Consider the following 94,688-nt stretch of genomic DNA (forward strand, 5'->3'; position numbering starts at 1 on the left):
CCGCCGAGGCGCCGGGGCCCGAGCCGTTGGTCGTCATCCTGCAGGAAGCCGGTCACGGCGCGATCCTCGCGGCGGCGCGGCTGCGGTAACGCAGGAGCGCGCGTTGCGCCGTTACTCCGGGCGCGGATCGACCCGTTTCCAGCGCCGGTGAACCCAGAACCACTGATCCGGGAACCGGTCCACCATCCGCGCAAGGCTGTCGTTCATCGCCTGCGTCATCTCGATGGGATCGCCGTGCGGGATGGGCGGTTCGACATACAGGTCAAAGTCCAGCCCGTTCTCCTGACGCACCCCGTAGATCGGGATCGCGAGCGCGTCGTATTTCAACGCCAGTTCCGCCGCCGACAGGGCCGTCTTCGCAGGCTGGCCCATGAAGTCCAGCGGTTCGCCGTGCTTCATGTACTGGTCGACCACGATGCCCACCATGCCACCGCCGCGCAGAAAGCGGATCATCTCGGACATGCCGCGCCGCGACCGTTCGAAGACCGGCGAGGCGATGCTGCCAAGCGCGGTGACGTAATGGGTGTTGAACAGCGGGTTGGCCATCGGGTTGTACAGCCCGCCGACCGGGAAGCCGTTCATCGACAGCGCGGCGCGGGGCGCGTCGTAATTGCCGAAATGGCCCGTGATCAGCAGCACCGGGCGCATTGCATCGCGCGCCGCGTACAGAGCCTCGACCCCGTCGCCCTGAAACTTGAAGTGCCGGGCGCGTTCGCGGAACTCGTCCGCCGAGTACATCTCGATCAGGTCGCGCCCGAAATTGTCCGGCACCGCGCGTTCCATGTGGCGGACCTGTGCCTTGGGCATGTCGGGGCGCACGTGGGCAAGGTTGTCGCGCACCCGGCGGTTCCAGCCCGCCAGCGGCGCGGCGATCCGCGACACGACCCAGCCCATCGCCGGCACCCGCCAGCGGTAGGGCAGCAGTTTCGCCGCGCCGATGAAGCCGCGGGCGGCGATGTCGATCAAGCGGTCGGAAAAGGTCGGTTCGGTTCGGCTCATGTGCTCTTCGCGGCGCGGGTCTCGCGGTGCCAGACATAGAGACCGGCCCCCACGATCACAAGCGCACCGAGCAGCGTCCAGCCGTCCGGGATCTCTCCGAAGAAGAGCAGCCCCCAAAGCGTCGCGAACAGAAGCTGCGCATAGGCGAAGGGCGCGACGGTCGAGGCTTCGGCAGCCATGTAGGCGCGGATCAGGCACAGGTGGCCTGCCGATCCCACCAGTCCGATCACCGCCATCAGCGCCAGCATCGTGGCGTCCGGCGTCACCCAGAAGAAGGGCACCGCGCAGCTAAGCGCGATGGCGCCGAACATTGCCGTGTACAAAAGCGAGGTCCACGCATCCTCGTCCCGGCCGACGAAGCGTGTCGCGACCGAGTAGCCCGCGACGAACACCGCCGCGGCCAGCGGCAGCAAGGCATAGGGCGAGAACACGTCGGTGCCGGGCCGGATCACGATCAGAGCGCCGACCAGCGCCGCGACCACCGCGAAGGCGCGGCGGGGGCCGAAGCTTTCGCCCAACACCAGCGCCGCGCCAAGGGTGATCAGAACCGGGTTCAGGTTCAGCACCGCCGTCGCGTTCGCAAGGCCGATGGGGACGATCGAGAAGTAGAAGCAGGTCGTCGCGATCAGCAGGAACACCGACCGCAGGATCTGCAGCTTCGGATAGCGGGTCTTCAGCACGCGCGGCATCTTGGGGATCACGACGATGGCCACCGCGATCGTCTGCCCCAGGTACCGCGCCCATGTCGCCATGATCGGGTTCGACCGCTCGGCGATGGCCTTTGCCATCGAATCCATCAACGGCAGGCAGGCCATGGCCGCGATCACGAAGAGAATGCCCTGGGCGTTGGGGCCAAGGCGGCTGAAACGGCTCATGCGCGGATCACTCGGGGCTCACTCGGGGGAACGCGGCAGGCCGGTGCCGATCATGCTGTCGCGGGTCACAAGGGCCGCCAGCGCGGCCTCGTCCAGCGCGTCGGTGCCGCCCGGACGGGCCGGCAGCACGATATAGCGCATGTCCGCGGTGCTGTCGTGAACACGGACGGTGACGTCGTCCGGCAGGTCCAGCCCGAACTCGGCCAGCACGGCGCGCGGGGTCTTCACCACGCGCGAGCGATAGGCGCGCGACTTGTACCAGTCGGGCGGCAGGCCCAGCAGATTGCGCGGATAGCAGGAACACAGGGTACAGACGATGACGTTGTGGGTGTCGGCGGTGTTTTCGACCGCGACCAGATGCAACGGGCCGATGTCGTAGCCCATCTCGCGCGCGGCATCCGAGGCGTTCTCCATCAGCCGCGCCTTGAACGCCGGATCGGTCCAGGCCCGCGCTACAAGCGCGGCGCCGTTCGCGGGGCTGCGGGCGTCCATGGTGTCGATCTGCGCCTGTATCTCGGCGGGCGTGGTCACGCCTTTCTCGACCAGAAGCTCGCGCATCGCGATCTCCATCACCTGCCAGTATGTCAGCGGCGTGTCGTTGTCGGCGCGGTAGGGGTGGCCCGAGGGGCTGAGCCCGGTGTGGCTGTGGGACGGGTGGTCGTGGGGCACGTCAGAGCCTTTCCAGCCAGTGATCGTATAGTTCGGCGTCCAGCGTATCGTCGGGCCGCTCGGCGTCGTCGCCCCAGACCTCGGCCATGGTAAAGCGCACGCGGTACAGCTGCCGTTGTTCCGCCGGCAGGCCATAGGCCAGCTTTTCGGGGTTGGCGAAGGGGCCCAGCGGGCGCTCGATCTCGCCCTGCTTTCCGCGCAGATACCACGGTGCGCGGACGTGGCCCGGCGGGGTCATCTGGCGGACGCGCACGCGGTCAGCCATCGGACGCCTCGCCGTAGGTGGCGCCGCGGCGGGCGACCTCTTCCATTTTGCGGCCCAGTTCCTCGATGGAATAGACGCCGCCGCCCACCAGGTTGCGGTTCACGGCGGCGACCCAGCGTTCGTAGTAGGTCATCGTCTCGAACGAGGCGGGGCCCATCTCTTCCAGTGCGCGGCGCAGGCCGTCGACGGTGAAATGGCCCTTGGTCGAGCAGATCACCATAAGGGCATCGACGCGCTTCTCCCAAAGGGCGAAGTCGTGTTGGGACATGTCGACGGGGCCGGCGGGTCCGCCGCCCATGTCGTGCCAGCTGTGGGCGGGGTGGTCGGTCATGCGGGCGACGTTACGCCCCGGTTCCGGCGCTGTCCATACGGCGGCGACAGGGCCTAGCCGAAAGCCGGATCATAGCGCAGTTCGCCCGACGGCGTGACCTCTCGCAACGCCAGCCATTGCACGTATTTCACCGGAACATCGCCATAGGACACGGCGCCGTCGCTGCGAAAGCCGAAGCGGCTGTAATAGGCGGGATCGCCCACCAGAACGCAGCCCTTCGCGTCGCGCCCGCGCAAGAGCGCCAGCCCTTCCTCGATCATCGCGCCGCCAATGCCCTGACCCTGCCGGTCGGGGTGGACCGAAACGGGGCCGAGGCCATACCAGCCTTCGGCATCGGTTCCGGCGGTGACCGGCGAAAACGCGATGTGGCCGACGATCTCGGGCCCGTCGACGGCGACAAGCGAGATCGTCAGCGCGCCGCTTTCGCGCAGGGCGGCGACGATCGGCGCTTCAGCGCCGTCGCTTTGGGGCACCGGGGTGAAGGCGACGACGGTCAGATCATGGATGGCCTGTTCGTCGCCCGCGGACTCGTGACGGATAGACAGTGACATCTGCGGTCTCCTCCCAAGATGCGGTAGGGCAAGAATGGCACCGCAGGGGGGCGTGCCGCAATCTCGGGCGGGTTTATTCGTCCTCGGCCACCAGCATGATCTCTCCGTTCGCTTCCATCTCGCGGATGGCGGTGACCACCGCGCTCATCGCTTCCTCGCCCTCTTTCGGCTTGATGGTTCCCAGCGCCTCCATCTCGTCCCGCATCTGCTGGGCAAGGCGCTGTGACATGCTGCCAAGGATGAATTCCGCCGCTTTCTTTTCCTTTTCGGACTGAAGCGCTGCGGCCAGCGCCTTGATCAGCATGGCGCCATCCACTTCGCGCGTGACCTTCGGCACGTCGCGCGGGTCGATCCGCTGGGGGATGTTGATGAAGGTGAAGATGGCCTTCCGCACCTCGTTGGCGAAGTCCTGATCCTCCTGATCCAGCCCTTCCAGCACGTCGTCGCGGGTGGCGGCGGGCGAAAAGTTCAGGATCGCGCCGACGCGTTCCACCGGCCCGCCTTCAAACGCCTTGGGGGCCTCGGCGTCCAGTTGACCGACCAGGGCCTGACCGATCCGGTCGACCGTCTGCGGGCTGACCGAGCCGGTCTGCCCCATGGAATAGGCAAGGCGGCGGGCCTTTTCGCCCGGCATCAGGCCCAGCACCTCTGCCGCCTTCGACACCTTCAGCTTGGACAGGATGACCGCGCCGATTTCGACGCTTTCCCCTTCGATCAGGGGCAGCAGGCGCGCGCCGTCAAGCTGGCTAAGACGTTCCCACGCATCGGTCACCGCGCCGATCCCGGCCTGCACCCGCAGCCGTTCGGCCGCCGCCGCGCTGATCGTGCCGTCCATCAGCGCCAGCGCGCCGGACAGCCCACCGGGGAAGGACAGGCCGATACCGTCGAGTTCGGCGACGAATTCCTCGACCACCGCTTTCAGCGTGGCGCGGTCGACCAGTTTCAGGCCGCCCATCTCACGCGTGAGGTCGACTTGCAGCGTTTCCGGCATGTCGGCCAGCGACAGTTCTATCCCCTCGCTGCGCAGAAGGCGCACGATGATCGCCGCTTTCTGGCGGCGCGTCAGCCGGCTTGCCGCAACCGGGCCGGCGCCCGGAAGGGTCATTTCCATGGGCATCGCACACTCCGTCCCCGAATATGTGCGAAACTGGCAGAGAATGGTTAACGATCGGTTTTAAAGCGTTGGCGCGGCGAGGTTTCCCTGCCGCGCCGCCGTCGGATCACCCGATCAATAGGACGTATCGTGCCCGGTCAGGATCGTGCGCATCAGCGCCTTCTCCGGCCAGCCGCCCGAACCGCCGCGGGCGCGGATCTCGACCAGTTGGGCATAGGCTTCGTCCACGCGGCCCTGAATCACCAGACCCTGACCCATGTAGGACCGCGCCAGCAGGTTGTCGGGGTTCGCGTCGATGGCCTGCCGGTAGTAGCTATCGCCAAGCTCGAAATCCCCGGCGGCGCGGTGGATATAGCCGTAGTAGGTCAGCACCCGGTCGTCCTGCTGGTCGCTCATCGCCGCCAGCACCCGCAGCGCGTCGTCCAGCCGACCGGCGTAGGCCAGCTCGCGCACCGCGTCATACCGCTGGTCGTCGTTCAGCGACTCCACCTCGGGGGCGACGCATTTGCCCGCCTCCGCGTCGTAGACCATCCCGTCGGTGCAGGTCGTCGTGGTCTCGGTGGTGGTGGGCGGGCTGTCGCTTCCGCTGCCAGCGGCGAAGGCGGCGGCGGGCAGCGTTGCAAGGGCCGCGATCATCAGGCTACGCATTGGGATACCTCCCTTAAGGAACAATAACTTGCAGCGCGATCCTCAGGCAATCGCGCCGCATCTTACTAGGACTTGATGCAGGCGAGGTAGCGTTCGCTCCAGACCGAACCGGACGGGCAGTTGCCGCCGTATTTCTTGTCCCACATCTTCGGGCAGATGTATCCGGCCGAGGCGACGCTCGGCGCCAGCAGGGCACTGGCGAGCAGCAGCGTGGCGAATGTCTTCATTGCAAATGACTCCTGTTACCTTGCGTCAGGCTGACGCAGGCCGGGGCAGGCGTCAACCTGCGTCGTGGGGTCGTGCCGGCGCTAGCTGGTGATCTCGACGCAGGCCTTGGTTTCGTCGTCGTAGGTCATGCCTTCGGCGCAGGTCTGCGTGGTTTCCGTGTGGCAGTCCTGCGCGATGAGGGCGGCGGGGGTCAGGGCTAGGATGCCTGCGACAAGCAGTTGTTTCATGGCTGTGACTCCGTTGGGCCACCCAACGATAGCACGGCCCGCGCATCCGTGAAGTTCCCATGGGTCACTTTTACGCGCGCCGGAACGAAAACAGGCGGCGCGAGAGGTCCCGGCCGCCTGTCGTGACTGATTTTCGGGCAGGCTCAGGCCTCGCCGAACACCCGCTTGAAGATCGTGTCGACGTTCTTGGTGTGGTAGCCCATGTCGAACTTCTCGTTGATCGCGTCGACGCCGAGGGCGGCCACGACCTCTTCGTCGGCCAGCAGCAATTCGCGGAAGTCGAGCCGTTCCTCCCACACCTTCAGCGCGTTGCGCTGCACCATGGAATAGGCGGCCTCGCGGCTGACACCGGCCTGCGTCAAGGCAAGCAGCACCCGCTGCGACATCACGAGGCCGGGGAACTTGTTCATGTTCTCCAGCATGTTCTCGGGATAGATCAGCATCTTGTCCACCACGCCCGCCAGCCGGTTCAGCGCGAAATCCAGCGTAACGGTCGCGTCGGGGCCGATGCCGCGCTCGACCGAGGAATGCGAGATGTCGCGCTCGTGCCACAGGGCCACGTTCTCCATCGCGGGGATCACCGACATCCGGACAAGCCGGGCAAGGCCGGTCAGGTTCTCGGTCAGAACCGGGTTCTTCTTGTGCGGCATCGCCGACGAGCCCTTCTGGCCCATCGAGAAGAACTCGGCGCCTTCCAGCACCTCGGTGCGCTGCATGTGCCGGATCTCGATCGCGACGTTCTCGATCGACGAGGCGATGACGCCCAGCACCGCGAAGAACATCGCGTGGCGGTCGCGCGGGATCACCTGGGTGCTGATCGGCTCGGGCTGAAGGCCCATCTGGGCGCAAACGTGCTCCTCAACCGCCGGGTCGATGTTGGCGAAGGTGCCGACAGCGCCAGAAATCGCGCCGGTGGCGATCTCGTCACGGGCGGCCTGCAGGCGGGCCTTGTTGCGGTCCATCTCGGCGTAGAAGCGGGCGAAGGTCAGGCCCATCGTCGTCGGTTCGGCGTGGATGCCGTGGCTGCGGCCGACGCGCACCGTCATCTTGTGCTCGAACGCGCGTTTCTTCAGTGCCGCCAATAGCTTGTCCATGTCGGCCAGCAGGATGTCGGCGGCGCGGGTCAGCTGCACGTTCAGGCAGGTGTCCAGCACGTCGGACGAGGTCATGCCCTGATGGACGAACCGCGCCTCTTCGGCGCCAACCAGTTCCGACAGGTGCGTCAGGAAGGCGATGACGTCGTGCTTTGTGATCGCCTCGATCTCGTCGATGCGCTCGACGTCGAAGTCCATGTCCTTGGCCTTCCACACCGCCTCGGCGTTCTCTTTCGGGATGACCCCCAAATTCGCCATGGCATCGCAGGCATGGGCTTCTATCTCGTACCAGATGCGGAATTTGGTCTCGGGCGACCAGATGGAAACCATTTCGGGGCGGGAGTAACGGGGGATCATGGCAGACCTGTATCTGGAGCGGACATTCGGGGCGGGGTTTAGACCCACTGGAACGCGGCGGCAAGCGGGGTGCGCGGGATGATCGCATCGCTGTCGACCGTCTGGCTGTTCGGCCTGTTCGCCATCGCCGGGCTGGTGATCCTTGTCATCGGCACCCGGATCACCGATCTGGCCGACCGCATCGCCGACCGAAGCGGGCTGGGCGAGGCGGTGATCGGGGGCATCGTGCTGGGCGCGGCGACCTCACTGTCGGGCGTTGTGGTGTCGATCACCTCGGCGCTGAACGGCGCGCCGCAACTGGCCTTCGCCAACGGCGTCGGCGGCATCGCGGCACAGACGGCGTTCCTTGCGCTGGCCGACGTGATCCACAAGCGTGCGAACCTCGAACATTCGGCGGCCGAGGCCACCAACCTGTTTCAGGGCGCGCTGCTGCTGTCGCTGCTGTGCCTGCCGCTGGTCGCCTTCACGACGCCAGAGTTCACCGTCTGGGCCGTCCACCCGGTGTCGGTCGTGCTGATCGCGGTCTACTGCGTCGGCGCGGTGACCACGAGCCGGGTGCGCGAACAGCCGATGTGGCGCCCCGTGAAAACGCCGGAGACGGTCGAGGACGAACCGGACGAGCCGCCAAGCCGGGCCGGGGCGGTGGCGCTGTTCGGCTCGTTCGCCATGCTGGTCGCCGTACTGGGCGCGGCAGGCTGGGTGATCGCGCAGACGGGTTCGGCCCTGTCGGAACGGCTGGGCATGTCGCAGACGGTGGTGGGCGCGCTGATGACGGCGGTGGTGACCTCGCTGCCGGAACTGGTGACCACCATCGCGGCGGTACGGCGGGGCGCGATGCAACTGGCGATGGGTGGCATCATCGGCGGCAACACCTTCGACACGCTGTTCCTGTCGCTAAGCGACATGGCCTATCGCGACGGCTCGCTGTATCACGCGGTCGGACCGGGCGAATATTTCTGGCTGGTGGTGGGGCTGCTGATGACGGCGGTGCTGCTGATCGGCCTGATCCTGAGGGAACGCGAGGGGCCGTTGAAGATCGGGACGGAAAGCGTGGTGATGCTGGCGATTTACGCCGGCGCGGTGGGGCTGCAGGTGGTGGCGGGATGACCCTTGGCCCCCGGCTGGAGGAATTCCGCGGCGTCTGGCGGCTTGAGCGCGAAATCGGTGACCGCTATGGCGGGCGGGCGCTGCGGTTCGAGGGGACGGCGACCTTCGCCGGCGACGCGGACCGGCTGAGCCTTGTGGAGCAGGGACGCATGCTGGTGCCGGGCCAGCCGCCGATGGCCGCCGAGCGCACCTATCTCTGGCAAGCGGATGGCGAGGGGATCGCGGTCTTCTTCGAAGACGGCAGGCCTTTTCACTGGATCGAGCCCGGCCTGCGGCCCGAGGCGCAGCACGACTGCCCGCCCGACCTGTACCTTGTGCGCTATGATTTCCGGCACTGGCCGCACTGGAGCGCCGAGTGGAAAGTGAACGGGCCGCGCAAGGACTACACCATGACAAGCTGGTACCGCCCCGAAGGCTGACGCGCTGTGCGCCAATGGAGAGGCTGCTGTGCCTTGCTGCGGGTGCGAACGCCGTTAGACAATACCCATCTGACGGTCAGGCGACGCCACTGGTGCGCGCCGTCGCAACGAATATCTCCTCCTCTGTCCGCGCAGGCACCGGCCCGCCGCGGATGCGCAAATCTCGAAAGGCAGCCTTCATGTCGCTGAAACTGAAAGTCATCACCGGCTCTACCCGCCCGGGCCGCGTCGGCCCGACCATCGCCAAATGGGTCGCCGAAGCCGCAACGGCGCATGGCGGATTCGAGGTCGAGGCCATCGACATCGCCGACATGCAGCTTCCGTTTCTCGACGAGCCGAACCATCCGGCGATGCAGGACTACCAGCACGACCACACCAAGGCGTGGAGCGCCAAGGTGGCCGATGCGGATGCGTTCCTGTTCCTGACCCCGGAATACGACAGCTATCCCTCGGCGGTTCTGGTCAACGCGGTGCAGGTCCTTCTGAACGAGTGGAAATACAAGCCCGCCGCCGTGGTCAGCTATGGCGGTGTGTCGGGCGGTCTGCGCGCCGCGCAGGAGCTGCGCCAGCTGCTGTCCAACGTCAGCATGGTCGCGATCCCGCAGGGCGTGCCGGTGCCGTTCTTCCCGCAGTTCATCGACGAGAACGCGGTGTTCAAGCCGAACGACCCGATGACGGACGGCCTGACGCTGGTTCTGGACGAGCTGGCAAAATGGGCGGAGCCGCTGAAGGCGCTGCACGCGGCCTGAGGTCAGTCCGCGCCACCGTCGCGGTCGCGGTAGTGGCGCAGGACGAACAGGCGGATGGCCGAGGCGAGACCCGTCTCGACCCCGCGGCCCTCGTCGATTTCGGCGGCCAGCGCGTTCAGCGGCTGGCCCCGTTCGGCGGCGATCTCACGGAACGCCACCCAGAATTCCGGCTCCAGCGAGACGCTGGTGCGATGGCCCCGCAGGGTCAGCGAGTGCTTTGCGGGGCGGCCGGTCATTCCTGCTCGAACTGGTGATCGTCGAGCTTCTTCTTCGCCATCGCGTTCTGCGTGGCCTCGAAGATGCGCTGCGCCTTGGTGCGCCCGTGAAGCGCCGCGTTCTCGTCCGCGGCCGCGCGTTTCTCGGTTCTGGCGCGATCCTTCCGCACCTGCCGAAGATTGGTGACGTTGCTCATGTGAGTCCTCTGCTCTTGGAAGCGCAGAGAACACCAACGCGCGCGCCTTGCCAATGGATGAGCGGCGGTGACGTAGCACCCGAAGGGCTGGTGGGGGCGGGGGCTCTGCCCCCGTCGCACCGGAGGTGCGCATAGAAAGGTGCTGAAAGGGGGCTCTGCCCCCGTCGCACCAAAGGTGCGCATCAAGTGGTGCTGCAAGGGGGCTCTGCCCCCGCCGCGCTATGCGCGGCCCCCCGAGGTATTTGGAAAGAGAAGAAGGGGCGGAGTGGTGCGGAACGAAAAAGGCGCCGCCTTGGGGGCGACGCCTTTGGCCGGGTTGCCGGGCCCATGTCAGTCCTTGGCCAGTCCTTGGCCAGTCCTTCGTCAGTCTTTCGGGCCGATCATCTGCTCGGGGCGGACGACCTTGTCGAAGGTTTCCTCGTCCACGAAGCCAAGCGCGATGGCCTCTTCGCGCAGGGTGGTGCCGTTCTTGTGCGCGGTCTTGGCGACCTTGGTGGCGTTGTCGTAGCCGATGGTCGGGGCCAGCGCCGTGACCAGCATCAGCGATTCCTTCATCAGCTTCTCGATCCGCGCCTCGTTGGCCTGGATGCCGACGACCATGTTGTCGGTGAAGGCAGAGGCGCTGTCGCCCAGAAGCTGCATGGATTGCAGCACGTTGTAGGACATCATCGGGTTGTAGACGTTCAGCTCGAAGTGGCCCTGGCTGCCGGCCATGCCGACGGCGGCGTCGTTGCCCATCACGTGCGCGCAGACCATCGTCAGCGCTTCGGCCTGCGTCGGGTTCACCTTGCCGGGCATGATCGACGAGCCGGGCTCGTTCTCCGGCAGGATCAATTCGCCCAGACCCGAACGCGGGCCCGAGCCCAGCAGGCGGATATCGTTGGCGATCTTGAACAGCGAGGCGGCGACGGTCTTCAGCGCGCCCGAGAACATGACCATCGCATCATGGGCGGCCAGCGCCTCGAACTTGTTGGGGGCGGTGACGAAGGGCAGGCCGGTGATCTCGGCCATGTTGGCGGCCACGGCTTCGCCCCAGCCTTTCTTCGTGTTCAGCCCGGTGCCGACGGCGGTGCCGCCCTGCGCCAGTTCGTAGATATCGGGCAGGCAGGCCTTCACCCGCTCGATCCCCTTGCGGACCTGGTGCGCATAGCCGCCAAATTCCTGGCCCAGCGTCAGGGGCGTGGCGTCCTGCGTGTGGGTGCGCCCGATCTTGATGATGTCCTTGAATTCCTCGGACTTCGCCTCTAGCGCGGCCAGAAGCTTTTCCAGCCCCGGCAGCAGCACGTCGCGCGCCTGCATGGCGATGCCGACATGCATCGCGGTCGGGAAGGTGTCGTTCGAGGACTGGCCCATGTTGCAGTGGTCGTTCGGGTGAACGGGCTTTTTCGACCCCATCTCGCCGCCCAGCATCTCGATCGCGCGGTTCGAGATCACCTCGTTCGCGTTCATGTTGGACTGGGTGCCCGACCCGGTCTGCCAGACCACCAGCGGGAAGTTGTCGTCGAATTTGCCGTCGATCACCTCGGTCGCGGCGGCGATGATCGCGTCGGCCAGTTCGGCCTCCATCGCGCCGTTGGCCTTGTTGGCCATGGCGCAGGCCTTCTTGACCACGCCGAGCGCGCGGATGATCGGGACCGGCTGTTTCTCCCAGCCGATCGGGAAGTTCATGATCGAGCGCTGTGTCTGCGCCCCCCAGTACTTGTCCGCGGGTACTTCCAGCGGGCCGAAGCTGTCGGTCTCGGTGCGGGTGGCGGTCATCAGGCTCTACTCCTCGCGGTATCCCATCGTCGACCGTTCCTCTAGCGGGGCAGAGGAACGGGATCAATGTGCCATCGCCGCGCAAAGGCGGTGTGAACGCTATCAGGAAGGCAGAAAGGCGGCTTGTCGCGGTCGAGACGCCCGTCAGGGCCGCGGTCGGGGCCTATTTCCGGAAGCTGTCGAGGCTTACGATGTCGGCCTCGCGCGGGGCCTCGTCCTCGTCTTCGACTTCTTCCAGTTCGATCTCGTCCTCGTCGTCCTCATCATCGTCGTCCTGCGTCTTGAACGTCAGGCCGAACTCGACCGAGGGGTCGACGAAGGTGCGGATCGCGTCGAAGGGGATGTACAGCGGCTCGGGGTTGTCGCCGAAGTTCAGCGTCACCGCGAACCCGTCCTCGCCCACGTCGAGATTGTCGTACCAGTGCTGCATCACGATGGTCATCTCGTCCGGGTAGCGGTCGGACAGCCAGTCGGCGATCTCGACGTCCGGATGCATCGTGTCGAAGGTGATGAAGAAGTGGTGCTGCCCGGGCAGACCGTTGTCCTGAACGTCCAGCAGGACGTCGCGGATCAGCCCGCGCATGGCGCGGTGCATGAGGTTGCCGTAGTCGATGGTGCGCGGCATGCCGGGGGTCCTTCGTCAGCGCTTGGTCACAACATACGGGATTCGGGCGGGAAGAAAAGGGCACCAGTATGGCGCTGCGGTCAGACGGCCCAGCTTAGTGCCGCGCCTGCAAATGCCATGAGCTGCAGCACCAGCGGAAGCGGCCATTTCAGGCCCCAGAGCAATCCTGCGGCGATCAGGGCCAAGAGCGCGGCGGCAAGGTTCAGCGACGCGGGGTCGGGCACCGGCAGGCTGGCGGGGCCAAGCTGACTTTGCGTCACTTCGTCGAAGAAAACATGGGTCGCGAACCAGATCGACAGGTTCAGGATCACCCCGACGACGGCCGCCGTGATGGCGGTCAGCGCCGCCGACAGGCGGGGGCGTCCGGCGATGCGCTCGATATAGGGGGCGCCTGCGAAGATCCACAGGAAGCAGGGCACGAACGTCACCCACAGGGTCATCGCCGCAGCCGCGAGACCAAGCGCCATCCCCCCGGCACTGGCGCCGGCAAGGTAGCCCACGAACTCGGTCACCAGAATCAGCGGCCCCGGCGTCGTCTCGGCCAGTCCCAGACCGTCCATCATCTGGTCCATGCCCAGCCATCCCTGTTGCTGCACGACCTCTTGCGACATGTAGGCCAGCACGGCGTAGGCGCCGCCGAAGGTGACGACCGCGAGCTTCGAGAAGAACAGCCCGATTTCGGCCAGCAGCGTCTGACCTGCGACCAGCGCAAGCCCGACCGGCGCCCACCAAAGCGCGGCCCAGGTCAGCACGGTCGGCAGCGTCCGGGCGGGCCGCGCGGGCGGCGCGGCGGCGGCCTCGCCCGTGGCGGTGAGCGCGCCGTACAGGCCGGCGGCGGCGATGATCAGCGGGAAGGGGACCGAGAAGGCGAAGATGGCGAGGAAGGACAGCCCCGCGATCAGCCAGCGGTCCAGCCCGTGCAGGGCCTTCTTCGAGACCTTCAAAAGCGCCTCGAGCACGATCACCACGACGGTCGCCTTGATCCCGAGGAACAGCGCCTGCGCCAGCGGGACCGCGCCCCATTCCGCGTAAAGCGCCGCCAGCAGCGCCACTACCAATGCGCCCGGCAGTACGAACAGTCCGCCCGCGATCAGCCCGCCAGACGTGCCGCGCATCCGCCAGCCGCAGTATGTGGCAAGCTGCATTGCCTCGGGCCCCGGCAGCAACATGCAGAAGCTGAGCGCGTCGAGGAATTGCCTTTCGGAGAGCCACGGACGTTCGTCGACAAGTTCGCGGTGCATCAGCGCGATCTGCGCCGCCGGGCCGCCGAAGCTGAGAATGCCGATACGGCCGAAGACGCGGACAAGCTCGCGCGTCGGGGGCGGGTCAGTGGTCATGCGTGGCGCGGCTGTCCTCGGGGGCTTCGGTCCGGTCGTGCATTCCATAGTCGCGTAACACATGTGCGACACGCAGGCGGTAGTCCTGAAACAGCCTGCCACGCCCGGCGGCCTGCGCCTTGCGGTGCTGTGTCAACTGCCGCCATTCGTTAAGCGCCGCCTCGTCGCGGAAGATCGAGACCGACAGCAGCTTGTTCGGCGTTGTCAGGCTTTGGAACCGCTCGACCGAGATGAACCCGTCGATCTGTTCGACCAGCGGCCGCATCTCGGCAGCGATGTCGAGATAAGCGTCCGTGCAGCCCTCTTTCGGGGTGACTGCGAAGATGACGGCGATCATTGGCGGCTCCTCCCTGCGCTGGCATATGGCTGGCCCAGGGGCGGGCGGTTGGCAAGCGGCAAGAGGGATGGACCAGCGTCGGGTCGCAGTCCGTGGGCGCCAACGGTCGGGTGGTTCAAGCGGTCCAACGCAAGCGCGCCTGCTGACCGGCTTCGATGAAAAGGGGGAGGTAAGTGCAGGCTTCTGTTGCCAGGTGCCTGCGAACCCCGCCTTACGCTGCTAGGCGCAAGGGCTTAATTTTCGGTCTTGTTACTGCTTAAGCAGCAACGGCGACCGGAGCACGATTGTCGTTGGCAATTATGCATTGTGAACCGATAACGGTGGTATCTCACCGGGACAAAGCTAACCTCTTTAGACGTTCGTCGATCCTATTTCGGCCCCACAGTCCCCCCAACGACGGGAAATTTGGTGGAGCCGCCGGGTACCGCCCCCGGGTCCGAGCCGCTTATTACAAGCGCGTTTATGTCCATAGTCGGCGAACCGACAGAGCATATGTAGCGATGGCAGGGGCGTCCGACAAGGGGCTGCGTGCGGGCAGGGTTACGCGGGCGTTGACAGGCGCGGGCCGCGCTGCCCAAGGTGGCCGGGTGCCGGTCCGGCCCGCCAGCTACGGAGAAACAGCCTATGATTTCCGCCGAGTACTGCCGGACCATGGCCCGTTACAACCGCTGGCAGAACGGCAATCTCGTGGGCGAGGCGGATGCGCTGGGCGCCTCGGCACGCCGGGCGGAGCGGGGGGCGTTCTTCGGGTCGATCGAGAAGACGCTGAACCACCTCTTGTGGGCCGACACGATGTGGATGTCGCGGATCGACGGCTGGGACAAGCCGCGCGGCGGCGTCACGGAAAGCCTGCAGTTCACCGAAAGCTGGGAGGCCTACAAGACCGCGCGCACCATCGCGGACCAGGGCATCCGCGACTGGGCGTGGCGGGTCGAGGATCAGGACCTGCTGGGCGACCTGACGTGGTACTCGGGCATCCTCAAGACAAACGTGGCCAAGCCGTTCTGGCTGTGCGTCACGCATTTCTTCAACCACCAGACGCATCACCGGGGAAAGGTTCACGCGATGCTCACGGCGGCGCAGGGGCGGCCGGGCGATACCGACCTTTTCATCATGCCCGAAACCGCCTAGCCCTTTGGGTGGGATAGGACAGGAGGACAAGACATGGGCTTCAGGGCGCTTGTTGTGGAGAAGGATGCCGAGGGGGCGACTTCGGCATCGGTGAAGGAACTGACCGAGGCGGACCTGCCCGGCGGTGACGTCACGGTGGCGGTCGAATACTCGACGGTGAATTACAAGGACGGGCTGTGCATCGGTCCGGGTGGCGGGCTGGTGCGCAACTATCCGCATGTGCCGGGCATCGATTTCGCCGGAACGGTCGAGGCCAGCGACGACAGCCGCTTCGATGTCGGTGACCGCGTGGTGCTGACCGGCTGGCGCGTGGGCGAGGCGCATTGGGGCGGCTATTCGCAGAAGGCTCGGGTCAAGGCCGACTGGCTGGTGCCGCTTCCCGAGGGGCTGTCGACGCAAGACGCCATGGCGGTGGGGACCGCCGGGTTTACCGCGATGCTGGCGATCATGGCGCTGGAACGCCACGGGCTGCGCCCCGGCAAGGGCGAGGTGCTGGTCACCGGCGCCGCGGGCGGCGTCGGCTCGGTCGCGACCGCGATCCTGAACGATCTGGGTTACGAGGTGGCCGCGGTCACCGGGCGGCCCGAGACCGAAGGCTATCTGCGCGATCTCGGCGCCAGCCGCATCGTCCCGCGCGAGGAACTGGCCGAGACCGTCAAGCGTCCGCTGGAAGCCGAGACATGGGCCGGCTGCGTCGACGCGGTGGGTGGCGCGATGCTGGCGCGGGTGCTGGGGCAGATGAAGTACGGCTGCTCGGTCGCGGCGGTGGGCCTTGCCGGCGGCGCGTCGCTTCCCGCCTCGGTGGTGCCGTTTCTTCTGCGCGGGGTGAACCTGCTGGGCATCGACAGCGTCATGCAACCCTATGACAACCGGGTCGCCGCGTGGAAACGCGTCGCGTCCGACCTGCCGATGGACAAGCTGTCGGCGATGATCCAGCCGGCGACGCTGGCGGATCTGCCGCGTCTGGGCGACGAGATCCTGAAGGGACAGGTGCGCGGCCGGGTGGTTGTGGACGTGAACGCCTAAGCGCGCGTGCAACCCTTGCGCGCGGTCATTGCCCGTCTTGAACAAATGCCCGGAAACGACACCTATGCCGTTTCCGGGCCTTTAACCTTCGTTTAACGCCATTTTCTGGCCTTCCCCTGCGTTAGCCTTCTAGTTGGCCGAAACGTGCCGATCGGGTAAGATGCCTGTGAAGCACACCTTAACAAGATCCCCTCGATGCGGTTGCACCCCGTGCGGCTGTCTGGGAAGGGGGCGCCGGCTGAAAAAATAGGCAAGGAGGGAAAATGTTTCAGAAAATCATGGCGCCGGTCGACCTGGCCCATGTCGCAAAGCTGACCAAGGCGCTGCAGGTCGCGGCCGATATGGCCAAACATTTCGGCGCCGAGCTTTGCTATGTGGGGGTGACCGGCGAGCAGCCGAGTGCGCTTGGGCATACACCCAAGGAATACGGCGAGAAGCTGAAGGCTTTCGCCGAGGAACAGTCCGCCGCGAATGGCATCCCGACCAGTTCTCATCCGATGATCAGCTTCGATCCGACCACCGAACTCGACGATGCGCTGATGAAGGCCGTCACCGAGACCGGGGCGGATCTTGTGGTGATGGGAACGCACAAGCCGGGACTGACGGACTACATCTGGCCGTCGAACGGATCGAAGATCGCCGCGCACTCAGCGGCCTCGGTCTTCCTGGTGCGCGACTGACGCCTGCGGGCCGTCCGTCGTCACGTTCGACGTCCTGACAAACAGAACAAAGGAGATCGCCTGCTTATGGCTGACGAAGACATTCAGGGCATTCCGGAACCGGAAGGTGCCTCTGACATCATCGAGACCGATTACGAGATCGGTCAGGACAATGTGGAAGGCAGCGTGGGGCCTTTCGGATTCGACATCCACAACCCCGTATTCCTGATCTCGGGCCTCGCCATCGTGGCCTTCGTTTTCTACACGCTGGCGCTGCCGGAACAGGCGGGCTCGGTGTTCTCGTGGCTGTTCTCGGCGGTCACAAAGGGCTTTGACTGGTTCTTCCTCGGCGCGGCGAACATCTTCGTCATCTTCTGCCTGATCCTGATCGTGACCCCCGCGGGCTCGGTCCGGCTGGGCGGCACCGACGCGACGCCGGATTACACCTATCTTGGCTGGTTCGCGATGCTGTTCGCGGCGGGCATGGGCATTGGCCTGATGTTCTATGGCGTGTCCGAACCGATGAGCCACTTCTCGTCGTCGCTGGGCGGCACCGCGGTCGAGAACGGCGTGCGCACCGACTGGGCGCCGCTGGGCGCGGCCGAGGGCAACGAGGAAGCGGCGATCCGGCTGGGCATGGCCGCGACGATCTTCCACTGGGGTCTGCACCCCTGGGCGATCTACGCGGTGGTGGCTTTGGCGCTGGCGCTGTTCTCGTACAACAAGGGCCTGCCGCTGACGATCCGCTCGGCCTTCTACCCGATCCTCGGCGACCGGGTCTGGGGCTGGTGGGGCCACATCATCGACACGCTGGCGGTGTTCGCGACGCTGTTCGGTCTTGCGACCTCGCTGGGTTTCGGCGCGACACAGGCGAACGCGGGTCTGAACGAGTTGTTCGGCATCCCGATCAACAACACCGTCGAGGTTCTGCTGATCTCCGGCATCACCGCGGTCGCGCTGATCTCGGTGCTGCGCGGTCTGGACGGCGGCGTGAAGGTGCTGTCCGAGATCAACATGGGCCTTGCGCTGTTGCTTCTTCTGTTCGTGCTGTTCGCCGGCCCGACGCTGGCGATCCTGACGGGCTTTGTCGACTACCTTGGCGCGTATCTGGTGAACCTGCCGGCGCTGTCGAACCCGGTCGGCCGTGAGGACGTGAACTTCATGCAGGGCTGGACCTCGTTCTACTGGGCATGGTGGATCAGCTGGTCGCCGTTCGTCGGCATGTTCATCGCCCGCGTCTCGCGGGGCCGCACCGTGCGCGAGTTCGTCATCTGCGTTCTGCTGATCCCGTCGATGGTCTGCGTGCTGTGGATGTCGGTGTTCGGCGGCGTGGCTATCCAGCAGGTCGTGCTGGACGGCTACACCGCGGCGCAGGAAGCCGATCTGCCGCTGCAGCTGTTCAAGATGCTGGACCAGTTGCCGCTGACGCAGATCACCTCGCTGATCGGGATCGTGCTGGTGATCGTGTTTTTCGTGACCTCGTCGGACTCGGGTTCGCTGGTGATCGACACGATCACGGCGGGCGGCAAGGTCGACGCGCCGGTGCCGCAGCGCGTGTTCTGGTGCGTGTTCGAGGGCGCGGTGGCCATCGTGCTGCTGCTGTCGGCGGGCGGCCTTCAGTCGCTGCAGTCGATGGTGATCTCGACCGGCCTGCCGTTCACGGTGGTTCTGCTGTTGATGTGCTGGGCGATCTGGCGCGGCCTGATGGCCGAGCGCCGCGAGACCTGATCCGGTCCGGAAAGAACAAGGGAAAGGCGGCCTGCGGGCCGCCTTTTTCGTTCCGGGCGCTCAGCGCAGATGGTCAGCGGAAGCGGTCAGCTTCGGCGGGCAGGGGCGTCCGTCACACCGCCGTCGCGCGCGGCGCGGAAGTCGGGGCGCGGAATGCCCGCATCGGCCAGTTCGGCGTCTGTGGCCAGTTGGTGCGCGGGCCCGGCCGGGCCGCGCCGCAGCGGCAAGGCGATCACGTTGCGGCCCACCGGCGGCCTTCGGTCCAGCCGGGCGGCAAGCTCGGGCTTCAGCCCGTCGCCGTAGCGCTGCGCGATCCGGTGCAGGGTACCGAGGCCGGTCAGGTCGTCATCCATTCGTCTCTCCGGTCGTGGGAAATCTCGTGCTCCGCCGGCCCGGGCCTTTGCCGCACCTTGTAGCATTGGCCGCCAGGCCGGCGGAGCCGCCCTTTCAGGCGCGCGCCGCCGTTTGGCCCCGCCCCGTGTCGGGGTCCTGTCCGGGGCGATCGGCGGTCGGCGCGGGGCGAAGCAGGGCGGCGGCGTGTTCGCGGGGGAAGCACTGGGCCGTCACCGTCTCCAAAGCGCGCAGGAAGTGGTCGGCGTCGTTGCCCTCGCACAGCAGCGCGGCATGGGCCCGGGCGGCCTCGGGGCGGCCCTGGATGGTCGAGCGCAGCGCCGCCATGAAGGACCGCTCGTGGCCCGTCACGAACCGGGCGCAGTTGCCGCAGTCGGCGTTGTTGTAGCTGAAGGTCGACCGGCGGGCAGAGCGCATCGCCTGCACCGCACAGAGGATCGACACCGCGTTGTTCGGGCCTTCGCCGTGGCCGAAGCTTGCAAGCGCGGACGAGAAGGCGGCGATCCAACCCTGCCGCTCGGGCGCGGCGAAGCTGGAAAAGAAGTGCCGCGCGACCGTCAGAACCGCCATTTCCCGACCGGTAAAGCCGATCCGGTCCACGGGTTCGCCCCGCCAGGACCGGCTGTCGCGGCACATCCGTTGGCTGGCGTCGCCCCACGAAGCGCCCGAGGCGCCCGAGCCGGTGCCCGAAGCTGCGCCCGAGCCTGTGCCCGGGGCGGCGCCCGAGCCGGCGCCCGAGCCGGTGCCCGGAGTTGCGCCCTGGGCCGTGCCCTGTGACGGTCGTTTCCGGTCATTCCGGTCGTTGCGGGGCTGGGTCATCGCTGGCTCCGTTTCCGCCCGTCAGGGCGCTGCTCGTTTTCGAAGTGGCGGCGTGCCTGCCGGGGGGCGATCCGCTTTGGGTTCGCGGGCCACTTCGAAACCTGTTGTTCGGGGATGCCTGGCGCAGACCGTCACGCGGTTTGGCTGGGGTTTTGCCCGTTAGTCGACTAAAACAGTCGGAATTGCAAGCGCGATTTGTTTGCCGGTCTGACGATCCGCTGAAAGCCCCGTGAGAATCCGCTGAAAGCTACGTGAGAGACAGTGCAACAGGTCATCGCAACACGCGTGATAACGCGCTGAACACAGCGTAACAGGTCAGATCGAGATGTTTTATTTTCTCACAGAAATCAGTTCGCTTCAGCGCGAACTTGAGGCGACGGGAATGTGCTCCGTGCCACTTGCGGCCGCTCGATCAATCAACCGGATGTCAATCAAAACGGCCTGACGGCTGGCAAACCGGTCAGGCGGCTGTAGGTGCGTGTTGGTTGACCTTTGCCAGACATGTCACAGAGGAGCGTGATGCGGTTGTCGTGTCGCCCCGCGCTTGCATCGGCTGGCCATGCAGAGGATACCGGGCGCGGATACGCAAGGGGCGGTTGCCAGGGGCAGGACGTGGGGCGGTTCGGAGGGCGGCATTTGCCGGTCCGAACCGGCCGACACAGGGTCTTGGCGGTGGCCGCTTCAAGACCAGCCTCGCAAGCGGAGACACCTTCATGGCCCCCACACTCGACCTCGATTTCGTACGCGCTCAGTTTCCCGCTTTCTCGGTGGAAGGGCTGGGGCGGCAGGGCTTTTTCGACAATGCGGGCGGGTCCTATATGTGCGCGCCGGTGATGGAGCGGCTCGACCGCTTTTTCCGCGAGCGCAAGGTCCAGCCCTACGGCCCCTACGAGGCCAGCCGGCTGGGCGGCGAAGAGATGGACGAGGCCCGGCACCGGCTGGCGGCGATGATGGGTGTGGACACCGACGAGGTGTCCTTCGGTCCGTCGACGACCCAGAACACTTATGTTCTGGCGCAGGCCTTTCGCCAGTCGATGAAGCCGGGCGATGCGATCATCGTCACCAACCAGGACCATGAAGCGAACAGCGGCCCGTGGCGGCGGCTGGCGGATGCAGGTTTCGAGGTGCGCGAATGGCAGATCGACCCGGAGACCGGCCATCTCGACCCGGCAAAGCTGGACGCGCTGCTGGATGACAAGGTGCGGCTGGTATGTTTCCCGCACTGTTCCAACGTGGTGGGCGAGGTCAACGACGTGGCCGCGATCGTCGCGAAGGTCCACGATGCCGGTGCGGTGGCCTGCGTCGACGGGGTCAGCTATGCCCCGCACGGCCTGCCGGACGTGGACCGGCTGGGCGCGGACATCTACCTGTTCTCGGCCTACAAGACCTATGGCCCGCATCAGGGCGTCATGGTGATCCGCCGTGCGCTGGCCGAGCGGCTGCCGAACCAGGCGCATTTCTTCAACGGCGACGTTCTGTACAAGAAATTCACGCCCGCCGGTCCCGATCACGCGCAGGTCGCCGCCTGCGCCGGGATGGCCGATTACATCGACCTTCTGCACGCCCGCCACTTCGGGACCGAGACCGACCCACGCATCCGCGCCACCCGCGTCCACGACCTGATGCGCGCGCAGGAAATCAGCCTGCTGCAGCCGCTGCTCGACTATCTCAAGTCGAAGAACAGCGTCCGCCTGATCGGTCCGTCCAAGGCCGAGGGCCGGGCGCCGACCGTCGCCATCACCGCCGACCGCCCCGGCGCGGATCTTGCCGAGGCGCTGGCCCCGCACGAGATCAATGCGGGGGGTGGCGACTTTTACGCGGTGCGGCCGCTGAAGGCGCTGGGCGTCGGCGACGAGGGCGTGCTGCGGCTGAGCTTCGTGCACTACACCTCGAAAGGCGACATCGACCGGCTGATCCGCGCGCTCGACCACGTGCTGTAACGGGGCTCGCCGGGCGTTGACCCCCGGGCGCTGGCGCTAGATCAGGCTCAGACACGGCCCCGGGAGGATCACTTGAGCGACACGTCACCCGTCATTGTCTGGATCCGGCGCGACCTGCGCCTGTCCGACCACGCCGCCTTGACTGCCGCCGCCGACAGCGGGCGGCCCGTCATCCCGGTGTTCCTGCTGGACGAGGTGGCCGAGGCGCTGGGCGCCGCGCCGAAGTTCCGCTTCGGGCTTGGGGTCGAGACGTTCGCGGACGCGTTGAAGGGCATCGGTTCGCGTCTGATCCTGCGGCGGGGCAAGGCGCTGGACTGCCTGCTGGCTCTGGTGAAAGAGACCGGGGCAGGGGCGGTTTACTGGCAACGCGCCTATGACCCCGACAGCAAGGATCGCGACACCAAGGTGAAGGCGGCGTTGAAGGACGACGGCGTCGACGCGCAAAGCTTCACCGGCCACCTGCTGTTCGAGCCTTGGACGGTCGAAACCAAGACCGGCGGTTTCTACAAGGTCTACACCCCGTTCTGGAATGCGGTGAAGGGCACCGATGTCGACGCGCCGCTGACGGCCGTGTCGACGCTCAAGACGCCGTCCAGGTGGCCCGACAGCGACAGCCTTGAAGACTGGGCGCTGGACGCGGCGATGCGTCGTGGCGCAAGGATCGTCGCGAAATATGCCTCGGTCGGCGAAGAGGCCGCGCGGGGGCGGCTGGGCGCATTCATCGCGAACGGCATCGCCGGGTACAGCGACGGCCGCAACATGGTGGCCGAAGAGGGCTGTTCGCGCATGTCCGAACCGCTGACATATGGCGAGATCAGTCCGCGCATCTGCTGGCACGCCGGGATGCGGGCGCGCGAGGAAGGCAAGGCTGGCGCCGAGACGTGGCTGAAGGAGCTGGTCTGGCGCGAGTTCGCCTATCACCTGCTGCACCACACGCCGCACATCGTGACGGACAACTGGCGCGAGGAATGGCGGTCGTTCCCGTGGAACGAGGACGAGCGCAGGTCCGAGGTGATCGCGTGGAAACGCGGCCGCACCGGTGTCGCTTTCGTGGATGCCGCGATGCGCGAGATGTACGTGACCGGCACCATGCACAACCGCGCCCGGATGATCGTGGCCAGCTACCTGACCAAGCACCTGATGTGCCACTGGCGGATCGGTCAGAAGTGGTTCGAGGACTGCCTGATCGACTGGGACCCGGCCTCGAACGCGCTGGGCTGGCAGTGGACGGCGGGGTCGGGGCCGGACGCCTCGCCCTATTTCCGGGTGTTCAACCCCGACACGCAGGCCGAGAAGTTTGACCCGAAGGGCGAATACCGCCGCCGCTGGATCGCCGAGGGGCAGGAGAACCCGCCCGAGACCGCCACCGATTATTTCAAGGCGGTGCCGGAAAGCTGGTCGCTTGAGGCCGCGCGAGACTATCCCGATCCGGTGGTTGAGCTGGACGAAGGCCGCAAGCGGGCGCTGGATGCCTACGAGAACCGGGATTTCTAGAAGGTCGGCGCAGATCAATTTCCCCTCAATGGGTGGATTGTTCCCGACTTGACAACAATCGAATCCCTTCAGGGTCAGTTGGGATGGCCCCACATCGGCCCGGTAACCCCCCGTTTCGGCTGTCGGATGTGTCCGCTCTGGAACAGCCGGGGCCGAAAATCGCGGGTGCTGCTTGCCGGAACGCGGCGCGCGGCGGAGACTGCGCAGCGAACGACCGCTGTGAAGGCCCCCCATGCCCACCGCCACGAAACTCGTCTCTGCCATCCTGTTCGCCGCGCTCGCGTGGTGGATCGGGCATATGATCATTCCCTACTTCCCCGAGGAACAGCGCATCGGCCGCTTCCGCGAGATCCTCGCGGCGGTCGGATTCCTGACCGGCTGGCGTTTTCTGGGACGGCACGCGGGGGCAGGGTGGAACAGCGCCATTGCCTTCGGGCTGGGCGCGTCGGGCATCCTCGTGTTCTGGGGCCTGCTGATCTTTTCGGGCTACGAGATGATCCGGCGGTCGATGCGCCTGTCCTACGGCGGCCCGACCGAGGCGCTGAAGGATCAGGTGCAGATCGCCATAGATTATTTCGTCTATCTCCAGCCGCCCGAAATCTGGGGCTCGCTGATCGTGGGCGGGCTCGCCCTTGGCCTGATCGCCGAGATGGTGAAGCGGCGCTGGCCCTGACCCGATGACGGTATTCATCTACGGACCGCTGCGGTTCCCGCCGCTTATGGCCTGCATTCTCGGGCTCGAGGACGCGGGCGGTGCGCAACCCGCGCGCGCGCCAGGCTGGCGCGGCGCACCTTGCAGCGGTGGCGTGTTCCCGGTGGTTGCGCCGGTGCAGGACGCGGGCCCCGGTGACGGGTTGCACGGCGTGGCCTTCGACACTTTGCCGGGCACCGCGCTGGCGCGACTGGCCTATTGCGCCGAGGTTTTCGGTCTGCGCTGGCACGAGTTGCAGATTGAACGCGCGGACGGCGCACGGCCCGCCCGGATGCTGGTGCCGGACGACGCCACACCGGCTGCGGGCGAGTGGTCGCTTGACGACTGGGTCGCGGCGACGGGCGATGCGGCGCTGCGGCTGGCGGGCGATGTGATGGAGCGGTTCGGCCGCGCCAACCCGGCCTCGGTCCGCGCGATGCTGGGGATGGCGATGTCGCGTGCCGACAGCCACGCCCGCGCGCGCCGCGACAGCGCCGTGCCGGTCCTGCGCACCGGTGGCAGCGACACGGACGTAGAGGTCATAGAGCGGCGGCGGCCCTACACTCATTTCTTTCAGGTCGAGGAAACCGATCTTCAGTTCCGCCGCTTCGACGGCTCGATGAGCGAGACCGTCACCCGCGCCGCCTTCGTGATGAGCGACGCGGTGACCGTCTTGCCCTACGATCCGGTGCGCGACCGCGTGTTGCTGGTCGAGCAGTTCCGCTTCGGCCCGATGTCGCGCGGGGACCGCTATCCATGGAGCCTTGAGCCCGTGGCGGGCCGGATCGACGCGGGCGGCGACCCGGAAGAGACCGCGCGCCGCGAGGCTCGCGAAGAGGCGGGGCTGACCGTCGGCGCGCTGGAACTGGTGGCGCGCTACTACCCGTCGCCGGGGGCGGTGACCGAGTATCTTTGGTCCTACGTCGGCATCGCCGACCTTCCCGATAGCGCAGCCGTGATCGGCGGGCTGGACGAAGAGGCCGAGGATATCCGTGGCATCATCCTGAGCTTCGACGCGCTCATGGCGCTGGTATCGGGCGGCGAGGCCGAGAACGGGCCGCTTATCCTGACCGCCCACTGGCTTGCCGCGAACCGCGACCGCCTGCGCCGCGACGCTTGAGTTCCGGGGCCGCGCAAACTACAGGATCAGTTCTGATGAAAGACTGACCGAGGGAGGCGCGCGATGCGGATTTGCAAGGACTTGCCGGAGGCTGTGGGCAACACCCCGTTGATCCGGCTGAATGCGATCTCGGACGCGACGGGCTGCGACATCTACGGCAAGGCCGAGTTCATGAACCCGGGCCAGTCCGTGAAGGACCGCGCCGCGCTGTTCATCATCAAGGACGCGATCGAGAAGGGCAAGCTGGCCCCCGGCGGAACCATCGTCGAAGGCACCGCAGGCAACACCGGCATCGGGCTTGCCGTGGTCGGCGCCGCGATGGGCTTCAAGACCGTCATCGTTATCCCCGAGACCCAAAGCCAGGAAAAGAAGGACATGATCCGGCTGGCCGGCGCCGAACTGGTGCAGGTCCCGGCGGTTCCTTACAAGAACCCGAACAACTACGTGAAATACTCGGGCCGTCTGGCCGAGAAGCTGGCGCAGACGGAGCCCGGCGGCGCCATCTGGGCGCAGCAGTTCGACAACACCGCCAACCGCCGCGCCCACGTTGAAACCACCGGCCCAGAGATCTGGGAACAGACCGGCGGCAAGATCGACGGCTTCGTCGCCGCCGTGGGCTCGGGCGGGACGCTGGCGGGGGTGGCCGAGGTGCTGCAGCCCAAGGGCGTAAAGGTGGCGCTGGCCGACCCGATGGGCGCCGCGCTGCACAGCTTCTACACCACCGGCGAGTTCAAGTCCGAGGGCAGCTCGATCACAGAGGGCATCGGACAGGGCCGGATCACCGCCAACCTCGAAGGCTTCACGCCGGATTTCTCGTACCAGATCAGCGACGACGAGGCGCTTCCCTACGTCTTTGACCTGCTGCGCAACGAGGGGCTGGTGATGGGTGGCTCGACCGCGATCAACATGGCGGGCGCGGTGCGTCTGGCCCGTGAACTGGGGCCGGGGCACACCATCGTCACCGTGCTGTGCGACTATGGCTCGCGCTATCAGTCGAAACTGTTCAACCCGGCATTCCTGAAGGAAAAGAACCTTCCCGTGCCGGAATGGCTAGATGCCGAGGCGCGCGACCTGCCGGAAGTCTACGAGGACGCATGACCCGCCCGGTGCGCCTGCTGCTGATCCTGGTGCTGGCGCTGGGGGCGCTGGCACCGGTCGCATGGGCCCCCGGAACGTCACCGGCCGCGGCGCAGCAGGCGCTTGACTACGACACATGGCACGACGTCGCGCTGCGGGCCGAGGCGGCGCTGGATGCCGGCGCGGCCTCGACCGACGCGCTCGAAGACCTGCGGGCCGAAGTCGTCGAATGGCGGCAGCAATTCCTCGAGGCTCAGGACACCAACGCCGCCGCCATCCAGTCGCTGCGCGACCAACTCGATGCGCTAGGCCCGGCGCCGGAAGAGGGCGCGACCGAGGCCGACGAAATCGCCGCGCGGCGGGTCGAACTGACCGAGGCGCTGGCCAACGCCGAGGTGCCCGGCCGCACCGCCGAGGCCGCCTTCCGCCGGGCCGAGGCGATCGTGCGCCAGATCGACACCCTTGTCCGGGCCCGGCAGGCGGGCGAGTTGATGCAGATCGGCCCGTCCCCGGCGATCCCGGCGCTGTGGCCCGTGGCGGCCGAGGACTTCCTTGAAAGCGTGAAGGCGGTCGCGGCCGAGACGGAAACACAGTGGTCGTCGGACACCACCCGCGAACTCTTCCGCACCCAGCTTCCGTTCACGCTGATCTACATCGCCATCGCGGCGGTACTGTTGCTGCGGGGCCGCCGCGCGATGGTGTGGCTGACGCAGACCGTCCTGAACCGCTCGCGCGGGCGCGCACGCTGGCTGGCGGGCTTCATCACCTCGCTGTTTCAGGTGGTGGTGCCGGTGCTGGGCATCCTGCTGCTGTCGGCGGCACTGATCTCGACCGGGTTGTTCGGTCTGCGCGGGCAGACCTTCGTGGCGGCGCTGTCCGGCCTCGGCATGACCACCTTCTTCGCGTGGTGGATCGCGCTTCGCCTGTATCCGCTGCACGAGGACGCGCCGCGCCCGCTGGCGGCGACCTTCGACTACGCCGGCGAGATGCGCTTTGACGTCACCATGCTGGGGGTGCTGGTCGGCATCCACTACATGCTGTCGTCGCTCATCGACTACGAGAGCTATGGCGACGGCACCAGGGCGGTTTTGTATTTCCCGTTGCTGGTCGCCTTCGGGTTCCTGTTCTTCCGGATCGGCCGCATCCTGATGCGCAGCGTCACGCTGTCCGCCGAGAACGCCGCGCTGGACGTCACCTTCGCCCAGCGGGGGCAGCGGCTTGTGGGGCAGGTGCTGGTGGTACTGGCCGTCGCGGGCCCGGCACTGGCGCTGGTGGGCTACCTGAACGCGGCGATCTTCATCATGGTGCCCACGGTGTCGTCGCTGGCGATGCTGGCGCTGCTGCGGATCCTGCACGACATCGTCGTCGAGCTTTACGCCCTGATCACCCGCAAGACCGCGGAAGAGGCGGGGCAGGCGCTGACGCCCAGCCTTCTGAGCTTCGTGCTGGTCTTCGCCTCGCTGCCGATCTTCGCGCTGATCTGGGGCGCGCGGCCGTCGGACCTGCTGGAAGTCTGGAGCCAGTTCAACGCGGGCTTCTCGATCGGCGACGCGCGGATCTCTCCGGCGGTGTTCCTGACCTTCATCGTGATCTTCGCGGTGCTCTTTGCCGCCACCCGGCTGTTCCAGGCCGCGCTGCGGTCCACCATCCTGCCGAAAACGAAGATCGACCCGGGCGGCCAGAACGCCATCGTCGCAGGTATAGGCTATCTGGGCATCGGTCTTGGAGCGGTGATCGCCGTGACCACCGCCGGCATCGACCTGTCCGCGCTGGCCTTCGTCGCGGGCGCGTTGTCGGTGGGCATCGGCTTTGGCCTGCAGAACATCGTGTCGAACTTCATCTCGGGCCTGATCCTGCTGGTCGAGCGTCCGGTGGCCGAAGGCGACTGGATCGAGGTCGGCGGTCACATGGGGATCGTCAAGGACATCTCGGTCCGCTCTACCCGGATCGAGACCTTCGACAAGAACGACGTGATCGTGCCCAACGCCGATTTCATCTCGGGCGCGGTGAAGAACTGGACCCGCGGCAGCAGCATGGGCCGGATCATCGTGACGGTCGGCGTGGCCTATGGCACCGACACCCGCAAGGTCGAGAAGATCCTGCTGGAGATCGCGATGAACCACCCGCTGGTCGCGCTCGATCCGGAACCCGCCGTGGACTTCCTCGAATTCGGCGCGTCGAGCCTCGATTTTCAGATGCGCATGGTGCTGCGCGACATCGCCCACGGTCTTGCCGTCCGCACCGAGATCCGCCACCAGATCGCCGAACGGTTCGCCGCCGAGAACATCGAGATCCCCTTCGCACAACAGGACATCTGGATCCGCAACCCCGAGACGTTGCGGCTGGGCAAGGCGCAGGTCGCGGCGGATGAGGCGGGGCCGGGCGACACCTCGGACGACGCCGCCACCGTTTCTGGCTCGACCTCGGACGAGGTGCGCGGCGAGGACACGGTGGATGACGCCGGCACGGATGGAGAACAGACCTGAATGACCGCCACGGATTTCCTGATTGAACCCTACCGGCAAGACGCGCCCGCCGACGTGCAGGCGGTGACCGGGGACGGGGGCATCGTGCTGGACGGCACGATCTTCTACGCCCGCGGCGGCGGCCAGCCCGGCGACAGCGGCTGGCTGTCGTGGGGCGACACCGAGATCGCCATCATCGACACGGTGAAGGGGGAAGACGGCGATATCGTCCTGATCCCCGAGCCCGACGCGCCGCTGCCGGTCCACGGGCAGGCGGTTGGCCAGCGGCTCGACTGGGACCGCCGCTATGCCCACATGCGCTGCCACACGGCGCTGCACCTTTTGTCGGTGGTGATCCCATTGCCGGTTACCGGCGGCTCGGTCGCGGCGGGGAAGGGGCGGCTTGACTTCGACATGCCCGAGGCGCCCGAGGACAAGGAAGCGCTGCAAGCGGCCCTGAACGAGCTGATCGGCCGCGACCTGCCCGTCACGCAGGACTGGATCAGCGACACGGACCTCGACGCCAACCCGGGACTGGTCAAGACCATGTCCGTCCAGCCGCCGCGCGGCGCGGGCCGCGTCCGGCTGATCCGGATCGGCGAGGGCGACACTCAAGTCGACCTGCAGCCCTGCGGCGGCACCCACGTCGCCCGCACCGGCGAGATCGGCACGGTACGGCTGGGCAAGATCGAGAAGAAGGGCAAACAGAACCGCCGCGTCACGATCCTGCTGGATTGAGAGGCGGCCAATCCCGGCGGAATTGCCTGTCTTTTCAGGTGCGCCGCGCCGCCTGGTGATGCGATCACCGGGCGCAGTCAGCCTGTGTGTCTGCGTGTCCCTAACGCGCCCGGAACGGACTGGCCCAGGGGATTGCCACCTGGCCGCGGACCCGAGAGCGTCCAGCCACGCCGACCGCGCGCCCGTCCCCTTGCCGAGCGTCCGATCTTTCTTGCCCGATAAGCCCCAAACCCACCGTTTTCACCCTTGCAACTGGCCCACCGCCCCGGATACATAGCGCCGCACGGAGAGGTGGCCGAGTGGTCGAAGGCGCACGCCTGGAACGCGTGTAGGCGGGAAACCGTCTCCAGGGTTCGAATCCCTGTCTCTCCGCCACCGACAATCCTCTCATTCCCGGACATCGGAAACGCGGCGAATTCGTCCGCAGTTCCCGACGTTTGCGCGCGGCTGCTTCTAGCTGAGACGCGCCCGTCAGGCGCTGTGGTGGCACTTTCCGGCGTCCGTCTCAGTCGGCCCAGAGACGGGGTCCGGTTTCTGGCGTTTTTCCCTGTTCCGTGTCGATTAACAGCGTATGTGGCGCAATCACGGGGAATCCGCTGCAAGGCGGGCCAAGTTTCTTCGCGTTTTCAGTGTTATGCGCGATCAATTCCCTGCGAAGGCGAACAGGGAATTAAATCGACGGAACAGGGAGCGATTGGAAGCTGTTCAGGGAAGGCTTTTCGACGAGCAGGGAAGGGCTGTCAGCGCCCGAGGCCGAGCATCCGCTCTTGCGCGTCCCAGGGTAGGGGAAGCGGCGCACGCAGCAGTTTCTTTAGGGTCAGGGGAACCGGCTGGGTTCCCTCCACGATGGCCCGCTTCAGACGCGGCGACAGTCCGTCCAGATGGATGATGCGACCCATGTAGCGCTCGGAGATGCCTTCCGACTTCGCCAGCGCTTGAAGTGGTGTTCCCGAACGGAGGCGCGCGGCCCAGTCGGTTGCATTGCGGAGCGCACGCAGCAGCGCGGGATCCGGTTGCGGAGCGACTTCGCCCTCCACGATCTTCAGTTCGACACCACGCCTACGACAGTCAAAGACGTGCTCGATCCGCAGTAGCAAGGGCGCGAGCTCGTCGGTGACGCCGGCGGCAGCGCGCAGGGCATTCGCATCCAGGTCGATGTGCAGATATCCGAACTAAAGACGCCCCTCGCGTATGAGCGGGGACGCCGCCGCAATCCCTTGGCGCCTGATCTGGTCCGCCAGTCTGAGGAGTGCCTCGGAGGCGTCCGCCGATTGCAGCGCATCAATCGACGCGGTCGCGGTATGCCCGCGCGCATGATTGGAGAGGTGGCCGGCAATTGCGTCCGCAACGGCGGCCTCGAAGTCCTTCGCGGGCAGCCGCCAGCCGGATCGGTCCGGTCCGCCGGAGATCAGCCGGTTCGAGACGTAATATCGAAGCCGCTTGCCGGTGCGTGAAGTGTGGGTGGGGGTCAGGCCATCTCCGGTGTCATCGCGGAACTTGCCCTTGAGGGGCGCAACCTCTTCGACAGGCGCGCCGGGCGCCGCGCCCCGACGGCGGGCGCTTGCGGCCTTCAAGCGATCCTGAACCTCGGTCCAGACTGTTTCCTCGATGATCGCCGGGTGTGTCCCCGGATAGCTCTTTTCCTTGTGTCGGATCCGTCCGAGGTAAACTGGGTTCGTGAGGATCCGGTGGACTTGGCCCTGGCTCATGCGGTTGCCGCCCTGTTCGCGCCCGGTCGAGAACCGGGCGCGCTTCGACCTCAGTCCCAGCCGGTCCGCCGCGCGGGTGACGGCATTGAGGCAGCCATGCTGGCGGTAGAGGTCGAACAGCTGTCGGACCACGGTGGCCTCGGCCTCGTTGACCACGAGCTCACGCCGGATCGGATCCGGATGCGGATCGTAGCCGAGGGGACAGACGCCGCCCATCCATAGCCCCTTCTTCTTCGAGGCAGCAATCTTGTCGCGGATCCGTTCGGCGGTGACTTCGCGTTCGAACTGGGCGAAGGACAGAAGCACGTTTAGGGTCAGCCTTCCCATCGACGAGGAGGTGTTGAACGCCTGCGTCACGGAGACAAAGGAACAGCCCGACGCCTCCAGTCGCTCCACCAGCTTCGCGAAGTCTGCCAGCGACCGGGTCAGCCGGTCGATCTTGTAGACCACGACCATGTCGACCCGACCGGCATCAATCTCGTCCAGCAATCTCTGCAGGGCGGGGCGCTCCAAGGTGCCGCCGGATACGCCGCCATCGTCGTAGCGTGCCGGGAGTAGCTTCCAGCCTTCATGCTTCTGGCTGGCAATATAGGCGGCACAGGCTTCGTGCTGGGCGTCAAGCGAGTTGAAGTCCTGTCCCAGCCCCTCGTCGGATGACTTGCGGGTATAGATTGCGCAGCGGATCATGGGCCTGGTCATGACGCAGCCTTTCCGGTCAGGCCGAAGAACCGGGGGCCGGACCAATGCGCGCCGGTGATCTCGCGGGCGATGGCCGAAAGCGAGCGCCAGGATTCGCCCTTCCAGAGAAAGCCCCCGTCGGTGACCTCGACCACGTGGGTCACTCCGTTCCATTCCCGCAGCAACCGGCCACCCGGCTTCAGACCGGGGGCAGGCGTCGTCCTGGCGGATGCCTTGTCCGCCGGCTGCTTCAGGGCCTTCTCGACCTGGCGTGACAGACCGCCCGACTGCCGCGTCTGGATCTTCGTGGCGAGAAAGCGGCGCAGGAACACCATGCTCAGGCCCTTCGGGACCGCGGTTCCGAACCGGTCGGTCCAGGCCGCGACAAGCGCGGCCCGGTCCATGGTCTCGAGATCCGCAACCCGGATCATTCGGCCGCCTCGGGATCGGCGTTGATCCGGAAGGTGGTCGGATCGCCCATCTCGGCACCGCGCGTGCGGGTGATCGTGAAGCCGGCGCGGCGCAATCCGCTAAGGGCGGCTCGTATCGTGTGCGGCTGCCAGCCGGTGGCCTCGCATAGTGCCATGACGTTCGTGCCGCCGGGCTGGCGCAGCATCGCTTCCACGGTGCCGATCTTGGTCTGTCTGGGTTTGGACATCTGGTGTCTCCTCGATCCATGGGGCGGCGGGATGCCGGCCCCGGTACCGAGGAGCGCCCGGGAGCGTTCCGGGCGTGGGACCACTGATGCTCGGTTCTGCGCGGTAGTCCAGTCACATCCGCAGCATTGCGGCCCCAACTCTACATGTTCGTCAGAGAATTAATCTTGGTTTCTGCGGCATCGCATTTTCTTTGTAAACAATGGCTTAAGGTATTTTCTTCTTGCGCGGCCGGAAGGCCTGCGCTAGGGAGAACTTGCTCCACAGTGTGGGGCGTTGTCCTTTTGGCAGCACTCTGAGCCGGAACTCTCTGGCGTATATTGGGAGCATAACCAGAGGCAATTACACCGGATCATTTTGGTCCGGGGGGTTGCTCTATGTGCTCTCTCCGTCACCCAAAGCGATCCTTCTGATACCTGGCGCATCGCGTCGAGCAGTTAGGAGGCTATCATGCCTGCAAAGACGAAACCGTCGGATCAAGGCGATCCGACCTCTGTCATCTGGATGGCGCGCGAGATTGCGCACCAGCCGATCGACAAGCTGAACCCCTATGGCAACAACCCGCGAAACCACACCGACAGGAACGTCGGCCGCATCGCCGGATCGATCGAGACATTCGGGTTCGTGCTACCGATCCTCGTCGAGAGCGACGGCACCATCATTGCCGGTCACGGACGCTACGCGGCGGCCAAGCGCCTGCGCTTGTCTGCGGTGCCGACGATCTGCGTCGATCACCTGACCAAGGCGCAGGTGCGGGGGCTGCGGATCGCCGACAACCGGCTGGCCGAACTGTCCGACTGGAACCGGGACGCGCTGAAGATCGAGTTCGCCGACCTGGTCGATCTCGATCTTTCCGACGACCTGGACTTTGACCTGGAACTTACTGGCTTCGACCTGCCTGAGATCGACCTCATTATCGAAGGGGCAGGGGACGGCGATGCCGCGCCGCCCGAGACGGTGGAGGAACCGGACCGGACACGGCCCGCCGTCACCCGCGCCGGTGATCTCTGGCTTCTCGGGCGGCACCGGCTTGTCTGTGGAAACGCCTTGGAGGCAGGCAGCTACGACGCCGTCCTTGACGGAGAGACGGCGCGCATGGTGTTCACAGATCCGCCGTTCAACGTACGGGTAAATGGCCACGTGCGCAGTGGACAATCAGGCGAGCACCGAGAGTTCGCGATGGCGTCGGGTGAGATGACAGATGCCGAGTTCCGCTCGTTCCTCGCGGAGTTTATCTCCCGGGCCATGGACCAGCTGTCCGACGGTGGCATCGCCATGATCTGCATGGACTGGCGACACGTCGCGGACTTGATCACGGCCGGCACGGGCTGTTGCCTCGAACTTATCAACCTTTGCGTCTGGAACAAGACCAATGGCGGCATGGGCAGCCTCTATCGTTCGAAGCATGAACTGGTCTGCGTCTTCAGGAAGCCGGGTGCGCACCATATCAACAACGTCGAACTTGGCAAGCATGGGCGGAATCGGACCAATGTCTGGGACTATGCCGGGGTAAACACATTCGGGAAGAGTCGCGAGGCAGATCTTGCGGATCACCCGACCGTCAAGCCGACGGCGCTGGTCGCGGACGCAATACTCGACGTCACGCACCGTGGCGATGTCGTCCTTGACTGCTTTGGAGGGTCCGGGGCGACGTTGCTGGCCGCAGAGAAGACCGGACGTACGGCCCGGCTGATCGAACTCGAGCCAATCTACGTCGATGTCGCGGTCCGCCGTTGGCAGGAACTGACGGGTCTGGAGGCCGTTCACGCAATCACCGGGGAAACCTGGGACGCACGTGCCACTGTGGCGACTGCGACGAGCGAGAAGGAGACGGCCGATGTCGACGGATGACGAAGACGGCGACGAGCGTGACTACGAGGTCGGCTACGGCAAGCCGCCAAAGCACAGCCGATTCAAGAAAGGCCAATCCGGCAATCCGAGGGGCCGACCGAAAGGGGCGAAGGGCTTCAAGGCCAGTCTCAAGCGCGAACTGGCCACAAAGGTCACCGTTCGTGACGGCAACAGGGAGATGAAGATCTCCAAGGCGGAGGCAGCCGCGAAACGGCTGATGGCCAATGCTCTGAAGGGCAATATGAGAGCACTGGGCATGCTGGCGAGCTTTGACGATGAATTCTCGGACGAAGTTGCCGCTGCCGGTGTTGGCGATGATGGCACACTTTCGCCTGAAGCCGTCGACTTCGAGATCCTCCGCGAGTTTCTGAACCGACCATCCGAGCCGGACGCGGATGACGACCCTTCAGGAGACACCGATGACTGACCTCGACCCCCGCATAATCCGGCAAGCCTTGCTCGACGTCTATCGGACGGACTTCTTCTCGTTCGTGTGGAAGGTCTTCGACACGCTGCATCCGGATCCGAACGAGCAATTCGTACCGGCCTGGCATGTGAAGGCGATGTGCCATGAACTCGACAATGTGCGCACCGGTGAGAACAAGCGCCTGGTGATCAATATTCCGCCGCGGTGCCTCAAGTCGGTGACCGTGTCGGTGGCCTATGTCGCCTTCATCCTGGGGCACTCACCCTCGTCGAAAATTATCGTCGCCAGCTACAGCCTCGATCTTGCGCGCAAGCACTCGGAGGACTGCCGCCGCGTGCTGATGTCGCGGTGGTACCAGGATGCGTTTCCGGACACGCGTTTGGCTAGGACAGGAAACACTCTTGACGAGTTCAAGACCACCAGAGGGGGCGGCCGAAAGGCCGTCTCCACCGGCAGTTCGGTGACAGGCCATGGGGCCGACTACATCATCATTGATGACCTCCTCAACGCGGCCGATGCCGATTCCGATGTCGAGCGGAACAAGGCCGAGGCCTTCATCGACAGCTCATTGATGTCGCGCTTCAACAATCCGTCGGAGGCGCGTGTGGTCATGATCGCCCAGCGACTGCACGAACTGGATCCCCCAGGCTACCTGCTGTCGAAAGGGACATATCGGCATCTGAACCTCAGGGCCATTGCCGAGGAGGAAGAGCGGATCGCAATCGGGCAGGGGCGTTTCCATTGCCGCACAAATGGCGAGGCCCTGTTTCCGGAGCGACTGGGCCTGGATATTTTGGCGCAGAAACGCCGGGAATCCGGGCCTGCGGTCTTCAACTGCCAGTACCAGCAGAATCCGATCGCCCCGGATGGATCGCCGCTGCGCTGGGAATGGTTCAAGACCTATGACGAGGTCATGCATAGGAACTGGTATCAGCTCGTGGTTCAGAGTTGGGATACGGCCGAATCCGCCGACCCGAAATCCGACTTCTCCGTCTGCACTACTTGGGGGTTCCGGGAGCGGGCCTGGTACCTGCTCGATGTCTGGCGCGGGCAGCTTGATTTCCCGGATCTGAAACTCCGTGTGCAGAAGCTGGCCGATCAGTGGAACGCCGATAAGGTCCTGATCGAAGACGCCTCTTCCGGGCGGCCCCTGTTCCAGGAACTTTTCCCGGAGAACCGGCGTACATACAAAAAGATCAGGCCCGAGAAAGACAAGGAGATCCGCTTCAGCGCGGCCTGCGTCCCGGTACGCGAAGGGCTCGTTCACCTGCCCCGCGAGGCACCCTGGCTGCCGGCATTCAAGCGCGAGCTTCAGAGTTTTCCGCGGGGGACAAAGAAGGATCAGGCCGACAGTTTCAGTCAGTTCCTGATCTGGTCACGAGGCACGGGGTTCTGGCGTTCATTGCCGCCAGACGATTCGCTTCGGGAAGAACGACGCGAGCGACACAGAAACCGCCCGAGCCGGCGGAGTTGGCGGGACGACGGCTGATCTGTTCCGAGCCACCGACCCAGTCGAGAAGGAGGTATTGCCCCGCGACGCCGCCTGGCTGCCGGAATTCAAACGCGAACTTCAGGGCTTTCACCGCGGCCGATACGATGACCAGGTCGACAGTTTCAGCCAGTTTCTCAACTGGTCGACCGGTACCGGCTTCCGGCGGGGGCATTGTCAGAGGAACTTTGTTTGATAGACTGTCGTCGGCCGGATTCCTTTTCGCTGCGGCATTCTGAAAGGCGTTTTTCCTTACAGAACAGGTTTTTGCGCCCTCTTGTCGGAAGAGGCGAAGCAGAAGGGTAGTCGGATGCGATTCCTCTGACAATGCCCTTCCGACGCATGCGAAGTTTGCAGAAGTTCGCTTCCGTCCACGCCTCTGTCAGCAACCATTTCAATTCGGAGCGCAGCCTCTCCTCCAGAGCCCATTTCAAGAAGAACCGCGCCGCCGCACTGGCCGAGTGGCGCGATCTCTGCGCAGCATAAGGGACAGCCATCCTGTCCTTGCATAGATGGGGCAATCGGGTTGCGAGTCGCCCAACTGATGACCGTTGGGGCAAAGTCCTTCAGGCTATGCCGGATCAATTGGTCCGTCCGTTCGGAACCGGAAGGAGGAATGGCAATGCAGTATTATGCCGGTCTGGATGTCTCGCTGAAGGAGACGTCGATTTGTGTGGTGGATGGGACCCATCGCGTTGTGAAGGAGGGCAGGGTTGTCTCGGAACCCGAGACGATTGGCGCCTGGTTGCAGAGTCTGGGATTGCCCTTTGAACGTGTCGGCCTTGAGGCAGGGTCGCTGGCGCCTGCCCTCTACGACGGTCTGCGCAAAAGGGCTTGCCGGTTGTCTGCCTGGATGCGCGCCATCTGAAGAATGCCACGACGGCGATGCCGGTGAAGACGGACCGGATCGATGCCCGGAATATTGCCTGGGCCCTGCAGGCTGGTTGGTACCGGACCGTTCACGTGAAGAGCCAGGAAACCCACAAGCTTCGAGCATTGCTGCGCAGCCGCGCCATGCTGGTGAAGACGCGCACGACGCTGGACAATCACCTTCGCGGAATTCTGAAGGCCTTCGGGCTGAAGGTCGGGCGCGTTGCGGTCGGTCGGTTCGAAGACCGGGTGCGCGAGCTGATCTCTGACATCGCGGTTCTCGAAGAGACTGCGGAGGCGGTTCTGCGGGTGCGGTCTGAAGTTGCTGCGCGGTTGGCGGACCTGCATCGGCAGGTGCTGGCCGTGGCGAAGTCGGATCCGGTCTGCCGCCGTCTGATGAGCGTGCCGGGGGTGGGGCCGGTCACGGCACTGGCATACCGGACTGCCGTCGAAGACCCGAGCCGGTTCAGAAAACCGCCTGAAGGACTTCACAGATGCAACCCGATTAGCGAAGACGAGTTCGAATTCGTCTGACAGCACCGACATCCGGCTTGTTCGTGCGGGTACGACCTTGAAAGAAGGGTGCCTCTGCCGGCAGCGGAGCCGAGACATTCACACCGCCATGCTTGAGGGCAGTCGGTTTGAGGGTATGGGTCGTTAAGGCGGGCTCTAGTGCCAACCGGCGAGACGCTTGCGGCAAAGCTCCAGCATTTGATCGGCTTTGGTGGTTAAGGTCTCATCCAGATTGGGGGCGCCGGGCAGAACCGCCTGATCGAGCCCGACTGCTAGAGCCGCTGTCAATTCTTCCATCGCGGCATTGGCATTACGCGCGGCGAGCCCGGCGGTCGCTGCCATACGCAGAAAGTCAGCGCGGCGGAGCTTATCGTCCTTGCCATCCAGTTTCAGGGCCATGCGATCATGTTCGAGGCCGGGAAAGACACGTGTAGTCACAGCATCATAGAGCGGCGCCACCCGAACGCTCGGGAAGGTGATATCGCCGGGATGCGCGATCTTCAGTAGGGCAAGGTTCTTCAAGTGCATATCGCCATCGGCGATGAGCCAGGCGAACAATGCCCGCTTGAGAATGATCAGCAAATCATCCTCCGGCGCTGTTGAAAGGGGACGGACGGCGCGCGCAATGCGCTCGATCGTGCCGTCATATTTCGCTTCGGGCGAGAGATCGATAACGGAGCACATGTCTTCCAGGGCGATCAGACGGTCATCATCGGGAGCACTGCGAATGTCGAAGCGTTCGACAATGAGTGCGGGCGGCATCCCGTCCGGCATACCGGCCAGGGCGACAGCCGGTGTGTCGAGCCCGGCGCTCCGTCCGAGAGACATGGATAGATACTCAATGACAGGGAGTGCCTGAAACCCGCTAGTGCCTGCGGGTTTCAGAATGTGCGTGAAGGGCTCTGTCGTACTGGGAATGAGGTGTCCCCGCGGATCAAGATACATCGGCGCCTTGATCTGCACTCCAGATAGACGGGGCGTTTGCGCACTTGCGAACAGACGCGCGAGATTATCTTCGAAGCTTTGCTCGATATCGCCACGGCCCGGCCCTTCATACTGACCTGTGAAGACACCATCAGAACAAAAGTCGTCCAGCCGGGCGGACAGGACATCCGCCGGCAGAGCTTCAATTTCAGAAGGATCGGAGCTGATGGTGATGTTCGACATGTAGCGCTTGCCGGAGCGTAGCAGCGCGCGCTCATCACTTTTCTTGAGAACGCGCTCCAGCCACCCTTCCGGCAACAAGGAGAGAATGAAGGGCGGCAGTTTGCCGGGGGTACGTTGCTGGACAAGCGGCAGATCAAAGCCCTTTTGGGCCTGCCAGCGCCACTCGAACCCGTCATGACGCAAGGCGCCAATAGGCTTGCCGTGCCAGGCAACCGTAAAGCTCAGCGCGGCTTCGTTGCGCACCTCAATAAGTGAGGGCGACTTGATGAGATAACGCTCAGCGTGTTCGCCCTCGCGATACCATTCGTTTTCACGGGCGAGCGCCCATAGCGCATCGGCGGCAGCCTTCGGATCGCCGTACTCTTCGATAAGCCGTGCAGCGAGTGAGGCGCGCATGTCGTCATCGATCGAGGCCGCGTGTTCGCTGCGCAGCCGAAAGGCTTCCAGAAAGCGATGCCGCAAGGACGAGACATCGATCCGAAACTCGCCGAGTCCGTCCGCAATCAGCGCCGGTGACGTGGACGGATGCGCGGGCGCGGCATTCTGGATAATTTCAAGGCTCCTGATGCGGGTACGCTGGGAGCGCGGCCCGCTGATGTACAGCCGTCCGTCACGTGTGGGCGCAAGCAGCACGGCGCTGGCACTGGACAGATAAGCGCGCGGGTAGAGATAATGGGCAATGCGCACGGCATGGCGCAGCACTGTTCCGTCGATGTCATCATCGGCATCAACATATATGCCGCGCATCAGCTGTACGATCCGGCCTGTTTCAGCCTGATAGTGCGCCCGCGCCTTATCCAGATTCTCGCCTACGAGATACAGCATCTCTTCAACCGTCGCGTATTTCACCTACGGAAAAGTTACATGAACTGCACCAAGAAGTCAAGATTTTATAACTTTTACGTATTTCAAATGCGCGTAAGTTAGAATCTATGGCGTAGAGGGACGCTACAGCTGTTCCTCGCCCCATGCCCTATGTCTCAGGCCTTGAGGATCAAGACCCCGTACTCCCGCGCCCGATCTGCGGAGCCCATGAGCCCGCGCGCGTCGCGGGGATTGCCGCCCGTCCTGAACCCACGACCAGAGAAAGCTACCGCCTTGAATTGATTGCCACTCAGGGTGGCGGAGCTCTAGGGTGAGGCCACGAGCAGAAATTATGGCATTGTCAGGGGAACTTTGTTTGATAGACTGTCGTCGGCTCGTTTCTTGGTCGCGGCGGCATTCTGAAAGGCGTTTTCCCTTACAGAACAGTTTTTTGCGTCCTCTTTTCGGAAGAGGCGAAGCAGAAGGGTAGTCGGATGTGATTCCTCTGACAATTCCCCCGGAACGATTCCTACAACAATATCCTTGCATGCATTCTGCAGGAACGGCGAAGTTTAATCGTTAGGACGTTGACGGCTGGTGACCGACGCCTTGTCATATGCGTAGGGTCGTTTCCGGATCGAACAGGCTGATTGCCTTGGGGCGAATCTTCAGGGACAGAGTGGACTGTACCAGGGGGCGGTCCCTTGCACCCAGCCTTACCGTTACCGGCGTTTCTCCGACGTTCATGACCACCATCGTATCGGGCCCGGTCGGTTCCACCACATCCACGATCCCGGACAGGGTCGAGCCGTTTCCATCCATGGAAACGGCTTCGGGCCGGATGCCCGCGACAATCTTTTGTCCGGTCATGCCCGACAGCAGCGAGCGGTGGTCGGGCGAGGGCTTCAGGGTCTGGCCGTCGGACAGTTCCAGCACCGGGCCTTCGTCGCCACCCACAACCGTCGCATCAAGGAAATTCATTGACGGCGAGCCGATGAAGCCGGCAACAAACATGTTTGCCGGCTCGTCGTAGATGGTCTGAGGATCTGCCAGTTGTTGCAGATAGCCGTCCTTCATGACGGCCACCTTGGTGCCCAACGTCATCGCTTCGACCTGGTCGTGAGTCACGTAAACGATGGTCGTCTTCAGCCGTTCGTGCAGGCGTTTTATTTCGGTGCGCATCTCGACGCGCAGCTTGGCGTCGAGGTTCGACAATGGTTCGTCGAACAGGAACAGTTCCGGGTCGCGGACGATCGCGCGTCCCATCGCGACGCGCTGGCGCTGGCCGCCGGACAGTTGGCCCGGCTTGCGGTCCAGCAGGTGCGATACCTGCAGCAGGTCGGCCGCGCGCTGCACGGCCGCGTTGCGCTCTTTCTCGGGCATACCGCGCATTTCGAGCCCGAACCCGATATTTCGGCGCACCGACATGGTCGGGTACAGTGCGTAGGACTGGAACACCATCGCGATGTTTCGGTCCTTGGGGAACACGTCGTTCACGCGCTTTTCGCCAATGACCACGTCGCCGCCGGATGCCGGTTCAAGCCCCGCGATGATGTTCAGCAGGGTGGATTTGCCGCAGCCCGAGGGGCCGAGAAGGACAAGGAACCCGCCATCGTCCAGGTCGACGTCGATGGAGTGCAGGACATCGAGGGCTCCGAAGCTTTTGCGGACGCCGCGAAGGGAAAGTTGCGACATGGGCTTATCCTTTGACTGCGCCGGCGGTGATCCCGGCGACCATTGCGCGCTGTACGATGGCGAACAGGACGATGACGGGGACAATGGAGATCATGCCCCCCGCGGCCAGCATGCCCCAAGGCAATTGGAACTCGCCCACCATGAGTTGAAGCCCGACCGGCCACGTGCGTGCGCCCTGGCTTGTGGTGAGCATGAGGGCGAAGAGGAATTCGTTCCACGCCGCGATGGCGACGAAGACGGCGGTGGCGACCAGCCCATTGCGGGCGATCGGGATTACGATGCGCCACATCGCTTCCAGCCGGGTACAGCCGTCGATGCGGGCGGCGCTTTCCAGCTCTTTCGGAGCCGCATCGAAAAAGCCTTTCATCATCCAGACGAAAAGCGGCAGCAGGAAGCTGGTGTAAGCCAGCGCAAGGCCCGCCTTGCTGTCCAGCAAGCCGATGTTCCGCATCACGATGAACAGCGGGATGATCATCAGCACCGCGGGGAACATGCGGATCACCAGATATCCCAGCATTAGCTGGGTGCGGCCCCGGAAGTGGAAGCGGGAGAAGCTGTAAGAGGCGACGGTGCCCGCAATCAGACAGATCGCCACCGTCGTCGCGGTGACGACAAGGCTGTTCCAGACCAGCGTGGGATAGTCGGACTGGGTCCAGATCTTCACGTAGTGGTCGAAGGTGAACCGCGTTGGAAAGTAGACGATACGGTCCGTGACGATGTCTTCCGACAGCTTGATCGAGGTCAGGAACGTCCAGATGATCGGTGCGACGCAGAAAAAGGCCAGCAGGATGAGGACGACGTAAGTCAGAATATCCTGCCGTCGGGTGGAACGGGAAATCGTGCGTGCCATGCTCAGTCCTCGTGTGCCCGTGTAATGCGGATGTACGCCCAGGCGAACAGCATCAGCAGGGCGAACATGACGACCGAAAGCGCTGCGGCGTATCCGAAATTGAAGTCGCGATAGGCGGTCTGGAAGGCGTAAAGCGACAGCACCTGCGTCGACCGTCCCGGACCGCCGTTGGTCAGGATCAGCAGCAGGTCGGGAGAGTTTACCAGCCCGATGACACGCAGGATGACCGCCGCGGCAATGACGGTGCGCAGCATCGGAAGCGTGATCAGCCGCAATTGCGCCAACGGACCGGCACCGTCGATGTCGGCGGCCTTGTAAAGGTCCGAGGGGATGCCCTTCAGCCCGGCAAGGATAAGCAGCGCGAAGAAGGGAAACCCGTGCCAGGCTTCCACGAGGATTGCCGCGGCCATTGCCGTCGTCGGGTCGGCGAACCACGCCTTGTAGCTGTCGAGCAGCCCGACCCGGACCAGCAGGTCATTGATGACCCCCAGTCTGGGGTCGAGCAGAAGCGACCACATATGCCCCGCGACGACGTTCGGCAGGAAGAAAGGCAGAAGGATGAGAACCCCCAGAACCTTCGTTCCCGGCAATTCGCGGTTCAAAGCCAGGGCCGCGACGAGGCCCAGCAGGAATTCCAAAACAAGCGCCGAGGTGGCCCAGATCGCGGTGTTCCAAAGCGCAAGCCAGAAGACCGGGTCACCCCAAAGGCGGACATAGTGCTTGAAGCCAACGAAGCCGGTGCCCAGGGCAGGCCGGTTCAGTCGCATTTCGCGCACCGACAGCCCCATGCCGTAGATGGTCGGGTACAGCACGATGGCCAGGATCAGAAGCAGGCTTGGCAAGAGCAGAAGGTACATCCAGTACCGCGTCTCGGACAGCTCTCCGAGGATCGCCAGCGGGTTAATCGACCGCTTGCGCCTGTCCATTCCAGTCATCGTCGTCGCCATGCATTTCTCCTTGGAGCCTGAGGGTCTGTCAGGCAGGCCGGTCAGCCGGGGCGGCACGCCGCCCCGGCCGGCCTTGCGTCGGACCTAGACGTCGTCGAGGCCGCGGATCATTTCGTCGACAGCCTGTTCCGCCGTAGCGGTGCCGATCAGCACCTGCTGGAAGGCGGGCAGGGCGACGCTTTCCGACCAGCCGGCAAGGCCGGGGAAACTGGGCGGCATCTGTCCGAACCCAAGCGTTTCGCCCGCGGGCGCGTAGATCGGGTTGCCGGTGATCGCGTCGTTTTTCGTCAGCGCAAGCGAGGCGGGGAAGTAGCCGGTCACCTCCAGGAAGGCGAGCGCCGCTTCGGGCTGGGCCCAGAACTTGATCCACTCCCACGATGCGTCGGCATTCCGTTCGTTCAACATGCCGTTGTAGGCATAGGCAAGGCGGGCGATGCGCGCCGAGGGGCCTGCGGGCATGAGAGCGGTGCCGAACTGTTCGCCGGGCGTCAGCATGGCGCTGATATCGTTGATCGATCCGGTGTGGTGCCACAGCATCCCGGTCTGCCCGGTCGAGAAGCCCTCGATGATCTGGCGGAAGCCATCGTTCGGCGCCGAGGGGGGCACGACTCCCTCCTTGAACAGCCCGGCGTACCACTCGAGCGCCTCGACCGCGGGCGCCTTGTCCAGCCCGATCTCGCTGTCCTTCACCAGCGGCGCGCCGAAAGCTTCCATCACGTCGATGATGTACTTCTGGCCGCCCGGGCCGCCGCGCAGGCCGAACCCGTACCGGTTCTGCGACGGGTCGGTGATCTTCTTCGCCGCTTCAAGCATTTCGACATACGTGCTGGGCGGCGCGATGCCGGCCTCGTCGAACCAGTCCTTGCGGTAGTACATCCAGTCCACGAACGCGAAGGACGGCACGCCGTAGACCTTGCCGTCGTGCGTGATGCCGGTCCAGCGATCCTCGGGATAGTCAGCTTTGCCTTCCCAGCCGTCGATGCGGTCGGTCAGGTCCACAAGCGCACCCATCGCGGTCAGGTCCGCAACGCGTTCCGCGGTGACCTGGCTGGTGTCGGGCTTGCTGTCCGCCACGACGGCGGCGGTGACCTTGGTCATGAACTCGGGGTTCGGGATGTTCTCCTGCGTCACCTCGATGTCGGGATGCGCTTCGGCGAAGGCAGTCAGAACCGCCTCCAGGCCTGCGAATTCTACCTGGCTGGTAAAGTGGTGCCAGTAGTTGATCCCCGCCTGCTGCGCGAACGCCATCCGGGGCATCGCAGAGGCGGCAAAGGCGGCGCCGGTTCCCTTCAGAAGCGCGCGTCTGTCTAACTTGATCGTCATGTCTTCCATCCTCCCTGATAGTTTAGTTGAAGTGCCGTTCATCCACGTGGGTCTTGGCCACTGCGGTCCGGTCCAACGCGTCCCAATCGTAGTCGTAGCCGACGCCCGGCGTGTCGCTGACGGTCAGCACGCCGTCCTTGATGGCCAGCGGACCAAGCCCGGACAGACCGTCGATCTGCTCGGTGCTCATCACGAGTTGCTCGTAATAGTCGTTGTTGCGGATCGCGGCGCAAAGCTGTGCGTTTTCAAGGCTCATGCCATGAACCTGCGCCCGCATTCCGAAGCTGTCGGACATCTGCGCGATCTTCATGGCGCCGGTGAAGCCGCCCTTGTAGAAAGCGCTGATCCGCGTCATGTCCAGCGCCCGCGCCTCGATCCAGCTTGCCATGTTCCAATGGCAGCCGTCCGAGGTTTCCGCGGCCAGAACCGGAATGGACAGCTTCTCGCACAGCTTGGAATAGGCGCCGAGGTGGAACTCGCGCATCGGTTCCTCATACCACAGGAATCCTTCGTCCTGCAGCGCCTGGCCGACCTTCAGGGCATCGACATAGTCCCAGCCAGCCGAGCCGTCGAACATCAGGTCAGCGTCCGGACCGGTCCACTTCCGCAACGCGCGGGACAGTCCGATATCGGCCTTCACGTCGCCCCAAGCGTGCAGCTTGAAAGCGGTGAAACCGATGTCCATGCAATGCTTTATGTGCCGTTCGTAGTCTTCCAGCGTGTCCCAGGTGACGGTCGAGGCATAGGCGGGCACCTTTGGATCGTAGCCGCCCAGAAGCTGGTACACGGGCAGACCCGCAAGCTTCGACTTCACGTCCCACGCCAGCACGTCGAGGATACCCAGTTCGCGCATGTGGATTTCTTCGACCCGGTCGATTTCCCAGATCAGGTGCCACAGGCATTCCGTCAGAAGCGGGTTCTCTCCGATCAAGGTATGGTAGCGGCGCTGGATCAGGTCGAGGACCGAGGCGCCGCGCGACACTTCCATCGCGCCGTAGACCCCCGCATCGGTGTCCATGCGGACCACGGCCTTCACCGGACGGTTCCCGTCGGCGAGATCGCCGCGAGAGCCGGACAGACCTTTCCGCCACATGAAAGGCGGCCAAGGGTCCGTCTCGATCAGCCAACATGTGAAACCTGTAATCTGCACGCATTCCTCCCTGCGAATTGATTAATCAGATGTCTACCCTTGGTCTTCCAGTTGCCGCGAGGGGTCCTCCGTGTGGGCACCCGGTCTGCCGGTTGCTGTCCACTCCCTCGGGGTACAGTCGCTCTTGTTGCGATTTGCCGCCGTCAGGCCGTGGCAAGCGCCTTTGCCGTGTTGTTTGCTAGCAGGTTGCAGGGGGGCGCCTTCGGCGTGTCCTCGGCCGTCAGGGGATCGGGCTGCGACCACGTCGTCCGCGCGGCATCAGACAGCGTCAGGCCAAGGCCGGGCCGGTCCGGGACATGGATGAAGCCGTCTTCGATATGGAACGGGGTCTCGACCAGCATGTCGTAGTTCTGAAACGAGTATTCCATCCACGGTACCTCGGGCAGGGCGCAGGCGGCATGAACGCCGATCTCCAGCGTCGTGTTGCCAAGCGCAACCGGAATGCCGAGTTCTGCCGCAAGCCAGCCCGTGTGCATCACCTCGGTCACCCGTCCGTGCACGTTGATGATGTCGGTCGAGCGCGTCATGAGAAGGCGGGCGCGGTTCGATACGTCGAGGTATTCGCCCGAGTTGATCTGGGTCCATGGGCAGGCGGCGGACAGTGCGCGCAGCCCTTCGAAATCGTTGCGCAGGATCGGGTCCTCGACCCATATGAAGTCGTGCCCCGCCTTGTGGAACATGGACAATCGCGCCGCAGCTTCCTTTGCCGACCAGCCCTCGTTGGCGTCGATCATGACGCCGGCCTCGGGGCCCACGACATCGCGCAGAAGTTCGATACGGTGAAGGTCCCAAGCCGGGTCCGGGTTGCCGACCTTGATCTTGAAGGCCCGGAACCCAAGCTCGGCGGCGCGGGCAAAGAAGCTGCTGAACTCGGCGTCGCTGAGGTGATAGTCCAGTCCGCTGGCGTAGACCGGCGCGCGGCGGCGGGTGCCGCCCATGAAATCCGCCATCGGCAGCCCGGCCTGCTTCGCCGCAAGATCCCAGAGCGCGATCTGCAATGCCTCTCCGAAGCCGACCGTCGCGTCGCGCTGATTTCCGCCGCGCGGACGCTCGATGCGATGGATCAGGGCGCCAGGCGTCCGGCCATCAAGGTCGGGCCAGACCGCGCGGGCGAAGCGCGCTTCGAGTTCAGCCTGCGGCGCGACGGCTTCCCACATGGAGTGGCCGAAGCCAAGGCCGGTGCGGCCCTCTGCATCCGTCAGTTCCAGAGCGAAGCCATGAAAGGTGTCGAACCGGACCTGGCAGTCCCCGATGACACGGTCCCGTCCGAACTGGAAGCGGGTGAGTCGGAAGTGCTTAAGGGCTGTATTCACTGACTGATCTCTTAAAAAGTGGTGACTGATTTATCAGATGTAGTCTCATGTCTATTGTTGAATTTCAAGATCGGAGTTAATTTCGCTTTCATGAAGACCCGAGATCCACGCCCGCTGCTGTCCGAAGTTGCCTATGAGCGCATCCTTCAGGCGCTGTTCGACGCCCGTCTTCAGATGGGTGCCCAGATCAACCAGGGGGCCCTTGTCGAGATGACGGGCATACCCGTCGGCCCGGTGCGCGACGCCCTGAAGCTGCTCGAGACGGACGGCATCGTCAAAGTCCATCCCCGTTCGGGGATCGAGGTGATCAGCCCGTCGATGGACCTGATGCGTGCGACCTTCCAGTTCCGCTCGATCATCGAACGACCGGCGGCCCGTGCCTTCGCAAGGGTCGCCCCAGAGGAAGATCTGCTTGAGCTTCAGGCCCGCCACAAGGACGTGATCGCCCAGCTGACGGGGCAGGAGCCCTCGGCCAACGTTGGCGATATCCTTGATGGCGTCGAGGTCGACTTTCATCCCCGCATCGTGGCGTCGCTCAACAACGAGCTTGTGGACGCGAGCTATCGGCGGCTTAGCCTCATGGCGCGTATTCTGAAGGTAAAGGCGATGATCTATCCCTCGGCCGCGCTTGTGTCCGTGGGCGAGCATCTCGCTGTCATCGAGGCGTGCCTGCGCCGGGATCCGGATGCGGCTGAGAATGCGATGTCGCAGCATCTGACCAATGCGTTGAACCGGAACCTCGGGCTGACCTGAGCCGGGCCCGCGTCACGACGCGGGCATGTTCTCCCGGAAGATCGCCTGAAGCCGCGGGGGGTATTCCGGTTCCATCTCGCCCCGGATCGCGGCGACAAGGTTGCGGATCACTTCGCGCGCCTCGACGCGGGGGTTCTGGTCAATGATCGCGTCAATGGTGCGGTCTAGAAGCAGGGTCCGCGTCGCCTCGGTGAAGTCGTGCGCGATGAACACCAGATCCTTGGCGCGGCCCATTTCCTTCACCGCCTGCGCGATGCCCTGATTGCCAGAGCCGATGTTGTAGATGCCTACAAGATCGTCCTGCGCCAGAAGCCGCCGCGCTTCGCGGTAGGCGTTGTCGCGGTCGTCCTCGATCACCGCGAAGTCCACGACGAGAAGCTCGGGGAAGTCGCCCGACAGGATGGACCGGAACCCCATCTCTCGTTCCTCGTGGCCGCGGTACGACGGCGAGCCGATAAACAACCCGATCCGGCCAGGCTGACCGGCGGGCAGGAACCGCCCCATAAGCAGGCCCGCAAGACGCCCGGCGGCGCGGTTGTCCACGCCGACGTAGCCGATCTTCGACACGGCGGGGATGTCCGACACCAGCGTGGAAACCTTGATGCCGGCGCACGCCAGCTGGTTGATCTCTTCGCGGATCTCTGGGTGGTCCGGTGCGATGATGCCCACGCCCTCGCAGGTGCCGGACGCGTTGCGCAGCGCCTCGACATAGCCTGCCGGCTCTTTCGCGGGCACGTTGCGGATCTGGATGCTGACGTCCTCGGTCTCTTGCGCCTGCAAAAGTAGATGACGGCGCAGCGACTGCATGAAGCTGTTCTCGCCCTCCGGCAGGATCAGCAGAAGCCGCAGGGATTTCTGCGGCGTGACCTCGACCTCGCCAAAATAGCCAAGCCGTTCCGCCACGCCCAGCACCGCGTCGCGGGTCCGCTGCCGGACACCGGGGCGGTCGTTCAGCACCCTGTCCACGGTGGCGGGCGACACCCCCGCGCGGTCGGCGATTTCCTTGATCGTCGTTTTCATGCCGTCACCGGTAACCTCTTTATGATGTGGCAGATGACATCATTGAGGGCGCCTTTTCAAAGAGAACTTCACTTGAGCCGCCTAAATCGCCTCTGTGATCCATTTTGATGGGAAATGATGGTTTTTGATGATTGGGTCGCCTTTCGCGGCATGGCACCAAACATCAGCGAGCACGCAAGCCGCATCCGGGATCGGATGCCGGAGGAGGCGCGGCGGTCGCTGTGGGAGGAAAGATGGTTCAGCTATATGGCAAGCACCTCAGCCGGGGTGAGTTCGAAGCGTTGAGCGGCGCCAGCGGGCACGCGGCGGGGGTTCGCCTTGTCGAACTGGTCGAGGGTGTCGAGCGCGGCATGCGGATGCTGGAGTTTCGCAGCGGCACCGGCCTGCGGTTCACCGTCCTTGTCGACCGCGCGATGGACATCGCCGAATGCGACTATCGTGGACAGGGCATCGGCTGGCACAGCCCTGCCGGGTTCCGCGCGCCGACCCTGCATGACTATGAAGGCGAAGGCGGCCTTGGCTGGATGCGCAGCTTTTCCGGGCTGATGGTCACCTGCGGGTTGGACCACATCCTGTTCATGAACGAGACGGACACGGCGTCGTACCACTACGGTCCCCGCCAGACCGCCAGCCATTCGCTGCACGGACGGGTCGGCACGATCCCCGCGCGGCTGACCGGCTACGGCGAGCGGTGGGAGGGCGACGAGCTGATCCTGTGGGCCGAGGGCGTTGTTACGCAGGGTGCGGTCTTTGCCGAGCATCTTGAACTGCACCGCCGGATCGAGATCACCGCCGGCACCAACGACATCCGGCTGAGCGATCGCGTGGTCAGCCGCGGCTTCTACCGGACGCCGCACATGCTTTGCTATCACATCAACGTCGGCCACCCGCTGCTGGACGAGGGCGCGCGCTATGTGGCCCCGATCCATGACGTTGTGTGGGCCGCGCATGCCGACAGCTACGACGCGCAGGGCGTCGGCTATCGCGACATGCCCGCGCCGCAGATGAATTTCCACGAACAGGTCTGGCAGCACGACATGGCCGCCGACGCCGAGGGCCGTGTGCCGGTCGCGCTGGTCAACGACCGGCTGGGGCTGGGCTTCATGGTGACCACGCGCAAGGACCAGTTTCCTTGTCAGTACGAATGGCAGAACCTGCAGGCGGGCCAGTACGCGGTCGGCATCGAGCCGTCCTCGCACCACGTTCTTGGCAATCAGGCGGCGCGGGACCGGGGCGAGATGATCTGGCTGGAGCACGGCGACGCGCGGTCCTACGACACCGTGTTCTCGATCCTGCCGGACGCCGATGCGGTGGCCGATGCCGAGGCGCGCATCCGCGCGATCAGCGACCAGCCGGACGCGGCCTATCCGGCCACCAGCGGACATTTTCGGGCACTTGAGGGACGCGAATGACGGGCACGATGGAAGGGCGGCGCGTGGTCTATACCGGCGGCGCCGGGGGACTTGGAACGGGCACCACGCTGGCCATGCTGGCGGAAGGCGCCGAAGTTCACGTGCTGGACCGCGATGCCGCGAAAGGCGCGGCTCTGCTGGCCGAGGTGTCGCAGGACGCGCAGGACCGGGTGTTCGTGCACGACGTCGACCTGCTGGACCGCGCCGCTTTGATGGCGTGCCTTGACGGCCTGGTGGCCGAGAAGGCGATCGACGTGGTGATCAACAACGCCGCGTTGTACCCGTCGAAGCCGTTCGAGGATTTCACTGACGCGGAACTGGACGCCGTTCATCGCGTCAACGTCGAGGCGGCGGCGACCTGCACCCGTGCGGCCCTTCCGGGGATGCGGGCGCAGGGCTGGGGCAGGGTGCTGAACGTCACCTCGATCACGCTGTCGGGGCAGTGGGAAAACCTAGTGCCCTACGTGCAGTCGAAGGGTGCGCTGCTGGGTCTGACACGGGCCTGGGCGCGCGAATTCGGCAAGTGGGGCGTGACCGTCAACGCCATCGCGCCGGGTGCGTTTCCGACCGACGCCGAGAAAATTCATCCCGACCCCGAGGGCTATAACGCGATGGTTCTGGACCGGCAGGCCGTCAAGCGTCGTGGCACGCCGCAGGACATCGCCGCCACGGTCATGTTCCTTGCCTCGGACGCGGCGGGATTCATCACGGGACAATCGCTGGCCGTCAACGGCGGCTGGGTCATGGAGTGACATAATGGGAATTCTGTCTGGATACACGGTGCTGGACTGTTCCATCGCGATGGCCGGGCCCTTCGCGGCGCAGCGGCTGGGCGACCTTGGCGCCGACGTCATCAAGATCGAGCCGGTGTCGGGCGAATGGCAACGCCATGCCCCGGCAGGCGGTATCACGGGAAACGAGATCAACGTCAGTTTCCTGTCCCTGAACCGCAACAAGCGGTCGCTTGCGGTCGACCTTAAATCGGAAGAGGGCCGCGCCGTGGTGCTGCGGCTGGTCGAGAAGGCCGATGTGTTCATCCAGAACTACCGCGCGGGAGTGGCGTCGCGGCTAGGCGTCGACTACGACACCCTGTCCGCGATCAATCCCAAGCTGGTCTATGTGTCGATGTCTGGCTTCGGCGAGGATGGGCCCTACGCAAAACGCCCGGGTCAGGACCTGCTGTTGCAGGCGATGTCGGGCGCGATGATGTCGACCGGCCGTGCCGGAGAGCCGCCGCAGGCTGCCGGGCAGTACCTTGTCGACGCGATCACCGCCTATAATGCGTTCGAAGGGGCGCTGGCCGCGCTGCTGCACCGCGAGCGCACGGGCGAGGGCCAGAAGGTCGAGGTGAACATGCTCGACTCGATCGCCACCATCCAGATGCAGGAGCTGTCGGTCTTCACCGTTGGCGGCAAGCCGCAGCAACGCAGCGCTGAGCCGCACGCGCATGTCTACATCCGCTCGCCCTATGGCACCTTCGCGACGCAGGACGGCTACATCGCGCTGGCGATGCCCAACTTCAAGGGCATGGCGCTGGCGCTGGACGAGCCTCGGTTCGAAGGGCTGGACGAGGAAACCGTCGGATGGGAGGACCGCGACGCGGTCTTCGCGCTGACGCGTGAAGCGGTCGGCAAGTTCACGACCGAAGACGCCCTGAGCCGGCTGGAAGCGCAAGGCATCTGGGTGTCGCCGGTCTATGGATATGCCGACCTCGTGGCGGACCCGCAGGTCGCGCACAACGGCACCTTCATCGAATACGACCACCCGACCGAGGGGCACGTGAAGACGCCTGGTTTCCCGATCCGGTTCTCGCGCACGCCGTCCGAGCTAAAGCGCGGCGCGCCGCGCGTGGGCGAGCATTCGACCGAAGTGCTGGAAGCCGCCGGCTTCAGTCCCGACGACATCGCGGCGATGGTCGCGGGCGGGGCTGTCAGGGTGATGGGTTCATGACCTTTCGCGGTCTGACATGGGATCACCCGCGCGGACGGCTGGCGCTGGAACGCGCCGGTGGGCCGGTGACATGGAACGTGCAGTCGCTGGAAGGCTTTGAAAGCGCGCCGATCCGTGAGACCTGCGCCAACTACGATCTCGTGGTGCTGGACCACCCGCATTTGGGCGAGGCGCTGAACGCGGGCTGCCTGCGGCCCCTGGACGAGCTTTTCACAAGCGCTGATCTGGACGCCATCGGGGCGCGCACCATCGGGCCCTGCCTTGAAAGCTACGAGATGGCGGGCCGGCTGTGGGCGCTGCCGCTGGATGCCGCGACGCAGGTGATGGCTGTGCGCGGGGACATGGTGCAGGACGTGCCCCGGACGTGGGACGCGGTGCTGGACATGGCGCGCGCGGGCGGCAAGGTTGGCCTGTCGCTGGCCGGTCCGCACGCGTTCCTCAGCTTCCTGTCGGTGGCACAGGCGCTGAATCCCGGCATGGATCTGCGCAACGGCGACGTCTGGGTCCCGACCGAGACGGCCACGCGGGCCTTGGCGATCCTTGGCGAACTGGCCCGGCTGACGCCGGAACAGGTCTGGCCGCTGAACCCCATCGGCATTCTCGACCTGATGAGCAATAGCGAAGCGCTAGCGTTGTGTCCGCTGGTCTACGGCTACGTGAACTATGCCGATCAAGCTCTTGATAGGACGATTTATTTTTGCGATGCGCCCAGCATCGGAGATGGCGCGCCCGGCTCGATCCTAGGCGGCACCGGCATCGCCGTCTCGACCCGCTGCGAGGTGACCGAAGACCTGCGCGCGCATCTGCTGTGGCTGATGCGCGAGGACACGCAGACCGGGTTCATCCCGCAGAACGCGGGCCAGCCCTCGGCGCGGGCCGCATGGCGGGATGCCGACGTCAACGCACCGGTGGGCGGGTTCTACGCGCAGACGACGCGGACGCTGGAGACCGCGTCGATCCGGCCCCGGCACGAGGGCTTCATCGCCTTCCAGTCGGACGCCTCGGCCCTTCTGCGCGAAGGGTTCCAGAGCAACTGCCCGGACGGCAGGCTTGCGTCGGACCTGGCGGAATTGTTCTCGCGTTCGCAGAAGACGGTAGGGAGGAAAGCAGGATGAGCCAGCCGCTTACGCTGGACGTGAAAGGCCATGTGGCCACGATTACCTACAACAGGCCCGAAAAGCTGAACGCGATGACGCCTGAAATGGCGGATCTGCTGAAGGCTGCGGTCGCCCGGTGCAACGCCGACGACGCGGTGCGGGTGGTGATCCTGACGGGCACCGGCAAAGCGTTTTGCGCCGGTTCCGACATCGCCCTGCTCGAAACTTACGCAACCCCGTGGGAGTTCCGCAACCGGACCGAGTACTGCGACATCCTGCGGGCTTTGCTCAAGCCGTCGATCGCGGCAATCAACGGGTATGCGTTCGGCGGCGGCCTGGAGATGGCGATGTCCTGCGATATCCGGATCGCGGCCGAGACGGCGAAGCTCGGCGCGCCTGAAATCAAACTGGGCTGGATCGGCGGGGGCGGCATGACCGTGCACCTTGCGCAGTCCATCGGGCCCTCGAACGCGGCGCTTATGGTGATGACCGGCGAGCCGGTGACGGCGGCGCAGGCACAGGCTTGGGGGCTGGTCAGCGACCTGACCGCGCCCGATGCGCTGATGGCGCGCGCCAACGAGATCGCGGGCCAAATCGCCGCCCGCGCCCCGATCGCCGCCGAGACGGCCAAGGCCAACCTCAAGGCCGCCTACAACATGCCGCTGGAACAGGCCGTCGCCTACGAGCGCGACCTGCAGACCATCTGCTTTGCGACCAGCGACGCGGACGAGGGCCGAGCGGCCTTCGCCGAGAAGCGTAGCCCGAATTTCGAGAAACGGCGACGATGATGATGACAACGTTGAAGGCACTGACCAGAAGCCGGGAGTTTTCGGTCTTCGCGATGCTGGTGCTGGTGGCGCTGTACCTCAGTTTCGCCAACGAATACTTCCTGTCGCAGCGCAACCTGATGAACGTGGGGCGGCAGGGCGCCGTCGTCGCCATCGTGGCGCTGGGGCAGGCGCTTGTGATCATCGCGCGGGGCATCGACCTGTCGGTCGGCTCTGTCATCGGGCTGTCTGCGGTCTGTTCCGCGATCACGCTGGACGTCACTGGCTCGAACGCGCTGGCGCTGGCGGCCGGGCTGGGGGCGGGCCTGTTCGCCGGGGCGCTGAACGGGCTGATGGTAACGCAGTTCCGCATCAACCCCTTCATCGCGACGCTGGGCATGCTGTCTATCGCGCGCGGCGTGGCGCTGTTGATGACCGGAGGTATCCCGGTGACCTACATGGGCTGGGCCGAGGTGCTGGGCGCGGGCCGGATCTGGGACATCCCCGTCTCGGTGATCCTGATGATCGTTCTGGCGCTGATCGTGCACCTGATCGCCACACGCACGGTGACGGGGCGCGAGATCTACGCGGTGGGCGACAACCCCAAGGCCGCGCGTCTGGCCGGGATCGACACTAGCCGTATCCGGATGATCGTATTCGCCTTCTGCGGACTGCTGTCCGGCCTTGGCGGCATCATCCTTGCGGGCAACCTTGCCAGTGCCGACCCGAACCTCGGGATGGGCTACGAGCTTGACGTCATCGCCGCCGTGATCCTTGGCGGCACCGCCCTGAGCGGCGGGCGCGGGTCGATCATCGGCGTCTTCATCGGCGCCATGCTGATGGCGCTTCTGAACAACGCCTTCGTGCTGCTGGGCATCTCGGCCTACTGGCAGGTCGTGACCAAGGGACTGATCATCATCCTTGCGGTGGGGATCGACGGTCTGCGGCGCGGCAACGAGGCTGACGACTGACAGACAACCATTTCAAAAGGGAGGAATGACCATGAAGACCACCTATCTTGCCACGATGCTGACCGCCGCAAGCCTGTGGGCCGGCGCAGGCATCGCACAGGACCTGCCCGAGGGCGGCACCGTCGCCGCCGAACAGGCCGCCGAAGAGGAAGTGCGCATCGCCTTCCTGTCGTTCCAGAATAACCCGTTCTGGATCCCGGTGACCGAAGGCGCGATGGCGGCCAAGGATTACCTGGCAGAGTTCAACGGCACCGTGGATTACGTCGATCTGGGCGACGAGCTGTCCGCCGAGGCGGTCGTGTCCGGCATCGAGGCGGCGCTTGCGCAGCAGTATGACGGCATCGTCGTGGTTCCGATCTTCGACGGCACCGCTCGGATCATCAACGAAGCCACCGCCGAAGGCGTGCCGGTATTCTCGATCATCGCCGAGGGCGCCGTGCCGTCGGACCGCCTGTCCTTCATGGGGCAGGATGCCATCGCGGCGGGCGAGCAGATCGGTGAGTTCATCGCCGAGCAGATGGACGGCGCGGGCAAGCTGGGCGTCATCACCGGCTATTTCGGTGCGACGCAGCACCAGATGCGGATGGACGGCGCGCTTGATTACCTTGAAGCGAACGCGCCCGACATCGAGGTGCTGGGTCCGTTCGAGAACCGCGACAAGGCCGAAAGCGCCTATTCGCTAGTGCAGGACATGTACACCGCCAACCCGGATCTGGAGATGGTCTACGTCACCGCAGGCGGCCCCTTCGGCGCGGCGAAAGCGGTGCAGGATCTTGGTCTGACCGGGCAGGTCGGCGTCATCGGCTTCGACCATACGCCGGACAACATGGCGTACCTCGAAACCGGCGAGATGGTCGGTCTGCTTGACCAGGCGCCGTTCCAGCAGGCGTTCGACAGCTCGGTGATGCTGTTCAACCACCTTGTCACCGGTGCCGAGGTTCCCGAACTGATCAAGGCCGACGGCAACCTGATCACCCCGGCAGACGTCGCGAAATGAACCGCGACGACGGACACCACGACACCGCGGGCGGCAGCACTGCCGCCCCGGTTCTTCGGCTGGACGAAGTCGGCAAAAGCTTTGGCCCCGTCAAGGTGCTGGAGAACGTCTCGCTGACCGTCGGCGCGGGCGAGGTCATCGGCCTGCTGGGCGAGAACGGCGCAGGCAAGTCGACGATGATGAATATCGTCTCGGGCGGGCTGCAACCCAATGCCGGTGAAATCACCTATGACGGTGCGCCCGTGCGGTTCGGCTCGATCGCCGAGGGCATCGAGGCGGGCATTGCCTTCGTGCACCAAGAATTGTCGGTCGTCGGCGCGCTGAGCGTGGCCGAGAACCTGTTTCTGGGCCGGATGCCGCGCACCTCGACCGGGCTGATCGACCGCCGTGCGATGCGGGACGGCGCACGCGGCATGCTGGACGCCGTCGGCGCCCGCGGCATCGACCCTGACGCCCTTGCCGGATCGCTACGGGCCGGCGAACAGCAACTTGTCGAGATCGCCCGCGCCGCCGCGCGCAAGCCCAAGCTGCTTATCCTTGACGAACCCACATCGTCGCTGACGCCCTACGAGGTCGAGGGCTTCCTTGATTTCGTCCGTCGCGCGCGGGACGAGGGGACGGCGATCATCTTCATTACGCACCGGCTGGAAGAAGCAATTTCCCTGTGCGACCGGCTTTTGGTGCTGCGCAACGGCGCGGTCGTTTCGGACACGCTTTCGGACAGCGCGACGAAGGACCAGATCATCGCCGATATGACCGGCAAGGCGGGACTTTTCGCCCATGCCGATCGCACGTTGACCTCGACCGAGACTGCGCTGGAATTGAAGGGCGTCACTGTTCCGGGCCTGCTGGACGACGTGTCCCTGTCGGTCCGCAAGGGCGAGATCTTCGGCCTGTTCGGACTTGTTGGCGCGGGCCGTAGCGAGCTTTTGGAAACGATCTGCGGCGCACGCGCGGCGGCGTCGGGCGAGATGCGTCTGCTGGGCGAGCCGCTGAATGTGTCGTCGCCCGCCGAGGCACTGGCGAAGGGCATCGCGTTGGTGCCCGAAGGCCGCAAGACGGCCGGCATCTTCCCGCAGCACTCGGTGCGCCGCAACGCCTCTATTTCGTGGCTGCGCAAGGTTGCGCGGGGCGGGGTCGTCTCGGCCCGCCGCGAGGCAAGCGAAGTTGGCCGCGAACTGGACGCCCTGAGTGTGCGGATGGAGCATGACGAACGGCTGATCACCACTCTGTCGGGGGGCAATCAGCAGAAGGTGGTTTTCGCCCGCACGCTGCTGTCCGACCCGCGTCTGCTGTTGCTGGACGAACCAACGCACGGCGTGGACGTCGGCGCGAAGGCAGAACTGTACGACATCGTTCGCACCGCCGCTGACGAGGGGCTGACGGTCATCGTCGTGTCGTCGGAATTGCCTGAAATCACGGCCCTGTGCGACCGCGTCGGCGTGCTGTCCAAGGGGCGGCTGGCCGGCGTTCTGGACCGGGCCGAGATGGACGAGGCTCGTATGCTGAAACTTGCCTTCAGCGCGTATGAAACTGCGGCCTGAACTTTGGCCAATAGCGGGTCGCACAGCGCTGTCAGGTCCTGTCAAAGGAACTCGGCTTGAGGCGGGGCAGGGGTGCCGCTAGCGTCCGCCTTATGACCTGGCCTTGTCCATTCAAGTATTTCAAGACGTAGCGCGAGATCATCCGTCTCGCGGTGATGATGTACGTGTGGTTCCCGCTTTCCCTGCGGAATGTCGAAGACCTGCTGCACGAACCTGGGATCGATGTCAGCCACGAGGCGGTCCGGTTCTGGTGGCACCGGTTCGGGCCGATGTTTGCCGCCGAGAACCGGAAACGCCGGATCGAGGGGGGCGGTCGAGCCACTGGCGCTGGCATCTCGACGAGATGTTCGTGAAGATCAATGGGGAGCGGTCACTACCTTTGGCGGGCCGTCGATCACGAGGGCGAAGTCTTGGAGAGCTTTGTCACCAGGACACACGATAAGAAGGCGGCCTTGAAATTTCTAATGAAATCATTGAAGCGCTATGGTCGGCCAGACACCCTTGTGACCGATCGGCTCAGGTCCTATGGCGCGGCGCTGAAGGAAATCGGTGCCGTCGATCGCCAGGAGACTGGTCGTTGGCTGAACAATCGCGCTGAGAACTCTCATCTCCCATTCCGACGACGGGAACGGGCCATGCTGCGCTTCCGGCGGATGCGAAGTCTGCAGAAATTCGCTTCCGTCCACGCCTCTGTCAGCAACCATTTCAATTGGGAGCGAACCCTCTCCTCCAGAGCCAATTTCAAGAAGAACCGCGCCGCCGCACTGGCCGAGTGGCGCGATCTCTGCGCAGCATAAGGGACAGCCATCCTGTCCTTGCATGGACGAGTTCGAATTCGTCTGACACCACCATCCTAATACCTGGCTTGACCTTAAATCCATTGAGTGGAATAAATAGGGCTTGCCTTACGCTGCGCAGTGCCAGATTGCAGTCACACAGGACAATGAATGGTTTCGGATGACGGAAGAAACGGCAGTCATCGCAATTGATGTGGGTGGCACCAAGATCCTTGCGGGTTTGGTGGGACGAGACGGGAAAATCCACAGTGTAAGCCGTAGGCCGACCGTCGGGCAGTCGTTGCTCGATGACATCTGCGAACTGTCAAACGACGTCTTCGAACGCGCCCGACCACTGGGACTGCGGGTCGAGGGGATCGGAGTCGCGACGAAAGGCTTTGTCGACCCGGACAGGCGCATGCTGGTGCGGTCGATGTCGATGGGCGTCGAAGGGCTGCGGATCGGTGACGAGGTCGAGGCCCGGACTGGTTTGCCAGTCTTCGTGAACAACGACGTTCATGCGTGCACCAAGGGTGAGATGCTGTTCGGCGTCGGGCGCCGTCACCGCAATTTCCTCGTGTATAATGCCGGGACCGGGGTATCCTCCGGGATCGTCTCGGATGGCCGGCTGCATGTCGGCGCGGGCGGCGTGGCCGGCGAGGTGGGGCATATGGCGATTGCCGCCGGCAACGGAGGTAAGTGCAAGTGCGGACGAAACGGCTGCCTTGAGGATCTTGTGATCCGTGCACGGGACGGCGAGGCAATCGCTCTCGCCGACGACTCGCGGCTTGATCCGCTGCCACTTCCGTACAAGCTGCTGGCGATCGGATTGGCGAACCTCGTCAACGTGTTCAACCCTTCGGCGGTCGCGCTGGTGGGTGGAATGTTCCTAAACAATCTCGAGGTGGCCGAGCGGTTCGGGCCGGTGGTACGCCGCCTTTGCCTGGTTTCGGCGGCGGATTCGCTGGCCGAGATCGGAGTGACTGCGAACGGATACGAGGCCGGGCTGATCGGGGCGGGGACGCTCCCGTTCCTCGCCGGTGCTGGTCGGGATACGGTTCCCGGCTGACAGGGTTTCCTTTTTGGTCACCCGGCCCGAAACTGTGGCCGCGCAATGGACTGAGAGGCGAGGAGGGCCGGAGTGCCGAGACGGAAGCAGTCAGGCGAAGAAATCGCCCATTACAACCAGTTCGTGGTGCTTGAAATCATCCGCAAAATGGCACCACTGTCGCGGGCAGATATCGTGCGCGAGACAGGGCTGGCAGTTCAGACGGTGTCGAACATCGCCGACGCGCTGATACGATCGGATCTGCTCCTTGAGGAACGGCGCAAGGTCAACGGGCGCGGACAGCCTCCGATAGATCTGCGGCTGAACCCGGGCGGGCGCTATGCCGTCGGCGTGGCGCTGGACGGACGCAAGCTGATCGCGGTGCTTTGTGACTTCATCGGCGACGAAGTTGCATGCATCGAGCGCGATGTGGGTTCGATGAATCCCGACGAGGTCCTGCCCGCGATCGCTCGCGCCACCGAGACCCTGATCCGGGACTCTGGCGTCTCGAGGGATCTGCTGCTCGGGCTTGGCCTTGTGATGCCGGGCCTGTCGTCGCACGGCAAGTTCAGCCGTCTCGTGCGGGGCCACCCGTGGCGCGACATGTGGCTGCACCGTGCTTTCGTGGAAGAACTTTCCGAGATGGTCGGGATGCCGGTTCTGACCGACAACGACCGCACGGCTGCGGCACTTAGCGAGCGGCTTAGTGGTCGCGGACAAGAAGCCGAGAACTTCCTGTACGTGTATTTCGGCTCGGGGATTGGCGGCGGGCTGGTGTTCGGGGGCATCCCGTATCGCGGACGAGACGGGCGCGCGGGCGAGATCGGCCACATGGTTGTTGATCCTGGCGGGCGCGAGTGCTCGTGCGGCAACAAGGGCTGTCTGGAGCGTTACGCATCGCTGCAGTCTCTGCAATGCCTCCTGAGCGGGCGGCGGTTCGACGCGGAACCCACCGACACCGTGCGGCTGGCCCGCGCGGTGGCCGAGGCGCACCCGACAGCGCTTGAATGGCTGGACGAGGCGGCAGAGCACTTGAAGACCGCCATCGTAACGCTTGAAAACATTCTGAACTTCGACACCGTGTTCCTTGGCGGGGTGATCCCGGATGCGGTGCTCGAGGCGCTGATGGAGCGGCTGGAGCCGCTGCCACCCAGCATGTCCTCGGGGCGCGAGGATGCGCTTCCACGCCTGTGTCGGGCCGGCATCGGGCGCAACGCCGCCGCGCGAGGTGCGGCGGCGCTGGTTGTGCTGGACTCGACCGTTCCCGACTTCTCGCGCTTTCAGGGCGGGCTGCTGCCGGCCCGCGGGCGCTCGCGCGGTCAGAAGGCGGTGAAGGCGGCCGAATAGGTCGCTGACGCGCCAGGTGACAGCCAGCTGGTGGACGGGCGGTCTCCGAACTGGCCGTCATAGCCCGTCGGGTCGCCGTGACCCGTCCAACCCTCTATCGCGACGAACGGTGCGCCCGAGGGCGCCCACAGCACGATATGCGGGAAGCCGTCGAAGTCGACGGTCAGGCCGTGGCCATCGGCGCCCGTCATGGAGAGCGACCGGCTGGCCGCGTTCAGCAGGCACAGCGATGCGACCCGTTCGAACAGGGCCGGGGACAGCGAAAGCCGTGTGCCCTCGATCTGCGAAGGTTGGCGCATCTCGCTGAACAGGCGCTCGACGACCACCGGGACATCGGCGGATTCGGGATGCTCGAAAGAGATCTCTCCCGTGCCGTCCGCCAGCGTGAAGCCGGGATGGACGCCAAGCGAATAGGGCATCCGTTCGCTGCCGGTGTTGGTGACTGTTAGCGTCTGGGTCAGTGTCGTTTCCGTCAGCGTGTAGCGGATCGTCAATCGGAACGGGTAGGGAAACACCGCTCGGGTGTCTTCGTCATCCGCGAGCGACAGCGTCACGGCGTCGTCCGAGCGGTCTTCGACCGTGAACTCCGCCGCCTTGGCGAACCCGTGAAGCGGCATTTCGATTTCGGCATCGGCGTATCGCACAAGCCCGTTTCGGGGTGCGCCGCAGACCGGGAACAGCACCGGGGCCGAGCCTTGCCACCAGCGGTCATCGCCCGGCCAGAGAATCGCGCGGTCATCGATCGTCCAGCCCACCGTCTCGGCGCCGGTCGTGGTGATGCTTGCGGTGGCAGAGCCCGCACGAAGACCCAAACTCGTCATCTCACGAGAACCTCACAACCTTCGGATCTCACATCATTTTCATAGTACATTCATACACCCCTTGACAGATACTGAACGGCATGTGCTTTAATACATCCAGTAATTGGACTTAATCAGCCGACGCCGCAAGGCCTGCCTTTCCGCCATGGCGGAAAACGCCGGGACACCCAGCTCTGAAGGCGTGCCCGGATGGCTGCTGACGTCCGTGACGACAGAGCCGCATCGCAAGCAGGCGCGGCAAGAGCAACAGGTAGGACAGTAAGTCATGGCATGGCGTATCGGGGTCGATTCAGGGGGCACGTTCACGGATGTGTGCCTGTTTGACGACGTAAGCGGAAGGATGGAGATCTGGAAGGTCCCGTCGACTCCGCACGACCCCTCGGAAGCAATCTCGGCAGGCGTCGAGCAGGGGCTCGAGAACAACGAGATTTCGGTGGGCGATGTCGCCTATTTCGGTCACGGAACGACCGTCGGCACCAACGCGCTGATCCAGCACAAGGGCGCCAAGACCGGTCTGATCACGACCGAGGGTTTCCGCGATCTTCTTGAGATCGGCCGCCAGAAACGTCCGAGCCTCTACGACATCCGCGTCGACAAGCCGGACCTGCTGGTTCAGCGCAGCCTGCGCAAGGACGTGCCCGAGCGCATGCGCCATGACGGCACCGTCGAACATGCGCTGGATGCCGACACCCTGCGCCAGGTGATCCGCGAGATGCGCGAGGCGGGCGTCCAGTCGATCGCCGTGTGCTTCCTGTATGGGTTCATGCACACCGACCACGAGAAGCTGGCGCTTGAAGTGCTGGCCGAGGAATTTCCCGACGGCTTCTATTCCGCCAGCCACAACGTCGCGCCGGAGTTCCGCGAATTCGAGCGGATGACCACCTGCGTCGTGAACGCCTATCTCGGGCCGATCATGCGCACCTACATCAACCGGCTGGCGCAGCGCCTGACCGACCTTGGCGTCGCGGTGCCCGCGCACCTGACCCAGTCGAACGGCGGCGTCATCAGTCTGGAGCAGGCGGCCGAGCTTCCTGTCCGAACGATCCTGTCGGGGCCCGCCACGGGCGTGGTCGCCGCGCAGCAGATCGGTGCGGTGACGGGCATGAACGACCTGATCACCTTCGACATGGGCGGCACGTCTTCGGACGTGGCACTGCTGGAGGGCGGCGTTTGCCGCCTGTCGGGCGAGGCCGAGGTCGAGGGCTATCCGATCAAGGCGCCGATGCTGGACATTCACACGGTTGGTGCCGGTGGCGGCTCCATCGCGTTCATCGACAGCGGCGGCCACCTGAAGGTCGGCCCGCGATCTGCCGGTGCCGATCCCGGGCCGGTCTGCTACAACCGTGGCAACGACGAGCCCACCGTCACGGACGCGAACATCGTCCTGCAGACGCTGAACCCGGAATACCTGCTGTCGGGCCGTCTCAAGGTGCACCAGGAGCTGTCCAAGCAGGCCATCGGCCGGCTGGCCGACCGTCTGGGCCTGGGTGTGACCGAGACCGCCGAGGGCATCCTGTCGGTGGTCGCTGCCAACATGGCGCGCGCGATCCGTGTGATCTCGGTCCAGCGTGGGTACGATCCGCGCGACTATGCGCTGATCGCCTTTGGCGGAGCCGGTCCGCTGCACGCCACCCGGCTTGCGAAAGAGCTGGAAATGCAGCGCGTCATCATCCCGCGCCACCCCGGCATCCTGTGCGCGATGGGCCTGCTGCTGACCGACCTGAAGACCAACTTCTCGGTCACCGCGCTCAGCCCGCTGGACAAGGCCGCCGCGCAGACCATGAAGGACGCCTTCGCCGCGCTCGACGCGCAATGCGGAGACTGGTTCGCCGCCGAGCATGTCGCGCCCGAGGCGCAGGGCATCGCCCGGTCCGTGGACCTTCGCTATGTCGGCCAGAACTACGAGCTAAACATCCCGCTGCCCGCCGGTCCGGTTGGCCCGGACACGGTCGATGCGCTGTACGCGGCCTTCAACGCCGAGCACCAGCGGAACTATGGCTTCGTTTCGGAAGGCGAACCGATCCAGATCGTCACCCTGCGAGTCGAGGCGACCGGCGGCGTGAAGAAGGCCGAGTTCCCGGCGTTCCCGGATGCGGGCCATGACGCTTCCGGCGCAGTGGTCGGCAAGCGGGACGTGTGGATGAGCGAAGTGCAAAGCTTCGTCTCTTGCCCGATCTACGACCGCGCCAAGCTGCAGTCCGGCAACCGCGTCGCGGGACCGGCAATCATCGAACAGTTCGACGCCACCACCGTCGTGCCGCCCGGCATGACCGCCCGTGTCGAGCCTCATCTCAACCTCATCATCGAGGTCCTTCAGTGAGTACCGCAACCGCAACTTCCGCAACCACGGCTGCGCCGATCAACACGATCACCGTCGAAGTGATCGGCAGCGCCCTGTCCTCGATCGTCGAGGAAATGGGCGAGGCGCTGGTGCGCGCGTCCTATTCGACCAACATCAAAGAACGCCGGGACTCGTCGACCGCGCTGTTCGACATGGACGGCACCACGCTGTGCCAGGCCGAACACATCCCGATGCACCTTGGCTCGTTCATCGAGATGATCCCCTGCATCATGCAGCGTTATCCCGCGGACACCCTGTCGCCGGGCGACGTGTTCATCGGCAACGACGCCTATGTCGGCGGCGGCACCCACCTGCCGGACATCGTTCTGGCCGAGCCGATCTTCGTCGACGGCAAGCCCGCGATGTGGGCGGTGAACACCGCGCACCATTCGGATTTCCTTGACCGGGGCCACGACCACATCTTCCAGGAAGGCATCCGGATCCCGCCCATCCGTCTCTACAAGGCGGGCGAGCTGGTGCAGGACGTCGAGGACCTGATCCTGCTGAACTGCCAACTGCCGCACGAACGGCTGCCCGACTTCCGCGCGCAGCTTGCTGCGAACCGGATGGGTGTCCAGCGGGTGCAGACCCTGTGCGCGAAGTACGGGCTGGAAACCGTGCTGCATGCCGGCAAGGCGCTGCAGGACTATGCCGACCGCAAGATGCGGGCCGGGATCGAGCTGATCCCGGACGGCACCTATACCTTCGCGGACACCTTCGACAGCCCCGGCTCTCGCGGCGAAAGCCTGCCGTTCTCGACCGAGATCACGGTCAAGGCCGACGAGATGCATCTGCATTTCGAAAGCCCCGCGCAGCTGCGCGCCGCGATGAACATGAACTACACCTCGTTGCTGGCGACCGTGTACTACGCCGTGAAATCGGTGATCGACCCGACGATCCTGCCCAACGCGGGCCTGTCGCGGGCGCTGACCGTGACCGCGCCGAAGGGCACTATCCTGCACTGCGTCGCGCCCGCCGCCGTCGATGGCCGCATCGGCCCGGCGCAGCGTGTGGTCGACCTGATCCACGGCGCTCTGATCCAGGCGGTGCCCGAGCGAGTGACCGCGGCCGGCAACGGCGGCGTGCCCGCAGTCCAGTTCCTCGGGCAGGGCGTAGACGGCCGGATGTGGGGTTACAACGAGACGATCGGCGGCGGGTCCGGCGCGCGGTACGACAAGGATGGACTGGACGGCGTGCACGTCCACATGACCAACACGTCGAACCTGCCCGTCGAGGCGCTTGAGATCGAGTATCCCATCACGCTTCTGAAGTACGAGCTTGTGCAGGACTCGGGCGGCACCGGTGAATTCCGGGGCGGGATGAGCATCCGCCGCGTCTATCGCGTCGAAGAGGACTGCCACGGCCGCATGGACATCACCCGCGTGCTGTCGCGCCCCTTTGGCGTATCCGGCGGCGGCGAAGGCACATCGGCCTCGATCGACGCCACCGGCGTAGAGTTTGACGGCGAGTACGGCTTCTTCAAGGCGGGCACCATCATCGAGGTCCGCACGGCGGGCGCGGGGGGCTACGGCGATCCGTCGAAGCGTCCGCCCGAACAGGTCGCCCGCGACGTCGAGGACGGCCGCATTTCCCTGGGTATCGCGAGGTCGGTCTACGGTTGGGCCGGCTGAAACTCCCCTACTGGCCGGGATCGCGCCTCAGAACGCGGCCCGGCTGGCTTTTTTGAACGAAAAGAACGACCAACAGGAGAACTGAAATGAACATTACCCGCCGTTCGCTGCTGATGGGTGCAGCCACCGTGCCGTTCCTGAACCTCCGCGCCGCGCTGGCACAGGAACAGGACCGCAAGATCATCTTCGGCCTGTCGACCTATCCCGCGAACATCCACCCGTGGCTGCACGCCGGTACCGCTGCCGCGACGGTGAAATTCACCATTCACCGGTCGCTGCTGGGCTACGACGACGAAGGCCAGATCAAGGGCGAGTTGGCGGAAAGCTGGGAGTACGAGGGCGAGGGCGCCTGGCTGTTCAACCTGCGCCAGAACGCGGTGTGGCACGATGGCTCGCCGGTGACTGCCGAGGACATCAAGTGGAACATCGAGACTGCCGCCGCGCCGGACTCGACCGCCGTGCTGGCTGCGCAGCTGCGTGACATCACCACCATCGAGGTGGTGGGCGACAAGACGATCCGCCTGACGACGGCCGAGCCGATCCGCACCCTGCCGCTGACCTTCGCCTCGACCTACTTCCACATGGTAAAGATGGATTCGATCACCGAGGATCAGCCCGGCATCGGCGCAGGTCCCTACGTGATCGCGGCGGACGAGCGTGGCGTGTCGATTGAGGTCGAACCCTTCGCCGACTACTACGACGACAGCATCCCGCTGAACCCGGGTGTGCGCTTCGTGGCGTACGGTGACGAGAACCTGCGTGTTTCCGCGCTTGAAGCGGGCGATGTGGACCTGATTGAGTTCGTGCCTTGGTCGGCCATGGACCGTCTGGCCGAGAATGACGAGGTCAAGATGGACCACGTCGACACCGGCCAGTTCATGTACCTGGTGTTCAACTCCGACGTCGAGCCGTTCAACGATCCGAAGGTCCGCCTTGCGGTGGCCCACGCGATCCGTCGCCAAGAGATCGTCGACGCCGTGTTCTTCGGGCAGGGCGCTCCGCTGGAAGGCCTTCCGATCCCGCCGTCCTCGCCGATCTACGACGAGAGCCAGGATCACGTTTACAACTACGACCCCGAGCTGGCGAAACAGCTTCTGGCCGAGGCGGGCTACCCGGACGGGTTCAAGACCACGATCCTGTCGACCGCGCAGTACTTCATGCACCGCGACACCGCTCTGGTCGTGCAGCAGCACCTTGCCGAGATCGGGATCGAAGCCGAAGCCGTTCTGCCTGACTGGCCGACCCGCGTGGGCATGGGCGACAAGGGCGAGTACGCCATCGCGGTTGGCGGTCTGGCGTTCTCGTCGAACGATCCGGACGGTCTGTCGGACGGCTATTCCAGCAAGCTCGCACCGTCGAACCTGCGCAGCTTCAACATGGTTGTGCCGGGGCTCGACGAGGCGCTGGAAGCCGGACGTCGCGAGTTCGACGAAGAGAAGCAGGCCGCCATCTACGACGAGTTCAAGACGCTCGCCATCGAGAACGCGCCGATCGTGCCGCTGACCTGGCGCCGCCAGAGCTACGGCATGCGCTCGAACGTCGAAGGGTTCGTGAACCTGCCGGGGTCGCTGACCAACTACTCGGGCATCACGCTCGCCACCACCGTGCTGGAAGACGAGTGATCTTCCGGGAGGACTGAGTTGCCGATGTGGTTGTTGAAGAGGTTCGGGAGTTCGGTCCTCCTGGTATTCCTGATCGTGACGCTGGTCTTTCTTGGCCTGCGTCTCGTACCGGGCGACCCTGCGACGGTTCTGCTGTCGCAGGGGGGCGTCGCGGTTACGCCTGAAGCCGCCGCGGGTCTGCGGCGGCAACTGGGACTCGATCAGCCGATCCTGACCCAGTACGTGCAAAGCATCACGGCGATGCTGCAGGGGGATCTGGGCGTCTCCATGCAGGACGGCGCCTCGGTCGCCGAGCAGATCGCCCGCCGGCTGCCGCGCACGCTGGAACTGGTGGCGATGGCCGCCGTCATGGCGCTGGTGATGGGCGGCCCGTTCGGCCTGTACGCGGCGACACGGGCAGGTGGTTGGCTTGACCGGATCGGTCTGTGGCTGTCGGCGCTGTCGGAATCCGTGCCCAACTTCGTCATCGGCTCGCTTCTGGTGCTGGTCTTCGCCTCGATTCTGCGCTGGGTTCCCACCGGGGGCTTCGTGCCGATCACTGAAAACATCGGCCGCCACTTCGCGCTGGCCGCGATGCCCGCCTTCACAATGTCCGTCACGCTGTTCGCGCTGGTGTTCCGGATGACACGGACTACCTGCCTTGAGGTGATGCAGCGCGACTATGTCCGCACCGCACGCGCCAAGGGCCTGACGCCGCGCCGGGTGCTGTACGCCCACGTGCTGCGCACCGCTCTGATGCCGGTCATGGCCGCCTTCGCGCTGAACCTCGGCATCCTCGTCGGGTCCGCGGTTCTGGTGGAATACGTCTTCAACTATCCCGGCCTCTCCAGCCTGATGATCGACGCGGTGAACGCGCGCGATTACCCGATGGTGCAGGGCTGCGTGCTGGTGATCTCGGTCATCTTCGTGGGTCTGAACCTGCTGGTCGACATCGCCTATGGCTGGCTCGACCCGAGGATGCGCAACGCATGACCTTGCGCCGCTACCTTCCCTTCGTGGCCCTTGGGGCCATCGTGCTGATCGCGCTGGCGACGCCGTTGCTGCCGGTGGCTGATCCGATCAAGATGAACATCGTCGCCCGGTTGCAGGGCATCTCGGCCGAGCAATGGCTGGGCACCGACGAATACGGCCGCGACCTGCTGTCCCGGCTGCTGTGGGGCGCACGCGTCTCGCTTGCGGTGGCCGCCGCGACCGCCGTGGCCGCCTGCGTCATCGGCGGGATGCTGGGGATCATAGCCGGGTACTTCGGCGGCTGGTCGTCGGCCATCATCATGCGGGCGACCGACGTGGTCCTGTGCCTGCCGCACCTGCTGGTCGCGATGATGATCGTCACACTGTTCGGCCCCGGCCTAAGCACGCTGATCCCGGTCCTGACCTTCGTCTACATTCCCGGTTTCGTCCGCGTTGCGCAGGTCTCGACGGCCATGGTCCGTTCGAACGCCTTCGTCGAAGCGGTGGACGCGCTTGGCGTCTCGAAGGTTCGCATCCTGCTGTTGACGATCGTGCCGAACGTCGCGGGTCCGCTGCTGGTGCAGATGAGCCTGACGGCCTCGTCGGCGATCATGCTGGAATCCGGCCTGTCGTTCCTGGGTCTCGGGGTTCAGCCGCCGGCGCCGTCGTGGGGGATGATGATCTCGTCCGCGCGTTCGGTCATGAACAATGCGCCGATGCTGCTGGTCTGGCCCTGCGTCGCGCTGGTGATCACCGTGCTGTCGATCAACTCGGTCTGCGACGCGCTGCGGGACATCCTTGACCCGCAGAAGATTGCCCGCCCGCCGCGCAAGTTCCTCAAGGGGCTGAAGACGCCCGCAAAGGTGACGCCGAAAGAGGGTGCGTTGCTGGACGTGCAGGGGCTGCGGCTGGAACTGGCGGGCGAGAAGCCCGTCGATCTCGTGCGCGGCATCGACCTTCACGTCGCCCCGTCCGAGACGCTGGCCATCGTCGGCGAAAGCGGGTCCGGCAAGTCGCTGACCGGCCTTGCCGTCGCCGGGCTGCTGCCGCCGGCCATCGGTGTCGCCGAGGGCACAGCCACCATCGACGGGCGCAACGTGCTGGCGATGTCCGACAAGGACCTGCGCCGGATGCGGGGCGGCGAGGTGTCGATGGTGTTCCAGGACCCGCTGAGCGCGCTAAACCCGGTCTATACCGTCGGTCATCAGCTGGCCGAGGCGATCCTTGCGCATCGTCCCATGGGCAGGGCCGCCGTCCGCGCCGAGGTCGTCGATCTGTTGCGCCATGTCGGCATCCCCGATCCGGTCGCCCGCGCGAAGAATTACCCGCACGAAATGTCCGGCGGGATGCGCCAGCGGGTGATGATCGCCATGGCAATCGCCAACAAGCCACGGCTGGTGATCGCGGACGAGCCGACCACCGCACTGGACGTGACCGTTCAGGCGCAGGTGCTGGAGCTGCTTAAGGGGCTGAAGGAAGAGCAGGGGCTCGCCCTGATCTTCATCTCGCACTCGCTGCCGGTCGTGGCCGAGATCGCGGACCGCGTGGCGGTGATATATTCGGGCGAGATTGTCGAGGAAGGGCCGGCGGCCGAGATCTTCGCGCGTCCGCTACACCCCTATACCCGTGCACTTCTGGACAGCAGTCCCGAAGGCGACGCCTTGCCCACGGGCATACCCGGTCTCGTTCCCACGCCCGGCGAGCGCCCCGAGGGCTGCGTCTTCGCGACGCGCTGCACGCACGCGACCGACGCCTGCCGTGCGACCCATCCCACGCTTGAAACCGTCTGCCACGAACGCCGCACGCGCTGCCTGCGCTGGAAGGAGGTCGCATGACCGCGCCGCTTCTCACCGCCAACGGACTGGTCAAGGAGTTCGGCAAGGCCTCGCGTCTGACAGGCAGACGCCCGGTCCGCGCGGTTGCAGGTGTCGATCTCGAGATCCGCAGGGGCGAGGCCGTCGGTCTGGTCGGCGAAAGCGGCTCGGGCAAAAGCACCATCGGCCGGATGCTTCTGGGACTGATCCCGCCCACCAGGGGCGAGGTGAAGTTCGACGGGGCCTTCGTTGCGCAAAGCAAGGGTGCGGTACAGAAGGACCTGCGCCGCCGGATGCAGCTGATCTTCCAGGACCCGTATTCCAGCCTCGATCCGCGCCGCCGCATCGGGGCGCAGATCGCGGACGGCATGAAGGTGCACGGCACCGTGGCGGCGTCCGAGATCCCCGCGCGCGTCGACGCGCTGCTGGAACAGGTGGGGCTGGGGCCCGAGGCGGCGGGACGGTATCCGCACGAGTTCTCGGGCGGCCAGCGTCAGCGGCTGTCCATTGCACGCGCGCTGTCGACCGGACCCGAGTTCATCGTCGCGGACGAACCGGTTTCGGCGCTCGACGTTTCGATTCAGGCGCAGATCGTGCGGCTCCTGCACGACCTCGGGCGCGACCTTGATCTGTCGCTGCTGTTCATCAGCCATGACCTTGCCGTGGTGCACTCGCTTTGCGACCGGGTGGTCGTGCTGTATCTGGGCCGCGTGATGGAGGAGGGGCCGGCCGCAGAGGTCTTCGCCCGGCCGCAACACCCCTACACCCGTGCGCTGATATCCTGTGCGCCTAGCTTCGACCCGGAACGGCGCAAGGCGCGCATGTTGCTGAAGGGCGATCCCCCGAGCCCGGCGAACCCGCCTTCGGGCTGCGTGTTCCGCACCCGGTGCCCGCACGCCATCGAGGCCTGCGCCAAGGTGCCGCCGCCGCTGGCGCAGCGGGGCAATGCCCATCGCGCCGCCTGTATCCGGCCCGAGGTCATGGACACCCCGTTTCCCGCCGCCTTCGCAGAGTAGCGGTACGGCCCGAACCTTCCGACACCAGAAAAGGAGATCCCTGTGGAGCAGAGGACATACGGCACGCTAGACGTGCAGATTCACGACACCGACGAGGACATCGGCCCCGCAGCGGCCGAGGCGCTGGCCGAAGCGATCAAGGCCGAGCTGGCCGAGAAGGACGAAATCTCGATCATCATGGCGCTGGGGGCGGCGCAGCCGTACTTTTTCCCCGCGATCATCGCGCGTGACGACATCGAATGGTCGAAGATCACCGTCTTCCACGTCGATACCTACATGGGCGTGGCCGACGAACGCCCCGAAAGCGGCGCGTCGCGGATGCGCAAGCACCTGCTGGATCACGTGAAGCCCAAGGAGTTCTACCCGATGCTGGGCGACGCCGAACCGGTCGAGGACGAGCTGGCGCGCTATACGAAGCTGTATGACGAGCACAAGCCGTGCCTGACCGTGGTGGGCATCGGTGAAAGCGGCCACCTTGCCTTCAACGACCCGCCTGCGGACTTCACCACGACCGAGGTGATCAAGGCGGTCATTCTTGACGAGACCACCCGCAACCAGATCAAGAAGCGCGGCTTCTTCGAGAACCCCGATGACGTGCCCCATTACGGCCTGTCGCTGACCATGCATGCGCTTCTGAAGCCGAAGCGGGTTCTGGCACTTGTGCACGAGGAACCGAAGGCACCCGCCGTGAAGCGGATGCTCGAAGGACCGATCAGCATCATGTGCCCCGCCTCGTTGCTGACGAAGACCGAGGGCGCGACCCTCTACCTTGGGCCGCAGACGGCCTCCTTGCTGGACCCGGTCTGACGATTCGTGTCCGCGCGGCGGAGGGTTGGATGCCTTTCGCCGCGCCGCGCTTCCGAATGGCGCATTATGTCGATTGTGAGAGTCGAGTGATAAACATCGAATAATTATAAATAAATGCACTTCATCGCATGTGATCCCAAGGCCGGTTGGCGCCGGCTGACAATATTTAAATAGCAACTTGTTTTCCATTTGGCTTGAGTTTTAACTCCAGCTTATGGACATAAAGGTCCAACAGGAGAGCAACATGACCAACACCACCAAACGTTTCGGCGGCCTTGCCGCCACCACTGCCGTGCTGGCCCTGACCGCTGGCGCTGCCTTTTCTCAGACCGTCGAGATCACGCAGGACATGCCGGCAACGCCCGACATGATGGAGCATCTGCCTGCCGAAATCGCTGAACGCGGGACGCTCAACGTGGCCACCACCGACGGCAACGCGCCGTGGGTCTATGTCGATGCCGAAAGCGGCGAAGTCATGGGCGTGGACGCAGATCTGGTGAACCAGGCGGCCGAGCGTCTGGGCCTTACCGTCAACTGGGAAGTCATCCAGTTCACCGCCGGCATTCCGGGTGTTCAGTCGGGCCGCTATGACCTGTACCTCTCGGCCATGGCGGACACCAAGGCTCGCGAAGAGATCGTCAACTTCATCTCCTACTCGCAGGAAGGCTCGGGCGTCATCGTTCCCAAGGGCAACCCGCTGGGCATCGAGACGATGGCCGATCTGTGCGGCCACACCGTCGCGATCGTCACCGGCTCGCTGTTCCCCGCGATCATCGAGGACCTGAACGAGACCGAATGCGATGAGCCGGTGACCATCATGGAAACCGCCGACCAGACCGGTCCGTATCTTGCCGTCGCCTCGGGGCAGGCGGATGCCACGATGAACACCTACGGTGTTTCGAACTACGCGCTGACCAAGGCGACCGAGGGCATCCAGACCCAGCTTGAACTGTCGCCGGTCGAACGCTTCGCCCCGGCCAACCAGGGCATCGCCTTCTCGAAGGAAAGCACCGATCTGATGGCCGCCATGGGCGGTGCGATGCAGGCGATGCTGGAAGACGGCAGTTATCAGGCGATTATGGACGAATGGGCGGTCGGCGACGGCGCGGTCGAGACGTTCACTTTCAACTCGCCGCTGTTCTGATCAGGGGCGCGCCATGTCTTCCTTCACAACGGACACCATGGCGGAGGGCCTGCGGTTGCACCGCAGGCCCGGTCCCCGGCTGGTGAACATCGCGATGGCGGTGCTGGCACTGGTGGTCGTCGCCTCGATGGCCAGCGTCGTCATCAACAGCGGACGCATCCGCTGGAACGTGGTCTGGGATTACATGTTCCAGTCCGCCGTTCTGGACGGGGTCAAGATGACCCTGATGCTGACGCTCGTGTCGCTGGCCGGCTCGATCGTGCTGGGCACGATCCTTGCCGCGATGCGGATCTCTGAGAACGTCGTTCTGAAAGCGATTTCCGGCGCTTACATCTGGTTCTTCCGCGGAACGCCGCTGCTGGTGCAGGTGGTGTTCTGGTTCAACCTCGGCCTGTTCATGCCGCGCATCGGCATCTTCGGCGCCTCGATCCCCACCAACGAGCTGATCAGCGCCACCACCGCCGCGCTGCTGGGCCTTCTGCTGAACGTCTCCGCCTTCATGTGCGAGGTGATCCGGGGCGGGTTGATCGCAATCGACAAGGGCCAGACAGAAGCCGCGCTGTCCATCGGGATGACACCGACCAAGGCGCTGTCCAGGATCGTCCTGCCGCAGGCGATCCGTGTCATCGTGCCCGCCGCCGGCAACCTCGCCATCGACCTGCTGAAGGCGACCTCGCTGGTCTACGTGATCGGCACGCGAGAGATCATGGGAGCCACCCAGTCCATCGCGGCGCAGACCTTCTATGTCGTTGAGATGCTGCTGGTCGCGTCCTTCTGGTACCTGATCCTCGTCTCCGTCGCGTCCTACGGACAGGCGAAGCTTGAACAACGACTGGCCCGCGGGATCACGCACGAGACCCGGGCTAAGGCCAAGGCCACGGCAAGCGAATGAGAGACCTTACCATGACCGATATCGCCACCGATGCCGTATCTGATGGCGCTGCAAGCACGGACGAGGTGGTCCGTATTCGCGGGCTGAAGAAGTCCTTTGGCAGTACCCAGGTTCTGAAAGGGGTCGATCTGACCGTGCGCCGGGGCGAGGCCGCCTTCGTGATCGGCCCGTCCGGGTCCGGGAAAAGCACGCTTCTGCGCTGTGTGAACCAGCTGGAGACCTATGACGGCGGCGAGCTGTGGGTTGGTGACTACATGGTCGGGGCCGAGTTCAAACGCGGAAAGTGGTGGGAGGCGTCGCCGAAGACCACGGCGAAACGCCGGGCCGAGATCGGCATGGTCTTCCAGCGCTTCAACCTGTTCCCCAACATGACCGCGCTCGACAACGTCACCGCCGGTCTTCGGATGGTGCAGGGCGTCGGACGGGCCGAGGCGAACGAGCGCGGCCGCGCCACGCTGGACCGCGTCGGCATGCTGCACAAGGCCGACAGCTATCCCGGCCAGCTTTCCGGCGGCCAGCAGCAGCGCGTCGCCATCGCCCGCGCCATCGTCGGGCGTCCCTCGGTCATCCTGTTCGACGAACCGACCTCGGCGCTGGACCCGGAACTTGTGGGCGAGGTGCTTTCGGTGATGGCCGACCTGGCCCGCGACGGCATGACCATGCTGGTGGTGACCCACGAAATCGCCTTCGCCGAGGAAGTCGGCGACACGGTGCATTTCATCGACGAGGGGTGGTCGCGGAATCCGGACCTCCGAAAGAACTGATCCGCAATCCGCAGCATCCCCGCACAATCGAATTCCTCTCAAGGATCAAGTGATGAAAGACGAAAAAGGCGCTTCGAGCCCGTACATCTATATCAACTCGGCGCTTCCGACGTCCTACGTGCCCCCGGCGCCGGTGTCCGAGACGACGCTGGACGCGGCGGGCCTGCGCGCGCTGCTGGCGACGAACGATGTGACCCTGACGCCCGCGTCCGATGGCACGACGGCAGAACGCATCCTGTCGATCTTCGAACTGCCCGACGTGCTGTTCGGTGATCCCTCGTTCATTCCGGCGAACCGCGACAAGTGGATCGAGAAGTTCAACCACTTCATCGCCGACGGCAAGCCGATCCAGTTCGTGGCGATGGCCTTTCCGTACAAGGTGCCGAACCCGCTGAAGAACGAGCGTGCGGCGCCCGATCTCGGCGAAGCGCTGATGCTGCGCCGGTTCCAGGCCGTGATGGACGCGGTGGCGTCGGTCTATACGCCGGGCGGCGTGCTGACGATCCTCGAGGAAGGCATCCTTGGCCGCTGCCAGGGCGTTTCGCCCAAGCGGGTGCAGGCCTATCGCGACGGGATCGAGGGCGTGATGCAGGTGTCGGGCGTCGATCCCGAGCGGATCACCTTCCACAGCCTCGACGACATGGGCGAGAAGATCCCGAACTTCGAGGCGCGATGGATCCACGAGCAGGAGCGCCTGCGCGAGCTGTGGCAGCAGGGCGACCCGGCGATGCGCGCGGCCTACGAGACGACGACGGCGGCGCAGCGCACCTCTGTTCCGACGCTGGACTACGAGGGCGAGGTGCTGGCCAAGGCGTATGACCTGACACAGACCGACAGCGCGCTGCGCTATCCGCGCGACTACATCGACAAGGTCGCGCACCGCCAGTTCTTCGCCTACCGCTCGGTCCTGTCGCTGCGGGACGTCACCGGCTATCTGCACGACCTGCGGCCCAATGCGGTGAAGCTGACGGTGTCGCCGAAGGCCGAGAACCTTGCGGTGCTGCCGGTCAACACGCAGTCCAAGATCCTGCCTTACCACGGCGTTCCCGTGCAGATGGCGGACGGGTCGTGGGAAATCCGCTATCGCGCCGAAGTCGGAACGCTCGGGAAGGTCGAGGCGCTGCGGTACGACGCGGACACCGATGCCGCGCCCATCGGGTACCGGGTGATCGAATGACGCTGTCGCTGGGCGTCGATATCGGCGGGACCAAGATCGGGTTCTGCCGGATCGGCGCAGACTTCACGACCGAGGAGATCGGCAAGGTGCCGACCGCGCTGATGCGGCGCGGGACGAAGCTGTTCGCCGAGGACCTTGCCCGGCTCATCCGCGCCACCGCGCCTCCGGGCACGACGCGGGTGGGGCTGACGCTGAACGGCGTGCTGGATGGCGGCCATGTCGCCTACAGCTCGTTGATGGGCGGGCCGGTCGATTTCCCGCTGGAGGATTTCCTGCGCGAGACGCTCGGGCTGCCGGTCCACGTCGACGACGACATCCACGCGATGACGTTGGCCGAGGCGCATCTCGGGAAGGGCGGTATCGACCGTCCCTTCGCGATGCTGAACATCGGCACCGGGATCGGCGTCGGCTATCACGACGCGAATGGCGTGCTGCGCGGCGTCTACGGGGCCGGGCTGATTTCGGAGATCGAGGTCTATGTCGACGAGCTGGGCGAGTTCCGCTCGCTTGACCGGACAGTTTGCGGTCGTGGCCTTCGTGAGATGGCGCTGCAGGTCACGGGCGAGCCGATGGACGGCGTGACCGTGTTCCAGCGCGCCGCAGCAGGAGACGCGGATGCCGGGCGCATCGTCTCCATCTTCGCGCGTCACCTTGGCGACGTGCTGAAGATGATCAGCCGGTTCTACCACCCGCAGGTCATCGTTCTGAACGGGTCGATCAGCCGGGCGGCGGACCAGTACCTGGATGCGGCGCTGAAGCGATACCATGCGGGGATCGAAAGCGCTTTCCGCGCGGACATCGCCGTCTCCGCGTTGAAACACGCGGCAGAGCTGGGCACATTGGTCGCCGTGTCCGACGAGGTGGGGAGATGAGCGTGGCGGAGATGACAGAGAAGCGCGGCCAGAGCGAAGGGCAGGGACCGCGCGTGTTCGCTCCGATCAAGGTGCACCGAACCTTCGAGACGATCATCGAACGCATCGTCGAGGCGATCGACGCCCAGGGGCTCGGCGAGGGTGACCGGCTTCCGAAAGAGGCCGAGATGGCTGGGATGCTGGAAGTGTCCCGCCCCACGCTGCGGCAGGCGCTGCGCATCCTCGAGACGACGGGCGTTCTGACCGTGAAGGCGGGCCAGTCGGGGGGCATCTTCGTTGCGTCCGAGATGGTGCCGCTGGATATCCTCGGGCGGCACATCGCGTCCGAGGTCGACCACATCGGCGAACTGATCGCCGCGCGCCGGATGCTGGAGCCGATCGTCTACCACATGGCCGCCGACAACGCGCGGCCCGAAGAGCTGGACCGCGTGGCGGACGCGATAGAGCTGATGCACAAGCACCGGAACGAGCCCGCGATGGTGATGCGGGCGGACGGCGTGTTTCACCGCCGGATCGCCCATGCCGCCGGAAACCATGTGCTGCTGCGCACGATGAACGGCATCTATCGCGAGCTGAACCCTCTGCGGGGTGCCTTGACCCATGACGAGGACAGCGCGCTGCACATGATCGACGTGCACAACCGCCAGCTTGCGGCGATCCGCGACCGGGATCACCCCGAGATCGACCGGCTGCTGGAAGAAACCTTCGTGGACCTCGAGGAAGAATTCAGGGTCAGCGCGGCCTTCGCCATGCGGTGGACGCCCCTGACCCGACCGCCGGGCGGCTAGACCGGCCCACTCCAAGATCGACCGCCGGCCGTCTCGGCCGGTTCGACCCAGCCACGACGCGGTGCGCACGGGCCTATCCGCCTGCGCCGTCGTGCGTGGCGCCCACTGGCCGGATGGCCGAATGACAGGAAGAAAGATGGAAGTCAGAAAGTACGGAGAGATGGAGACGTTCATCGCCGACACCGATCCCGAGCTGGGAGAGGCCGCGGCGGAGGATCTTGCCTCCATCATCAAGGCGAACCTCGCCGAAAGGGACGAGATCTGCATCATCATGGCGCTCGGCGCCGCTCAGGACGCGTTCTACACCGCCATTCTCGCGCGGGACGACATCGAGTGGTCGAAGATCACCGTGCTGCATGTGGACACCTATCTTGGCGTGGCCGAGGATGACCCGGCCAGCGGCGCCTCGCGGATGCGCAAGCACCTGCTGGACCACGTGAAGCCCAAGGCGTTCTTCCCGATGAAGGGCGATGCCGAGGATCTCGAGGCCGAGATGGCGCGCTACACCAAGATCTACAATGATCTGCAGCCCTGCCTGACCGTCGTCGGCATCGGCAACAGCGGCCACCTTGCGTTCAACGATCCGCCCGCCGACTTCGACACCAAGGACGTGATCCGCGTCGTGTTCCTGGACGAGACGACCCGCGACCAGGTCCACCGCGCCGGGATCTTCGCCGACCGCGACGCGGTGCCGAAATACGGGCTGTCGCTGACCATGCACTCGCTGCTGGCCACGCCGCGCACCATCGCGCTGGTGCACGAGGCCGACAAGGCGGACACCATGAAGGATGTCTGCGAGGGCCCGGTGACCTTCATGTGCCCGGCATCGCTGATGCAGACCAAGCCGCATGCCAAGCTGTACCTGAACAAGCCTGCGGCCGCGAAGCTGTCGTAAGACACCGGCACCGCAAAGAAGAAGGCCCGCCGCGTGCTGCGCGGCGGGCCTTTTGCGTACCGGCAGGCGCCGGGTCAGGCCGCGGCGGGCTGGCCGATCTTGGTGTCGGACTGGCGGTAGCGGAACTTGGTATCCGTCAGGCCGGCGGCATCCGACAGTGTCGCGGCAAGAAGCTGCGGCACGAAGATGTCGATGATGCCCTGCGCGACGCGGTTCTCGCTAAACGGCACCTTGATGACGGTCAGGACGCCATCGTCCTCGATGCCGTCAGCGGTGGTCACCAGCAGCACCGGGCAGCCGATTTCCTTGAGGTTCTGCGCCAGCGCGATCTCGCGCTCGGCCCCGAACACCACGACGCCGGTGGTGGCGTCCATGGATTCCATCGGGCCGTGCAGATAGTGGCGGGTGTCATAGGCCGCCGCCGGGATGCGCGAGGCTTCACGGATCAGAAGCGAGGCTTCGTCCGCGGTGCCGAATGCGGAACCGGCGCCGACGCAGTCGATCGCGCGGCGGTTCTCGAACATTTTGCCCAGCCGGTCCATTTTCGCCGCAGCAAGCGCCAGCGTTTCCTCGGCAATCGCCGGAATGCCGGCCCAGTCCGTCGCGGGCGCGCCGGTTGCTTTCTCGATGGCCATGCCAAGCGCCAGCAGGGTGGCGGTGTAGCCGGTCGAGGAGGGGGTCGCGTCGTCGCCGTTGTTCAGCTTCAGGTGGATGTCGGACGCCTCGGCCAGCGGGCTTTCGTCGTCCTTGGTGATGGCGAAACGGGTCGCGGTCGGACGCTCGCGGAACGCCTGTACGGTCTCGACGCTTCGGCCACGGTGCGACAGGCCGACCAGCGCGTCGGCAAGGTTCTGGCCCGCGTCGATGTCGCAGGCGCGGATCGCGATGGCGCGGCGGCCCTGACGCTGAAACTCGCCCGCGCCGACGACGGCGGCGGCATAGCTGGCGCCGATCCCGGTGATCCCGATGACGGGCTTGTCCAGCGCTGCAAGATCCTTGCCCGCGATCTCGGCTGTGATGGCGGTGCAGGTGTCACGCAGCGCCGCGGGTTGTCGGGCGACGGTGGAACGGTAGCTCATTGGAGGTCCTTCATGTCTGACGGGAGAGGGCGGCAGAGGGCTGGCGCGTGTCCAGAAGCCCCTCGGCCAGTCGCAGGGCGCCCTCGACGGGCTTGCCCTTGAATAGCGTTGGCGTGATGCGGTCGCCGCAGATGACGTGGAGCGCATCGCGGAACGCGACCCACAGCAGCGGTTGCGCCGCGATGACGGCGCCGCCCGCAACCACGTGGTCGGCGGTCGCGCCGCGCCGTTCCAGCCTGTCGACCAGTTCGGCAAGTCCGCGGCCGCCGTCGCGGATTACCTTCTGCGCAAGCGGCGAGCCCTCGTCGGCGGCGGCGAAGATCTCGGGGGCGGCGGCCCCGGCACCGCTGGCGCGGCCGATGGCGGTGAAGGTGCTGCCGATCCGCGCGGCGCTGGGGATCGACAGCGCGTCGAACAGGCGGCGGATCAGGGGATCCTCGGCGTTCTCGTTCTCGTCGAGCTCCAGCGCGATGGCGCGTACGGCGTCCCGCATCAGCCCCGAGGCGCTGCCCTCGTCACCGATCACCCAGCCCCAGCCGCCCGCGACGCGCATCTGGTCGTGCTCGTCCCGGCAAACGGCGATCGAGCCGGTTCCGGCGACCAGCCCGATGGCATGCGGCTTCCCGGCGGCGAAAGGCATCAGTTCGGCGTCGTTCACGACGGCGACGGGGCCGGTGAATTCGTGCGAGATCGCGCGCTGGAACTGGACGCACTCTTCGGCGTCGTCGCAGCCGTGCGCCCCCACGCCAAGCGCAGAGATCGTCCGGCCACCCGCCAGCGTCATCGCCATGGAGACAAGGGAGCGTGCGTCGATGGTCCAGTTGCGCTTGCGCCATTCGGCGCTTGGCACGATCTGTTCCCAGGTCCTGCCATCGGCCTGTGCGCGCAGATGCGTCTTGGTGCCGCCGATGTCGACACCGATCAGAAGAGGTGAAGTTGTCATGCGGCGGCCCGCGCTTCGGATCGGACGCGATTGCCGTCCGCATCGAACAGAAGGATGTCGGCGGGCGAGATCGCCACGCGCGCGTCGTCTCCGACCCGGCCGCGCAGCCTTTCGCTGCGGATGATCAGGCGGGTGCCGTCGGCGGTCTCGATATGAAGATAGGTCACGTCTCCCAGTTCCTCGGCCAGCACAAGCTTGCCTTCCAGCACCAGCGCTCCGGGCGGCGGCGCTGCATCCGCGGCCAGCGCAAGCAGCTTCTCCGGGCGGACGCCCAGCGTGACCGGCCCGCTTGCACCAAGCCCGGCGGGCAGGGTGAGGCTGCCCGACCCGCAGATCCCGGTGCAGGTCGCGCCGGCTGCGGTGGCGGGAAGAAGGTTCATCTTGGGCGAGCCGACGAAGCCCGCGACGAAAGTGTTGTCCGGGTCGTCGTACAGGTCCAGCGGGCGGCCGACCTGCTGGATGCGGCCACCGTTCATCACCACCATGCGGTCCGCCAGCGTCATCGCCTCGACCTGATCGTGGGTGACGTAGATCATTGTGACGCCAAGCCGGCGATGCAGCTCCATCAGCTCGGCCCGCATCTGCACCCGCAGTTCCGCGTCGAGGTTCGACAGCGGTTCGTCGAACAGGAACACGCGCGGCTCGCGGACAATGGCCCGGCCGATGGCGACCCGTTGCTTCTGACCGCCGGACAGGTTCGCGGGCTTGCGGTCCAGCAGCTTGTCGAGCTGCAGGATGCCCGCGGCGTTCGCGACCTTGGTTTTCACGATCTCTTTCGCGGTCCGCGCCATGCGAAGGCCGAAGGACACGTTCTCGAACGCCGTCATGTGCGGGTAAAGCGCATAGGACTGGAACACCATCGAGATGCCGCGCTTGGAAGGCTCGATCGTGTTCAGCACCTTTCCGTCCAGCGTCATGGTGCCGCCGGTGATTTCCTCGAGGCCCGAGATCATCCGCAGCAGGGTGGACTTGCCGCAGCCAGAGGGGCCGACGAAGACGATGAATTCTCCCGCCTCGATGGCAAGGTTGATGTCCTTCAGCACGCTGTGGGTGCCATAGGACTTGTCGACGGAGTTGATGTTGAGAAATGCCATAACGTCAGCCCTTGGATCCGGACATTGCGATGCCTTCCACGATCTTGCGCTGGAAGATCAGGAAGAAGACGAGCGGGGGGATCGCGGCCAGCAGGTTCGCCGTCATCACGACGTCGACCGTCTGGTGCGAGTAGGGCGCGTTGAACAGGCCGACGACCTGCCCCACGGTATACATCTCGGGGCTGGGCGCGACGATGAGCGGCCACATGAAGTTGCCCCAGGTCTGCATGAAGGTCAGGATTGCCAGAGTCACCAGCGCGTTGCGCGACAGCGGCAGGGCGACGTGCCAGTAGATCGCGAAGTGACCGGCGCCGTCCAGCACCGCCGCCTCGATCATGTCCTTCGGGATCGAGCGCATGAACTGTACCAGCATGAACAGTCCGAACGCCGATGCGAGGCCGGGCGCCACAAGGCCCTGCATCGTGTTCAGCCAGCCCAGATCCGACACCAGCAGATATGTGGGAATGATCGTCACCGCCGTCGGCACCATCAGCGCCAGCATCACGATGCTGAAGAAGATCCGCCGACCGGGGAAGTCGAACAGCGCGAACTCGAACGCGGCCATCGAGCCGAACAGGCAGACGCCGACGATCGTGAGGATCGCGTAGGCCAGCGTGTTGAAGTAGGCGCGCAGGTACTCGGTCTCGGTCAGGATCATCCGGATCTTGTCGAAGCCCTCGCCAAGATGGGTGGGCCACAGGCGCGGGTTGATCGAGACCGGCTCGCCCGGGACGGAGAACACCACGTTCAGCATCCACCACACCGGAAGGACGGCTATCAGCGTAACGAGAAAGGCAAGGGCGAACCGGACGACGGTCCAGCTTGACCAGCCCGCGAGACGGGACGCATGGGGCGCAGAGACGGCGCGGGCGTCGGTCATGTCGGTCATCGACGTTCCCTCCAGGCGCGGATGGTGAACAGGGCGGCGGTGACGGTCATGATCACGACGGTCAGCATGAACCCGTAGGCGGCGGCCTCACCGAACTTCACCTCGCCGAAGCCGCGGCCCATCATGTCCATCACCGGGAACAGCAGGGCCCCGCGGCGTCCGCCGTATTCGGTGAACGAGGACCCGGTCAGTAGCCACGGCACGTCGAACACCTGAAGCGCGGTGATCATGCCGTAGGTGATCACGAAGAACAGCACCGGGCTGAGCATCGGGATGGTCACGTGCACGAACTGCTGCCACCGGCTTGCGCCATCCAGCGAGGCGGCCTCGTACAGCTCTTTGGGGATGTTCTTCAGACCGGCCAGCAGAATGACCATGTTGAACCCGGCGGACACCCAGACGTCCACTGCGATCAACGAATAGAGCATGGTGTCGGTGTCGTTCAGGAAGCGGATCGACTCCATCCCGAACCAGCCGAGGATCATGTTCAGCAGGCCGAAATTCGGGGTGTAGATCCAGCGCCAGATGGTGGCGGCGAGAAAGGCGGGAAGCACCACGGGCATGAAGAAGGTGCTGCGGAAGAAGTTGCCCCATGCGCCGGTGAAACTGTTCACCAGAAGTGCGAGGCCGAGCGCGACAGAGACGCCGACGGGCACGGTGATGACGATGTAATTCCCGAGGTTCCACATGGCGCGCTCGAAGTCGCGCGAGCTGAGGACGTCCTCGTAATTGTCCATCCCGACGAAGACGGCGGGGGTCGAGGCGTTCCATGTGTGGAAGCTGTAATAGAACCCGCTCAGGATCGGGTAGAGGAAGAAGACCGCGAACAGGATCATGAACGGAGCGATCATGAGATAGTGCGGCAGGTAGCGACGCAGCGGCATGGCGTGTCCTTGCGCGGGGCGGCGGTGGCCGGGCCCGAAGGCCCGGCGTTCGAGCTGTTTCAGACGAGTGCGCGGATCAGTCCGCGAGGCACTCGTTCAGTTCCGCGATCATCTCTTCGGCGGCTTCCGCCGGCTCCATGTCACCGTCGGCGGCCGCGGCCGAGTAGTCGATCACGATGGAAGAGTAGCAGTTCGGCACCGCTCCGACGAAGTACGGAGGCTTGGTGTCGAGCGCGTATTTGACCGACTCGACCGACTGCGCGATCAGGGGCAGGTCCGAGACCTCGGGGTCTGCCATGGCGGCTGCGTTCGCGTTGTAGCGCGACAGCAGCTTGGCCCAACGAAGCATCTGGTTCTTCTCGGCGACGTAAGCGGCGAATTCAAAAGCGATTTCCTGGTTCTCGCCGGGCGCGACGCCGATGATCTCGTAGCTTTTGATGCCGCCGTGCTCGCGCTCGCCCACGCCGGGCAGCAGCACGAAGTCGTAGTTCAGGCCGCTGGTCTCGGCAGCTTCGCGATAGGTCGGGTCGACCCAGGGACCGACCGCGTGGAACGCGAGCTGGTCAGAGATGAACATGTCCTTGGTCGCCTGGTCGTTGCGGCTGGTGCCGCTGCCGACTTCCATCATGTCCACGAAGATCTCGAGGGTCTTGGCCATCGCCTCGGGCGTGATCTTGGTGGTGTTGGTGTCAAAGTCGATGCCCCAGTCGTCGATCCCGGCGACCATCGAGTAGGTTGCTGCGATCGAGTTGAACACCAGCGACTGGTCGGGAATCGCGGCGATGCCGGCTTCGTGGACCTTCAGCATCTGGGCGTGCCATTCGTCCCAGGTCGCCGGCACGTCGGCGGGGTCGATGCTGGCTTTTTCCAGAACGGTCAGGTTGCGGAACACCAGCGAGCCGAAGCCGGTGTAGGGGATGCACCACATTTCTTCAGGCGAGGGCTGGCACGAGGCGATCGCGTCCGCGTCGAACTGGTCGCGATATTCCTGCGGCTGCGCCATCCACAGATCGTAAATGTTCGACAGCGCGCCGACTTCAACCAGCTGCGCGCCGACGGCCATGCCGTTCATGAACACGTCGGGCAGGTTGCCCGAGGCGGCACCGGCCACCTGGCCGGCGGTCAGGTCGTCGTCGCCCTTGCCGGAAATGGTAATGGTGACGCCGGGGTGCTCGGCGATGAATTCGTCGATGAACTCTTGCTGCAGGGCAAGCGCGTCGCCCTGCGCGAAGTCGGAATAGACCCAGTATTGTAGGTCCTGGGCGCTGGCCTGCGAGGCAAGCGCGCCGGCGAATGCGGCCGCGCTGGCAAGAAGGCGGGTGCGTTGAGATCCGGGCATGATGTCTCCTGTTGGTGTTTGCGAACGTCTCACGGCGGGTGGGAATCAGGTGCGGGCCGTTTTGGCTCTCATTACATTAGGCAGCTTAACAAACAAAATTGATCGAGCAAGAGGCCAAACGAAAAACCTTGCCTGCAGAGGGTCAGGTTTCGGGAAGAAGGTCTTGCAGTGCCTGATCTATGGCCAGTTTTTCGATCCCCAGCGCAGTGGCGTCCGAGCCAAGCGTGCTTGACCGGACCTCGACCGGGTAGGACAGCCGTGTCGCGGCGGCGCTGACACGTTCGGGCAGAAGCTCCGAGCTGCCCAGACCGCCACCGAGAATCACCAGCCCGGGGTCGACCACCGACACGCAGGTTGCCACGACGGCGGCGATGTCATGTGCCTGCTGCTCGACCTGCGCCAGCGCGACAGGGTCGCTGTTCCCTGCACGGGTCATCAGCTCGTTGGTGTCCTGCGGCGGGGGCCCGGCTTCGGATGGCCAACTGGCACGCACGCGGTCGATCAACCCCTCGGTGCCAAGATAGCGCTCGACCTCGCCGGGGATCGGGGTGGCGCCGGGGGCGAAGGGAAAGCTGATGTGGCCGATCTCGCCCGCCGCACCATTGCGACCGCGCACAAGCTGGCCGGACAGCATGAGCCCCATACCGATCTTCAGGCCGATCTGTACGTAGGCAAAGCTGCCCGTGTCCTTGGCGTTGCCGTAAAGATGCTCGGCCACGGCGGCGCAGTTCACGTTGTTTTCCAATACGACGCGGGCGCATTCGGGGGCGCGGAACTTGCTGAAGATACGCATCTGTCCGGTGGTCTCGGCCGCCGACCCGTCCTTGACGACGCGCGAGGGGATGGCAATTCCGACGGTGCGCAGCGGGCCCCACATCTCGGTCGCGATCTGTTCAAGCTCGGCCATTTCCTGCGCTACGGCCTGGCTGATCTCGTCGCCCAGGGTCTGCTGGCTGGAGGGCAGGGAATAGACCCGGCTGTGCAGCACGCGGCGGTCGAGGGTCGAGACGCGAATGCGTACATGTGTCGAGCCCGCGTCGACCGCGATCACGTGGCCCGCGCCGGGCCCCGCGCGGTACTTTGCGGCCTTCCGGCCAAGCGCGCCCTGTTCGTGCCCCACCGACTCGACATAGCCGAGCTTCTCAAGTTCGCTGATGGCTGCGGACATGGTGGGGCGGGACAGGCCAAGGGCTTCGCCGATCCGGGGGCGGGTGGAGACGCCGTGTTCGACGAGGCTGCGAAACACCGCTCGTGCGCTTGCAGTGCTGACCGGATTTTGGAGTTTCGACGTGATCTTCTGTGTCTCAATTTGTTAGTTAAGTGGCTTGCGTATAATTTGACACCATATTTCTTACGCCGTCGCAACGGAGAGTTTTGGGCCATTGCATCAGCTAGGCAATGCGCCGCGCTGGCATTCGCCGGGGAATTTGGGGGAATTGCTGCACGAATGAGGTCCTGTCAAAGGAACTCGGCTTGCGGTGGGGCAGGGTGCTACGTACCGTCCGCCCCAATGACCCGGCCTTGTCCATTCAAGGGTACTGCCAAAGCAACCCGGCTTGCGGTGGGGCAGGGTGCTGAGTAGCGTCGCCGGATGACGAAACGCTCCCCATTTCGCTACTGCAAGACATCGCCTGAGAGGGCATTGGCAGAGTAACTTTGTTTGATAGACTGTCGTCGGTTTTTTCCTGGTCCCTGCGGCAGTCTGAAAGGCGTTTCCCCTTACAGAACAGCTTTTTGCGTCCTCTCTTCGGAAGAGGCGGAGTATAAGGGCAGTCGGATGAGATTCCTCTGACAATACCGTTGGAGCTAGTCTGCCAGCACGATCTGGCTTGTTCCCAAACGCCATCTGGAGACCGCCATAAGTTTGCCTGTGCGGTGCCCGCCCGGTCTTCATCAGCCTGCAAATAGACCCTCTTCCAGCCAGTCGAGTATGCAATCACGGCGCGCGTTACCCTCCGCGGGACTGAGATTGCGGCGGGATGGGTCGTTGATGCCGAAAAGTCCGATCTCTGCAAAGCGCAAGTAGCCGGAAGGTGGCGCCACCTGCCTTTGAAGGTCGCGGGCGGCGTCACGCAAGCTTTCGCTAAGGCCACCTGTCAGGTCGGTGCATTCGGCCTGCCGCAGCACCGCCAGCCGTTCGAGATCCGCAAGGCCGTAGGCGCCATTTTGGGCAATCGCGCAGGCGGCCTTCTGCTCGTTTCGGAAGTTTACATTTGGCAGGCCATGGCCGGCGAGCTTTTCCAGAAGCTCCACCTGCCGCTCCATCCGCATCATATCAGCTCCGGTCACGCTGCACGGCTTCGCTTCCAGCATAGCGCGGAAATCGGCCACGATAGCGTCATACTCGGCAGCAGGGTCAGGCGCCGTCTCCGCTGCGGGCTCGGCCACAAGCCAACGGCCCATAGGGCGCACCAGCGGGTCAACCCGCAAGTTCCGAGGCTGGATCTGTACGCGCGGCTCACCCTCATGGGTGTACGGCACCGCTGTGCTCGTCGGGAAGCTGAAGCCCTCACGAAGCCGCTTGGCCGTGTCGCCAGAAAGCGTCCTGCGTAGCGCCTGATCCAGCGAAAACAGGGTGCCGCCGAAATGCCCGCCAACGCCGCCAAACCCGAAGGGCGGATCGTCACGCGCCGACCAGACGGCGCCGAATTCACGTATGTCCACGATCTCCAGTACGTCTCGCCCAGCCAACTTCCCGGGGCGCAGGCGCACTCCGAGACCGGGGATCACCGCGGTGCCGTCGTTGAGCAGGATCGGGGCAAAATCGCCAAGCACATGGCGATCCGGGCTTGAGGGCTGGCCAAAACCGGGTTTCTTCCGCCAGTCGTCAAGGGCGATGCTCAGGTTGCGCGGGATCTCGGATGCCGCGAGGGGCGGTGGCATGCTGTCCGGCAGAGCCGTCTCGGCGCCCAGCGGCGCGGGCAGCGCCACAATCAATACTGCAAGAGCCATACGGGCGCAGAGCAAGAAGGATTCGATCATCGGACGCATGCTTGAACGCCCTCCCAGGCTTCAGGTGTCAGGGCTGTCGCCAGCAAAAGACTCTGGCGGTTGAACCTATCCTCGACGGGGGCCATGCGCTCCTCGGGCAGTGCGGTCCAGAGAGCGCTGGCAACGCATCCGCAAACCTCGGATGCTGGTTTTGGGCTGCGCCGCGCCATTCCGGCGAGATCGCTGTCGATGCAAGCTTTCTCCATAAGAGTCATCGCTTCGCCGCGGCGCTGGAGCGAGGGTTCGCCGCGCACGATCGCGGCGAGGTTCCGCTCGAAGATGTCCAACTCCGCAGAGCCACAGCCATTGGCATGGATCACGTCGCGGCTCGTTGTCACGAGTTCCGAGAACAGCGCTCCGAAATTGGCACCGGTGGACAGGAGCAGGGCGGCGGGGTTCGAGGCGAGTTGAAAGCCACTGTTGAAGACGTCGGCGTACTGGCTGCGCACTGTGACGGATGAAGTCTCGCCCGCGTCGCGGTTGACTTCGATGCCGCCCCGGGTTGTGACGGTATCAACACGCAGGGTGAAGACCCTCGACGGCCCGTCGACCTTGCAGATCCCGTCGTAGATATCGTGATAAAAGAACGCCAGCAGGCGCAGCTTCCTATCCATGTAGGCCATGACCTCCTGCTCATTGCGGGTGGCACCCCGAGCGATCTCGAAGCGGCCGAGTCCGATCTGCCGGACCCACTCACCGTCTTTACCCGGCGGCGTAATGAAGATCGCGGTTCGGGCAGCTTCCTCGGCGGCGCGTCGGGCCTCCGTCTCCGCTTTCCTGCGCGCGGCGGCCGCCGCTTCGGCTTGCGCAAGTTGGCGTTCTTCCTCGGCCTTTTTGGCCTTCCACACTGTCAATTCCTCGGTGATACCGTCAAGCTCGGCAGCAAGCGCTTCATAACGGCGGCGAAGGCACTCTACATCTGCGGGACAGCCTTCGTGGATACCTGCAATCACCTCATCGGGGGAGCCGGTGGCCAGATTGGCCAAAGGGGTTCCCGCGGTGTCCTCGCGCACTGCGCGGAGTTGTCGGCGCAGCGCGGCCTCGGCCTTTGCAAGAGTTGGGTCGGTGCAGGCAAGCTGCGACGAGGGGCTGAGTGCGGCGCGGCAAGCCTCAGTCATGGCGGCGTCGAGCCCTTCGGGCGTGTCCTCGCCGAGGGGCCGATAGAGGGCGTCCCAGAAGGCGATGCGCTGGGTCAAGAATTCCTGCAGGCACGCGGCGTCGTTAGAGCATCTTACAAGGGCGTTCAGAAGTGCCGGACGCTCGTTGCCGAGCACATCACGGCGTCGGGGATCGAGGCCCCGGGCGATAGCGGCTGCGGCAGCCTCGATCTGCTGACCTCGCAACGCGAGCACGTCCGGATCGGCGCAGTAGGCGGCGGGATTGCCCGGTGAGCAATTCGCGGAGACTATGATGGAAGTGGCGGCAATCTTGTCCGCCTCGTCGAATTCGCGCTTCGGCAGGGCCTCGGTGCTAAGCGGTTGCGGATCTTCCGCCGGCGCGGCCCCGCAATCTGCAATCACCGCATCGAGAGCTGCGGCGAAACCATCGAGGGAAATCTCGAAACCGAAAGCTTCCCGGCCTTCGGGGAAGATCGTCACTGCCGAGGAGAACCGCATCGCCGAAACCACTTGGCCGGAGGGGTCAAGCGCAATCTCGTAGGCTTCGCCGTCTTCGCTGCCGGAGAGTGAAAGCGTCTCGGACGTCCAGTTTTCGGTTTTGATCTGAAGGTCCTGTGTCAGATGGGGCGACAAACCGGGCCCGCCGAAGAGTGCCGAGCGAAAGCTGACACCGCCGGAGGGATGGCAAGTCAGCGACAAGAGCGGCTGTCCTCCAGGCGCAAAAAGAGCAGCAGGTGCCGGATCTGCTCCGAAAGTCCATTCGTCCTGCGCCAAGGCGGGAGGCGAGTAACCGCAAGCGACCAAGAGGGTGAGAAGTTGAAAACGTCGGAAAGAAAGAACCATAGGCAGCCTCTCAAGCCTGCGGAAAGTGATTGTGTAAATGCGCGCTCATCGCCGAGGCGTGAGGCTCTGCAAACCTTACACCGCATTGGGCTTAAGAATATGGGGTTCTACAGATTTCCATCCAAAAGCTGATTGAGCGAGGGCATGAAGGACTGGGATTGATGTATTACGGGGCATAAGCCCGAGATATTGGCTGAGAAAGACGGGCGGGGCGATATACGCGATAGCGTGCTCCGGGCGAGGATCAGCCGTGAGGAACTGCTTCGGTAGGATATGGTGCCCAAGCGGATCCCACACAGAATTCATCGCCAATTTCGTTGCCAGTCTCTTTTGAACCAACTGGCATTCCGGCCGATGTACGTTCGTATTATTCTCAATGGTATTGTCAGAGAAAACTGATCTGATAGCCTGAATACGGCTCGGTTTTCCTGTCGGCGGCGCTCTGAAAGGCTCATTGCTCTACAGAACGAGGTTTTGTGGCCCTCTCTCAAGCGAGGGAGCTGAAAAGGACGACGTGGAGCGATTCCTCTGACAATACTCGTCGACAGGCATGAAATTGTCCGCGGCGCCGATTTCTGACCCCCGCCATCGCGGCCTTCGGCCAATCTCCAGATGTCCCTGAGTTTTCCGAGGGAGCCCAGACATGAAACGTGAAATGTCCCGGCCAGCGTTGCCGATCGAAGGCCCAACGCGCCACGGCTTCCTGACACGGGATGGCGTCGAGCTGGTCGCCGACATCTGGAAACCGGCCGGGTCCGGGCGCTATCCGGTCATGCTCATGCGTCAACCCTACGGGCGACGGATTGCCTCGACCATCGTGCTCGCCCATCCTGCGTGGTACGCGGCGCAGGGCTATGTCGTGGTGATACAGGATGTGCGCGGCTGCGGCGACAGTGGGGGCCGGTTCTCGGTTCTTTCGAACGAGGCCGAGGACGGCGCCGAGACGCTGGCCTGGGCGGCTGAGTTGCCGTTCGGCACCGGACAGGTCGCCACCTATGGCTTCAGCTATCAGGCGATGACCCAGTATCTTGCTTTGGCTGGCGCGCGCAAGGCGGGGACCAAACTGCCCGACGCCATGGTGCCGGTGATGGGCGGCTGGAATATCGAGACCGACTGGGCCTATGAGGGCGGGGCTTTTCGTATGGCCTTGCATCAGAATTGGGCGCTTCAGATGGCTGCCGAACAGGCGCGTCGCGCCGGCGACATGGACGAATACCAGGATTTCCTCAATGCCGCCGAACAGGGGGTGCATTTCGGACCGCGGCCGGCATATGCCGAGATCCTCGACCGAGCGGATGGCCATATCGGGCACTATGGCGACTGGCGCGAGGGCCGGGCGGAAAGTTTTGCCTCGATTGCGCCCGAGACCGCGCTGTCAGCCGACCCGTTGGATATTCCCGCCCTGCATGTGGCGGGATGGCTCGATTTCATGTTCGATGGCACGCTCGCGGCCTATCGCGCGTTCCAGGCGCGGTCGGCGGCGCCCCAGAGGTTGATCGTCGGCCCCTGGGCCCACCTTCCCTGGGGGCGGCATGTGGGTGTCGATCTGGGCGAGGCGGCGGGCGATGGGGTCGATGCAGATATCGTCGCATTCCTGGATCATCACCTCAAAGGGGTGGAGCAAGAGGGTCCGCCTTGCCGGCTGTTCGACCTCGGCGCCAATTGCTGGCGCGATCTTGCACGCTTCCCAGAGCACTACGACCACAGCCTTTTCCTGTCCTCCGATGGACGTGCCGCTACGACCACCACCGCGGGCACGTTGGCTCGCGCACCGGACGGCGAGGCGCAGGATTTCGTGGTTCACGATCCTTGGCGGCCGGCCCCCGCGGTCGGGTTGCATTGGGCCTTCCCCGGCGTCTATTGCGATCGGCGTGTCGCCGACGATCGCACCGACGTGGCTGTCTATACGACAGCGCCCCTGGAGGCAGAATTGCGTCTTGCTGGCCCGGTTGCCGCCGAGCTCCATGTCGGCTCCGACTGCCCAAGCCACGATCTCAACTGCACTCTGTCCGTCATCCGGCCGGACGGCACGGCGCTGACCTTGACCGGCGGGCATCTTCGGGTTGCTGACAGCGCGGCGCCCGGCGCGCGCCTCGTCGCGATGCGGGCGGTTTGTGCGACGGTGCCAGCCGGGGCGCGATTGCGTCTGTCGATCCAGATGGCGGCATGGCCGACGTTCGCAATCAATCCCGGCACCGGCGTGCGGCCGGAACAGGCTGCACGGGGCGAAGCCGCTGTCACGACGATCGACATCCGAAGTGGCACCGCATCCCCCTCGCGTCTTGTCCTTACGAGAGGGGATTGAGCCGCGGGCGCCGCGGATTGCGTCGAACACGGCTACCGCTGGCGGGCCTTCGATCACGAAGGTGAGGGGTACTGTCAGAGGAAACTGATCCGATAGCCTGAATACGGCTCGGGTTTCCTGTCGGCGGCGCTCTGAAGGGCTCTTTGCTTTACAGAATAGGGTCTTGTGGCCCTCTCTCAAACGAGGGAGCTGAAAAGGACGAGCTGGAACGGTTCCTCTGACAATACCGACCCGCGCTATTGCTGTCGCTGAACCACGCGGCTTCATCGCATCATCGAAGACAGGCGGCCCGCCCTTGTTGAGACCGGATTTGATCGGTCAACCAGCTCTGTGTGCTACGGTGCGGCAGGATCTGCCGCCGCAGGCGAAAAGAATTTCGCTTGCAGATGCAGCAGTCGAAAGTTCACGCGATTAATTTTCGGCATTTGGCCAAAATATGCAAATTCAATTCATCTTTTTTGCTCGAGTATCGACTGAACATGTTGAGACATCGAGAAATGACGCAAAAACCGACCAGTACCGCACAGCGCGGTGCTGACCTTCCCAGATTGGACCTTTTTCGGTCCGCCATTTCAAGTAGTTACGACCCCGTCTCTGACCTCCGCGGTGGTCTGATCGGGGATGGCGTGGTGTTTGATGCGGGGTTTGGGCCGCAGTCGCTTCTGTATGCCGACTACACCGCCTCGGGTCGCGCGTTGCGGCAGGTGGAAGGCTTCGTGTCCGAGCAGGTGCTGCCGTTTTACGCCAACACGCATACCGAGGCCTCGTTCTGCGGCGGGGTGATGACGCGGCTGCGCGAGGCGGGGCGGGCCGAGGTGGCGCGGCTGACCGGCGCGGGGCCGGATTGCCACGTGATCTTCACCGGATCGGGCGCGACCGGCGCGCTGAACCGGATCGTGGCGGGGCTGGACCTGGCGGCGCGGGTGGCGGGCGGCGCGCGCATCGCGGTGCTGACCGGGCCTTACGAGCATCACTCGAACATCCTTCCGTGGCGCGAGAGCGGGGTGGAGGTGATCGAGATCGCCGAAGCCGCGACCGGCGGGCCGGACATGGCGGCGCTGGCCGAGGCGCTGCGGCAGGTCGAAGGCTACGATCTGGTCATCGGCACATTCGCCGCGGCCTCGAACGTCACGGGCATCCTGACCGACACCGACGCGGTGACGCGGGTGCTGAAGGCGGCGGGCGCGCTGGCGGTCTGGGACTATGCCGCCGCCGCGCCCTACATCCCGATCGACATGAGCACGGGCGAGACGGCGAAGGACGCCATCGTGTTCTCGCCGCACAAGTTCCCCGGCGGGCCGGGGGCGACGGGCGTTCTGGTCGTCCGCGACGGCATCGGCTGGCGCGCGACCCCGACCGCGCCCGGCGGCGGCTCGGTGCGGTTCGTCTCGCCCTGGGACCACCTGTATTCCTCCAGCCTCGAGGCGCGCGAGGAAGCGGGCACGCCGAACGTGGTCGGCGACATCCGCGCCGCGCTGGCGCTGCTGGTGAAGGACGCGGTGGGCTGCGACCGGATCGCCGAGCGGGACGAGGCGTTCCGCCTTCGGGCGCTGGACGCGTGGTCGAAGGTCCCCGAGATCGAGATCCTTGGCCAGCGCGCGGGCGCCCGGGCGCTGCCGGTGTTCTCGTTCCGGGTGCGGGACGGGCAGGGCGGGCTGGTGCATCACCAGCTGTTCACCCGCATGCTGAGCGACATGTACGGCATTCAGGCGCGGGGCGGCTGTGCCTGCGCCGGGCCCTACGCGCACCGCCTGCTGGATCTCGACCGGCCCGCCTCGCAGGCGGTGACGGCGCAGCTGGACGCCGGGTGCGAGCTGGACCGGCCGGGCTGGGTGCGGCTGAACTTCAGCTATCTCTTCAGCGACGCGCAGGCGGACCGGGTGATCTTGGCCGTGGCCGAACTGGCGCAGACCGCCGCGGGTGTCGCGGAACGCTATGTCGGGGACCCGGCGACGGCGCGCTTTGCGCCGGCCGCGGTGACCGTGAACGGATAACCAACTGGTGAGGATGACATGACGGACGTGATCGACACGCTGGCGGGGCTGCCGCCCGAGTCGGAGCTGCGCGCGGCGCGGCCCACGGCGCGGGAATACGCGCAAAAGAGCTACGAGGCGCTGTTCGTCTCGGTGCGCGAAGGGCTGATGCCGGTGGGCGAGCGGCTGGCGGTGACGTGTTTCGTGGCCGGGCTGCACGGCGACGCGCCGGCGATGGAGCATTACGCGAGGCTGCTGGCCGAGAGCGACGCCGCCGGCCTGTCGGACGCCATCGCGGCCGCGGTCGCGGCGGGCCGGACCGAAGGGCCCTACGGCGCGTTCCCGGCCGGTCCGCTGAGCGCCGAGGACACGCCGGGCATGGTGTTCAAGGCCGACGCCGACGCCCTGGGCGCGCGCCTCGCCGCCGCTTTCGAGCATGCGCATATGCTGGTGTTCCACCCCCGCGACGCGGGCCGCGACGCCATCGTGGCGCTGACCGGGGCCGGGTGGAGCGCCACCGATATCGTCACCCTGTCGCAGATGATTTCCTTCCTCAGCTTCCAGATCCGCGCCGGCGCCGGCCTGCGGGTTCTGGCGGCGGCCAGCTGACCGGAACCGCACCGATGACCGAGACCGTACTTACGCACGAGAACCCCGACGAGCCCAACGTCTTCACCCAGGACATGCTGGGCTGGGAGCCGTGGCTGCCGCCGATGGACGAGGCCGACCTGACCGAGCGCCACTGGACCGCGCTGGTCCAGAAGGGGCGGTCCAAGATGCCGTACTTCATGCTGCTGGCCCGCGATCCGGATATCCTTGAATATCGGACGCGCACCGACATGGACATCTTCTACAACCCGGACGCGGGCCTGCCGCGCGCCGACCGCGAGATGGCCGCCGCCGCGACCTCGCGCTACAACGGCTGCATCTACTGCGCCTCGGTGCATTCGCGCTTCGCCACGCAGCATTCCAAGCGCAAGGACGAGGTGCAGAAGCTGCTGGACGAGGGTGTTTCCGCCCGCATCGACCCGCGCTGGGACGCGATCACTGACGCCGCCGTGGCCCTGACCTCGATCCCGATGACCTTCGGCCCCGACCACATCGAAGCGCTGCGCGCCACCGGCATGGACGACCAGGCCATCGCCGACGCCATCTACGCCATCTCGTTCTTCAACTGGGCCAACCGGCTGATGCTCTCCCTCGGACCAACCACGCCGGGAGAGGCGAAGT

General features: G+C 65.1%; 89 protein-coding genes, 1 tRNA gene, 1 other RNA gene and 3 pseudogenes (1 of these 94 running past the window's edge). 52 read left to right on the forward strand and 42 right to left on the reverse strand.

Translation table 11 applies throughout. The features are described 5' to 3' along the window. Positions 1 to 89: the 3' portion of a DUF1223 domain-containing protein gene (locus ACP156_RS18080; RefSeq protein ID WP_425052753.1), read on the forward strand. Its footprint begins 622 nt before the window's first position; the window shows 89 of its 711 coding nt (coding positions 623-711); its start codon lies off the left edge, out of view; it ends in the stop codon at positions 87 to 89. A gap of 22 nt (positions 90 to 111) precedes the next feature. Here the strand turns inward: ACP156_RS18080 and ACP156_RS18085 are convergent, their stop codons facing one another. The 11 genes from ACP156_RS18085 to purB form a co-directional block, all read right to left on the reverse strand. Continuing rightward, positions 112 to 999, reverse strand: a complete 888-nt coding sequence (locus ACP156_RS18085; protein WP_425052754.1) for a lysophospholipid acyltransferase family protein — start codon at positions 997 to 999, stop codon at positions 112 to 114. Then, complete coding sequence (locus ACP156_RS18090) at positions 996 to 1,874, reverse strand: DMT family transporter (RefSeq protein WP_425052755.1); 879 nt, start codon at positions 1,872 to 1,874, stop codon at positions 996 to 998. Before ACP156_RS18090 ends, ACP156_RS18085 begins: the two co-directional genes overlap by 4 nt. Before the next feature lie 18 nt (positions 1,875 to 1,892). Next, a complete protein-coding gene (gene nthA / locus ACP156_RS18095; protein WP_425052756.1) occupies positions 1,893 to 2,543 on the reverse strand; it encodes a nitrile hydratase subunit alpha in 651 nt (216 codons plus the stop codon). A gap of 1 nt (position 2,544) precedes the next feature. After that, on the reverse strand, positions 2,545 to 2,808 hold the full coding sequence (locus ACP156_RS18100; RefSeq protein ID WP_425052757.1) for an SH3-like domain-containing protein: 264 nt from the start codon (positions 2,806 to 2,808) through the stop codon (positions 2,545 to 2,547). Further along, a complete protein-coding gene (locus ACP156_RS18105) occupies positions 2,801 to 3,139 on the reverse strand; it encodes a ScnB-like protein (protein WP_425052758.1) in 339 nt (112 codons plus the stop codon). Before ACP156_RS18105 ends, ACP156_RS18100 begins: the two co-directional genes overlap by 8 nt. Before the next feature lie 53 nt (positions 3,140 to 3,192). After that, a complete protein-coding gene (locus tag ACP156_RS18110; protein ID WP_425052759.1) occupies positions 3,193 to 3,690 on the reverse strand; it encodes a GNAT family N-acetyltransferase in 498 nt (165 codons plus the stop codon). Between the two features lie 73 nt (positions 3,691 to 3,763). Next, positions 3,764 to 4,801 carry a flagellar motor switch protein FliG gene (locus ACP156_RS18115; RefSeq protein WP_425052760.1) on the reverse strand — a complete coding sequence of 346 codons (1,038 nt, stop codon included), beginning with the start codon at positions 4,799 to 4,801 and terminating at the stop codon, positions 3,764 to 3,766. 117 nt (positions 4,802 to 4,918) lie between these two features. Then, on the reverse strand, positions 4,919 to 5,452 hold the full coding sequence (locus ACP156_RS18120; protein WP_425052761.1) for a tetratricopeptide repeat protein: 534 nt from the start codon (positions 5,450 to 5,452) through the stop codon (positions 4,919 to 4,921). Positions 5,453 to 5,517: 65 nt separating this feature from the next. Then, positions 5,518 to 5,679 carry a hypothetical protein gene (locus ACP156_RS18125; RefSeq protein ID WP_425052762.1) on the reverse strand — a complete coding sequence of 54 codons (162 nt, stop codon included), beginning with the start codon at positions 5,677 to 5,679 and terminating at the stop codon, positions 5,518 to 5,520. Positions 5,680 to 5,760: 81 nt separating this feature from the next. Then, positions 5,761 to 5,907 (reverse strand): hypothetical protein, encoded by a 147-nt coding sequence (locus ACP156_RS18130; RefSeq protein ID WP_425052763.1) that lies wholly within the window; start codon positions 5,905 to 5,907, stop codon positions 5,761 to 5,763. Between the two features lie 143 nt (positions 5,908 to 6,050). Further along, entirely contained in the window at positions 6,051 to 7,358 is a 1,308-nt protein-coding gene (purB, locus tag ACP156_RS18135) for an adenylosuccinate lyase (protein WP_425052764.1), read from the reverse strand. Positions 7,359 to 7,436: 78 nt separating this feature from the next. Between purB and ACP156_RS18140 the strand changes: the two genes are divergently transcribed. The 3 genes from ACP156_RS18140 to ACP156_RS18150 all read left to right on the forward strand — a co-directional run bounded on the left by ACP156_RS18140 (position 7,437) and on the right by ACP156_RS18150 (position 9,633). Further along, complete coding sequence (locus ACP156_RS18140; RefSeq protein ID WP_425052765.1) at positions 7,437 to 8,465, forward strand: sodium:calcium antiporter; 1,029 nt, start codon at positions 7,437 to 7,439, stop codon at positions 8,463 to 8,465. Then, the gene (locus ACP156_RS18145; protein ID WP_425052766.1) at positions 8,462 to 8,884 is read left to right on the forward strand and encodes a DUF6314 family protein; all 423 of its coding nucleotides are present in this window, start codon (positions 8,462 to 8,464) and stop codon (positions 8,882 to 8,884) included. The genes ACP156_RS18140 and ACP156_RS18145 overlap by 4 nt, the downstream gene beginning before the upstream one ends. A gap of 179 nt (positions 8,885 to 9,063) precedes the next feature. Beyond that, positions 9,064 to 9,633 carry an NADPH-dependent FMN reductase gene (locus tag ACP156_RS18150; RefSeq protein WP_425052767.1) on the forward strand — a complete coding sequence of 190 codons (570 nt, stop codon included), beginning with the start codon at positions 9,064 to 9,066 and terminating at the stop codon, positions 9,631 to 9,633. Between the two features lie 2 nt (positions 9,634 to 9,635). On the opposite strand, the gene ACP156_RS18155 is transcribed toward ACP156_RS18150, so the two are convergent. The 7 genes from ACP156_RS18155 to ssrA form a co-directional block, all read right to left on the reverse strand. After that, a complete protein-coding gene (locus ACP156_RS18155; protein WP_425052768.1) occupies positions 9,636 to 9,869 on the reverse strand; it encodes a ribbon-helix-helix domain-containing protein in 234 nt (77 codons plus the stop codon). Then, positions 9,866 to 10,045, reverse strand: a complete 180-nt coding sequence (locus ACP156_RS18160; protein WP_425052769.1) for a DUF4169 family protein — start codon at positions 10,043 to 10,045, stop codon at positions 9,866 to 9,868. The genes ACP156_RS18155 and ACP156_RS18160 overlap by 4 nt, the downstream gene beginning before the upstream one ends. A gap of 363 nt (positions 10,046 to 10,408) precedes the next feature. Continuing rightward, positions 10,409 to 11,803 carry a class II fumarate hydratase gene (gene fumC, locus ACP156_RS18165; protein ID WP_425052770.1) on the reverse strand — a complete coding sequence of 465 codons (1,395 nt, stop codon included), beginning with the start codon at positions 11,801 to 11,803 and terminating at the stop codon, positions 10,409 to 10,411. A 163-nt stretch (positions 11,804 to 11,966) separates the two neighbouring features. Continuing rightward, a complete protein-coding gene (locus ACP156_RS18170) occupies positions 11,967 to 12,428 on the reverse strand; it encodes an SspB family protein (RefSeq protein ID WP_425052771.1) in 462 nt (153 codons plus the stop codon). An 80-nt stretch (positions 12,429 to 12,508) separates the two neighbouring features. Continuing rightward, on the reverse strand, positions 12,509 to 13,765 hold the full coding sequence (gene chrA, locus ACP156_RS18175) for a chromate efflux transporter (RefSeq protein ID WP_425052772.1): 1,257 nt from the start codon (positions 13,763 to 13,765) through the stop codon (positions 12,509 to 12,511). Continuing rightward, positions 13,755 to 14,102: an antibiotic biosynthesis monooxygenase family protein gene (locus ACP156_RS18180; protein WP_425052773.1), complete on the reverse strand. Its 348-nt coding sequence runs from the start codon at positions 14,100 to 14,102 to the stop codon at positions 13,755 to 13,757. Before ACP156_RS18180 ends, chrA begins: the two co-directional genes overlap by 11 nt. A gap of 172 nt (positions 14,103 to 14,274) precedes the next feature. Beyond that, positions 14,275 to 14,626: a transfer-messenger RNA gene (gene ssrA, locus ACP156_RS18185) on the reverse strand. 100 nt (positions 14,627 to 14,726) lie between these two features. Between ssrA and ACP156_RS18190 the strand changes: the two genes are divergently transcribed. From ACP156_RS18190 to ACP156_RS18205, 4 genes are all read left to right on the forward strand, one after another. Continuing rightward, a complete protein-coding gene (locus tag ACP156_RS18190; protein ID WP_425052774.1) occupies positions 14,727 to 15,233 on the forward strand; it encodes a DinB family protein in 507 nt (168 codons plus the stop codon). A 33-nt stretch (positions 15,234 to 15,266) separates the two neighbouring features. Next, positions 15,267 to 16,259, forward strand: a complete 993-nt coding sequence (gene acuI, locus ACP156_RS18195) for an acryloyl-CoA reductase (protein WP_425052775.1) — start codon at positions 15,267 to 15,269, stop codon at positions 16,257 to 16,259. Between the two features lie 263 nt (positions 16,260 to 16,522). After that, complete coding sequence (locus tag ACP156_RS18200; protein WP_425052776.1) at positions 16,523 to 16,939, forward strand: universal stress protein; 417 nt, start codon at positions 16,523 to 16,525, stop codon at positions 16,937 to 16,939. A gap of 66 nt (positions 16,940 to 17,005) precedes the next feature. Then, positions 17,006 to 18,646, forward strand: coding sequence for a BCCT family transporter (locus ACP156_RS18205; RefSeq protein WP_425052777.1), 1,641 nt, complete (start codon positions 17,006 to 17,008; stop codon positions 18,644 to 18,646). 86 nt (positions 18,647 to 18,732) lie between these two features. Here the strand turns inward: ACP156_RS18205 and ACP156_RS18210 are convergent, their stop codons facing one another. Next, positions 18,733 to 18,999 (reverse strand): hypothetical protein, encoded by a 267-nt coding sequence (locus tag ACP156_RS18210; RefSeq protein WP_425052778.1) that lies wholly within the window; start codon positions 18,997 to 18,999, stop codon positions 18,733 to 18,735. A gap of 94 nt (positions 19,000 to 19,093) precedes the next feature. Next, complete coding sequence (locus ACP156_RS18215; protein ID WP_425052779.1) at positions 19,094 to 19,816, reverse strand: hypothetical protein; 723 nt, start codon at positions 19,814 to 19,816, stop codon at positions 19,094 to 19,096. Between the two features lie 713 nt (positions 19,817 to 20,529). On the opposite strand from ACP156_RS18215, the gene ACP156_RS18220 reads away from it, so the two are divergent. The 8 genes from ACP156_RS18220 to ACP156_RS18255 all read left to right on the forward strand — a co-directional run bounded on the left by ACP156_RS18220 (position 20,530) and on the right by ACP156_RS18255 (position 29,716). Further along, positions 20,530 to 21,756 (forward strand): aminotransferase class V-fold PLP-dependent enzyme, encoded by a 1,227-nt coding sequence (locus ACP156_RS18220; RefSeq protein WP_425052780.1) that lies wholly within the window; start codon positions 20,530 to 20,532, stop codon positions 21,754 to 21,756. A gap of 72 nt (positions 21,757 to 21,828) precedes the next feature. Then, on the forward strand, positions 21,829 to 23,250 hold the full coding sequence (locus ACP156_RS18225; protein ID WP_425052781.1) for a cryptochrome/photolyase family protein: 1,422 nt from the start codon (positions 21,829 to 21,831) through the stop codon (positions 23,248 to 23,250). A 232-nt stretch (positions 23,251 to 23,482) separates the two neighbouring features. Next, on the forward strand, positions 23,483 to 23,923 hold the full coding sequence (locus tag ACP156_RS18230; protein WP_425052782.1) for a TrgA family protein: 441 nt from the start codon (positions 23,483 to 23,485) through the stop codon (positions 23,921 to 23,923). 4 nt (positions 23,924 to 23,927) lie between these two features. Next, positions 23,928 to 25,061 (forward strand): NUDIX domain-containing protein, encoded by a 1,134-nt coding sequence (locus tag ACP156_RS18235; RefSeq protein ID WP_425052783.1) that lies wholly within the window; start codon positions 23,928 to 23,930, stop codon positions 25,059 to 25,061. Between the two features lie 63 nt (positions 25,062 to 25,124). Further along, positions 25,125 to 26,159 carry a cysteine synthase A gene (locus ACP156_RS18240; RefSeq protein ID WP_425052784.1) on the forward strand — a complete coding sequence of 345 codons (1,035 nt, stop codon included), beginning with the start codon at positions 25,125 to 25,127 and terminating at the stop codon, positions 26,157 to 26,159. Further along, positions 26,156 to 28,624: a DUF3772 domain-containing protein gene (locus ACP156_RS18245; RefSeq protein WP_425052785.1), complete on the forward strand. Its 2,469-nt coding sequence runs from the start codon at positions 26,156 to 26,158 to the stop codon at positions 28,622 to 28,624. Before ACP156_RS18240 ends, ACP156_RS18245 begins: the two co-directional genes overlap by 4 nt. Further along, positions 28,625 to 29,341 carry an alanyl-tRNA editing protein gene (locus tag ACP156_RS18250; protein ID WP_425052786.1) on the forward strand — a complete coding sequence of 239 codons (717 nt, stop codon included), beginning with the start codon at positions 28,625 to 28,627 and terminating at the stop codon, positions 29,339 to 29,341. Between the two features lie 285 nt (positions 29,342 to 29,626). Beyond that, a tRNA-Ser gene (locus tag ACP156_RS18255) sits at positions 29,627 to 29,716 on the forward strand. A 365-nt stretch (positions 29,717 to 30,081) separates the two neighbouring features. On the opposite strand, the gene ACP156_RS18260 is transcribed toward ACP156_RS18255, so the two are convergent. The 4 genes from ACP156_RS18260 to ACP156_RS18275 all read right to left on the reverse strand — a co-directional run bounded on the left by ACP156_RS18260 (position 30,082) and on the right by ACP156_RS18275 (position 32,386). Continuing rightward, entirely contained in the window at positions 30,082 to 30,438 is a 357-nt protein-coding gene (locus ACP156_RS18260; protein WP_425052787.1) for a hypothetical protein, read from the reverse strand. Positions 30,439 to 30,513: 75 nt separating this feature from the next. Further along, positions 30,514 to 31,749, reverse strand: a complete 1,236-nt coding sequence (locus ACP156_RS18265) for a recombinase family protein (RefSeq protein WP_425052788.1) — start codon at positions 31,747 to 31,749, stop codon at positions 30,514 to 30,516. After that, positions 31,746 to 32,159, reverse strand: a complete 414-nt coding sequence (locus ACP156_RS18270; protein ID WP_425052789.1) for a DUF2924 domain-containing protein — start codon at positions 32,157 to 32,159, stop codon at positions 31,746 to 31,748. The genes ACP156_RS18265 and ACP156_RS18270 overlap by 4 nt, the downstream gene beginning before the upstream one ends. After that, the gene (locus ACP156_RS18275; RefSeq protein WP_425052790.1) at positions 32,156 to 32,386 is read right to left on the reverse strand and encodes a DUF3489 domain-containing protein; all 231 of its coding nucleotides are present in this window, start codon (positions 32,384 to 32,386) and stop codon (positions 32,156 to 32,158) included. Before ACP156_RS18275 ends, ACP156_RS18270 begins: the two co-directional genes overlap by 4 nt. A 448-nt stretch (positions 32,387 to 32,834) precedes the next feature. On the opposite strand from ACP156_RS18275, the gene ACP156_RS18280 reads away from it, so the two are divergent. The 6 genes and pseudogenes from ACP156_RS18280 to ACP156_RS18305 all read left to right on the forward strand — a co-directional run bounded on the left by ACP156_RS18280 (position 32,835) and on the right by ACP156_RS18305 (position 37,555). Then, complete coding sequence (locus tag ACP156_RS18280; protein WP_425052791.1) at positions 32,835 to 34,235, forward strand: site-specific DNA-methyltransferase; 1,401 nt, start codon at positions 32,835 to 32,837, stop codon at positions 34,233 to 34,235. Next, the gene (locus ACP156_RS18285; RefSeq protein ID WP_425052792.1) at positions 34,222 to 34,662 is read left to right on the forward strand and encodes a DUF5681 domain-containing protein; all 441 of its coding nucleotides are present in this window, start codon (positions 34,222 to 34,224) and stop codon (positions 34,660 to 34,662) included. The genes ACP156_RS18280 and ACP156_RS18285 overlap by 14 nt, the downstream gene beginning before the upstream one ends. Continuing rightward, a complete protein-coding gene (gene terL / locus ACP156_RS18290; protein WP_425052793.1) occupies positions 34,655 to 36,151 on the forward strand; it encodes a phage terminase large subunit in 1,497 nt (498 codons plus the stop codon). Before ACP156_RS18285 ends, terL begins: the two co-directional genes overlap by 8 nt. Positions 36,152 to 36,484: 333 nt before the next feature. Beyond that, positions 36,485 to 36,637, forward strand: a pseudogene (locus tag ACP156_RS18295) (IS6 family transposase); the annotation flags it as partial. Positions 36,638 to 36,773: 136 nt separating this feature from the next. After that, positions 36,774 to 37,019, forward strand: a complete 246-nt coding sequence (locus ACP156_RS18300) for a hypothetical protein (protein ID WP_425052794.1) — start codon at positions 36,774 to 36,776, stop codon at positions 37,017 to 37,019. Then, positions 36,986 to 37,555 carry an IS110 family transposase gene (locus ACP156_RS18305; protein WP_425052795.1) on the forward strand — a complete coding sequence of 190 codons (570 nt, stop codon included), beginning with the start codon at positions 36,986 to 36,988 and terminating at the stop codon, positions 37,553 to 37,555. Before ACP156_RS18300 ends, ACP156_RS18305 begins: the two co-directional genes overlap by 34 nt. Positions 37,556 to 37,690: 135 nt before the next feature. Here the strand turns inward: ACP156_RS18305 and ACP156_RS18310 are convergent, their stop codons facing one another. The 7 genes from ACP156_RS18310 to ACP156_RS18340 form a co-directional block, all read right to left on the reverse strand. Continuing rightward, positions 37,691 to 39,550 carry a type II toxin-antitoxin system HipA family toxin gene (locus ACP156_RS18310; protein ID WP_425052796.1) on the reverse strand — a complete coding sequence of 620 codons (1,860 nt, stop codon included), beginning with the start codon at positions 39,548 to 39,550 and terminating at the stop codon, positions 37,691 to 37,693. A gap of 567 nt (positions 39,551 to 40,117) precedes the next feature. Further along, positions 40,118 to 41,200, reverse strand: a complete 1,083-nt coding sequence (locus ACP156_RS18315) for an ABC transporter ATP-binding protein (RefSeq protein WP_425052797.1) — start codon at positions 41,198 to 41,200, stop codon at positions 40,118 to 40,120. A 4-nt stretch (positions 41,201 to 41,204) separates the two neighbouring features. Continuing rightward, the gene (locus ACP156_RS18320) at positions 41,205 to 42,050 is read right to left on the reverse strand and encodes a carbohydrate ABC transporter permease (protein WP_425052798.1); all 846 of its coding nucleotides are present in this window, start codon (positions 42,048 to 42,050) and stop codon (positions 41,205 to 41,207) included. 2 nt (positions 42,051 to 42,052) lie between these two features. Beyond that, complete coding sequence (locus tag ACP156_RS18325) at positions 42,053 to 42,997, reverse strand: carbohydrate ABC transporter permease (protein WP_425052799.1); 945 nt, start codon at positions 42,995 to 42,997, stop codon at positions 42,053 to 42,055. An 84-nt stretch (positions 42,998 to 43,081) separates the two neighbouring features. Continuing rightward, positions 43,082 to 44,320, reverse strand: coding sequence for an ABC transporter substrate-binding protein (locus ACP156_RS18330; RefSeq protein ID WP_425052800.1), 1,239 nt, complete (start codon positions 44,318 to 44,320; stop codon positions 43,082 to 43,084). Between the two features lie 22 nt (positions 44,321 to 44,342). Continuing rightward, a complete protein-coding gene (locus ACP156_RS18335) occupies positions 44,343 to 45,413 on the reverse strand; it encodes an enolase C-terminal domain-like protein (RefSeq protein WP_425052801.1) in 1,071 nt (356 codons plus the stop codon). A gap of 200 nt (positions 45,414 to 45,613) precedes the next feature. Next, positions 45,614 to 46,783: a mandelate racemase/muconate lactonizing enzyme family protein gene (locus tag ACP156_RS18340; RefSeq protein WP_425052802.1), complete on the reverse strand. Its 1,170-nt coding sequence runs from the start codon at positions 46,781 to 46,783 to the stop codon at positions 45,614 to 45,616. A 90-nt stretch (positions 46,784 to 46,873) separates the two neighbouring features. On the opposite strand from ACP156_RS18340, the gene ACP156_RS18345 reads away from it, so the two are divergent. Continuing rightward, entirely contained in the window at positions 46,874 to 47,536 is a 663-nt protein-coding gene (locus tag ACP156_RS18345) for a GntR family transcriptional regulator (protein WP_425052803.1), read from the forward strand. A gap of 12 nt (positions 47,537 to 47,548) precedes the next feature. On the opposite strand, the gene ACP156_RS18350 is transcribed toward ACP156_RS18345, so the two are convergent. Further along, positions 47,549 to 48,556 carry a LacI family DNA-binding transcriptional regulator gene (locus ACP156_RS18350; RefSeq protein WP_425052804.1) on the reverse strand — a complete coding sequence of 336 codons (1,008 nt, stop codon included), beginning with the start codon at positions 48,554 to 48,556 and terminating at the stop codon, positions 47,549 to 47,551. Between the two features lie 233 nt (positions 48,557 to 48,789). Here ACP156_RS18350 and ACP156_RS18355 point away from each other — a divergent pair, with 233 nt between their 5' ends. From ACP156_RS18355 to ACP156_RS18405, 11 genes and pseudogenes are all read left to right on the forward strand, one after another. Continuing rightward, on the forward strand, positions 48,790 to 49,968 hold the full coding sequence (locus ACP156_RS18355; protein WP_425052805.1) for an aldose 1-epimerase family protein: 1,179 nt from the start codon (positions 48,790 to 48,792) through the stop codon (positions 49,966 to 49,968). Continuing rightward, positions 49,965 to 50,720, forward strand: a complete 756-nt coding sequence (locus ACP156_RS18360) for an SDR family NAD(P)-dependent oxidoreductase (RefSeq protein WP_425052806.1) — start codon at positions 49,965 to 49,967, stop codon at positions 50,718 to 50,720. The genes ACP156_RS18355 and ACP156_RS18360 overlap by 4 nt, the downstream gene beginning before the upstream one ends. Positions 50,721 to 50,724: 4 nt before the next feature. Then, the gene (locus ACP156_RS18365) at positions 50,725 to 51,918 is read left to right on the forward strand and encodes a CaiB/BaiF CoA transferase family protein (RefSeq protein ID WP_425052807.1); all 1,194 of its coding nucleotides are present in this window, start codon (positions 50,725 to 50,727) and stop codon (positions 51,916 to 51,918) included. Then, positions 51,915 to 53,033 (forward strand): ABC transporter substrate-binding protein, encoded by a 1,119-nt coding sequence (locus ACP156_RS18370; protein WP_425052808.1) that lies wholly within the window; start codon positions 51,915 to 51,917, stop codon positions 53,031 to 53,033. The genes ACP156_RS18365 and ACP156_RS18370 overlap by 4 nt, the downstream gene beginning before the upstream one ends. Continuing rightward, positions 53,030 to 53,803, forward strand: a complete 774-nt coding sequence (locus tag ACP156_RS18375) for an enoyl-CoA hydratase/isomerase family protein (RefSeq protein ID WP_425052809.1) — start codon at positions 53,030 to 53,032, stop codon at positions 53,801 to 53,803. Before ACP156_RS18370 ends, ACP156_RS18375 begins: the two co-directional genes overlap by 4 nt. A 2-nt stretch (positions 53,804 to 53,805) precedes the next feature. Further along, on the forward strand, positions 53,806 to 54,753 hold the full coding sequence (locus ACP156_RS18380; protein WP_425052810.1) for an ABC transporter permease: 948 nt from the start codon (positions 53,806 to 53,808) through the stop codon (positions 54,751 to 54,753). Positions 54,754 to 54,778: 25 nt separating this feature from the next. Continuing rightward, the gene (locus ACP156_RS18385; RefSeq protein ID WP_275633896.1) at positions 54,779 to 55,750 is read left to right on the forward strand and encodes a sugar ABC transporter substrate-binding protein; all 972 of its coding nucleotides are present in this window, start codon (positions 54,779 to 54,781) and stop codon (positions 55,748 to 55,750) included. After that, positions 55,747 to 57,294, forward strand: coding sequence for a sugar ABC transporter ATP-binding protein (locus ACP156_RS18390; protein ID WP_425052811.1), 1,548 nt, complete (start codon positions 55,747 to 55,749; stop codon positions 57,292 to 57,294). Before ACP156_RS18385 ends, ACP156_RS18390 begins: the two co-directional genes overlap by 4 nt. A 155-nt stretch (positions 57,295 to 57,449) precedes the next feature. Next, positions 57,450 to 58,091, forward strand: a pseudogene (locus tag ACP156_RS18395) (IS6 family transposase). Between the two features lie 160 nt (positions 58,092 to 58,251). Beyond that, a complete protein-coding gene (locus tag ACP156_RS18400; protein WP_425052812.1) occupies positions 58,252 to 59,139 on the forward strand; it encodes an ROK family protein in 888 nt (295 codons plus the stop codon). 72 nt (positions 59,140 to 59,211) lie between these two features. Continuing rightward, complete coding sequence (locus ACP156_RS18405; protein ID WP_425052813.1) at positions 59,212 to 60,465, forward strand: ROK family transcriptional regulator; 1,254 nt, start codon at positions 59,212 to 59,214, stop codon at positions 60,463 to 60,465. Here ACP156_RS18405 and ACP156_RS18410 read toward each other — a convergent pair. After that, entirely contained in the window at positions 60,438 to 61,286 is an 849-nt protein-coding gene (locus ACP156_RS18410; protein ID WP_425052814.1) for a hypothetical protein, read from the reverse strand. The two genes, ACP156_RS18405 and ACP156_RS18410, sit on opposite strands and share 28 nt — an antisense overlap. A gap of 265 nt (positions 61,287 to 61,551) precedes the next feature. Between ACP156_RS18410 and ACP156_RS18415 the strand changes: the two genes are divergently transcribed. The 14 genes and pseudogenes from ACP156_RS18415 (at position 61,552) to ACP156_RS18480 (ending at position 78,000) form a co-directional block, all read left to right on the forward strand. After that, complete coding sequence (locus ACP156_RS18415) at positions 61,552 to 63,606, forward strand: hydantoinase/oxoprolinase family protein (RefSeq protein ID WP_425052815.1); 2,055 nt, start codon at positions 61,552 to 61,554, stop codon at positions 63,604 to 63,606. Next, on the forward strand, positions 63,603 to 65,258 hold the full coding sequence (locus ACP156_RS18420; RefSeq protein WP_425052816.1) for a hydantoinase B/oxoprolinase family protein: 1,656 nt from the start codon (positions 63,603 to 63,605) through the stop codon (positions 65,256 to 65,258). The genes ACP156_RS18415 and ACP156_RS18420 overlap by 4 nt, the downstream gene beginning before the upstream one ends. Before the next feature lie 86 nt (positions 65,259 to 65,344). Further along, positions 65,345 to 66,880, forward strand: coding sequence for an ABC transporter substrate-binding protein (locus ACP156_RS18425; protein ID WP_425052817.1), 1,536 nt, complete (start codon positions 65,345 to 65,347; stop codon positions 66,878 to 66,880). Positions 66,881 to 66,904: 24 nt separating this feature from the next. Continuing rightward, complete coding sequence (locus ACP156_RS18430; RefSeq protein ID WP_425052818.1) at positions 66,905 to 67,852, forward strand: ABC transporter permease; 948 nt, start codon at positions 66,905 to 66,907, stop codon at positions 67,850 to 67,852. Further along, positions 67,849 to 69,666, forward strand: a complete 1,818-nt coding sequence (locus ACP156_RS18435) for a dipeptide/oligopeptide/nickel ABC transporter permease/ATP-binding protein (RefSeq protein ID WP_425052819.1) — start codon at positions 67,849 to 67,851, stop codon at positions 69,664 to 69,666. The genes ACP156_RS18430 and ACP156_RS18435 overlap by 4 nt, the downstream gene beginning before the upstream one ends. After that, a complete protein-coding gene (locus ACP156_RS18440) occupies positions 69,663 to 70,661 on the forward strand; it encodes an ABC transporter ATP-binding protein (RefSeq protein ID WP_425052820.1) in 999 nt (332 codons plus the stop codon). Before ACP156_RS18435 ends, ACP156_RS18440 begins: the two co-directional genes overlap by 4 nt. Positions 70,662 to 70,703: 42 nt before the next feature. Next, entirely contained in the window at positions 70,704 to 71,468 is a 765-nt protein-coding gene (locus tag ACP156_RS18445) for a 6-phosphogluconolactonase (protein ID WP_425052821.1), read from the forward strand. 244 nt (positions 71,469 to 71,712) lie between these two features. Beyond that, positions 71,713 to 72,612 (forward strand): ABC transporter substrate-binding protein, encoded by a 900-nt coding sequence (locus tag ACP156_RS18450; protein ID WP_425052822.1) that lies wholly within the window; start codon positions 71,713 to 71,715, stop codon positions 72,610 to 72,612. A gap of 13 nt (positions 72,613 to 72,625) precedes the next feature. Then, the gene (locus ACP156_RS18455; protein WP_425052823.1) at positions 72,626 to 73,504 is read left to right on the forward strand and encodes an amino acid ABC transporter permease; all 879 of its coding nucleotides are present in this window, start codon (positions 72,626 to 72,628) and stop codon (positions 73,502 to 73,504) included. An 11-nt stretch (positions 73,505 to 73,515) separates the two neighbouring features. Further along, a pseudogene (locus ACP156_RS18460) lies at positions 73,516 to 74,321 on the forward strand (amino acid ABC transporter ATP-binding protein). Continuing rightward, positions 74,321 to 75,445, forward strand: a complete 1,125-nt coding sequence (locus ACP156_RS18465) for an L-tyrosine/L-tryptophan isonitrile synthase family protein (protein WP_425052824.1) — start codon at positions 74,321 to 74,323, stop codon at positions 75,443 to 75,445. The pseudogene ACP156_RS18460 and the gene ACP156_RS18465 overlap by 1 nt, the downstream one beginning before the upstream one ends. After that, positions 75,442 to 76,317 carry an ROK family protein gene (locus tag ACP156_RS18470; protein ID WP_425052825.1) on the forward strand — a complete coding sequence of 292 codons (876 nt, stop codon included), beginning with the start codon at positions 75,442 to 75,444 and terminating at the stop codon, positions 76,315 to 76,317. Before ACP156_RS18465 ends, ACP156_RS18470 begins: the two co-directional genes overlap by 4 nt. 11 nt (positions 76,318 to 76,328) lie before the next feature. Next, positions 76,329 to 77,105 (forward strand): FadR/GntR family transcriptional regulator, encoded by a 777-nt coding sequence (locus ACP156_RS18475; RefSeq protein ID WP_425052861.1) that lies wholly within the window; start codon positions 76,329 to 76,331, stop codon positions 77,103 to 77,105. Between the two features lie 136 nt (positions 77,106 to 77,241). After that, positions 77,242 to 78,000: a 6-phosphogluconolactonase gene (locus ACP156_RS18480; RefSeq protein WP_425052826.1), complete on the forward strand. Its 759-nt coding sequence runs from the start codon at positions 77,242 to 77,244 to the stop codon at positions 77,998 to 78,000. Between the two features lie 74 nt (positions 78,001 to 78,074). On the opposite strand, the gene ACP156_RS18485 is transcribed toward ACP156_RS18480, so the two are convergent. The 9 genes from ACP156_RS18485 to ACP156_RS18525 all read right to left on the reverse strand — a co-directional run bounded on the left by ACP156_RS18485 (position 78,075) and on the right by ACP156_RS18525 (position 89,180). Further along, entirely contained in the window at positions 78,075 to 79,079 is a 1,005-nt protein-coding gene (locus tag ACP156_RS18485) for an SIS domain-containing protein (RefSeq protein WP_425052827.1), read from the reverse strand. A 10-nt stretch (positions 79,080 to 79,089) separates the two neighbouring features. Further along, positions 79,090 to 80,022, reverse strand: a complete 933-nt coding sequence (locus tag ACP156_RS18490; protein WP_425052828.1) for an N-acetylglucosamine kinase — start codon at positions 80,020 to 80,022, stop codon at positions 79,090 to 79,092. Beyond that, complete coding sequence (locus ACP156_RS18495) at positions 80,019 to 81,116, reverse strand: ABC transporter ATP-binding protein (RefSeq protein WP_425052829.1); 1,098 nt, start codon at positions 81,114 to 81,116, stop codon at positions 80,019 to 80,021. The genes ACP156_RS18490 and ACP156_RS18495 overlap by 4 nt, the downstream gene beginning before the upstream one ends. 4 nt (positions 81,117 to 81,120) lie before the next feature. After that, complete coding sequence (locus tag ACP156_RS18500) at positions 81,121 to 82,005, reverse strand: carbohydrate ABC transporter permease (protein WP_425052830.1); 885 nt, start codon at positions 82,003 to 82,005, stop codon at positions 81,121 to 81,123. Next, positions 82,002 to 82,889, reverse strand: coding sequence for a carbohydrate ABC transporter permease (locus ACP156_RS18505; protein WP_425052831.1), 888 nt, complete (start codon positions 82,887 to 82,889; stop codon positions 82,002 to 82,004). The genes ACP156_RS18500 and ACP156_RS18505 overlap by 4 nt, the downstream gene beginning before the upstream one ends. Positions 82,890 to 82,965: 76 nt before the next feature. Further along, a complete protein-coding gene (locus ACP156_RS18510) occupies positions 82,966 to 84,228 on the reverse strand; it encodes an ABC transporter substrate-binding protein (RefSeq protein ID WP_425052832.1) in 1,263 nt (420 codons plus the stop codon). A gap of 142 nt (positions 84,229 to 84,370) precedes the next feature. After that, positions 84,371 to 85,474 (reverse strand): ROK family transcriptional regulator, encoded by a 1,104-nt coding sequence (locus ACP156_RS18515; RefSeq protein WP_425052833.1) that lies wholly within the window; start codon positions 85,472 to 85,474, stop codon positions 84,371 to 84,373. A 647-nt stretch (positions 85,475 to 86,121) separates the two neighbouring features. Beyond that, a complete protein-coding gene (locus tag ACP156_RS18520; protein WP_425052834.1) occupies positions 86,122 to 87,219 on the reverse strand; it encodes a hypothetical protein in 1,098 nt (365 codons plus the stop codon). Further along, entirely contained in the window at positions 87,207 to 89,180 is a 1,974-nt protein-coding gene (locus tag ACP156_RS18525; RefSeq protein WP_425052835.1) for a hypothetical protein, read from the reverse strand. The genes ACP156_RS18520 and ACP156_RS18525 overlap by 13 nt, the downstream gene beginning before the upstream one ends. A gap of 643 nt (positions 89,181 to 89,823) precedes the next feature. Between ACP156_RS18525 and ACP156_RS18530 the strand changes: the two genes are divergently transcribed. The 4 genes from ACP156_RS18530 to ACP156_RS18545 form a co-directional block, all read left to right on the forward strand. Then, positions 89,824 to 91,485, forward strand: coding sequence for a CocE/NonD family hydrolase (locus tag ACP156_RS18530; RefSeq protein WP_425052836.1), 1,662 nt, complete (start codon positions 89,824 to 89,826; stop codon positions 91,483 to 91,485). Positions 91,486 to 91,982: 497 nt separating this feature from the next. Then, positions 91,983 to 93,479: an aminotransferase class V-fold PLP-dependent enzyme gene (locus ACP156_RS18535; RefSeq protein WP_425052837.1), complete on the forward strand. Its 1,497-nt coding sequence runs from the start codon at positions 91,983 to 91,985 to the stop codon at positions 93,477 to 93,479. 18 nt (positions 93,480 to 93,497) lie between these two features. Next, positions 93,498 to 94,067, forward strand: coding sequence for a CMD domain protein (locus tag ACP156_RS18540; protein ID WP_425049227.1), 570 nt, complete (start codon positions 93,498 to 93,500; stop codon positions 94,065 to 94,067). A 14-nt stretch (positions 94,068 to 94,081) separates the two neighbouring features. Continuing rightward, the coding region (locus ACP156_RS18545; RefSeq protein WP_425049228.1) for an alkylhydroperoxidase domain protein at positions 94,082 to 94,688 on the forward strand (607 nt) is incomplete at its 3' end.

Source organism: Psychromarinibacter sp. S121 (assembly GCF_049801035.1).
In the GTDB taxonomy this organism is placed as follows: domain Bacteria; phylum Pseudomonadota; class Alphaproteobacteria; order Rhodobacterales; family Rhodobacteraceae; genus Psychromarinibacter.

Excerpts from the sequence above, each read along its gene's own strand:
- ACP156_RS18415 (WP_425052815.1), top strand. The coding sequence starts at position 61,552 with ATGGCATGGCGTATCGGGGTCGATTCAGGGGGCACGTTCACGGATGTG.
- ACP156_RS18130 (WP_425052763.1), bottom strand. The coding sequence starts at position 5,907 with ATGAAACAACTGCTTGTCGCAGGCATCCTAGCCCTGACCCCCGCCGCC.
- ACP156_RS18140 (WP_425052765.1), top strand. The coding sequence starts at position 7,437 with ATGATCGCATCGCTGTCGACCGTCTGGCTGTTCGGCCTGTTCGCCATC.
- ACP156_RS18535 (WP_425052837.1), top strand. The coding sequence starts at position 91,983 with ATGACGCAAAAACCGACCAGTACCGCACAGCGCGGTGCTGACCTTCCC.
- ACP156_RS18145 (WP_425052766.1), top strand. The coding sequence starts at position 8,462 with ATGACCCTTGGCCCCCGGCTGGAGGAATTCCGCGGCGTCTGGCGGCTT.
- ACP156_RS18315 (WP_425052797.1), bottom strand. The coding sequence starts at position 41,200 with ATGTCGCAACTTTCCCTTCGCGGCGTCCGCAAAAGCTTCGGAGCCCTC.
- ACP156_RS18355 (WP_425052805.1), top strand. The coding sequence starts at position 48,790 with ATGGTTCAGCTATATGGCAAGCACCTCAGCCGGGGTGAGTTCGAAGCG.
- ACP156_RS18150 (WP_425052767.1), top strand. The coding sequence starts at position 9,064 with ATGTCGCTGAAACTGAAAGTCATCACCGGCTCTACCCGCCCGGGCCGC.
- ACP156_RS18215 (WP_425052779.1), bottom strand. The coding sequence starts at position 19,816 with ATGACCCAGCCCCGCAACGACCGGAATGACCGGAAACGACCGTCACAG.
- ACP156_RS18410 (WP_425052814.1), bottom strand. The coding sequence starts at position 61,286 with ATGACGAGTTTGGGTCTTCGTGCGGGCTCTGCCACCGCAAGCATCACC.
- ACP156_RS18300 (WP_425052794.1), top strand. The coding sequence starts at position 36,774 with ATGCAGTATTATGCCGGTCTGGATGTCTCGCTGAAGGAGACGTCGATT.
- ACP156_RS18450 (WP_425052822.1), top strand. The coding sequence starts at position 71,713 with ATGACCAACACCACCAAACGTTTCGGCGGCCTTGCCGCCACCACTGCC.
- ACP156_RS18360 (WP_425052806.1), top strand. The coding sequence starts at position 49,965 with ATGACGGGCACGATGGAAGGGCGGCGCGTGGTCTATACCGGCGGCGCC.
- ACP156_RS18320 (WP_425052798.1), bottom strand. The coding sequence starts at position 42,050 with ATGGCACGCACGATTTCCCGTTCCACCCGACGGCAGGATATTCTGACT.
- fumC (WP_425052770.1), bottom strand. The coding sequence starts at position 11,803 with ATGACCGCCACCCGCACCGAGACCGACAGCTTCGGCCCGCTGGAAGTA.
- ACP156_RS18220 (WP_425052780.1), top strand. The coding sequence starts at position 20,530 with ATGGCCCCCACACTCGACCTCGATTTCGTACGCGCTCAGTTTCCCGCT.
- ACP156_RS18110 (WP_425052759.1), bottom strand. The coding sequence starts at position 3,690 with ATGTCACTGTCTATCCGTCACGAGTCCGCGGGCGACGAACAGGCCATC.
- ACP156_RS18115 (WP_425052760.1), bottom strand. The coding sequence starts at position 4,801 with ATGGAAATGACCCTTCCGGGCGCCGGCCCGGTTGCGGCAAGCCGGCTG.
- ACP156_RS18455 (WP_425052823.1), top strand. The coding sequence starts at position 72,626 with ATGTCTTCCTTCACAACGGACACCATGGCGGAGGGCCTGCGGTTGCAC.
- acuI (WP_425052775.1), top strand. The coding sequence starts at position 15,267 with ATGGGCTTCAGGGCGCTTGTTGTGGAGAAGGATGCCGAGGGGGCGACT.
- ACP156_RS18425 (WP_425052817.1), top strand. The coding sequence starts at position 65,345 with ATGAACATTACCCGCCGTTCGCTGCTGATGGGTGCAGCCACCGTGCCG.
- ACP156_RS18430 (WP_425052818.1), top strand. The coding sequence starts at position 66,905 with ATGTGGTTGTTGAAGAGGTTCGGGAGTTCGGTCCTCCTGGTATTCCTG.
- ACP156_RS18475 (WP_425052861.1), top strand. The coding sequence starts at position 76,329 with ATGACAGAGAAGCGCGGCCAGAGCGAAGGGCAGGGACCGCGCGTGTTC.
- ACP156_RS18325 (WP_425052799.1), bottom strand. The coding sequence starts at position 42,997 with ATGGCGACGACGATGACTGGAATGGACAGGCGCAAGCGGTCGATTAAC.
- chrA (WP_425052772.1), bottom strand. The coding sequence starts at position 13,765 with ATGACCACTGACCCGCCCCCGACGCGCGAGCTTGTCCGCGTCTTCGGC.
- ACP156_RS18160 (WP_425052769.1), bottom strand. The coding sequence starts at position 10,045 with ATGAGCAACGTCACCAATCTTCGGCAGGTGCGGAAGGATCGCGCCAGA.
- ACP156_RS18265 (WP_425052788.1), bottom strand. The coding sequence starts at position 31,749 with ATGACCAGGCCCATGATCCGCTGCGCAATCTATACCCGCAAGTCATCC.
- ACP156_RS18250 (WP_425052786.1), top strand. The coding sequence starts at position 28,625 with ATGACCGCCACGGATTTCCTGATTGAACCCTACCGGCAAGACGCGCCC.
- ACP156_RS18385 (WP_275633896.1), top strand. The coding sequence starts at position 54,779 with ATGACCATGAAGACCACCTATCTTGCCACGATGCTGACCGCCGCAAGC.
- ACP156_RS18525 (WP_425052835.1), bottom strand. The coding sequence starts at position 89,180 with ATGGTTCTTTCTTTCCGACGTTTTCAACTTCTCACCCTCTTGGTCGCT.
- ACP156_RS18505 (WP_425052831.1), bottom strand. The coding sequence starts at position 82,889 with ATGCCGCTGCGTCGCTACCTGCCGCACTATCTCATGATCGCTCCGTTC.
- ACP156_RS18435 (WP_425052819.1), top strand. The coding sequence starts at position 67,849 with ATGACCTTGCGCCGCTACCTTCCCTTCGTGGCCCTTGGGGCCATCGTG.
- ACP156_RS18500 (WP_425052830.1), bottom strand. The coding sequence starts at position 82,005 with ATGACCGACATGACCGACGCCCGCGCCGTCTCTGCGCCCCATGCGTCC.
- ACP156_RS18180 (WP_425052773.1), bottom strand. The coding sequence starts at position 14,102 with ATGATCGCCGTCATCTTCGCAGTCACCCCGAAAGAGGGCTGCACGGAC.
- ACP156_RS18465 (WP_425052824.1), top strand. The coding sequence starts at position 74,321 with ATGAAAGACGAAAAAGGCGCTTCGAGCCCGTACATCTATATCAACTCG.
- ACP156_RS18125 (WP_425052762.1), bottom strand. The coding sequence starts at position 5,679 with ATGAAGACATTCGCCACGCTGCTGCTCGCCAGTGCCCTGCTGGCGCCG.
- ACP156_RS18530 (WP_425052836.1), top strand. The coding sequence starts at position 89,824 with ATGAAACGTGAAATGTCCCGGCCAGCGTTGCCGATCGAAGGCCCAACG.
- ACP156_RS18100 (WP_425052757.1), bottom strand. The coding sequence starts at position 2,808 with ATGGCTGACCGCGTGCGCGTCCGCCAGATGACCCCGCCGGGCCACGTC.
- ACP156_RS18490 (WP_425052828.1), bottom strand. The coding sequence starts at position 80,022 with ATGACAACTTCACCTCTTCTGATCGGTGTCGACATCGGCGGCACCAAG.
- ACP156_RS18105 (WP_425052758.1), bottom strand. The coding sequence starts at position 3,139 with ATGACCGACCACCCCGCCCACAGCTGGCACGACATGGGCGGCGGACCC.
- ACP156_RS18485 (WP_425052827.1), bottom strand. The coding sequence starts at position 79,079 with ATGAGCTACCGTTCCACCGTCGCCCGACAACCCGCGGCGCTGCGTGAC.
- ACP156_RS18540 (WP_425049227.1), top strand. The coding sequence starts at position 93,498 with ATGACGGACGTGATCGACACGCTGGCGGGGCTGCCGCCCGAGTCGGAG.
- ACP156_RS18440 (WP_425052820.1), top strand. The coding sequence starts at position 69,663 with ATGACCGCGCCGCTTCTCACCGCCAACGGACTGGTCAAGGAGTTCGGC.
- ACP156_RS18235 (WP_425052783.1), top strand. The coding sequence starts at position 23,928 with ATGACGGTATTCATCTACGGACCGCTGCGGTTCCCGCCGCTTATGGCC.
- ACP156_RS18375 (WP_425052809.1), top strand. The coding sequence starts at position 53,030 with ATGAGCCAGCCGCTTACGCTGGACGTGAAAGGCCATGTGGCCACGATT.
- ACP156_RS18270 (WP_425052789.1), bottom strand. The coding sequence starts at position 32,159 with ATGATCCGGGTTGCGGATCTCGAGACCATGGACCGGGCCGCGCTTGTC.
- ACP156_RS18205 (WP_425052777.1), top strand. The coding sequence starts at position 17,006 with ATGGCTGACGAAGACATTCAGGGCATTCCGGAACCGGAAGGTGCCTCT.
- terL (WP_425052793.1), top strand. The coding sequence starts at position 34,655 with ATGACTGACCTCGACCCCCGCATAATCCGGCAAGCCTTGCTCGACGTC.
- ACP156_RS18120 (WP_425052761.1), bottom strand. The coding sequence starts at position 5,452 with ATGCGTAGCCTGATGATCGCGGCCCTTGCAACGCTGCCCGCCGCCGCC.
- ACP156_RS18155 (WP_425052768.1), bottom strand. The coding sequence starts at position 9,869 with ATGACCGGCCGCCCCGCAAAGCACTCGCTGACCCTGCGGGGCCATCGC.
- ACP156_RS18240 (WP_425052784.1), top strand. The coding sequence starts at position 25,125 with ATGCGGATTTGCAAGGACTTGCCGGAGGCTGTGGGCAACACCCCGTTG.
- ACP156_RS18365 (WP_425052807.1), top strand. The coding sequence starts at position 50,725 with ATGGGAATTCTGTCTGGATACACGGTGCTGGACTGTTCCATCGCGATG.
- ACP156_RS18400 (WP_425052812.1), top strand. The coding sequence starts at position 58,252 with ATGACGGAAGAAACGGCAGTCATCGCAATTGATGTGGGTGGCACCAAG.
- ACP156_RS18285 (WP_425052792.1), top strand. The coding sequence starts at position 34,222 with ATGTCGACGGATGACGAAGACGGCGACGAGCGTGACTACGAGGTCGGC.
- ACP156_RS18200 (WP_425052776.1), top strand. The coding sequence starts at position 16,523 with ATGTTTCAGAAAATCATGGCGCCGGTCGACCTGGCCCATGTCGCAAAG.
- purB (WP_425052764.1), bottom strand. The coding sequence starts at position 7,358 with ATGATCCCCCGTTACTCCCGCCCCGAAATGGTTTCCATCTGGTCGCCC.
- ACP156_RS18495 (WP_425052829.1), bottom strand. The coding sequence starts at position 81,116 with ATGGCATTTCTCAACATCAACTCCGTCGACAAGTCCTATGGCACCCAC.
- ACP156_RS18090 (WP_425052755.1), bottom strand. The coding sequence starts at position 1,874 with ATGAGCCGTTTCAGCCGCCTTGGCCCCAACGCCCAGGGCATTCTCTTC.
- ACP156_RS18330 (WP_425052800.1), bottom strand. The coding sequence starts at position 44,320 with ATGACGATCAAGTTAGACAGACGCGCGCTTCTGAAGGGAACCGGCGCC.
- ACP156_RS18380 (WP_425052810.1), top strand. The coding sequence starts at position 53,806 with ATGACAACGTTGAAGGCACTGACCAGAAGCCGGGAGTTTTCGGTCTTC.
- ACP156_RS18510 (WP_425052832.1), bottom strand. The coding sequence starts at position 84,228 with ATGCCCGGATCTCAACGCACCCGCCTTCTTGCCAGCGCGGCCGCATTC.
- ACP156_RS18370 (WP_425052808.1), top strand. The coding sequence starts at position 51,915 with ATGACCTTTCGCGGTCTGACATGGGATCACCCGCGCGGACGGCTGGCG.
- ACP156_RS18335 (WP_425052801.1), bottom strand. The coding sequence starts at position 45,413 with ATGTGGCGGAAAGGTCTGTCCGGCTCTCGCGGCGATCTCGCCGACGGG.
- ACP156_RS18280 (WP_425052791.1), top strand. The coding sequence starts at position 32,835 with ATGCCTGCAAAGACGAAACCGTCGGATCAAGGCGATCCGACCTCTGTC.
- ACP156_RS18190 (WP_425052774.1), top strand. The coding sequence starts at position 14,727 with ATGATTTCCGCCGAGTACTGCCGGACCATGGCCCGTTACAACCGCTGG.
- ACP156_RS18245 (WP_425052785.1), top strand. The coding sequence starts at position 26,156 with ATGACCCGCCCGGTGCGCCTGCTGCTGATCCTGGTGCTGGCGCTGGGG.
- ACP156_RS18275 (WP_425052790.1), bottom strand. The coding sequence starts at position 32,386 with ATGTCCAAACCCAGACAGACCAAGATCGGCACCGTGGAAGCGATGCTG.
- ACP156_RS18085 (WP_425052754.1), bottom strand. The coding sequence starts at position 999 with ATGAGCCGAACCGAACCGACCTTTTCCGACCGCTTGATCGACATCGCC.
- ACP156_RS18480 (WP_425052826.1), top strand. The coding sequence starts at position 77,242 with ATGGAAGTCAGAAAGTACGGAGAGATGGAGACGTTCATCGCCGACACC.
- ACP156_RS18520 (WP_425052834.1), bottom strand. The coding sequence starts at position 87,219 with ATGCGTCCGATGATCGAATCCTTCTTGCTCTGCGCCCGTATGGCTCTT.
- ACP156_RS18350 (WP_425052804.1), bottom strand. The coding sequence starts at position 48,556 with ATGAAAACGACGATCAAGGAAATCGCCGACCGCGCGGGGGTGTCGCCC.
- ACP156_RS18470 (WP_425052825.1), top strand. The coding sequence starts at position 75,442 with ATGACGCTGTCGCTGGGCGTCGATATCGGCGGGACCAAGATCGGGTTC.
- ACP156_RS18230 (WP_425052782.1), top strand. The coding sequence starts at position 23,483 with ATGCCCACCGCCACGAAACTCGTCTCTGCCATCCTGTTCGCCGCGCTC.
- ACP156_RS18210 (WP_425052778.1), bottom strand. The coding sequence starts at position 18,999 with ATGGATGACGACCTGACCGGCCTCGGTACCCTGCACCGGATCGCGCAG.
- ACP156_RS18345 (WP_425052803.1), top strand. The coding sequence starts at position 46,874 with ATGAAGACCCGAGATCCACGCCCGCTGCTGTCCGAAGTTGCCTATGAG.
- ACP156_RS18390 (WP_425052811.1), top strand. The coding sequence starts at position 55,747 with ATGAACCGCGACGACGGACACCACGACACCGCGGGCGGCAGCACTGCC.
- ACP156_RS18170 (WP_425052771.1), bottom strand. The coding sequence starts at position 12,428 with ATGCCGCGCACCATCGACTACGGCAACCTCATGCACCGCGCCATGCGC.